The following is a 111,332-nucleotide window of genomic DNA, read 5'->3' on the forward strand; positions in this document are numbered from 1 at the left end:
ACGGCGCCGCGGCCGTGCGTGCCGCGGAGTCCGTCCTGGTGTTCTCCGGTCTCTGGGGCGTCGTCGCGCCGGGCGACCGCATCCCCGCCTACCGCCTGTCGATGGGCGTCGACCTGCCGGGCGTCGGCAGGCTCGGCACCGCCTGGCGCGACGACCTCGCCGCCGCCCTCGACGCGCGGGCCGCGGGCGACGTCGTCGTGGACTGCCGCTCGGCCGCCTACGTCGCCGCGTGGAAGCCCCGCACCACGGGCGCGGACGCGACCGACTGGGTCGCCGTGCGCGTCGTGCGCGAGCACGACGGGCAGCGCACCGTGGTGTCCCACAACGCGAAGCACACCCGCGGCGTCCTGGCCGGCCACCTGCTGCGCCGCGCGGCCGAGCCGCCCACGTCGGCGGACACCCTGCTCGCCGCCGCACGCGAGCTCGACGGTCAGGTCATCGGCACCGAGGTCGGCACCGGCCTGAGCTACCGCATGGTGGAGGCGACCCTCCACGACGCCACCACCCGCACCGGCCCCCGCACGCTGGAGATCGTCATCGCCTGAGGCGGGCCCCGCCCGCGCCGACGACCTCCGCCCGGCGCACACTGGCCCCATGGCCTTCGACGAGGAGCTCGCCGCCCGCGTCCGGGACGCCGTCGGCGAGCACGCCGCGTACGACGAGAAGCGCATGTTCGGCGGCGTCGCGTTCCTGGTGAACACCCACATGGCCGTCGGGATCACCCGCGACGTCCTCATGGTGCGCGTCGGGGTGGACGGCCACGACGCGGCCCTCGCCGACGGCGCGCACGAGATCACCATGGGCGAGCGGACGATGCACGGCACGGTCGGGGTGGACGCCGCCACCACGGCCGACGACGACGCCCTGCACGCCTGGGTCGCTCGCGGCGTGGAGCGGGCCCTGGCCCTCGACCCGAAGCGCTGACCCGGCCCGAGGCCGCGGCGGTCAGGCGTCGGTCGGGAACCCGACGACGGAGACCTCGCGCTCGCCGTCGGGCCACAGCCGCACGATCGACAGGGAGCACGGCGGGATGCGGAGGCGTCCCCACGCCGTGGGCGGGGCCTGGAGGGTGAGACCGACGAGGGCGCGGATGACCGCCGCGTGCGCCACGACGACGCTCGTGCCGGTCGCGTGGGCGGCGGCGACGTCGTCGAGGGCGGGCAGGACACGCTCGCCGAGAGCGGCGTAGGACTCGCCGCCCGGCGGCGCGAACGTGCCCTCGCGCACCCAGCGGGACAGGTCGCCGGGCCAGCGCTCGTCGACCTCGACGGGCGTGAGGCCCTCCCAGTCGCCGAACCGCACCTCCGTGAACCGGTCGTCGGTGCGCACGTGCGCGCCGAGGCGCCGCCCGATCGCGGCGGCGGTCTCCTGGGCGCGGGTCATCGGCGAGGCGACGACGACCTCGGGGCGCGGCAGGTCCGTCCAGCGGTCCTTGCCGACGCGGAACACGGCGTCGGCGGCCTGCGCGGCTTGGCGTCGCCCGAGCGTGGTCAGGGACGGTCCGACGACGTCACCGCCGGACAGCGCCCCCGCCTCCGTCAGCGGGGTGACGCCGTGCCGGACGAGGACGACGGTGGCAGGGACGGCGCCGTCGTAGCGGGCGAGCGCCCCCGACGCGGGGGCCGCCATCAGGCGTCGTCGGCGCCGCGGACGAGGATGCGCCCGCACTCCTCGCAGCGCACGACCTGGTCGGGGGCGGCGTTCCGTGCGGCGGCCAGGTCGCCCGGGTTGAGCTCGAGGCGGCAGCCGTCGCACCGGTTGCCGCGCAGCGCGGCGGCACCGAGGCCGCCGAGCTGGTTGCGCAGCTTGTCGTACAGCGTCACCAGGGCGGCGTCGAGACCGGCGACGGCCTCGGCGCGCTCGGCCTGCACCTGACGGCCGGCGGCGTTGACCTCGGCGAACGCGGCGTCCCGCTCGGCGGTCGCGGCGTCCTTCGCCGCGACGAGCTCGGCGTGCGCGGACTCGACCTCCGCGAGGGACTTCTGGTGCGCCTCCAGGCGCTCCATGACCTCGATCTCGGCGTCCTCCAGGACGGACTGCCGCCGCGCCAGGGACTCCAGCTCGGAGACCACGGCCTGCGCGTCCTTCGCGGACAGCGAGCCGCCGTCGAGACGCTGCTGGTCGCGGGTCGCGCGGGCACGCACCTGCTCGACGTCGGCCTCCGCCTTGGTGACCTCGCGCTCCAGGTCCGCGACGGCGGTGCGGGAGTCCACGAGGGAGCCGTGCAGGTCGGCCAGGCGCGACTCGAGCTCGGTGATGGTGGCGAGCGTCGGGTGGGTGCGCTTCTGGTGCGCGAGCTGCTGCAGGCGCGTGTCGAGCGCCTGCACGTCGAGGAGTCGGCGCTGGTCCTCAGCGGGGGCGGTGGCCATGGTGGGTCCTCTCGACGTGCGGGTGGGTGGGCTCAGCGGTCACCGGCACCGATCCGGGTCGTCCACGGGTCGGTCACCAGGGTGCTCACCCTGGTGGTCACCGTACCGCCTGGCAGCCGTGCGGAGAGATCCGCGGCGGCGTACGCGAGCCACGGCCACTCGGAGGCGAAGTGGGCGACGTCGACGAGGAACGGCGTGCCCGCCGCAGCCCGGTCCGGGTCGACGGCCTCGAAGCGTGCCCGCTCGCGCAGCTCGGAGGCCGGGTGGTGGCGCAGGTCGGCGGTGACGTACGCGTCGACGCCCGCGCCGCGCACGGCGTCGAACAGGGAGTCCCCGGACCCGCCCACGACGGCCGCCGTCGCGACCGGCGCGTCGAGGTCGCCCGCCACCCGCACCCCCTGCGCCGTGGCGGGGAGCACACCGGCGACGTGCCGCGCGAACTCCCCCAGCGTCGTCGGCGTCTCCAGGCGGCCCACACGCCCGATGCCGCGCTCGGCGTCGTCGGTCCGCGCCACCAGCGGCGTGCGGTCCACCAGGCCCACGAGGTCGGCGAGCGCGTCCGCGACGCCCCGCGGCGCGGAGTCCGCGTTGGTGTGCGCCACGTACAGCCCGCACCCGGCGGTCAGCAGCCGGTGCACCACCGAGCCCTTGAACGTGGTGGCGGCCACCGAGTGCACGCCCTGGAGGAACAGCGGGTGGTGCGTCACCACGAGGTCGGCCCCCCACGCCAGGGCCTCGTCCACGACGGCCTCGACCGGGTCGACGGCGAGCAGCACCCTGCGTACCTCGCGGCGCGGGTCGCCCGCGACCAGCCCGACGGCGTCCCACCCCTCCGCGGTCGACGGCGGGTACAGGTCCTCCAGGACGGCGACGACGTCGGCCAGGGTGGGGGTGCTCATGGCGCTGACACTACCGACCGGCCGACGCCGTCACTTGGCGTCCGCGTAGGAGTCGACGGTGGCGACCGTCAGCGGGAACTCGACGGGGAAGTCGCCGAACAGCAGCCGGCCTGCCTCCGCGGCGGCCTCCCGCACGACCCGGGCGACGTCGTCCGCCATCGCGGCGGGCGCGTGCACCACGACCTCGTCGTGGAGGAAGAACGCGAGGTGCGGCCGGTCGGCGAACGGCGCCGGACCGAGACCCGGCGACGACGACGTGCCGAGCTCCCACAGCCCGCGCCGGATCGACGCGAGCCAGCACAGCGCCCACTCCGCGGCCGTGCCCTGCACGACGAAGTTGCGCGTGAACCGGCCCCAGGACCGGGCCGACGACCGCGCCGTCGAGGCCGCGTCCGCCGCCGCGCCGTCGTCCAGCGCACCGGCCTGCACGGCCTCCCACGCCTGGCCGGGCGGCGGCGAGCTGCGGCCGAGCCACGTCGTCACCACCCCGCCGCGCTCACCGGTCCGCGCGGCGTCCTCCACGAGACCCATCGCGCGCGGGAAGGCACGCGTCAGGCGGGGCAGCACGATGCCGCTCACCCCGGTGGTGCCGCCGTACATCGCGCCCAGCATCCCCACCTTGGCGTGCTCGCGGGACTCCACGGCGCCGCTGGCGACGATGCCCGCGTACAGGTCGCCGTGCTGGCCCGCGGCGGCCATCGCCTCGTCCCGGGACATCGCGGTCAGGACACGGGGCTCGAGCTGGGCGGCGTCCGCCACGACGAGCACCCACCCGGGGTCCGCCTGCGCGGCCCGACGCACCGCCTTGGGCAGCTGGAGCGCTCCCCCGCCGGTGGACGACCACCGCCCGGTGACGACGCCGCCCACCACGTAGTCGGTGCGGAACCGCCCGTCGGTGACCCACTGGTCCAGCCAGTGCCAGCCGTTGGCCGTCCACAGCCGGTACAGGTTCTTGTACTCCAGCAGCGGTGCGACCACGGGGTGGTCGAGCCGTTCGAGCTCCCACTTGCGCAGGCTGCGCGCCCCGACGCCCGCGTACTCCATGGCGCGCAGCAGGTCGGGGTGGGAGTCGGGGTTGAGGGTCGGCGGGGCATCGAGCGCCGCCCGGATCTCCCCGACGAGCGACTCCAGGCGGGCCGGGCGGGCACCCTCGGGCGGGCGCGGGCCGAGGGTGTCGGTGAGGATCTGGTCGTGCACGTCGGCCCGCCACGGGAACCCGGCGTGCCGCATCTCGGCGGCCACGAGGGCGCCGGCGGACTCCGCCGCCACGAGGAGCCGGAGCCGCCCCGGTGCTGCGGCGCCCTCGACGGCGTCCTGCTGGGCGGCCAGCTCGGCGACCGGGTCCGGCCGGGAGGCGGGCTCCGCCTCGTGCCGGGTGCGCGGCCGCTCCGGACCGAGGTCGAACAGCGACTCCGACTGCGGCCGGCGCACCGTCCCCACGGGGACCTCGGGGTCGACGGCCGCGGGCGGCGCATCCCACGGCCCCGGCGGTGCGGCCGCGAGCGCCGACCCCGCCGCCAGGGCGGAGGAGCGCAGGATGCGGTGGGCGAGACGCAGGTCGTGGGCGCGGTCCACGCGCACCCCCGCCGCCAGCAGGCCCGGGTACCAGGCGGTGGTGTCGTCCCACGTCCACCGGGGCTGCTCGGCCACGTCGAGAGCGGCGACGGTGGCGGGGAGGTCGGCCACGGCGGTGGGCGACGACGCCTCGGGGCCGGGGGTGGCGGTCCGGGTCAGGACGGGGACGCCGTCGGGGCCGCGGGACAGGACGGCATGCACGTGCCCATCATCGCCGTCGGCTCCGACACGACGGGTGCGGACCGGGCCGTCGAGCGGTAGGTGGTTGTCACACCCGGGCACTATCCCTTTCTCATGGTTCTCGACCCCAACGTCCCGCATGTCGCCTACTTCGTCGGGCTGGCGCAGACCGACGGCCATCACAGCGGCGACCTCAGGGGGAAGGGCCGGCTCGAGATCGAGCTCTCGGCTCGGGACGCGGCGGTGCTGGAACGGCTCGCGGCTCTGCTCCCGTGCTACGCATCCGTGGGTCGCCGGACGCGCACCACGAACTTCAGCCGCAGCCGAGTCCATGAGACGGCGATCCTACGGATCTACGACCGGACGGTCCGCCGGGAGCTGGCGGCGCTCGGCGTCGTGGTCGGGCCCAAGTCCGACAAGGTCGCGCCACCGCCGGTCCCGTGCTCGCGCACCGACTACTGGCGAGGTGTCGTCGACGGGGACGGCTCGTTGGGCTTCACTGCTGCCGGGAGGCCGTTCGTGTCGTTGGTGAGCGCGAGCCCCGCTCTTACGCAGGGGTTCGCGGACCTCCTCCACGACGTCACGGGCGCCGTGCGGACGCCTCGTCCGAACACACGGGACGGCGTCGTCAACCTCATGGTCCAGAGCAACGAGGCCGCCGCCCTGGCGCGGTGGCTCTACCCTGACGGCTGCGAACTGGCACTCACGCGCAAGCGCGACCAGGCCGCGCGCGTCCGGGCGTGGCGGCCCCCGGCGGGCAGCGAGCACCGTTACGGCGTTCGGCAGAGGGCCTGGACGCCGCAGGACGACTCGGTCGTCCTGGATCCCGGCCTGACCCAGGCGGAGGCCGCGCGCCGGCTCGATCGGACCATGTCCTCGGTCAGCATGAGGCGTTGGCGCCTGCGACAGATCGAGCAGGGCTGAGCCTCAGCACCCGAGGGGGTCGTCTGGCTCCGGCACGACGAGGGCGGCGGACCCGGACGACACGGGCGACACGACGCCGTCAGGCCCGCACTTTTGCGGGCGAGGCCCTATGGTCGTCGCCAAGGCCGTCGACGTCCGGTCCTCGACCGGCGCCACGGCGCCGGCACGGCACCGCACGGACGGAGGCCAGGGTGCAGGACGAGGTCACGACGCAGGACGCGGGTCCGTCGGACGGACCGGGCATGGACGCGGCCGGGCGCGCCACGCCGGATCGGGCGGCCGAGGACGTGCCGGGCACGCCGGACCGGCACGACGACGTCCCCGAGCTCCCGGCCCGCGAGCCGGGGCTGCGCCGGGTGGTGCTGCTCGTCAACGACGTCCCGCCGGGTGTCGTGCGCGGTCTGCTGGAGCCGTACCGCGGCGCGGAGATCTTCGTCGTCGCACCCCGGTCCTACGACGAGTGGCGCCTGGACGGGCTGCACGAGCGGTTCCTGCGGTCGGAGAAGCCGTCGAACGCCTCGTGGTACCTCAAGCTGTGGGGGCCGGTGGACGTCCTGGTGAACGCACGTGCCGCGCTCCCGCGGCAGCACGCGGAGATGATGGCGGAACTGCTGTTCCACCTGGCCCCGGGCGGGATGTACGTCCTGCCGCGCACGGCGCTGACGGCGTACCGGCCGGGGAACCCGTTGGAGAAGCTCCTGCACCGGCTGGACGGGGCGCTGGTGCGCGGGTTCCCCGACGACGCGCCGGTCCGGGACCGGGAGCTGGCCGAGGCGGTCACCGGGGTCGACGTGTCCCGCGACGAGATCCGGCTGGTCAAGCGCGGCCGACATCACCTCAAGCTGTCCGACCGGTGGGCGAACCGCATGCTCGGCACGCGCAACCCCGACCTGCGGCTGCACGAGCTGCGGACGCTGCCGGCGCAGACCTTCGTCTCGGGCACCGAGATCGTCTCCCACGGGGCGTCCCGGGAGATGCGGGGCCTGGACACGACCGTCGAGGTGCCGCCCCTGCACCTGCGCCACTACGAGGGTCGGGTGGGGCTGGTGAGCAACGCGCTGGCCTTCACGCGCAACGAGATCCTGCCCGACTCGTTCCGGCACCACCTGCAGGAGAACCTCACCAACCCGCGCGTGATCGACGTCGACCGGAGCTTCGCGCGGATCCCGCGGCACGTCATGCCCACCGAGGAGGTGGCGGGCTCCTACTACCTGCTGGACGCGGAGAACTCCGGGCACTTCGGCCACCTCATGACGGAGGTCGTGTCCCGGCTGTGGGGCTGGGACGCCGCCAAGGCGGACGACCCGGACCTGCGCGCGGTGTTCCGCATCCGGCACCCGAACGAGCGCGACCCGCGGCTGGAGAAGCTGTTGCTCACGGCGTTCGGCATCGCCGAGGAGGACATCGTCTGGATCGACCACGCCGTCTACGTCGAGTCGCTCTACGCGGCCACGCCGATGTTCCACAACGCGCGACCGCACTACGTGCACCCGCAGATCCGCGAGACCTGGCAGCGGATCCGCGCTGGCCTGCCCGCCGACCCCGGCCCCACGTGGGACAAGGTGTTCGTGTCCCGGCCCGACGCGTTCGGCAACCGCCGCTGCCTCAACCGGCCCGAGGTGGAGCGCCGGTTCGCGGACGCGGGCTTCCACGTGGTCTACCCGGAGCAGCACTCCCTGGGCCGGCAGGCCGAGATCTTCGCCCGGGCCCGCGTCGTGGCCGGGTTCGCCGGGTCGGCGCTGTTCAACACCCTGTTCGCCGACCGCCTCGAACGGCTCGTCGTGATCGGGCAGGAGGCGTACACGGCGCGCAACGAGATCCTCATCGCGCTGCCTCTGGACGTGCGGGTCGACTACTTCTGGAACCGTCCGGAGGTCGAGCACCCCGAGGGGCGCTGGTCGCGGGCGGCGTACAAGTCGGACTGGACCTTCGACCTGCACCGCCACCGGCACGACCTCGACCGGGTGCTGCACGAGGTGCGTTGACCGGGGCCTGAGGGGTCCCCGCCGGGAGCGACCTGCGCCGTCGTCGGGGGCGGCGCGACCGCGGGGGTGACTCGTGCGACCTCGCGGGTGCGGGTGAAATCTCCCGTTGTGTCACGTTCCGGTCACGGCCGTAGATCCGCAGGATCACGCGGATCCCGGACGATTCTGTCCGGTCTTGCCGGCCCTGACCGTCCGCAGGCTCGCCAGGAGGCTTTTCCGAGCCTTGAAGGTGCCGTGACCGCGCGGCTAGCGTGCGTCGCGCCGCCGGTACCGCGGCACGAGGTCGGTCCCCGGCCTCGGTCCGGCGTCCCCGTCGCGGGGACGCGCCAGCACTCGTCATGGAGACCGCTCCGCATGACTCCCCCGTCTGTCCGTCGCCCGCTCGCCGCTCTGCTCTCCACCGCCCTCGTGGCGCTCGGCACGGCCGTCGCCGTGCCCGCCGTCGCCGACGCCGGTGACACCGCCGGCCCGACCGTCACCGTGAAGCCTGGCGCCCAGGGCGCCGACGGCCGCTACCGCTCCCTCAGCGTCAAGCTGCAGGACCCCTCGAAGGTCGACAAGGTCGAGATCAACGGCACCGTCAAGGACCTCACCGACGCCGTCTACTCGGACGTCAACGGCATCAAGCCGGGCACGTTCGGCGCCGTCGAGGGCAAGAACGTCCTCGTGGCCCACGACGTCCTCGGCAACACCTCCACGCTGGAGTTCGTCCTCGACACCACCGGCCCCGAGGTCACCGTCAAGCCCGGCTCGCAGGGTGCCGACGGTCGCTACCGCTCGGTGAGCCTCAAGCTGCACGACGGGTCCAAGGTCGACAAGGTCGAGATCAACGGCACCGTCAAGGACCTCACCGACAACGTCTGGTCGGACGTCAACGGCATCAAGCCGGGCACGTTCGGCGCCGTCGAGGGCAAGAACGTCCTCGTGGCCCACGACGTCCTCGGCAACACCTCCACGCTGGAGTTCGTCCTCGACACCACCGGCCCCGAGGTCACCGTCAAGCCCGGCTCGCAGGGTGCCGACGGTCGCTACCGCTCGGTGAGCTTGAAGCTCCACGACCCGTCCAAGGTCGACGGCCTCACCCTCAACGGCGTCGACAAGGACCTCACCGACAACGTCTGGTCGGACCTGAACGGCGTCAAGCCCGGCGCGTTCGGAGCGGTCGAGGGCGCGAACACCCTCGTCGTGCGCGACACGCTCGGCAACACCACCACGCTCGAGCTCGTCCTCGACACCAGCGGCCCGCAGATCACGGTCAAGCCGGAGTCGCAGGGTGCCGACGGACGCTACCGCTCGCTGAGCGTCAAGCTGCACGACCCGTCCAAGGTCGACAAGGTCGAGATCAACGGCACCGTCAAGGACCTCACCGACAACGCCTGGTCGGACGTCAACGGCATCGTGCCCGGAACGTTCGGCGCCGTCGAGGGCGCCAACACGCTCGTCGCGTTCGACGTCCTCGGCAACACCACCGGCCTGGAGTTCGTCCTCGACACCACGGGCCCGCAGGTCTCCACCAAGGACGACACCGTCGGCGGCGACGGGCACTACCGCTCCGTGAGCTTCAAGCTGCACGACCCGTCCAAGGTCGACGGCCTCACCCTCAACGGCGTCGACAAGGACCTCACCGACAACGTCTGGTCCGACCTGAACGGCGTCAAGCCCGGCGCGTTCGGTGCCGTCGAGGGCACCAACACCCTCGTCGTGCGCGACGTCCTCGGCAACACCACGACGGTCGAGTTCGTGCTGGACACCGTCCGCCCCGTCGTGACCATCGAGTCGCCGGCGGCCGGCGCGACGACCCCGGCCGCCGAGGTCGGCGACGTCGTCGTGACCGTCACCGACGACACCCTGCTGCGCCGCGTCGGCGCCAACCTGTACCGGGACGGCGCGTTCTACGGTCCGATCGGCTCGACGCCCGCCGCCACCGCGCTCGGCGGGTCCACCTGGACCGGCACCTGGTCGCTGCCCGCGGACCTGCCGGCCGGCACCTGGACCGTGCGGGTCGGCGCGTTCGACCTCGCCGGCAACTGGGGCGGCGCGAACGTCGACGTCGTCGTCGCCGAGCCCGCGGTGACCGAGCCCACCGTCGAGCCCAGCGAGCCCGCCGGCGGGAACGAGGACGTCGAGCCCTCCCTCGACGGCTCGACCGTGGGCGCGACCAGCGTCGACGGCGTCCCGTGGATCACCTACGACGTGCGACTCACCGACCCGGCGGGCAAGGCCACGGGCCACACCGCGCGCCTCGTCCTGACCGACGGCACGCACACCACCACCCTGGAGCTCGGCGACCTCGTCGACGGCCGCCTCGAGGGCGCCGTCCTGTGGCCGGGCGCCCAGGTCGCCGCGGACGGCACCCCGACCGCGTTCCCCGGCTGGGCGTTCGCCGACGGCACCTGGACCCGCGCCGAGGGCGAGTACTCCTGGACCCTCGGGGACGTCACCGCGACCCTCGTCGTCAACCCGGAGCTCGTCGTCGAACTCGCCTACCCCGAGGGTGCGGGCCCGCAGGTCACCGACGGCGTCGAGACGCTGGAGCCCGTGGAGACGGACCGGACCGACACCCAGGCCGTCGCGGTCCCCGCCGCGCCGACCTCCGCCACCCCGGCCGCGACCACGGACGCGGTCGCGGCGTCCACGACGGCCGAGCTCGCCCTGACCGGCGCGTCGACGCTGTGGCTCGCCCTCGGCGCCGCGCTGCTCGTCGCCGCCGGTGCGAGCGTCCTGGTGCTGCGCCGCCGCCGCGCCTGACCCCCGTCCGGCCGGGCCCCGACCCGACCGGCGCCGTCGCCCCGGTCCCGCCCGCGCGGGGCCGGGGCGACGTGTCTCACAGGGCACCTGGTGCCGTGCGGCGGCGGCTGCCACCGCCTATCCTGTGAGACGCTCATGACTGAAATGACCGAGTTCCCCCCGCCGACAGCGCGGCCGTGCGCGGCCGCTCCCTCCGACGTCCGGGCCTCGGTCCGATGAGCGCGGCGACGCCGCCCGACCAGCCCGAGCAGCTGGCCGCGGGCCACGTGGTGATCGGCGGCCGCTACGTCCTCGGCGACATCCTCGGTACCGGCGGCACGTACACCGTCTACGAGGCGTCCCGGCTCGCGCCGGATGCCGACGCGCCGGACGTCGACGCGGCGGACCCGGACGCAGCGGCGGGCGACGAGCCCACCCCCGCGGACGGCGGCGCGGCCGACGAGGCGCCGCTGCTGGTCAAGGTCCTGCACCCGCACCTGGTGGACGACTCCATGGCCCGCGCGGCCCTGGCCCGCGAGATCGCGGCGTCGGAGCAGGTGGACCACCCGGGCGTGGTGAAGGTCCTCGACTCCGGCGAGGACGAGGTCGCGGGCGCGACCGTCCCCTGGATCCTCACGCGGCGCCTGCCCGGCCCCCTCCTGTCCGACCTCGCGGCCGGCACCGGCCTGGCGTGGCCGACGGCCCTCGCGGTGGTCGCGGGCCTGCTCGACGCGCTGGCCGCCGTCCACACCGCGGGCCTGGTGCACCGTGACGTGGGGCCGCGCAACGTCGTCGTGGACCAGCACGACGACGGCACGATGACGGTCGGGCTGCTCGACCTCGGCCTGACCGCGCCGGGCGGTGGCGACGGCGACGGCGAGCTCGTCACGGGCTCGGCGGCGTACATGTCGCCCGAGCAGGCGCAGGGCAGACCGCTGGACGCCCGCAGCGACCTGTACTCCGCGGGCGCCCTGGCGTACTTCGCCCTCACCGGGCACGCGCCGTACGAGCGCGCGACGCCGTCGGACGTCCTGCGGGCGCACGTCGAGGCGCCCGTGCCGGCGCCGTCGGCCCGCCGCGCCGCCGTCCCCACCTCCGTGGACCGGTTCGTTGCCCGCGCGATGGCGAAGAACCCCGCCCGGCGGTTCGCGACCGCCGGCGCGATGCTGTCGAGCCTCACGCCCCTGCTCGGCGTCGGCGCCGCGTCCGCGACCACGCTCACGCCGGACGTGCCCGAGCCGACCCTGCCGGGCGAGCCGACCCAGACGCTCGACCAGATCGCGGAGAACGACCCGCACCGCACCGCCGCCCTCGGCATGGCCGCCGCGGCGGCGGCCGCCGGGGCCGTCGCCGCGGCCGCGGCGACGGGCGACCAGGCGGAGCTCCAGCGCACCCGCCAGCTCGGTGCGGTGCCCGCCGAGGGCGCCGCCGCCGCGACCGCACCCCTGGACAGCCCCGTCAGCGACGAGGCGGCCGCCACCGCCGTCGGAGCCACCGCCGTCGGAGCCACCGTCGCGGGGGCCGCCGCCGGGGCCACGCTCCCCGACGGTGCGGACGGCGCGGACGGCACCCCCGGGCGGGGTCGCCTGTCGCGTCGGAGCCGGATCCTGCTCGTCGTGCTCGCGGTGCTCGTGGCGGCCGCGGCCACGGCCGCCGTGTTCTGGCCCCGCCAGGACGTCGACGACACCCCGCCGGTCCCGCCGGCCACGCACAGTCCCTCCCCGACGCCGTCCCGCTCGACCTCCCCGACGCCGACCGTCGCACCGGTGGAGCCCACCACGCCGACGACGCGACCCACGGAGACGGCCACGCCGTCCCCGTCGCCGACGCCGTCCGAGACGCCGAGCCCGACGGCGTCGCCGACGCCGAGCCCGACCCCGACGGAGACGTCGGAGCCGACCTCGACGCCCACCCCCACCCGGACCGCCGAGCCGGAACCCACCCCCACCGACACCGAGACCGCCGAGCCGGAGCCGACGCCCACCGACACCGAGACCACCGAGCCGCAGCCGTCCCCGTCGTCCGGCGACGCCTCCGGCGAGGACCCGGGCACCACGCCCTGAGCAGGCGCGGCGGCCGTACGCCACGCGGAGGATCACATGTTCTCGTCGCCCCTGAGCGCCGACGCCACCCTCGCCCCGCTGGAGGTCTGGCACGCGGAGGAGCTCGCCCGGCACATGGACCGGGCGCGCGAGCACATCCGGCCGTGGGTCGGGCCGTCGTTCGTCACCGACGACGTCGACGGCGCTCACGCGACCCTCGCCCGGTACGCCGGACGTCAGGCGCTCGACGGCGCGCGGCTGTTCGGCATCCGGCGCGACGGGCTGCTGGTGGGTGGGGCGATGTTCGTCTCGTTCGACGCCGCCGCCGGGACCTGCGAGGTGGGCTGCTGGCTGGAGCCCGCCGCGGAGGGCCACGGCCTGGTCACGCGGGCCTGCACCACGCTGCTGGACTGGGCGTTCACCACCCGGGGCCTGCACCGCGCCGAGTGGCAGTGCCGCGCCGACAACGTGCGCAGCGCCGCCGTCGCCGCGCGGCTCGGCATGACGCTCGAGGGGGTGCGCCGCGAGGCCTGGCCCTACCGGGGTCGGCGGTACGACCAGCAGGTGTGGGCCGTCCTCGCGCGGGAGTGGCGGGCCACGGGCCGCTGACCGCGACGGGCCGCCCGGCACGCTCGCCCGGTCCGGCCCGGGGGGCCGTCTCACCAGGTCGAGTCGCCCCGCAGCACCACGTCCGAGCCCCCGTCGACGAACACCACCTGCCCGCACAGGTGCGAGTTCTCCACGCCGACGAGCCAGGCGAGCAGCCGCGCCGGGGTCTCGGGCGTCATGAACCCGTGGAGCGGCATCGGCACCATCGCCGCGAGCGCCTGCCGCTTCTGCGGGGTGTCGATCATCGGGGCGACCATCGGCGTCTCCACCACCCCGGGGGCGATGGCGTTCAGGGGGATGCCCGCGCCCGCCCACCGGGGGCCGGCCGCGGCGCGGCGCACCCACCGGCACAGGGCGACCTTGCTGCTCGGGTAGAGCAGACCGCCCTGGCCGGCGTCGACGAGCCGCGTCGCCCGGACGACGGCGGCGGGCTCGTCCCCGGCCAGGCAGAGGTCGACGAGCTCGGCGTCCGACGGCAGGAGGCTCGCCATGGAGGCCGTGACGACGGCGCGGGGCGTCGCCGACCGTTCCAGGAGCGGCCGGAGCCGTTCGAGGGTGGCGACCGCACCGAAGAAGTTCACGGTGACGACGTCGGGGGTCTCGCCCGCGACGCCCGCGTTCGCGACGACGCCGTCGATCTGGCCGTTGGTCCGTGCCGTCACGGCGTCGGCGAGCTCGCCGCGTCCCGCCAGGGTGGACAGGTCGGCCCGGAGGTCGGCGTCGTGGCGGTCGACGCCGATCACCCGGTTGCCGTGGTCGTGGAGGATCTGCTGCGTGGCTCGGCCGATGCCGGAGGCGGAGCCGGTGACGACGATGGTGCGCATGGTGGGTCCTTCGTCCGGACGACGGGTGTCCGGCGGAGCGCCGGACGTCTCCACGCTAGGCACGCCGGTGCGCCGCCGTCCGCGGACCTTGGTCGGTCCCCGGACGGGACGAAGGTCCCTGCCGCCGGTCGCCTGCCGCGACGCATGCTGGGAGCAGCGAAGAGGCTTGCGGTCGAAGGAGGTTTGTCATGCGACACGACGGTCCCGTGGTCATCGCGCTGGACGGTTCGCCCCACAGCGAGCAGACGCTGGAGTGGGGGCTCGCCGAGGCGGAGCACCGGGCGGCGGAGGCGGTGCTTGCCCGCGCGTTCCAGGTGCCTCGTGACCCCTCCGCGTGGAACTGGTACCTGGTGGTGCCGGAGCCCGCGCTGCTGGCGGAGGTCAAGGAGTACCTGGTGGAGAGGCTGGAGCACGCGACCGTGCGGAGCCCGGGCATCGTCATCTCGACGCGGGCGCTGGACGGGCCGGAGGTGCCGGCGCTGCAGGCGCTGACCACGGACGCCCAGCTGCTCGTCGTCGGCGCGCAGGGCCAGGTCGGACGCACGCGCGTCGGCCGGGTCGGCGCCCACCTGGCGGCGCACAGCCGCTGCCCGGTGGCGGTGGTCCGTGGCGCGTCGCAGGGCGGGTCGGTCGTGGTCGGGGTGGACGGTTCGCCGACGTCCCTCGCGGCGGCCGCCGCGGCCGCCCGCGAGGCGGTCTGGCGGGGCGTGCCGCTCGTCGTGCTGCACGCCCGGCCGCCGCTGCTGGACCCGCACGTCACGGTCCGCGAGGTCCCGCCGCTGGCCACGTCGGACGCGGACGACCCCACGCACCAGGCGGCGGAGCGGACCGCCGCGACGCTGCGCGAGGAGAACCCCGGGCTGGAGGTGCGGCTCGAGCTGCTCGACGACGAGCCGGTGCACGCGCTGCTCGCCCGGTCGGGACCGGACGACCTCGTCGTCGTCGGGTCGCGCGGCATGGGCGCCTTCCGCGGCATGCTGCTCGGCTCGGTGAGCAACGAGGTGGTGCGGCACGCGTCGGGCACCGTCCTGGTGGTCCACGACGACGAGGACCGCTGACGGTCCGACGTCGGCGGCACGGAGAGGAGAGCACGGTGGACGAGCACGAGATCACCCTCATCGACCATCCCGAGCAGGCGGCCGTCGGCGTCCGGCGGATCGCCCGCACGGACGAGCTCGCGGACGTGTTCGCGACGCTCGTCCCCCGTGTCGCCGGGCTGCTGGAGCAGCTCGGCCTCCGGCCGGCGGGACCCCCCTTCGCGCGCTACCACGACCGCACGGGCGACGACCTCGACGTCGAGGTCGGGTTCCCCGTCGACGACGCCGTCGACCTGCCTGCGCTCCCGGCCACGGTCGGGAACGAGCCGGGCGGCGGTGTCGTCGTCGCCGAACCGCTGCCGGCCGTGCGCGTCGTCGAGACGATCCACGCGGGCCCGTACGACGGCCTCCGGGCGACCCGTGGCCGGATGGAGGCCTGGGTCGCCGCGCACGACCTCCGCCTCCTCGGCGTGTCCTGGGAGTCCTACGAGGCCGGGCCGGAGTCCGACCCCGACCCCGCGACGTGGCGCACCCGGGTCGTGCTCGCCGTCAGCGGCCCCGCCGTGGAGCCGTCCCACCCGCGGTCCCCCGCGCAGCAGCCCCGTGACCCGGAAGGATCGTGATCCCCATGTCCGCCCTCGTCGTGTACGAGACCAGCTTCGGCAACACCGAGTCCGTCGCCCGGGCGATCGCCGACGGCATCGCGCAGCACATGCCCGTCCGCGTCGTCTCCGTCGCGGACCCCGAGGCCGCGGAACCGGTCGACGAGTCCCTGGTGGTCGTCGGCGGTCCCACCCACGCGTTCGGCATGAGCCGCGCCAGCACGCGGCGCGACGCGCAGGGCCGCCTCGACGTCATGCCCCACGACGTGCCCGGCATCCGCGACTGGATCGCCGGTCTGCCGCCCGACCCGACCGACCGGCTCTACGCCACGTTCGACACCCGTGCGAAGACCGTGCAGCACCTGCCCGGGTCCGCCGCACGCGCCGCGGCACGAGCCCTGCACCGCAGCGGCCACCACGCCCTCGGCCACCCCGAGTCGTTCTACGTCACGGACGTCGAGGGCCCGCTCGTCCCCGACGAGCTCGACCGGGCCCGGGACTGGGGCGCGGCGATCGCGCAGGCCGCCGACGAGGCCGGGGCCCGGACGTAGCACCCCGACCACCCGAGGAGCGGAGCACACCATGGGCACCACCGCGGATCGTCCGATCGTCGTCGGGATCGACGGGTCGCCGGAGGCGTCCGGCGCGCTCGCGTACGCCGTCCGCGAGGCGGAGCGCGAGGGCTGCTCGCTGTGGCTGGTCAACGCGGTCCACGAGATCGTCCCGGTCGGCCCGATGCTCCCCCTGATCAGCGGGGAGCCGCTCGTCGAGGTCGGGCGCCAGCTGCTCGCCGACGCGCAGGCCGTGGTGGACGACCTCTCCGACGGCCGGGTCGCCGTCCGGCGCCAGGAGACGCTCGGCCCCGCGACCGAGGTCCTCGCCGCCGCCGGCGAGCAGGCCCGCCTCGTCGTGCTCGGGCACCGCGCGGCCTCCCTCGTCGAGCGGATGTTCACCGGCAGCACCACGTTCGGCGTCGTCGCGCGCGCCGCCTGCCCCGTGGTGAGCGTGCCCCGCGGCTGGTCACCCGAGGCCGACGCCCGCCGCGTCGTCGTCGCCGTCGACGGCTCGCCCGGCTCGCCCGAGGTCCTTGCCGCCGGGTTCGCCGCCGCCGCCCGCCGCTCCGCCCGGCTCGAGGTCCTGCACTGCTGGCGCCTCGACCCGTTCTACAGCTACCTGGTCGACGAGTGGTCCGTGCAGGAGCAGTGGGGCGCCCAGGCGCACGGCATCATCGACGGACTCGTGGCGGCGGCCGCGCAGGAGCAGCCCGGCGTGCCGTACGAGAGCCACGTGGAGTACGCGAACGTCGCCGACACCCTCGTCCGGCGCTCCTCCGGCGCCGACCTGCTGGTCATGGGCCGCCACGGGCACGGCGCCGTGCGACCCCGGATGGTCGCGGCCGTCCTCGGCAGCGTCACCCGCACCGTGCTGCAGCACGCGCACTGCCCGGTCGAGGTCGTCCCCGCGCCCTCGCCCGTCCCACCCGACGCCGCCGAACCCGTCGGCGGCCCGACCGCAGGAGGCACGTCATCATGAGCACCTACCAGAGCCACCACGAGACCCCGGCCGTACCGGGCACCGCGTCGGGCGACACCGACGTCGGGACCTCCCCCGGTGCGCGGCAGGCGCTGCGCTACGTCGGGGCCGTCATCAGGATCTGCCTCGGCTGGGTGTTCCTGTGGGCCTTCCTCGACAAGGCCTTCGGGCTAGGCCACGAGACCCCCGCCGAGGGCGCCTGGATCGACGGCGGTCAACCCACCGCCGGGTTCCTCGGCCACGCCACCGCCGGCCCGTTCGCCGACTTCTACCAGGGGCTCGCAGGCCAGGCCTGGGCCGACTGGGTCTTCATGATCGGCCTCCTCGGGATCGGGGTGGCCCTGCTGCTCGGCATCGGCATGCGGATCGCGGCCACGGCCGGGGCGCTGATGCTCGTCCTCATGTGGACGGCGGTGCTGCCCCCGGCGAACAACCCGTTCATGGACGACCACCTGATCTACGCGCTGGTGCTGGTCGCCCTCGCCCTGGGCGACGCCGGACGCACGCTCGGGCTCGGCGGATGGTGGCAGCAGACGCCGTGGGTGCGACGCTGGCCCGTCCTGGTGTGACAGGGACCGCCCGGAGCCGTCGCCCCGCCGCGGCGCGGGCCCCGACGCCGGGCGACCCCGACGCCCGCGGACGTGCCGGGCGGACTCCCCCGGCATACGCTCCCCGGATGGAGAGGACCTCGGCCGAGGTGCAGGACGCCATCCTGCACGCGGTCAACGGCCTGTCGTCCGACTTCGACCTGCGCGACCTGCTCGTCGGTGTCGTGCGGGCCGCGTGCGACCTGTCCGGGGCCCGCTACGGGGCCCTCGGCGTCATCGGCAGCTCCCGCCGGCACCTCGTCGAGTTCGTCGCCGAGGGCGTCGACGACGCGGACCGCACGCGGATCGGGCACCCGCCGGCCGGACGCGGCCTCCTCGGCCACCTGATCGTCCACCAGGAGTCCCTGCGCCTCGAGGACCTCACGAAGCACCCGTCGGCCGTCGGCTTCCCGCCCGGGCACCCACCGATGACGACCTTCCTCGGGGTCCCGGTCCGGGTGCGCGGGCGCGTGTTCGGCAACCTCTACCTCACCGACAAGACGACCGGCCCGACGTTCACCGCCGAGGACGAGAGCTCCGTGACGGCGCTCGCCGACCTCGCGGGCCTGGCCATCGACCACGCCCGGCTCCTCATGACCGCGGAGCTGCGGACGCGGTGGCTCGAGGCCGCGGCCACCATCCCCCCGGGGATCCTGCGCGCGTCGGGCACGGACGAGGCCGTCGACGTCGTCCTGCGCGAGTGCCTGCGAGCGTCGGGCGGGCTCACCGCGATGGCGATCGCGCCGGAGCCGGGCACGCCCGGGTCCTTCACGGTCCGCGCCGCGGTCGGCGACCTCACGCGCCCGCCCGGACGCACCCTGGCCGACCTGCGGCCCGCCCTGCTGCTCGCCATGGCCAGCAGCGCCACCCGGTGGGCCGACCTCCCCGACGGCGGCGGCGCCGTCATGACCCGCCTGTCGATCGACACGCTCACCCGGGGTGCGCTCGTCATCGTGCTCCCGCGGCGCGGCGAGGCGGCGAACCTCGCCGAGGACTCCGACTTCGTCGCCGACTTCGCGAGCCAGGCGTCGCTCCTGCTCGAACGGCGCCACTCCCGGGCCATGCAGCAGGAGATCGCCGTGCTCGCGGAACGCAACCGCATCGCCCGCGAGCTGCACGACGGCGTCACCCAGCGGCTGTTCGCCCTCGGCCTGCAGCTCGGCGCGGTCGAGCGGCAGGCACCCCCCGACGTGCAGGAGCTCCTGCGGACCGTGGCCCAGGACCTCGAGGCCACGATCCGCGAGGTGCGCCGGTCGGTCGTCCACCTGCGACCGCCCGACCGGCAGCGACACTCCCTGCGCGCCAAGGTCCAGGCGCTCGTCGCGGAGTACGCCCACGTGCTGGACCCCGCCCCGGAGCTGCGGATCGACGGACCCGTCGACATCCTCGTGGACCCCGCGCTGCACCACCACGTGGTCGCCGTGCTGCGCGAGGGGCTGTCGAACGCGGCCCGGCACGCCGCCGCGACCAGCGTCCGGGTGGACGTCGTCGCCACCGTCGACGAGCTGACCTGCACGGTCGGCGACGACGGGATCGGGTTCGACCCGGCGGCGGCCCGCAGCGGGCTCGTCAACCTCGCCGAGCGCGCGGCCGAGCTTGGCGGCACCCTCACGATCGCTGCGCGGGAGCCGCACGGCAGCGAGGTGACCTGGCGTGTGCCGGTCGACGGCGGCGGGGCCGGTCGCCGGGAGGCCTAACGTCCGTCGTGCCAGGAGCCGGTCGCGTCGTCGTCCGTCACGCCGAGCAGCCGCGCCGCCATCACCGCCGCCTGCGTCCTCGACTCCAGGTCCAGCTTCGTCAGGATGTTCGAGACGTAGTTCTTCACCGTCTTCTCCGACAGGGACATCTGCGAGCCGATCTGCCGGTTCGTCAGCCCGTGCGTGATGAGCACCAGGACCCGGTGCTCCTGCTCGCTCAGCGCCGCGAGCGCCGGATCGTGCGCGGGACCCGCACGCAGGCGCTCCAGCACGCGCGACGTCAGCGCGGGGTCGATCAACGACTGGCCCGCCGCGACGCGACGGATCGCGGCGACCACCTCCGGCCCCGTGATCAGCTTCAGCAGGTACCCCGACGCCCCCGCCATGATCGCCGAGAACAGCGCCTCGTCGTCGTCGTAGGACGTGAGCATCAGCGCCCGCAGCCCCGGCATCGACGAGTGCAGGGCCCGGAACACCTCGATGCCCGACCCGTCCTGCAGCCGCACGTCGAGCAGCGCCACGTCGGGGCGCGTGCGGCCGATGTCGCGCACCGCCTGGGCCGCCGAGCCCGACTCCCCCACCACCTCGAGATCGTCCTCGGCGTCGAGGAGTCCGCGCAGCCCACGGCGCACCAGCTCGTGGTCGTCGAGGAGGTACACCCGCACCCGCTCCATGCCCCCGTTCTATCCCCGCCCCGCACCGGCCACCACCGGGACGGCGCCCCGGGGCGGGAACCCGGCGGGCGCGTCAGTCCACGAGGACGCGCTCGCCCGGTCGGGGAGCGACGGCGACGCACCCGATCTCGGCCCGGATCCGGTCGGCCAGCGCGACGGAGGCGTGCGCCTCCCCGTGCACGACGTACACCGCCTCGGGCGGCTCGGGCATCTGCCCCAACCACCCGACGAGCTCGCTCGCGTCCGCGTGGACCGAGAACTCCTCGTCGTCGACGACCTCCGCCGCGACCGGCACGTACCGGCCCATCATCTTCAGCTCGCGCGCGCCGTCCTGCAGCATCCGCCCGCGCGTGCCGATCGCCTGGTAGCCGGTCAGCACGACACAGTTGCGCCGGTCCGGGAGCAGGTGGCGCAGGTGGTGGACCACCCGGCCTCCCGACGCCATGCCCGACGCGGAGACGATGACGCACGGCCGCGCCGGGCTGTTGAGGGCCATCGACTCTTCAGGCGTGCGCGCCGCGTGCAGGGACGGCAGGTCGACCAGCGTCGTCAGGTCGGGCCGCAGCTCCCCGGCGGTCCCCGCGCGGCCGTACACGTCCAGGGCCGCGAGCGCCATGGGGCTGTCGACGAACACCGGGACGGCGGGGATCCGCCCCTCGCGGAGCATCGTGGACAGGGCGTGCAGGACGAGCTCGGTGCGGTCGACCGCGAAGGCCGGCACCAGGACCGTCCCGCCCCGCCGGATCGTGCGCCGCACGGCGTCGGCGAACGGCTCGTGGGACAGCTCCGGCTCGACGTGCTCCCGGTCGCCGTACGTGGACTCGATGACCACGGTGCGGGCGGACGGCGGGGCGGCGCGCGGACGCAGCACCGGGTGCTCGGTGCGGCCGAGGTCCCCGGAGAACAGGACGCGGGCCGGTCCGGCGTCGACGAGGACGCTGGCCGAGCCGAGCACGTGGCCGGCGCGGACCAGCCGGACGCCGAGCTCCTCGCCGAGGTCGACGCGGACGTCGAACGGCACCGTCTCGAACCGGCGGATCGCGCGCTCGGCGTCCGCGACCGTGTACAGCGGCAGGGGCGGGTCGTGCCGGGACCAGCCCGCCGACCGTGCCAGATCGGCGTCCCGCTCGTTGAGGTGCCCGCTGTCCCGCAGGACGATCGCGGTGAGCCCGGCCGTCCCCTCCGTCATCCACACCGGCCCGTCGTACCCGTCCCGCACCAGCACGGGCAGGAAGCCGCTGTGGTCCAGGTGGCAGTGCGTGAGGACGACGTCGTCGATCGTGTCCGCCGGGACGGGGAACGGCTCCCAGTTCTTGCGCCGCCACGCCCGCTCCCCCTGGTAGAGGCCGCAGTCCACGAGGAGGCGACGCCCGGCGCGCTCCAGCAGGAACCGGCTGCCCGTCACGGTGCCCGTGGCACCCATGAACGTCAGGGCGACGGACGGGTCCCCGCTCATGCGACCTCCTCGGGCAGCGCCGGTCACACCATCGTCCGTCGCGGCGACCGCGCCCGGTAGGGCCGAAGGGCCCTGGCCCCCGGCGCCGATCAGCGCATCCTCACCCGTGCGCGCCGACGAGGCGGACCCGTTCGCCGAGGCGGCGCACGACGTCCGACTCCGGGTCCGCGTCGGTGACGACCCCGGCGACGGCGTCGAACCCGAGCACGTCGTAGGCCGACGCCGCTCCGACCTTCTCCGACGATCCGAGCACGTAGGTCTCGGCGGCACGGGAGGCCAGGACGCGCTTCATCGCGGCCTCGTCGGCGTCGCCCGTGGTGAGGCCCGTGTCCGGGTGGATGCCGGTGACGCCGAGGAGGAACAGGTCCGCGGAGACCCGTTGCGCGGCCTCGACGGCGGCCGCGCCGCTCGCCACGGCGGAGTGCTTGAAGAGCCGGCCGCCGAGGATGAACACCTCGACGGTCGGGTGCTCGACCAGGGCGGCCGCGACGGTCGGGCTGTGCGTGATCACCGTGCACCGCAGGTCGGCCGGCAGGGCTGCGGCGACGGCCAGGGCGGTGGTGCCGCCGTCGAGGATGACGGTGCTGCCCGGGTCGACGAGCCGCACGGCCGCGGCGGCGACCCGCTCCTTGCCGGCGACCTCGACCCGGCGGCGGCCGTCGTAGTCGGCGACCGCCGGGGACACGGGCAGCGCTCCCCCGTAGACGCGCTGGCACAGCCCCTCGGCGGCCATCTCCCGCAGGTCCCGGCGGATGCTGTCCTCGGAGAGCCCGAGCTCGGCCGCGGCCGTCTTCGCCACGATCTTGCCGTCGCGGTGCAGGGTGTGCAGGAGGAGGTCGCGTCTCTCGGCAGCCAGCATGGTCGGCCCTCGTTTCTTCGTAGTAGTGCACGTTTATGCTTAGTATACGGACCATGACGAGACCGCTGCTCATCCTCATCGCCGGCCCCTACCGGTCCGGCACCGACGGCGACCCGGCCGCGATGGAGGCCAACCTGCGACGTCTGGAGGAGGCCGCCTGGCCGGTCTTCGAGGCCGGGCACGTCCCGATGATCGGCGAGTGGGTCGCGCTGCCCGTCCTGCGGTCCGCCGGCGCGAGTATCGACGACGCCCTCGCCGACGACGTGCTCTACCCGACGGCGCAGCGGCTCCTGGAGCACTGCGACGCCGTGCTCCGGCTGCCCGGCGAGTCGACGGGGGCCGACCAGGACGTCGCGATCGCCACCAGCCGCGGCCTGCCCGTCTACCACGACGTGACCGAGGTGCCGCGCCGCCCGGTGACGTTCCCGTGAGCGGGCGGCCCGGCGTCGACGTCCCCGACCACCGCGGCCGCACGGGCCTCGACCGGGCAGGTCGGGACCTCGACCGGAACCCGGACGTGGTCGTCCGCGACGTCGAGCTCACGTCCCAGGGGTGGCACGTGCTGCGCCGCACGACCTTCGACCACCGGCGTCGTGACGGGACCTGGCACACGCTCCAGCGCGAGACCTACGACCGCGGCGACGGCGCGACCATCCTCCTGCACGATGCTGCACGTTCCACCGTGCTGCTGACCCGGCAGTTCCGGTTCCCCGCGTACGTCAACGACCACCCCGACGGCATGCTCCTCGAGACGGCCGCCGGCCTGCTGGACGACGACGACCCCGAGACGGCCGTGCGGCGCGAGGTCGCCGAGGAGCTGGGCGTCACCGTCGGGCCGGTGGAGCACGTGTTCACGGCGTACATGAGCCCGGGCTCCGTCACCGAACGGGTGCACTTCTACGCCGCGCCGTACACCGCGCGCGACCGCACCGGGACGGGCGGCGGCGTCGCCGCCGAGGGCGAGGACATCGAGGTCGTCGAGCTGCCCCTCGACGACGCCCTCGCGATGATCCGCGACGGCCGCATCGTCGACGGCAAGACCATCATGCTGCTGCAGTGGTGGGCGCTCGGGCGGTGACGCCACGGCGCCGAGCGCCCCGCCGTCACCGACGACGGACCTACGATCCGGACATGCCGTCCTTCACGCTCGTCACCGAGATCCCCGCGCCGCCGGAGAGGTGCTTCGCTGCGAGCCTGTCGGTGGACGCCCACACCGCCTCGATGGGAGCCTCCGGTGAACGCGCGGTCGCGGGCGTCACCTCCGGCGTGCTGCGGCCGGGCGACACCGTCACCTGGCAGGCGCGGCACTTCGGGCTGCCGTTCCGGATGACGGCACGCGTCACCGCGCACGACGCCCCGCACCGGTTCGTCGACGAACAGGTCTCCGGGCCGTTCCGGCGCTGGTGGCACGAGCACCGGTTCGATGATCGCCGCTCTGGTCGATGACGCTCAGGCGTCCGGGCTGGGCATCAACGGGGAGAACGGGCTGCTGGCTCAGCTGACGAAGCTGGTGCTGGAGTCCGCGCTCGAGGGTGAGATCACCGCGTACCTGGGCTACGACAAGCACGAGAAGGGCGCCTCGAGGGACGGCAATGCCCGTAACGGCACCCGGGCCAAGACGGTGCTGACCAAGGGCGGCCCGGTGCAGATCGAGGTGCCTCGGGATCGTGCGGGGACGTTCGAGCCTGCGGTGGCATCGAGGACATCGTGCTGTCGCTGTCGGCGCGCGGGATGACCCACGGTGACATCTCGGCGCACCTGGCAGACGTGTACGGGTCCGAGGTGTCCAAGACGACGATCTCCACGATCACGGACAAGGTCCTGGACGGCATGGCCGAATGGCAGTCCCGTCCGTTGGACCCGGTCTACCCGGTGGTGTTCATCGACTGCATCCACGTCAAGGTTCGCGACGGGCAGGTCGCCAACCGGCCCATCTACGTCGCACTCGCGGTGACCGTCGACGGGAACCGCGACATCCTCGGATTGTGGGCCGGCGACGGTGGCGAGGGCGCGAAGTACTGGCTCCAGGTCTGGACCGAGATCAAGAACCGCGGGGTCGAGGACATCTTGACGGTGGTGTGCGACGGCCTCAAGGGGCTGCCCGACTCGGTGAACACCGTCTGGACCGACACGATCGTGCAGACCTGCATCGTGCACCTGACGCGCACCAGCTTCCGGTACGCCTCCCGGGCGCACTGGGACGCGATCTCCCGCGCCCTGAAGCCCGTGTCCAGGGCCAGGTGGACCCCATGCGGTGGAAGCAGGCCCTGAACGCGTTCGACATCACCTTCGACGGGCGCCTCAGCGCGCACCGCCGCTGACCCTTTCAAGACACCCGGTTTCACCGAAAACCGGACAGCCCCTCAGGTTGCGGAGCCGACCAGGTCAGCGATCAGGGATGCGACGTCGTCGGGCCGTTCGAGCATGGGCCAGTGGCCGCTCTCGAGGACACGGACGTGCCAGGTCTCTGCATGCAGGGCTGCGAGCGCACCGGGCACATTGCCGGGTGAGGAGGCGATGTAGGTTCCGCGCTGGGTTTCGACCGGCTGCTGCATGGTGGCGGGATCCAGCACCGTGTGACCGGGGTGCGGCGTGAGTCTCTCGGCCAGGTATCGACGATTCTCCGGGCTCAGTCCGGGCTCGACGCTCAGTGCGGCGGCGGGCGGAGGGGCCCACTGGTAGTGGGCGTCGAGGATGTCGGTCCTCTCCTGGGCACGGGCCGTGTCATCAGGTCCCCATCCGTCGATGAGGCTTCGGCCGTTCACGGGCAGGAAGCTGTCGAAGTGGATGGAGGTGACGGTTCGCTCGCCCCTGCGGTCGGCGACCTGGGCCGCCACCATGCCGGAGTAGGAGTGTCCGACCAGGACGGCCGGACGGTCCACCCTGCGGAGGAGGCGATCGGTCACTTGCTCGACATGGTCGGCCAGGCGGATCTCCGCGATGCGGCTGGCAGAGGCACCAGACTCCAATCCGGCCAGGGTGAGAGAGTCGGCGTCGATACCACGGCTGCGGAGCCGGTCCACGGTCGGATCCCAGATCCAGGCGCCCATCCAGGCTCCAGGGATGAACAGGACGTAGGGCGTGTCGAGATTCGTTCTCATGGTTAGTCCTTCTGCTGTGAGTGGGAGGCGTGAGGCATGGGGCGAGAGATTCCGGCCATCTGCCCGTCTGTGGGTGCTGTGCTCAGCGGGCGTAAGGCGTGGATGGTCACCAGGGCCAGCACGGCAAGGAGGCCGGCTGCGATGGCGGCGACCCACCCGAAGGCGCTGGCGTATGCGGACTCCGCGGCCCACGCCAGTCCGGGCACTACTGTCTCAGTGGCGATGACGCCGTCAAGGGCGCTTTCCAAGGCCGGGGTGCCGGCTTCGTGAGGAAGGGTCGCGTTCAGGTTCTGCCGATAGAGCACCGCGCCGAGGCTGCCCAGGATGGCGACGCCGAGCGCAGAGCCCAGTTCCGTCCCGGTTTCCGAAAGTGCCGAGGCGGATCCGACCTCCTCTGCCCGTGCCGAGCCCACGACAAGATCGGTGCCCAGCGCTGCTCCAGGCCCGAAGCCGAGGAAGGCCAGCGAGAAGCCGAGCACGGCCAGAAGCAGATCATCGCCGCTGCGCACGACTGCGGCAGTTCCCAGACCGATCGCGGCCACGACGAGTCCGCCGGCCAGGACGTAGTGCATCGGCACCCTGGCTGTCAGCAGCGGTCCGAGGACAGCGCCCGCGGCGAAGGCAACGGCAGGGGCGACGAGCACGACGCCGGCATGCAGAGCCGAGAGATTCGCGACGAGCTGCAGGTACTGGGTGAAGAAGAAGTACGATCCGCCGATGGCCACCGCGCTGACCATCATGACGCACAGCGCGGCCGTGAAGCGACGATTGGCGAACAGCGCGATGGGCACCAGCGGTTCCGGATGCCTGCACAGTCGGGCGATGAAGGCACCTGCACAGGCGAGCCCCGCCACCATGATCGCGACCGCCATGACCGGAGGGATGTCACCCGCCGTCACGGACTTGATGCCGAAGACGAGCGCCAAGACTGCCAGCGCCGACAGTGCTGCCCCGCCGAGATCGGTCCGAGTTGTGCTCCGCGCGTTCCCCCTGGGAAGAAGCGAGGGTCCCAGCAGGATGAGCGCGAGCATCACCGGGATCCCCAGCAGGAAGACCGAACCCCACCAGAACCACCTCAGCAGGAGTCCACCGACGATCGGGCCGGCGGCCATGCCCACCATGAAGCATGTCATCCAGAGACCGACCGCCTTGGCCCGTTCGCCGGCATCCGAGAACAGTGCGGTGATCAGCGCCAGCGCAGACGGCGCGAGCATCGCACCGGCCACCCCCAGTAGGGCCCGTGCCGCGATGAGCAGCTCGCTGGTCGGTGCGAAGGCTGCGAGCACGGAGCATCCCGCAAACGCCGCCGCGCCAAGGAGCAGCACTCGTCGGTGTCCCCACCGGTCCGACACCGCCCCGAGGGGGATCAGGAACATGGCGACCATCAGGCCGTAGACGTCCGTCATCCACAGTTGCTCGACCAGGGTCGGAGTCAGCTCCCGCGAAAGCTCCGGCAGCGCCAGGTAGAGAACGTTCTGGTCCATCGAGACGATCAGGGCCGGCAGAGCCAGCACGAGCAGCCCCCACCACCGTCGCTTCGGGCTCAGCGGAACATTGCCCGTGGGATGTGTATCCATGAGTCACCTCGTTCTCGTGATGACGGCTCGCCAACCGTGTGCGCAGCAGCTGGCTCTCACCCATGACAAACCGATTGCAGGTTGCAACCAGTTGGACGGTAGCGTAAACTGCCTGCATGACGCAACCGGAAGTCGTAGAGGATCTGCCGGTGCCGGCAGGACGGTCGGGATGTCCGATCAACCTGGCCACCGAGCTGCTGGGCGATCGCTGGAGCTTCGTGATCCTGCGGGACCTGATGTTCGGCGGTCCGCGGCATTACCGTGATCTCCTTGCCGGGTCCAGGGAAGGCATCGCCTCCAACATCCTCACCAGCCGACTGGAGAAGCTCACCGCAGTCGGGCTGCTGACGCGGCACACCGACCCGGGCCACCGTCAGAAGGTGCGGTATCGGCTCGCCGAACCGGCCATCGAGCTGTTGCCGGTACTCGTTGCCCTCGGCGTCTGGGGCAACCGCTGGCTGCCCGCGGACCCCGAGATCGGCTCCACCGCTGCGGCTCTCCACGAGGGGGGAGAACGCCTGCAGCAGTGCTTCATGGAGGAGCTGCGTGCCGAGCACCTCGAAGGCCGCGAGCCCGACCCCGCCGGTCTGCGCGCCGGATTCGCCACACCCGCGCACGCGTCGCGGAGTTCTGATCGCCGGTAGCGCTGTGCAGGGCGGGGATCATGACCATGATGAAGAACTGCCCTCGCGACCAGGCGTGGGCCCGGGGCGCGAGCACACTCGACTCCGAACTCGGGTGGCACGGAGCTCAGATCAACTCCAGCCCCGGTCCTTCGTGCACGGCTCGGTAGATGGTGTTGCGGATCGTGTTGGCCACGTCCGAGGTAAGTGTGCGGTCCAGGGGACGAATGATGGTGTGGCAGCGCAGCATCACGGTCGGGCTGATGTCGCGGGTCTAGCGACGCGCGCGGGTGACGTCGCCCGGGTCGCAGCCGAGGCGGTCGTAGTTCTCGCACACCGGCACGATCGGCGAGTGGCGCACGTACCGGACCGTGCTGCCTGTCCACTGGGGTTGCAGCGCGGTCACCACGGCGTCGAGCAGGGCTTGAACAGCATGTGCGCCTTGGGTGGGGTCGGTGTGGTCGCGCATGGTGAGCGCGCGAGTCAGCCGGTCGGCACTCAGGTAGTCGGTGTGTGCCATGAGGGGGCCTCCGAAGGTTGCGAACTGGCGAGGAGTGAGAACTTCCCCCCGGCCGCGCCTGCGGATCCTGGTGCGCTAGCTGTGCACGTCGAAGGCCGCGCGGCCATGTCCCGGCCGGGGGTGACGACATGGCTGCTGCCCCTGCATGGCATCAGAATCCCGGTTGTCGCAGTTGCCGGCAGGCGACGTCAGTCCGGCGGGAGCAGGTCTCATCAGCGAGGAGAGCAATGGGCCATCATCAGCGCAGCTGCCTCAGGAGGTGATACCTGAGCATCTCGTCCTTCGCTTCTCGATACTCCGGGATCTGCTGGCTGCGCTCCGTGACGTCGTCGCGAGGGGCGGCGTCGATGCAGGCGTGCAGGAAGCGGGCGACTGCCCGAGCCGTTGTTCGTCGGCGCTGAGTGGCGGTGGGTCGCGCTGCAGCCTGCGGGCAGAGCTCTGCCACCAGACTCCTGCCCGAAGTGCTGTAGACCGTTGTCTGAGCGTGTCGTTGCGCGCCGACCAGGTCGTCATCACGGGCGGTCTCCGTCGTGCTCATGCCTCTTCCTTCTCGGCCGTCGTGGACCGACCGGTGGTGTTCGGCTATCTGGATAGATCCCGGTGGGGAGTGGGTGGTGGCACCCGCTGGAGTCCAGACAACGCGGGGAGCAAGTCAAGCACTAATGTACGAGTAGTTCGCTATACTAGCTCGTACCTGAACGTTTGACATAGGGGGTCGACCAGATTGAGCGATACCGACCGATCAGATCCGCGACGACCGCAGGTGGACGCCTGGTGACCCAGCGTGCCGATGCCCCGCCAATCGGATCGCCGCCACAGCCGGCGTCGGGTGGATGACCCTCTGTGGGCACTTCAGCACCTGTGCTGAGCTGATCGAGACGGTCGCGGTCGAGAGCCTGGACCGTGGCGACGTCTTGGACTCGGAGGTGCGACTCGACGGCGAGCCCGGTCATGCGCTTGGCGAACCTCGTCGAGTCGAGTCGAGTCGGGATCTCGTCGATCAGGCGCGTGGACTGCTCGCAGCAGTCCGAACTCGCGAGATGGCACGGGCCGATGCTCCGCTGTTCGGCCGGGTGACCTACCAGCGCCGATCCCGGCTACATCACGCCAACACCTTGGAGGCTCCCATGAGCGACATGCACGAGGCAGTGGCCCTGCCCGATCCGGCTGTGAAACGGCTCCTACATCCCACCGACCTGCCCGAGGCACGATCGCTGTACCTGCGCGGGTGGTGGTTCGGACGGCTGTGTTCCCTTCCGGTCGTCGCCGCCATCGCAGCGGTCGCCTGGATGCTCAGCGGCAACCTCCTCGCTACGGTGGCGGCAACGTCGAGCACTTTCGTGATCGCGCTCATCGCGAGCCGCTGGCACCATGCACGGGCGTGGGATTTCATCCCACGCAAGCGACAAGACACGGAGGGCGCGGCCTCCTGGAGGCTCCTGGCCTCGGTGATCGACGCCATGGCCCTGGTGGTGACCGCCCTCGCCGTCCTCGTTGCCACGGGTTCCCGGCCGCTCCCCGAGGGCGTCATCGCGTTCGCCGTCGGCGCGGGTGCCGGTGTGGCGCTCGTGCAGATCATCGAGCTGATGGTGGCGATCGCCGGCAGGAGGCACCCGGTTGCCCTGGCCCAACGCCTCGTCATGCTCGCGGCCGTCGCAGTATCGGCAGTGGTCGTCGCCACGGTGGGCCTGGGCGGTCAGTGGGCCTCGGAGCACTCGACGAGCGCGACCATGGGCGCGGCCACGATCCTCATAGCACAGTCACTGTGGTGGATCTACGACGTTGTCCGGAACCGCCGTGAGCGGTCGAGATAGCGCCAGGTCGACGGAGGGGGTGACCATGAGCGATCGTGGACCTGCGCCTCGTCGAGCCGGTCCTCGGCTTGTGGTGCTGGGCGTTCTGATGGCCTGCTTCGCCTGGGCTGTGATCGTGCCGATATCGCTGACGGCACCGCCGAGCGCAGTCCTCGGTGCGGTCTTCCTGATCGAGATGGCGGGGTTCGGTGCCGCTCTCGTGCTGGTCCTCTGGACGGCGGTGAATCCGCGGCCGTCCCCCGCCACCACATGGGGCACAACAGCATTGCTTCTGGCCGTCTCGTTGGTGCTGTGGGCACCGGCTCATCTGTGGGCCGAGCGCGGTGAGCAGCCGTGGGCATGGTTGGCCGGCTTCGCGATCGCCGCGTGTGCACTGGTGAGTTGGCAGTCGGGGGTCGTCATGGCCCTCGTCCTGGCGGCGGCCGCCTGGATCGGCGGCATCGTGTTCGACGGTGAGATCGTCGCCGGCGTCCTGACACTGCTCGGTTGCGGGGTCGTGGTGTGGGCGATGTGCCAGGCCCTCGTGTGGCTGCTGCGGCTGCTCTGGACGGCACAGGACGTGAGGGAAGCCCAGACCGCACTGGCGATCGCCGAAGAGCGCCTCCGGGCCGGGCGCGAGCTCCATGATGTGCTCGGGCACCGCCTCGGCATCATCGCACTGAAGGCGGAACTCGCCGCGGGCCTCACTGCCCGCGACCCCGGCCGCGCGACCACCGAATGCGAGGCCATCTGCGGGCTCGCCTCCGAGACGCTCATCGATGTCCGGCGGGCCGTGCACGGCCAGACGGTCGCCGACCTCGGAGCCCAGCTCCAGGCCGCAGACCTGGTGCTCCGCTCGGCCGGCATCGAGGCGAGCGTCGAGGCCGACCCGGACCTGCTTCCACGCTTGTCCCGGGAACTGTCACACCTGCTGGCCACCGTCATCCGGGAGGCCGTGACGAACCTCCTGCGGCACAGTCGGGCACGGCAGGTGTCGATCACGGTCGCGGCCACCGGACGAGCTCCCACGTTGGTCATCGTCAACGACGGGGTCCGCGAGCCAGAGCGCAACGAGATCTTCGGGGGGACCGGTCTGGCTGCGCTCTCGGATCGTTGCGCAGCGGTCGGTGCGTACCTGAGCGTGGACCGGAGCACCGAGGACCGTTTCGAGCTGCGCGTGGAATGCCCGCATGATGCGGGCCGGTCATGAGGGGCGCGCCCATCCGGGTCTTGTTGGCCGAGGACGACGAGCTGATCCGAGAGGCACTGGTGGGGCTCCTGGAGCGCGAGTCGGACATCGAGGTCGTGAGCGCAGTCCGTGACGGCAGGCAGGCAACGGAACAGGCCTTGCTGTGCCGCCCTGACGTCGCCGTCATCGACCTGCAGATGCCCAAACTCGACGGCCTGGGCGTCATCGAAGAACTCGGCCGGGCACTGCCCGACTGCGCCGGGGTGATCCTCACGGCCCACGGCCGCCCCTACGTACTCCGCCAGGCGCTGACGTCCGGGGCGAGGGGTTTCCTCGCCAAGGGAGCTCCGGGCACGGCGCTGGCCGACGTCGTGCGGCGCGTGCACGAAGGACAGCGCTACGTCGACCCCGTGCTCGCCGCCGATGCGCTCACCACGCCGCCCTCACCACTGACGCACCGGGAGACCGAGGTGCTCCTGGCCGCCCGGGCAGACCGGCCGGTCCGGGAGGTCGCCCGGGAACTCTTCCTCTCACCCGGGACGGTCCGCAACTACCTGGCTGCTATCACGCACAAGCTCGGAGCCGAGACCCGCTCGGAGGCGTACCGGATCGCGCGCGAGAACGGCTGGGTCTGAGACAACCCGTCGGGTCGGGGTGCATGGAGTTTCCGTGCCGGATGCACGGGTCGACCACGCGGGAGCTCAGCAGAAACTGTCGAGCGTGAACAACAACACGACGAACCTCGATACCCACGTACACACTCATCCCTCCGGCCGCGCTGCGGCCTTCGGACACCACCTCCTGGCACGCTGGCCCTCGGTCCTCGGCGTGCTCGCGCTACTCCTCAACAACGCCGACGGTCCCGACCCGCATGTCACCGGGATGATCATCATCATCGCCTCGACGTGCTACCTCGCCGCCGCTGCCATCGGCTCCCGGCGAAGCGTCTGGGTCATGGTCGTCGTCGCAAGCGTCGCCGTCGTCCTCGCCGGCCTCACCGGGCTCGATCCGACCGTCACCATGCTCGTCATGGGAACAGGATTCGCGATCTTCGGGTTCCTGCGCGGCACCGACCGCCGAGAGGTCGGCCTGCAAGCTCTGGCGTTCGTCGGCTTCAGCGCCATCGCACTGACCGCCATGATGTCCAGCCCCACGGTGGCCCTCTACCTGGCCGCAGCGGCTGCGCTCGGCCACACCGTATGGGACGTGGTCCACTTCATCCGCGACAAGGTAGTCAGCCGCTCGCTCACCGAAGCCTGCTTCGTCCTCGACCTCGGTCTGGGGGCTGTGCTGCTGCTCGCGGCCTGGACCATGCCCCCGCTGTGAACACCACTCACCCCACGGCTCCGGCAACCATCGCAGGCATTCGCTCCCCCGGTCGCGGTCAATGGTCGATCAAGCCGAGAGGCCGGGTCCGGGGAGCACATCGATTTCGCGCGCGTGCATCGCCCGCCGCAGTGCGCGCAGCGGGGGCACGACGTGGCTGACCTCGCCGCAGGTGCGGTGCCGGTAGAGCACGGGCGGTCCGGCCTCTCCGGCGAGCCCGGCATCGCCGAACGTCACCATGACCATCAACAAGTCGACCACGGCCTGTTCCGGTTCGAGCAGGCCGATGACCACCTCTCTACTGACCAGTGCCCGGTTGTAGGTCGACTCGCTCGTGCGGTCAGGAGGTCGATCGCGACGTCAACACCTCAGTGACGCAGGGTCGTGGCGGCCGAGGTTCCTGCCACACATGCGCCGATGCTACCCACCAGTGGCGAGTTCATCGCGACCCTCTTTGGGCGGCGCGGTGCTCGCGAAGGCCGGCAGCAGGATCGCGTCGATGAACCAGGAGGCATCCTCGGCGTCGAGCCGCCCGGCTCGGACTTCCTCGGCTGCCCCGTTCATCACCACATGGGTGGTGGCCAACAGCCAGCTGACCGGAAGGTCGGCGCGAAAAGCACCTTCGCGCTGGCCACGCTCCAGCAAGGCTCGCATACGGGCTTCAGCCTTCTCGTGCAACTCCCGGATGCGCGCTGCAGAAAGTTCCTTCTGCGCCGCGGCCAGAACGGCCCGCGCCTGGTCCACGAGCACCCAACTGGATGCAACAAGCCGCCGGAATGCCTCACGGGCATCACCGTCCAGTGGCACCTCGCGCAGAGCCTCCTCGCCACGGTCGAGACTCTCGACAAGGGCAGCCTCAATAAGTTCGGGACGCGTCTTGAAGTGCCCGTAGAGGGTCATCCGGCCCACCCCGGCCTCGGCAGCGATGTCGGCCACCGAGGCGTCGGGGTCGTTGCGGATCGCGGTGACGACCGCCGCCAGGATCTTCGCTCGATTGCGCTGCGCGTCGGCCCGCTGGTTGACCGCGCGACGATCACCTGCTGCGGAGACCTGCTGGAGACCACCGTTCGCCATGGCCTTCTTGGTCGCCATGCTCCACCTCATTAGTCGTACGGAAATGCATGAGATATTCTATGCGTTACAACTCACACATCAGCGATTGAGTTCATCCTGGCGGTGAAGCGCAGAGCCCGTAGGCACGGCGAGCAAGACGAGATCGACCATGACTGCGACACAACGCGAGCAAGTAGACGCGGGAGCGCACCCCAAGCGCTGGCTGGCGCTGGGCCTGTTGGGCACGGCGCAGTTCATGCCGATCCTCGACATCACGGTCGTGGCGATCGCGCTGCCGCAGATGGGACCGGACCTGTACCTGTCGCGCGACTCGTCGTCACCGGCGACGACACCATCCACGGCGAGCCCGACGTCCCGTTCAAAGTGTTCCTCGACGGCGACGCCCAGACCCTCGCCATCCGCCAACAAGGACGGACGGCGGAACTCAAACCGGCGATGTCGTTGGTTTGAACAACGACCTTCTTGTGGGCCCGGAGGGATTCGAACCCCCGACATCCACGGTGTAAGCGTGGCGCTCTAACCAGCTGAGCTACAGGCCCCGGCAGCGCACGCAAGGATACCTGCAGCGGCGGTGGTGCTCGCCCGCGGGCCCACCGGCCGGACGGTGCGCGGCGCGATCAGATCTCGGCGAGCGCCTGGAGGTAGCCGTCCAGGTCACGGCGCTGACCGCGCGGGTGGACGACGGACCAGCGGACGATGCCGTCGGCGTCGACGAGGAACGAGCCGCGCAGCGCGTGCCCGGAGCGCTCGTCGAACACGCCGAACGCGCGGGCGGCGGCGCCGTGGGGCCAGAAGTCGCTGAGGAGGTCGAACCCGAACCCCTCGATCTCCTGCCACGCCTTGAGGGTGAAGACGGGGTCGGTGGACACGGCGAGGAGCCGCACCCCGGCGGACTCGAAGTCCTCGATGTTGTCCCGCAGCTCGCACAGCTCCCCGGTGCAGATCCCGGAGAACGCGAACGGGTAGAACACGACGAGCACGGGCTCGCCACGCAGGTCGGCGAGCTGCGTGGGAGTCCCGTGCGTGTCGGGGAGGGTGAAGTCGGGCGCCGGGTCCCCGGCGACCGGCGGTGTCACCGCGTCGATGGCCGGATCAGCGGCCACGGTTCGCGAGCCGCGTCGCGGACCAGTCGTCGCCGGCGGCGAACGTGCTGGTGGCGTGCAGTCCGGCCGTGGTCGCGGCCTCCTGGATCTCGTCGTGGCCGACGTGGCCGTCTCGTCCCGGCTTGCGGGTGAGGAGCCAGACCTTCCCGCCGTCCTCGAGCGCCGTCTGCGCGTCCACGAGCATGTCGGTGAGGTCACCGTCCTCGTCGCGCCACCACACCAGGACGGCGTCCGTGACGTCGTCGTAGTCCTCGTCGACGAGCTCACCGCCGAGCGCGGCCTCCAGCGCAGCGCGCAGGGGCTCGTCGACGTCGTCGTCCCACCCGAACTCCTGCACGACCTGACCGGTGGTGAACCCGAAGCGTGCCGCCTGGGTGTCCGCCTGCTGTCCCACGGGTGTGCTCTTTCCTTCCGTCGTCGGTGGGCACGACGTCGCGCGCGCCTCGAGCGCCAAGGTAGTGCACTCGAGGCCCCGACGCCCGCCCAGTCCGGTGGCGACGGCCTGCGAGGACGCCTCCTGAGGTGCAGGCATGACGTAGATCACGGATTCTTGACTCCCTGCTGGTGTTCCACGGGGCAAAGTCGAGACACAATGACTGATGACCACCCGTGGGTGGACCGCGCCGTCGCGACCCCGACGACACGGGTCCGCAGACGGGAACCCTTGCACGAGCGGCCGCCACCCTTGGCGGCAGCCCGCAGAAGAGAGAGGTTGCTGGTGGCTTCCAACGAGACCGGACCGCTGATCGACGGTCTGCTCAGCGCTGTGCCGGACATCGACCCTTCCGAGACCTCGGAGTGGGTGGAGTCCTTCGACGGGCTCATCGACGACAAGGGCGGACCCCGTGCCCGGTACGTCATGCTCAACCTGATGCGCCGCGCCCGTGAGCGCAACGTCCAGATCCCGACGTCGGTCGCGACGCCGTACGTGAACACCATCGGTGTCCACGAGGAGCCGTACTTCCCTGGCGACGAGGCCGTGGAGCGGCGCTACCGCTCGTGGATCCGCTGGAACGCCGCCGTCATGGTGACGCGCGCCCAGCGCCCCGAGGTGTCGGTCGGCGGGCACATCTCGTCCTACGCGTCCGTCGCGACCCTCACCGAGGTGGGTCTCAACCACTTCTTCCGCGGCAAGGACCACCCGGGCGGCGGCGACCAGGTCTACTTCCAGGGCCACTCCTCCCCCGGCCAGTACGCGCGCGCCTTCCTCGAGGGCCGCCTCTCCAGCGACCGTCTCGACGGGTTCCGCCAGGAGAAGTCGCACGCCGGCGGCGGCCTGCCGTCCTACCCGCACCCGCGCCTCCTGCAGGACTTCTGGGAGTTCCCGACCGTCTCGATGGGCCTCGGCCCGGCGTCGGCCATCTACCAGGCCTGGACCAACAAGTACCTGCACAACCGCGGCATCAAGGACACCAGCCAGCAGGACGTCTGGGCGTTCCTCGGCGACGGCGAGATGGACGAGCCCGAGTCGCGCGGCATGCTGCAGCTCGCCGCCCACCAGGGCCTCGACAACCTGACGTTCGTCGTGAACTGCAACCTGCAGCGCCTCGACGGCCCCGTGCGCGGCAACGGCAAGATCATCCAGGAGCTGGAGTCGCAGTTCCGCGGCGCCGGCTGGAACGTCATCAAGGTCGTCTGGGGCCGCGAGTGGGACGCCCTGCTCAACGCGGACAAGGACCGCGCCCTGGTCAACCTGATGAACATCACGCCCGACGGCGACTACCAGACGTACCGTGCGGAGTCCGGCGCGTTCATCCGCGAGCACTTCTTCGGCCGGGACCCCCGGACCAAGGCGCTCGTGCAGAACATGACCGACGAGGACATCTGGAACATGAAGCGCGGTGGCCACGACTACCGCAAGATCTACGCCGCGTACGCCGCCGCCCGCGCCCACACGGGCCAGCCGACGGTCATCCTGGCGCAGACGGTCAAGGGCTACGCCCTCGGCTCCAGCTTCGCGGGCCGCAACGCCACGCACCAGATGAAGAAGGTCAAGAACGAGGACCTCAAGGCGCTGCGCGACAACCTGCGGATCCCGCTGACGGACGAGCAGATCGACGCCGACCCGTACCTGCCCCCGTACTTCCACCCGGGCATGGAGGACGAGACCATCCAGTACATGCTGGACCGTCGTCGTCACCTCGGCGGGTTCGTGCCGGAGCGTCGCTCGACGCCGAAGCCGCTCACGCTGCCCCCGGCGAAGACCTACGAGCTCCTCAAGAAGGGGTCGGGCACCCAACAGGTCGCCACCACCATGGCGTTCGTGCGTCTGCTCAAGGACCTCATCAAGGACAAGGAGTTCGGCAAGCGCATCGTGCCGATCATCCCCGACGAGGCCCGCACGTTCGGTCTGGACTCGATCTTCCCCAGCGCGAAGATCTTCAACACGAACGGCCAGAACTACCTCGCCGTGGACCGCGAGCTCATGCTGAGCTACAAGGAGTCCGAGGCCGGGCAGATCATGCACACCGGCATCAACGAGGCCGGTTCCGCGGCCGCGTTCCAGTCGGTCGGCACGTCGTACGCCACGCACGGCGAGCACATGGTGCCCGTCTACATCTTCTACTCGATGTTCGGGTTCCAGCGCACCGGCGACCAGTTCTGGGCCGCCGGCGACCAGATGACGCGCGGCTTCATCATCGGCGCCACCGCCGGTCGCACCACCCTGACCGGTGAGGGCCTGCAGCACGCCGACGGCCACTCGCCGCTCATCGCGGGCACCAACAGCGCCATCGTCCAGTACGACCCGGCGTACGGCTACGAGATCCGCCACATCGTGCGCGACGGCATCGAGCGCATGTACGGCGAGGGCTCCGACGGCCACGACGCCCAGGGCCGCCCCCAGGACGTCATGTACTACCTCACGGTGTACAACGAGCCGATGGTCCAGCCGGCCGAGCCGGAGGACGTCGACGTCGAGGGCATCCTGCGCGGCATCCACCGCGTCGCGACCGACGAGGGTGAGGGTCCCAAGGCCCAGCTCCTCGCGTCCGGCGTCGGCCTGCCGTGGGCGCTCGAGGCGCAGCAGCTGCTGCGCGACGACTGGGGCGTGTCCGCCGACGTCTGGTCGGTGACCTCCTGGAACGAGCTGCGTCGTGACGCGCTCGCCGCGGAGAAGGACGCCCTGGTGGACCCGTCCGCCGAGCCGCGCGTGCCCTACGTGACGCAGAAGCTGTCGGGGGCGCAGGGTCCGTTCGTCGCCACCAGCGACTACGACCACCTCGTGCCGGACCAGATCCGCGCCTGGGTGCCCGGCGACTACGCGGTGCTCGGCGCCGACGGCTTCGGGTTCTCCGACACCCGCGCCGCCGCCCGCCGGTTCTTCCTCATCGACGGCCCGTCGCTCGTCGTCAAGACCCTGCAGCAGCTCGCCCGCCGCGGCGAGGTGTCCCGCGAGGTCGTGGCGCAGGCCGTGGAGAAGTACCGCCTGACCGACGTCAACGCCGGCACCTCCGGCGTCGCCGGCGGCGACAGCTGACGCCACCCGGCTGAGGCAAGGGCCCGGTCACCCCGCGGGGTGACCGGGCCCTTCGTCGTCCGCGCCGGCTCGCGGGATCCCGCGCCGACTCGCGCCGTCCTGCGCTGCGTCGCGAAGGACGGCCGCGTCAGGCGGTCGTGCCCGCGACCTCCGCGGCCTCGATGGCGGCGACCAGCTCCGGGCGCATCGCCGCGACCGCGCGGGTGTCCTCGTGGGCGTCCAGCGCCTCCAGGTGGCGGCGGGCCTCGTCGATCCGGTCCGCCTCCAACGCCGCCAGCACGAGCTGGCGTCCCACCTCCGCGACGTGCTCGCGCACCCGCCAGTGCCCGATACCGAGGCCGAGCGCCTCGACTGGCATCCCCGCGTCGCGCAGCACCTCCAGCCCCTCGGCGAGGGCGTTCCCGTCGGCGTCCCGCTCCGCGGCGGTCGTGAAGCGGCGCATCGCGCCCTCCGGGTCGTCCGCCACCGAGAGGCGGCCCAGCTCCAGCAGCGGCCGCCACGCGCGCGGGTGCCCGGCCAGCTCCTCGGCCAGGGACCACACCGCCAGGTCGGCGGCCTCCACCCGCTCCTCCTCCGGAAGCGCGGCGAGCGGGTCGTCGGGGCTGGTCGGCTCGGCGGCGTGCCGGCGCACCAGCTCGGCGAGCGCCGCGAAGGCGCGGCGGTCGTTCGGGTCGTCGTGGAGCATCGCGCGCAGCGCGTCCTCGTGCACAGCATCTCCTCGGCGTCGGTCTCCCGTCGGGCGCCGCGCGCCGACCCTCGACGAGGTGCGCGGGCGTCGCAGAAGCTGACGCAGACGGGGCATCAGGGCCATGCACCTGACCCTAACCCCTGGGGGTCGCGCCGGGCCGGGCGAACTGCCGCCCGCGCCCCACCGGCCGGGTCTTTGTGCGTTCCCCACAAGGCAGGCCCTATCCTCGGACCATGTCCACCTCGACCGTCGCGCGCGACGAGAACGTCCGCCGGGTCCGTGACGGGCTGGGCCTGCTCACCGCGGCGGCGATGCGCCGCCTCGACGAGGAGGTCCACTGGTACCGCCAGCTCCCCGCCGAGGACCGCTCGTACGTCGCGCTGGTCGCCCAGTCCGGCATCAACGCGTTCGCCACCTGGTTCGCGGACCCCAGCCAGACCCCGCACGGCGTCGGCGAGATGTTCGCCGCCGCGCCGCCGGAGCTCACCCGGTCCATCTCGCTGCAGCACACGCTGCAGCTCGTGCGCCTCATGGTCGACGTCGTCGAGTCCTACTCCGACCAGATCGCCGTGCCCGGCTTCGAGCGGGAGCTGCGCGAGGCCGTGCTGCGCTACTCGCGCGAGGTCGCGTTCTCCGCCGCGGAGGTCTACGCCCGGGCCGCCGAGGTCCGGGGGGCCTGGGACGCCCGCCTGGAGGCCCTCGTCGTCGACGCAATCGTGCGCGGCGACACCGACGACGCGCTGCGCTCGCGCATCTCCGCGCTCGGCTGGAGCGGGCGGGGCCAGGTCCTGGTCGTGGTGGGCGGGACGACGGACAGCCTCGACGACGTCGCCACGGCCGAGCTGCGTCGGGCGGCCCGGCGCGCCGCCGGGGACACCCTGGTCGGCATCCACGGCGACCGGCTCGTGCTCGTGCTCGGCGGGGAGGGCGACCTCGTGGCCGCCGCGACCGGGCTGGTGGGGCGGTTCGGCCCGGGCCCGGTGGTGTTCGGCGGGGTCGTGCCGTCGATGGGCGAGGCGACGGCGTCGGCCCGGTCGGCGCTGGCGGGGCTGGCGGCGGCTCCCGCCTGGCCGCAGGCGCCCCGGCCCGTGCTCGCCGACGACCTCCTGCCCGAGCGGGTGCTCACCGGCGACGTCACCGCGCGCCGCACGCTGGTCGCGCAGGCCTACCGGCCGTTGCAGGAGGCCACGGGGTCGGTGCTGGAGACCTTGTCCGCCTACCTCGGCACGGGCCGTTCCCTGGAGGCCGCGGCCCGGCGCCTGTACGTGCACCCCAACACGGTCCGGTACCGGCTGCGCAAGGTCTCGGAGATCACCGGCTGGGACCCGCTGGACGCCCGCGAGTCGTTCGTGCTGCAGGTCGCGCTCGCGCTCGGCCAGCTCGGCACCGACGGCTGACCCAGCCCTTCCCCACCCGGGGCGATTGAGGATTCCCACAACCGCCTTGGGTGAGGTTGGTGCGCGTCGCGACGCTCCGGTGTCCCCGCCAGGTGGCACCGTGGACCCGTGCTCGCCGTCGTCTGCCCTGGACAGGGCTCTCAGACCCCCGGGATGCTCGCGCCTTGGCTCGAGCTGCCCGGCACCTCCGACCTGCTCGACTCCTTCTCGGCCGCCGCCGGGACGGACCTCGTCCAGCACGGGACCACGTCCGACGCCGAGACGATCCGGGACACCGCGGTGGCCCAGCCGCTCATCGTCTCCGCGTCGCTGCTCGCGCTGCGGGCGATCCTCGACGGACGCCCCACCACGGACGTCGTCGACGTCACCGCGGGCCACTCCGTCGGCGAGCTGGCCGCCGCCGCGGTCGCGGGCGCCCTCGACGACGCCGGGGCCGTCGGCCTCGTGTCCCACCGGGCGCGCGCCATGGCGGAGGCCGCCGCGGCCACCCCGTCCGGCATGAGCGCCGTCGTCGGCGGCGACCCGGACGACGTGCTCGCCGCCATCGAGGCCGCCGGGCTGTTCCCCGCCAACGTCAACGGGGGCGGGCAGGTCGTCGCCGCCGGCTCGCCGGAGGCGCTCGCCGCCCTGGCCGAGCAGCCGCCGACGCGTGCCCGCGTCATCCCGCTGCAGGTCGCCGGCGCGTTCCACACGCCCTACATGGAGTCCGCGCGGGCCGCGTTCGAGAACGTCGCCACGACGTGGCTCGCCACCGACCCGCGCCTGCCGCTGCTGAGCAACGCGGACGGCGCCGCCTACTCCACCCTCGGCGAGGGCGCGCACGGTCACGGCCGCTCCACGGACGTCCTCGCGCGCCTCTCCGCGCAGGTCACCGCCCCGGTCCGCTGGGACCTGTGCCAGGCCACGCTCGCCGAGCTCGGCGTCACCGCGATCCTCGAGCTCGCCCCCGGCGGCGTCCTCGCCGGGCTCGCCAAGCGCTCCCTCAAGGGCGTCGAGCTCGTCGCCGTGAAGTCCCCGGACGACGTCTCGGCCGCGCGCGACCTCGTCGCCCGCCACTCCGTGGCCGCCGGCGCGGGGGCCACGGGCGGGGACGTCGCCCAGGACGAGCAGTGACCGTTCGCAAGGCGCTGCGCCAGGCCGAGCCCGTCCGGTACTCCCGGATCCTCGCGCTCGGTGCGGAGCGCGGCACGGCCACGGTGACGAACGACGACGTCGCCGGACCGATCGACTCCTCCGACGAGTGGATCCGCCAGCGCACGGGCATCGTCACCCGCCGCCGCGCCACGGCCGACGTCGACGTCATCGACCTCGCCGAGGCCGCCGCCCGCCGGGCGCTCGACGCGGCCGGGCTCACCGGCGCCGACGTCGACGTCGTCATCCTGTCGACCATCACCTGGTTCCACCAGACGCCGGCCGGCGCGGCCGTGCTCGCCGACCGGCTCGGGGCCACCCCGGCCGCCGCCTACGACGTCTCCGCCGCCTGCGCGGGCTACTCGTACGGCATCGCCCAGGCCGACGCCCTCGTGCGCTCGGGCGCCGCACGCCACGTGCTCGTCGTCGGCGCGGAGAAGCTCAGCGACTTCGTCGACCCGACCGACCGCACCATCTCGTTCCTCCTCGGGGACGGGGCCGGCGCGGCCGTCGTCGGCCCGTCGGACACCCCCGGCATCGGCCCGACCGTGTGGGGCTCCGACGGCTCCCGCGCCCAGGCGATCCGGCAGACCCACCCCTGGTCCGACCTGCGCGGCGACCCGGACGCAGGGTTCGCCACCATGCGCCAGGACGGCCAGACCGTCTTCAAGTGGGCCAGCTTCCAGATGGCACCCATCGCCGCGAAGGCGATGGCGGACGCCGGGGTGGAGCCCGAGGACATCCAGGCGTTCGTCCCGCACCAGGCGAACATGCGCATCATCGACCAGATGATCAAGCAGCTCCGGCTGCCCGAGTCGGTGGTCGTGGCCCGCGACATCGCGGACACCGGCAACACGTCGGCCGCGTCCATCCCGCTGGCCGCGCACCGCCTCCTCGCCGAGGGACAGGTGTCCTCCGGCGACCTCGCGCTGCAGATCGGCTTCGGTGCCGGTCTGGTCTACGCGGCCCAGGTGGTCGTCCTGCCGTGACGAAGGCCCCGTAGAGTCCGAACCCGGTGGTGCGCGAGAATCGCACTGCCAGCCCGACCCGGTGCCGGACGCCCGGCACCCAGTTCAAGGAGAGAGCAACCCCATGGCTTACACCGCAACCGAGATCCTCGAGGGCCTCGCCGAGATCGTCGCCGAGGAGACCGGCCTGCCCACCGACGCCGTCGCGTCGGAGAAGTCGTTCACGGACGACCTCGACATCGACTCGCTGTCGATGATGACGATCGTCACCCACGCCGAGGACAAGTTCGGCGTCCGCATCCCGGACGACGAGGTCAAGAACCTCACCACCGTCGGCGACGCCGTCTCCTTCATCGAGGGCGCCCAGGCCTGACCCGGCCTGCCCGGTGCGGGGGCGAACCGGGCCGTCCGGCCCCGCCCCCGCACCGCCGGGTCCGTCCCGGTCGTCCGCCGTCCTTCCGCACCCCCCAGGAGCACCACCATGACTGCCTCGCGCGACGTCGTCGTCACCGGCCTCGGAGCCACCACCCCGCTCGCCGGGGACGCCCCCTCGACGTGGGCGGCCGCGCTCGCCGGTGAGTCCGGCGCGCGCACGATGGACAACGACTGGTCGGAGAAGTACGGCATCCCCGTCACCTTCGCGGCGACGATCAAGGTCGACCCGTCCGAGGTGCTGGCGCGCCCCGAGATCAAGCGGATGGACCCCTCCGCCCAGTACGCGATGATCGCCGCCCGGGAGGCCTGGCAGGACGCCGGCGCCCCCGAGGTCGACGGCGAGCGGCTCGGCGCCGTCGTGTCGTCCGGCATCGGCGGCATCTGGACCACCCTGGACGGCTGGGACGTGCTGCGCGAGCGGGGCGCCCGCCGCGTGCTGCCCATGACCGTCCCCATGCTGATGCCGAACTCCCCCGTCGCGTACGTCTCCCTGGAGTTCGGTGCGCAGGCCGGCGCCCACTCCCTGGTCAGCGCCTGCGCGTCGGGCGCCGAGGCCATCGGCTACGGCATCGACATGATCCGCAACGGCCGCGCCGACGTCGTCGTGTGCGGCGGCACCGAGGCGACCATCCACCCGATGCCGATCGCCGCGTTCTGCGCGTCGCGCACCCTGTCGCTGCGCAACGACGACCCGGCGGGCGCGTCGCGCCCCTACGACGTCGACCGTGACGGGTTCGTCATCGGCGAGGGCGCCGCCGTGCTCGTCCTGGAGTCCGCCGAGCACGCCGCCGCCCGCGGCGCCCGCGTGTACGCCAAGCTCTCCGGCCTCGGACTGTCGTCCGACGCCTACCACATCACGTCCCCCGACCCGGACGGCAAGGGGCAGGTCGCCGCGATGCGCCGCGCGCTCGCCGACGCCGGGGTGGAGGGCCGCGACGTCGTGCACGTCAACGCCCACGCCACGTCCACGAAGGTCGGCGACCTCACCGAGACGCGCTCCATCCGCACCGTCCTCGGCTCGGAGACCGACCACGTCCGGCTCTCCGCCACGAAGTCGATGACCGGCCACCTCCTCGGCGGGGCGGGTGCCCTGGAGACGCTGTTCGCGGTCAAGGCCGTGCACGAGCGCCTCGCGCCCCCGACGATCAACGTCGCCAACCCCGACCCGGAGCTGCAGGTGCCGCTCGTGCGCGACACCCCCGAGAAGCTGCCCGACGGCGACATCGCCGCGATCAACAACTCGTTCGGGTTCGGCGGGCACAACGTGGCCCTGGTCGTCACCAACGCCTGACGCCCCCCGCACGACGGCGCCCCACCGGCCGCGAGAGATCGCGGCCGGTGGGGCGCCGTCGTCGTACCCCAGGAAGGACGGGGACCGGGCTACCCGACCCGGTGGAGCCAGCGCACGGGGGCGCCCGCCCCCGCGTACCGGAAGGGCTCGAGCTCGTCGTCCCACGCCGTGCCGAGCGCCAGGTCCATGGCGTCCCGCAGGGCGCGCGGGTCGTGCGTCTGCTCCATGGCCGCGCGCACGCGGTCCTCGGGCACGACGACGTTCCCGTGCACGTCCGTCATGGCGTGGAAGATGCCGAGGTCGGGGGTGTGGGACCAGCGGGCGCCGTCGGCTCCGTGGCTGGCCTCCTCGGTGACCTCGTAGCGCAGGTGGTCCCACCCGCGCAGGGCCGAGGCGAGCCGCGCGCCCGTGCCCTGAGCGCCCTGCCACGAGTGCTCGGCACGGTACAGGCCCCGTGCCGCGGGCTGGGGCGTCCAGTCCAGCGCGACGTCTCCGCCCAGCACTCCTGCGGCCGCCCACTCGAGGTGGGGGCACAGCGCGCGCGGGGCGGAGTGCACGAAGAGCACACCGCGTGTGATGGCACCGGCCATGTTGTCCTCCCTGGGTGTCGAGGTCCGTCTTCCCCTACGTCCTCGAGCTCCACGAAGTTCCAGGTCAGCGCGTCGCAGCGGCGTGTCGTCTTGCGTCCTGGGTCACATACTCCACGAAGACACCGACACGCGCGACAGCGATTCGGACATTTGAGCCTCCTCAGAGGCGCTCGCGCAGCTCCCGCATCGCCTTCTTGCGCACCGAGCGCTCCAGCCGGTCCAGGTACAGCCTGCCGTCCAGGTGGTCGCACTCGTGCTGCAGGCAGCGCGCCATGAGGTCCGTACCCTCCACCACCACGGGCTTGCCGTCGAGGTCGATCCCCTCCACGCGGGCGTACCAGGACCGCACCGTCGGGTAGAACAGGCCCGGCACCGACAGGCAGCCCTCGTCGCCGTCCTGCGTCTCCTCGGACAGGTCCACGATCCGCGGGTTCAGCACGTACCCGATCTCGTCGTCCACGTTCCAGGAGAACGCCCGCAGGTTCACGCCGATCTGGTTGGCGGCGAGCCCGGCCCGACCGTCCGCGTCGACGGTCTCCAGCAGGTCCTCGACCAGACCCTTGACCTTGTCGTCGATTCGGACGATCTCGTCGCAGGCCGTCCGCAGGACGGGATCGGGCACCACTCGGATCTCTCGCATCGCCATGCCCGGCATTCTTCCACGCCGCGACCCTGACCTGCGGACCGGCAGGTCACTCCGGGCGTGACGCTGCGCACGACACCCGTTCCGGTAGGCTCGCGCCGCGCCCCGTTAGCTCAGCTGGTCAGAGCAGTCGACTCATAATCGATCGGTCGCGGGTTCAAGTCCTGCACGGGGCACCACCGCGCGCCACCACGCGGACGAGCGCGTCAGCGCTCCCCCACGGGGCCGGCGTCCGGGACCGCGCGCTCCCGGCCGATCCGCCCCAGGTGTGTGTGGGTGAAGTCCTCCATCTTGAGCCCGTAGCCCAGCGCCCGGTCGACGGCGACGTGGAACGCCCAGCACGCCGCGAGGAGCGCGACCCAGCCGACGTCGTGGCCTGCGAGCAGCAGGGCGAGGTAGACCGTCACCACCACGGCCGGGCCCGTGTAGCTGTGCACGGCGTTGTAGCCGATCGCCCCGGCGCGCGGCCCGCGCAGGTAGCCGAGCGCGGAGAGGTCGAACAGCAGGAACGCCGCCAGCAGCGCCCACCAGGGCTGGTCGGCGGCGACCGTGGCGACGACGACCGCCACGGCGACCGCCCCGTTCTCGACACGCTGGATCGTGGTGACCGTCATGGCTCCCATGCTGCCCGCCGCGCGGTCCCGGCGGAACCCCGGGTCGGCGGCCCTCCTGCGGCACGGCACCCCCGCCGAGGTGCGGTCCGGGCCGCGGCACGGCCGGACCCGACCTGACACGCGTCGGACTCGACCACGACGGCCGCGTGCGTAGCCTGAGGGCATGGCGCCGCCCGTCGACCCGCACGACACCGGTGACGCGCGCCCGCCCACCGCCGACGTCGTGCACACGTGGCGGCCCGACCACCCGACCGACGTGGTCACGACGCTCGCGCCCCTGCGGCGGGGCCGCCGCGACCCGACGCACCAGGTGGCGGGCCGCGCGGTGTGGCGGACCACCCTCACCGACGCCGGGCCCGCGACGACGCTCCTGACGCCGGGCGACGACGGCACGATCACGTGCCGCGCCTGGGGCGAGGGTGCGCGCGCCGCCGTCGGGCTCGCGCCGGACCTGTGCGGCGCGAGCGACGACCCGACGGGGTTCGCCCCGGACCTGCCGCTGCTCGCCGACCTGCACCGTCGGTACCCCGCCGTCCGGGTGCCGCGCAGCGGGCGGGTGCTGGAGGCGCTGGTGCCCGCGATCATCGAGCAGCGCGTCATCGGCGTCCAGGCGCAGGCCGGGTGGCGGCAGCTGGTGGCACGGTTCGGCACCCCGGCCCCGGGCCCGACGCCCGTCCCGATGCGGGTGGTGCCGTCGGCGCGCCAGTGGGCCCGGCTGCCGGTGTGGGAGTGGCACCGGGCCGGGATCGACCCGGGCCGGGCCCGCACGGTGACGCGGTGCGCCGAGGTCGCGCCGAGCCTCGAGCGGCTGGCCGCGCTGGCGCCACCGGAGGCCGCCGTGCGGATGATGTCGCTGCCCGGCGTGGGCGTCTGGACGGCGGCCGAGGTCGGTCAGCGGGCCCTGGGCGACGCCGACGCCCTGTCCGTCGGGGACTTCCACCTGGCACGCGTGGTCGGGCAGGTGCTCGCGGGTCGTCCGTTCGACGACGCGGAGATGGTCGCGACGCTGGAACCGTACCGCCCGCACCGCGGCCGGGTCGTGCGGCTGCTGGAGGTGGGCGGCCTGTGGGACGCCGTGCCGCGCCGGTCGCCGCGGCCCACGTTCGTCGACCACCGGCGCCACTGAGCCGAACTCGGCGACGCTGCCCGGGCGCACGACGGGGCGGCACCGTCGCGCGGTGCCGCCCCGTGATCGTGGCTGCTACTTCTTGAAGGCGTCCCGGACGTCGTCGCCGGCCTGCTTGATGTTGGCGGCCGACTGGTCGGCCTGACCTTCGGCCTCGAGCCGCTCGTTGTCGGTCGCCTTGCCGGTGGTCTCCTTGACCTTGCCGACGGCCTCCTCGGCCTTGTGCTTGGCCTTGTCACCGATGCTCATGGGCAACCTCCTCGTTCTCGGGTACCTGTCGACGCTATCCCCGGGCAACCCTGCACGCATCTGCAAGGGGGTCCCGCCGGTACGGTGGGCTGCATGCCCGCCCGTCGTACCCCCCGCGTCGTCCGCAGCGCCGTGCCGGTCACCGGCCCGGAGAAGATCCTCGCGGGCGCCGAGCTCGCCGACGGCCGCTGGGCCGTCGCCACCACCGCTGACCTCGCGGTCGTCCTCGCACCGCCCGGCAACGGCCTCACGCTGCGCCGCCCGTGGTGCGACGTCGACCGGGCGGCGTTCGACCCGCACCGGTCGGTGGTCGTCGTCGAGTGGGTGGACGCGACGCCCGCCCTGACGCTCCCGCTGGCCGACGCGACCGCGACGAACCTGCCCGCCGTCGTGCACGAGCGGGTCCTGCGCTCCGTCGTCCTGGCCGAGACCGTGACGGTCCCCACGGGCACCGTGAAGGTCGCCGTGCGGCGTGACCGTGACGGCTCGCTGTTCTCGCAGGCGGTCGCCGGGCAGGGCGTGGACCTGGCAGATCACGCCGTCGCGGACGTGGTGGACGCCACGGAGTCGAGGCTCCGGGAGGCGTGCGGACTACCCCTGTAGACCTGGTACTGTTATCTCCGGTTCGAGGCGCGCAGAGCGCAGCGAAACGATCCCGCGTAGCTCAGCTGGCAGAGCATCCGACTGTTAATCGGACGGTCGTTGGTTCAAGTCCAACCGCGGGAGCTCTACCCGGAGGCCCGGTGACTCGCTCGAGTCACCGGGCCTTCGTCGTGCGGTGGAGGGACGTCCCGGGCGAGGCCGGTCCTGCGCCAGAATCCTCCCGTGACGCACGTGACCCCGAGCACCGTCGCGCGGCTGGAGGGCAGCCCGACGAACGCGGCACTGCTCGCGGGCGCCGCCGTCGACGGCTCGCTGTGGGAGCCGCCGGCCGACCCCGCGCTCCACCCGTCGAGCAACCGCTGGGCCGAGGCCGTCGCCCGGCGGGCGGTGCGCCAGGAGCCCCTCGGCACGCGGTGGGGTCGTCAGCCCGGCGTGCTCATCCGGCCTCGCGCGCCGCGCGGGCGGCGTCGACCTCGGTCGTGGCGCCCGACGTCGACAGCTCGCCGGCCGACGACTCCAGGTGGGCGCGCACGAACCAGTGGAACTGCTCCAGCTCGCGCAGGTTGCCGATGAGCAGGTCGTTGGTGACGTCGTCGAGCTCCGCCGTGGCGTCGGCGGCGGCGCGGTGCGCCGTGATGACGCCCTGGTAGACCTCGTCGAGCGCGCCCAGGTGCTCGATGGTGGTGGCGCGTCCCAGGCTGTAGTCCTCCCAGGTGCGGGCCGCGACCAGCGCTCCGGGGGTGCCGACCGGCTCGCCGCCGAGCGTCGCGATGCGCTCGGCGACGTCGTCGGCCATGAGGCGCACGGCGTCGACCTGCGGGTCGAGCATCTCGTGGACGGCGATGAAGTGCGGTCCGACGACGTTCCAGTGCACGTGCTTGAGGGTGAGGTGCAGGTCCGTCAGCGAGTTGAGCCGGTCCTGGAGGATGGCGGCGACCTTCGCGCCGTCCTCGGGGGTGAGGGACGGGACGGTGTAGGTGGGCAGGTTCTTGCCGGTGGGCATCACGAACTCCTTCGACGGGACGTCTCCCCATCGTGTCCGTGCGCGGCGCGCACCGCGACCGGAGCGCCGCGCGGGCGACGCGGTCAGACGCTCTCGCGGAGCCGACGCCGCTCGGCCTCGATGGTGAGGAGCTCGGAGAACGCCTCCTGGTAGCCGCCCGGGTCGGCGGCAGGGTCGAGGCGCTGCACGCGGCTCTTGGCGTCGGCGATGCGACGCGTGAGGCCGAGGTCGGCGACCTTGCGCACGACGTCGGCGACGTACGCGGCGATCGCGGACTCGCGGTCCTCCGGCACGGGTGCGACCGACAGCTCGGTGACCAGCGGCGCGACGGCGTCCCCGGCCTCGGTGACGACGGCCTCCACCCAGCGCCCGCCACCGAGCCCGGCACCGGTGGTCACTCCCCCGGCGGCGCGGACGGCGGCGTGCACGGCCCGCCAGGCGGGGGTGGCGAACGCGTCGGCGCCGAGGTCGTCGAACGTGACCGGTACGTGCTGCGGGTACTGCAGGACGACGACGAGCGCGAGCCGCTCGATGCGGGCGACCGGGGCGGACGGGTCGGGCGCGGCGAGCACCGGACCGCTCGTCGCGGCCTGGTCGGACGGCGCGGGACGCTCGTCGACGCGCCGCGCCGGGGTGCCGCGCGTCGACGAGCGTCCGACCTCCCGGCGCACCTCCTCCGGGTCGAGGCCGATCCAGCGGGCGAGGTTGCGCGTGTACCCGAGCTGCATCGACCGGTCGCGGATGCCCGCCACCAGCGGCGCGGCCGAGCGCAGCGCGCCGACGCGTCCCTCGACGGTGTCGAGGTCGAACTCGCGCAGGGTGGTGCGGATGACGAACTCGAACAGCGGCACGCGGCCGTCGACCAGCGCGCGCACCGCCTCGGGTCCGCGGGCCATGCGCAGGTCGCACGGGTCCATGCCGCTCGGCTCCACCGCGACGAACGTCTGCGCGTGGAACCGCTGGTCCTCGCCGAAGGCGCGGATCGCGGCCTTCTGCCCGGCGGCGTCGCCGTCGAACGTGAAGATGACCTCGCCGCCGAGCGACGCCCCGGACGCGAGCTGGAGCCCGCCCCCGGCGGTGGTGTCACCGAGGAGCCGGCGCACCACCTTCGCGTGGTCACCGCCGAACGCGGTACCGCACGTCGCCACGGCGACGTCCACGCCCGACAGGTGCGCGGCCATCACGTCGGTGTACCCCTCGACGATGACGACCCGCTTCGACTGCGCGATCGCACGCTTGGCGAGGTCGATGCCGTAGAGCACCTGCGCCTTCTTGTAGAGCGTGGTCTCGGGGGTGTTGAGGTACTTGGGGCCCTGGTCGGACTCGAACAGGCGACGCGCGCCGAACCCGATGACGGCACCCGTCACGTCGCGGATCGGCCACACGAGACGCCCGCGGAACCGGTCGTAGACGCCGCGCTGCCCCTGGCTGACCAGCCCGGACGCGATGAGCTCCGGCTGCGTGAAGCCCCGGCCCTGGAGGTGCCGCATGAGCGAATCCCACCCGGTGGGCGCGAACCCGACGCCGAACGTCTCCGCGTCGGCGCGCTCGAAGCTGCGCTCCGCGAGGAACGCCCGCGCGGCCGGGGCGTCCGGCCCGAACAGCTGCTCGGCGTAGAACTCCGCGGCGACCCGGTGCGCCTCCAGCAGCCGCTGGCGGCGGCCCGGCTCCTCGCGCGGACCACGCTGCGCCGCCGCGCCCGTGCGGGAGTCCTCGTAGCGGAGCTGGATGCCGACCTGCGCCGCCAGGTGCTCCACGGCGTCCGTGAAGCCCATGCCGTCGATCTTCTGCACGAACGAGATGACGTCGCCGCCCTCGCCGCAGCCGAAGCAGTGCCAGCGCCCCACACCGGGACGGACGTGGAACGACGGGGACCGCTCGTCGTGGAACGGGCACAGACCCTTGAGCGAACCCACCCCGGCGGGCTTCAGCGTGACGTGCGCCCCGACGACCTCGTCGATCCGCGCGCGCTCACGGACCGCCTCCACGTCCTCCCGCTTGATGAGCCCAGCCACGTGCGCAGTCTAGATCCCGACGGGCCCCTCCGGACGCGCCCCGGAAGGGCGCGAGGAGTCAGTCGCGGCCGAGCAGGCGGGCGTGCAGCTGGGTGGCCGACACGTCCGTGAGGGACGCCACCTGGTCCACCACGACACGCAGCCGCGCCGCGTCGTCGGCGGCCTCGCGCCAGTCCGCCGCGAACTGCGGCTCCAGCGCCACCGGCGCCCGGTCGCTCAGCACGTCGACGAGGTCCGCGACGATCTCCCGCTGCGCCGTGTACAGCGGCTCCGCCTCGCGCGGCGCCATGACGTACGCCACCGCGACGCCCTTGAGGGCCAGGATCTCCTCGGCCGTCTCGTCCGGCACCACGAGCCGCGCCGAGTACCGGGTGAGCGGCCCGTCGCCGTACCGCTCCCGCGTCGCGCGCTGGGCGGCGCCGCTGAACCGGCCGATGAGCTGGCTGGTGGCGTCCTTGAGGGCCGCGAGCGCCCGGCGCGACCCGTCGTACTCGGTGACGAGGTAGCCGGTGTCCCGCAGCCGGCACAGGGCGGCGTCGAGGGCGTCGGGGTCGTGCCAGTCGCCGTACCAGGCGCGCACATGCTCGACGACGCGGGACCGCTCCTCGGCGTCGTCGAGGACCCGCAGGTCGAGGCGGCTGCCCACGACGGCGTCCTCCACGTCGTGCACGGAGTAGCTGATGTCGTCGGCGAGGTCCATGACCTGCGCCTCCATGCACCGCACTCCCCCGGCGGGCGCGCCCTCGCGCAGCCAGGTGTACACCTCGGTGTCGTCCGGGTAGACGCCGAACTTGTGGGTGGGGCGGCCGTCGGGGCGGGCGGGGCCGTCGCCGAGCCGCCACGGGTACTTCACGCTGGCGTCGAGGGAGGCGCGGGTGAGGTTGAGGCCGCGGGGTGCGCCGTCGTCGGCGACGATCTTGGGTTCGAGGCGGGTGAGCAGGCGCAGGGTCTGCGCGTTGCCCTCGAAGCCGCCGATGTCGCCCGCGAGCTCGGCGAGCGCCCGTTCGCCGTTGTGGCCGAACGGCGGGTGGCCGATGTCGTGGGTGAGGCAGGCGGTGTCGACGAGGTCGGGGTCGCAGCCGAGCGCGCGGCCCATCTCGCGGCCGACCTGCGCGACCTCGAGGGAGTGCGTGAGGCGGGTGCGGACGAAGTCGTCGCTGCCCGGGGTGAGGACCTGCGTCTTCGCGCCGAGGCGGCGCAGCCCGGACGAGTGGACCACGCGGGCCCGGTCCCGCTCGAACGGGGTGCGGTCCTTCGACTTCGGGGGCTCGAAGTGCCAACGTTCGACGTCGTGGTCGCCGTAGGACGGGGTGCCCCGCTCGCCGGGGGCGGGGCGCGGACCGGTGCCGACCACGGTGGGGTCGAACGCGTCCTGCGAGAACGTCTGCACGGGCGAAGCCTAGCGGCGCGGTCCGACGCCGCGGTGCGCGGGCCCACGGTCGTCGGCGGCTCGGCCCACGCGGTCCCGCCGGCTCAGCCTGCGGGGTCGGACGCCTGCTGCAGCCCGCGGTACACGGCGGTGCGCAGCTCCCCCTCCCACGGGGCGTACTGCGGCATCCCGACGGCGCGGGCGGCGGCGAGCTCCGCCTCGACGTCGTAGGGGACGCGCACGTGCGTGATGCCGAACGGTGCCGGGTCCGCGGAGCCCGGCACGCCCTCGAGGACCGCGTACGACGGCGTCGGCTCGTCGAGCGGGTTGCCGACGCTGCCCGTGTTGAACAGGGTGCGGCCGCGGAACGTCTCCAGGTAGGCGTCGTGCACGTCGCCGTACCCGACGACGTCCGGGGCCGGGCCGGGACCGGTCAGCTCCGTGGTGGCGAACATCCCCGCGAACTCCTCCGGGGTGTGGTGGAAGAACACCCGGGTGTGCACGCTCGCCGCCGAGGCGTGGAACAGCCGCACCCGTCGTCCGGAGAGCAGCAGGTCGTGGCACAGCGGCTTGCCGGCCAGCCAGTCCCGCTGGTCGGGGCGGAGCTCGTCGCGCCACCACACCATCTCGGCGGGGCCGTCGTCGCGGATCTGCGGCAGGAAGTCGTCCCAGTTGCCACGCACGTCGACCTCGCACACCTCGCGCAGCCGGTCGACCACGGCGCTGCCGCGCGGCCCCTTGCCCGCGTCGTCGCCGAGGTTGAGCACGCGGGAGATGCCGCGCTCACGGATGTCCGCCAGGACGGCCTCCAGCGCGGTGAGGTTGCCGTGGACGTCGGAGATGACGGCGATCCGTTCGGTGGCCACGGGCCGATGCTCCCACAGCGGCGCCCGGTCCGGCCGCACCGCCGTCAGCGGCGATCGACCAGGCCGCGCAGGTAGGCGGCCTGCGCCGCGTGCTCCAGCGCGTCCACCGCGGCACTGACGAGCCGCACCCCGAGCGTGACCGGCGGGTCCCAGCGGCGGTCCACCACGACGTCGAGGTCGGCATCGTCCAGGCCGTCCAGCGCCCCGGTCACGGCGTCCCCGACGGCATCGACGTAGCCCAGCAGCAGCTCGCCGGGCACCCGGACCCGGGCCACGTCCTCGGGCGCGTGCCCGTAGCCGGAGTCGTCGGGGCCGAACGGCAGCCCGAACCGGTCGGCCCACCCGTCGGTCCACACCTGGTCGCGGCCGACGGCGGCCGCCACCTGGAGGTCGGTCCCCCGGGCCAGGTGCCAGACGAGCCACGCGACGGAGTTCGCGCCGGGGTCGGGCCGCCACGCGAGCGCGTCGTCGTCCAGGCCGCGCACGGCCCGGTGCACCGTGGGCCCGATGCGGGAGTACAGGTCCTGCAGCACCGCGACGCCGTCCATCGTCACCTCCGTCCGCGGTCGGCCGGGCGCCGCCGCCGTCCCACCATCGCCCGCGCCCCGAGCGACCGCGACCCGACGCCGGCGGCTCCGCCCCAGCGTGGCCAAGCCCTCGGGGCCGTCGCAGCGGGTCAGGCGAGCCGGACCACCGCGACGCCCGGGCCGTCCCCGGCGACCCGCAGGCCGTCGGCACCGGCGGTGACGGGGAGGTCCCCGTACAGCGTCTCGGGCTGGGCGCCGGGCGCGAGGAGCCGCCCGGGCAGGGTGATCCCCGCCCACGGGGCGCGGGCCACCACGACGAGCACCCGCTCGCCCGGCGACTCGCGCAGGAACACCACGGCGTCGTCGTCGACCACGGCCCAGCGCATCCCGCCGTCGCGCAGCGCCGAGGACCCGCGGCGCACGGCCGCGAGCCGCCGGTACACGTCCAGGGTGGCGGCGTCCCAGCGCGGCCCGCCGCCGGCGGCCTGGTCCCAGGCCATCGTGGTGCGGGCGTGCTCGCCGTTGTCCCCGGTGGCGCCGACCTCGTCGCCCGCGAACACGACGGGCGTGCCCGGGTAGGTGAGCAGCAGCGTCACGGCGGCCTCGACGGCGTCGGGCCCGACGACGGTGCGCAGCCGCGGCGTGTCGTGGGAGCCGAGCATGTTCCACTGCCGGGCCGTGACCGACCACGGCACGGCGGCGTCGAAGTCCCGCATGGCGGCGACCATCGCGGACCCGGGGCGGCGCACGCCGGTGACGGGCAGGCCGTGCGCCGCGACCGGGGAGCCGTCGACGGCGAGCCACGACCACACGGGTCGCGTGAACCCCGTGTAGTTCATGTTGGCGTGCCAGCCGCCCGCCAGGAGGTCGGTGGTGGCGTCGTGGAAGTGCTCGGCGATCAGCGCGGCGTCGGGGTTCTCGGCCGCGACGGCGGCGCGCAGGGTGCGGGCGACGGCGTGGGTGCGGTCCTCGCTCCCCCACCGGCCCGTCATGTTGGCGACGTCCACCCGCCACCCGTCGAGCCGGAACGGGGGCCGCAGGTACCGGCCGATCGGGGCGTCGGGACCGCTGACCATGCGGTGCCACGTCTCGTCCGCGGACCAGTCCAGCTTGGGCAGCGACCCGTACCCCAGCCAGGACGCGTACCCCTGGCCGTCGGGCGAGGTCGACACGTCCGCGCGGCCGGGCTCGGCCCACACGTACAGGTCGCGCTCCGGGGCGGCCCGGTCCGCGAGCGCCCGCGTGAACCACTCGTGGCCGGCGCCGGTGTGGTTGGTGGTGATGTCGCCCATGAGCCGCATCCCGCGGGCGTGGACGGCCGCGGCGAGGCGCGCGTAGGCGTCGTCGCCGCCGAGCAGGGGGTCGACGGCGGCGAACGTGGAGGCGTCGTAGCGGTGGTTGGAGCGGCCCGGGAACACGGGCGTGAGGTACAGGGTGCCGACGCCGAGGTCGGCGAGGTGGTCGAGGTGCTCGACGATGCCGTCGAGGTCACCGCCGTAGTACTGGGTGCCGGCCAGGGGTCCGTCGCCGGCGGGCTCGTCGTCCCACGCGGCGGGCACCGCCCAGTCGGGCACGGGCCGGGCGTCCGCGGCGGCGGACCGGGCGAAGCGGTCGGGGAACACCTGGTAGACGAGGCCGTCGCCGAGCCAGGCGGGTGCCGGGTCGTGGGTGGTGAGCCGGAAGCTGGCGGCGTCCGGCACCTCGCGGGCGTGCACGCCGCGCCCGTCGAGCCAGCGGTAGCCGCCGGGACCGTCCAGGAGGAACCGGTAGGGCGTGACGGGGTTGTGGACCTCGACCTCGGCGACGTAGGTGTCCTCGCCGTCCGGGCCGACGCCGTCGGGCACGGCCTGCGCGAGGCGGGGCTCGCCGTCGCGCACCGTGCGCAGCCAGACACCGGCGACGCCCGCCGCCCGGGGCACGCGCACCCTCACGGGCACGCGGTCCCCGGGCGCGGGCGTCCCGGCCGGGACGTGGAGCGCGGAGCCGTCGTGGTGCGGCTGGTCGAGCAGGTGGGAGGTCATGCTGTCCTTCCGGTCGGCGGGCGGGCCGCCGCCAGGAGGTCAGCGACGGCGGCGCCCGAGCGCCCACCCGAGGGAGAGCGCGAACGCGACCCCGACGATCTGGACGCCGAGGATGGCCTTGTTGAGGTCGAGCACGGGCTGCCAGCTCGTGCCCTCGGCGGAGACCACGTACACGCCGAGCGGCTTGACCCGCAGACCGTAGCCGCCGCCCCCGCCGTTGCCCTCGCCCGAGGCGTCGCCGTGGGTCTCGCCGCGGATCTCGCCCTGGGCGTCGCCCGAGGCGTCACCGTGGTCGTCGGGGCCGCCCTCGCCGCCCTCGGCCGCCGAGCCGACGCGGAACGAGCGGGACCAGCCGCCGATCTGGCCGGTGCCCTTGCCGGCACCGGTGCCCTGGCCGGAGCCCGCGCCGGACCCGGTCCCGGCGCCGCCGCCCGAGCCCGTCCCGAGGCCTCCCCACACCTTCGCGACGGGGATGACGAGCTGGCCTTGGTGCTCGTACGGTTCGCCGTACGCGCGGCGCACGGAGAACGAGTCGTCGGCGGCGTCGGTGAGCCGCCCCAGGTCCGGGGTGTAGCTGCGCGTCTCGGTCATGCGCCCAGGCTAGGGCCAGGGTGTGAGGCCCGCCACAGGCGGGACCACCTGTTCCTCAGCCCTTCACCGAACCGGCGGTGAGGCCGCCCACGATGTACTTCTGCAGGAACAGGAACAGGGCCAGGACGGGCAGCGTCGAGATGACGGCACCCGCCGCGAACAGCCCCCAGTTGGCCTCCAGCAGGCTGGACACCCACGAGTACAGGCCGACGGCGAGCGTCCAGTTCGCCTCGGACTGCAGCAGCACGCGAGCGATGACGAATTCGCCGAACGTCGAGATGATCGACAGCAGCGCGACGACCGCCAGGATGGGGGTCACCAGGCGCAGGATGATCGTCCAGTACGTCTGGGCGTGCGTGGCGCCGTCGATCTTCGCGGCCTCGTCCAGCTCGCGCGGGATCGTGTTGAAGAACCCGTACATGAGGAACGTGTTCACGCCGAGCGCGCCGCCCAGGTAGACGCACACGAGCGCCACGTGGGAGTTCAGGCCGAGCGCGGGCACGACCTCGCCGAGGCTGATGAGCAGCAGGAAGATCGCGACGAACGCGAGCATCTGCGGGAACATCTGCAGCACGAGCAGGGTGGTCAGGCCGGCGCGGCGGCCCGCGAACCGGAACCGGCTGAACGCGTAGGCCGCGGCGGCGCCCATGAGGACCGTGCCGATCGCGGTGGCGACGGCCACCTTGACGGAGTTCGCGGTCCACTCCCAGAACCGGGTGTCGGCCAGCGCCGCGTAGTTCGCGGTGCTCACCGAGTCGAAGAGCTGGTTGGACCCCGTCAGGGTGCCGTTCTCGCTGAGGGACGCGGACAGCACGTAGACGATCGGGAAGACGGCGTACACGACGAACACGACGCCGACGACGTGCCGCCAGCCGACCTCGGCGAACCAGCGGCCGGCGGAGCGGCGGCGGCGCGGGGAGACCGGCCGCGCGGTGGTGGGGAGCGTGGTGGCGGTCATGTCAGTTGATCTCCTCGAGCGCGCGGGTCCGCCTGAAGGCGACGGCGCTGATCGTCGCGATGATCACGAAGATGACGATGGACAGCGCGCTGGCCAGGCCGAAGTTCTTCGGGGCGTTCCCGTCGAGGCCGGCCACCGAGTACACCATCGTGATGAGGATGTCGGTGTGCCCCAGCGGCACGGAGGCGTCCTCGAAGCGGGGTCCGCCGCCGGTGAGCATGTACACCAGCGCGAAGTTGTTGAAGTTGAACGCGAAGCTGGAGATGAGCAGCGGCGCGGTGGAGACCAGCAGCAGGGGCATCGTCACCGAGCGCCACGTGCGCCAGCGGCTGGCGCCGTCGATCTTCGCGGCCTCCATGACGTCGCCGGGCAGGGACTGCAGGGCACCGGTGCAGATGAGGAACATGTAGGGGAACCCGAGCCACAGGTTGACCCCGATGAGGGACAGCTTGGCGAGCCACGGGTCGGTGAGCCACGGGATCGCGGCGCCGCCGAGCAGCACCTGGTTGACGAAGCCGAAGCTGCGGTTGAGCAGGCCGGACCACAGCAGCGGCGCGACGAACCCGGGGATCGCGTACGGCAGGATCAGCAGCGTCCGGTAGACCTTGCGGCCCCGGATCGGCGTGTTGAACACCGTGGCGAGGAACATGCCGAGCAGGAACGTCGTGCCGACCGACGCGATCGCGAACACGAACGTCCAGATCACGACCTGGAGGAACGGTCCGGCGTAGCGCGAGTCGGAGAACGCCTGCGTGAAGTTGTCGAACCCGACGAACACGCGCCAGCCCACCGCGAGGGTCGAGCCGTCGGCGGCCTCGAACTGGCCGGAGTCGTTGGGGGTGTAGACGGTGCCGGTCGTCGTGTCCGTCATGGTGTCCGCGGCCTCGTCGTAGACGAGCGCCGAGGTGTACACGTACCCGGTGCGGGCGTCGGTGGTGCGCACCGAGCCGTCGGCCGCGTCGTCCGAGACGGGCACCCGCAGGTTCGTCACCTCGTCCTGACGCTCCAGCACCTGCTGGCGGTCCAGGACCTCCCAGCCGTCGACGGCGGCGACGCGCCCGTCGGTCACGGTGGCGTCCACGGTCGTCAGCGGGTCGTCGGCGTCGCCGACCGCCGTCGTACCGTCGGGCTGCACGACGGCGAACCCGAGCTGGTCACCGTCCGCGACGACGGTGAGCGGCATGGACGGCGAGCCCTCGACGCGCCGCTCGTTCTGCACGAGCAGCGCGGCGACGGCGTCCTCCTTGGTGGAGTTGTGGCCGTCGCCGTAGTTGGTGAACGCCACCCAGCCGGTGTAGGCGATGGTGAACACCTGGAACGTGAACAGGAACACCAGGCCCGGCAGCACGTACTTCAGCGGCACGGTGCGCCGCGAGAAGTACACCCAGTTGGCCACCAGGAGCATGGCGACCATCGCCCCGAGGATCACCCAGGAGCCGGCCACCCACGCGGACCACACGACGTAGACGCCGAACGCGTCCACCACGGCCATGAGGGCGAGCTTGGCGAGGAAGCCCGCGCCGTAGCGCCGGGCGGGGGACTCGTCGGGGCGGGACCGGCGCGGTCGCCGGTGGCCCTCGTCGCCGGGCGGCTCGGCGGTGACGACGGAGCCGGGTCGTGCGTCGGTGGCGGGTGCGCCGGGGCGGGGGTCGGTGCTCATCGCGGGGCCTTCCGGGGTCGCGCGACGGGCCGTGGCGGTGCCACGGCCCGTCGCGAGAGGTCAGGACGTCAGGAGCCGAGGGCGCCGTCGATGTCGGAGATCATCTTCTGCCAGGCCTTGGCCGGGTCCGCGGCGGAGCCGGACAGGATGTTCGCCTCGGTCACGCCCCAGAAGGCCCACACGGAACCCATCTCGGGGATGGACGGCATCGGCACGGCGTCGGCGCCGACCTCGCGGAAGCCCGCGACGATCGGGTCGGACGACGCGGCGTCCGCGGCGGCGGTCAGCGCCGGCGGGCGACCGCCGGCCTCGAACAGCGCGGTCTGGGCCTCCTGCGTCGACAGGAAGTTGACGAGGAAGTCGTTGGCGACGAGCGCGTTCTCGCTCTGCGCGCTGACGTAGAAGCCCTGCACGCCGACGAACGGCTGCGCGGCCTGGTCGCCGGCGGCCGGCACCGGGTCGATCGCCAGGTCGAGGTCGGCGAACTGCTCCAGCATCCAGGGGCCGCCCACGATGAACGGCGACTGGCCCTTGGCGAACGCCTCGACGGCGATGTCGTAGGTGATGTCGGTGGTCAGCGTGCCGGCCTCCCCCTGGTCGGCGAGCCACTGGGCGTAGGCCTCGCCGGCCTCGCCGCCCATGGCGAGCTCCGGGGAGTACGAGCCGTCCGCGTTCTGCTCGAACACCGGGGCGCCGAACGACGTCTGGAACGGGTAGTACGTGTAGGGGTCACCCTCGGTGCCGGTCTGGATGAGGAACGGGTACTTGGTCCCGGCGTCCTTGCCCATCGACACGGCCTCGTCCCAGGTGGCGGGCGCGGAGTCGGCGAGCTCGGTGTTGCGGATGAGCGCGATGTTCTCGATCGCGTAGGGCAGGCCGTAGACCTGGCCGTCGGCGGTGAACGCCTGGACGGCGACGCCCTCGAACTCGGCGGCCTTGTCGCCGAGCTCGACGGGGGCCACGACGCCGTTGGTGATGAGCTCGCCGAGCCAGTCGTGCGCGCCGACGGTGACGTCCGGGCCCTCGCCCGTGGGGACCTGGGCGATGAAGTCGGTGCGGATGTCCTCGAAGTTCTTCAGGACGAGCTCGACCTCGGTGCCGGTCTCGGCGGTGAAGTCCTCGGCGGCGGCCTCGACGGCGGCCTGGCGGGTCTCGTCCACCCAGACGGTGAGGGAGCCGCCGGCCCCCTCGGCCTCGGTGGTGGCGGCGTCGGTGGACTCCTCGGCCGGCGTCGCGGGCTCCTCGGACGTCCCGCAGGCGCTCAGCGCGAGGGTCGTGACGAGGGCGGAGGCGAGCAGGATGCTCCGTCGCATCGGGGTTCTCCCAGCGTTCGATGGTGGCCCGGTGGCGTGAGGACGCCTGGGCCCGGCTGAGCGTGAATCTAGATCCGTTCCGTCATTTCTTGCAACATCTTGCAATAACGTTTCGGCAACGAACTGCCGAAACGCGTCTCGACTGGGAACAGTCACAGGCCGGTGACCTGGTTGTCCCCTACGATCGACCGCGTGCGTACCCGACTGAGCGACCTGGCCGAGCAGGCCGGCGTCTCCACGGCCACGGTCTCGCGCGTGCTCAACGGCAAGCCCGGCGTGGCGAGCTCCACGCGCCAGGCCGTCCTGGCCGCCCTCGACGTGCTCGGCTACGAGCGGCCCTCCACGCTGCGCGGCCGGTCCGCGGGGCTCGTCGGGCTCGTCGTGCCCGAGCTCACCAACCCCGTCTTCCCGGCCTTCGCCCAGGCGGTCGAGTCCGTCCTGGCCCAGCGCGGGTACACGCCGCTGCTGTGCACCCAGGCCCCGGGCGGCACCACGGAGGACGAGTACGTCTCCACACTGGTCGACCACTCGGTCGCCGGGATCATCTTCATCTCCGGGCTGCACGCCGACACCCGCGCCAAGCACGGGCGCTACGAGCTACTGCGCAGCCAGGGCGTGCCCATCGTGCTCGTCAACGGCCACGCCCCGGGGATCGACGCCCCGTTCGTGTCGCCGGACGACGCCGAGGCCGTCGACGTCTCCGTCCAGCACCTGGTCACGCTGGGCCACACCCGGATCGGACTCGCGGTCGGACCGGAGCGCTACGTGCCCGCCCGGCGCAAGGTCGAGGCGTTCACCGCGGCGCTGGTGCGCCACGGCGTCGCCCCCGACCTCGCCGCCGCGCAGCGGCACGTGATCAGCACGCTGTACACGCTGGAGGGCGGCCAGGTGGCCGCCGGCGAGCTGTTCGACTCCGGGCACACCGCGGTGGTGTGCGGGTCGGACATCATGGCGCTCGGCGCGGTCCGCGCGGCTCGCGCCCGCGGCCTGTCGGTTCCGGGCGACGTCTCCGTCGTCGGCTACGACGACGCCCCGCTCATCGCGTTCACCGAGCCGCCGCTGACCACGGTGCGCCAGCCCGTCGAGGCGATGGCGCACGCCGCGGTGAGCGCCCTGCTCACGGAGATCTCGGGCGACCGGGCACCGCGCACGGAGCTGCTCTTCTCCCCCGAGCTCGTGGTGCGCGGCTCGACGGGCCCCGTCCGCCGCTGACCCCTTGCGCAGCCCGCCCGGGACGCGCAGCCTGGGACGACCGGACCGGACCTCGTCCGGCGTTGCAAGATTTTTCAGTACGCTTGCACACGACCCCGCACCCGTCCCGATCGTGAGGACCCCCATGGCCACCACCGAGCCGACCACCCCGACGACCGCGCTGCCGCTCGGCGCGACCGTGCACGTCGGGTCCGACGCCGCCCGCGAGTGGTGGCGCGACGCCGTCATCTACCAGGTCTACCCCCGCTCCTTCGCGGACGGCGACGGCGACGGCATCGGTGACATCCCCGGCATCACCTCGAAGCTCGACCACCTCAAGACCCTCGGCGTCGACGCCGTCTGGCTCTCGCCCTTCTACCGGTCCCCCCAGAAGGACGCCGGCTACGACGTCGCCGACTACCGCGACGTCGACCCCCTGTTCGGCACCCTCGACGACTTCGACGCCATGCTCGCCGGCGCCCACGACCGCGGCATGCGCGTCATCGTCGACCTCGTGCCCAACCACACCTCCGACCAGCACGCCTGGTTCCAGGAGGCGCTCGCCGCCGCCCCCGGATCGCCCGAGCGCGCGCGCTACGTCTTCCGCGACGGCCGCGGCCCGGCCGGGGACGAGCCGCCGAACAACTGGCAGTCGATCTTCGGCGGCCCCGCGTGGACGCGCCTCGCCCCCTCGAGCACGGCCGACGGCGCCTCTTTCGACGAGCCCAGCCCGCAGTGGTACCTGCACCTGTTCGACTCCTCCCAGCCCGACCTCGACTGGACGCAGCCCGAGGTGCGCTCCGAGTTCGAGGACGTCCTGCGGTTCTGGCTCGACCGGGGCGTCGACGGGTTCCGCGTCGACGTCGCCCACGGCATGATCAAGGCCGACGGCCTGCCCGACTGGCACGGGCACGTCGCCATGGTGGACGGCTCCACGGACGACGACGCGCAGGCCACCGACCCGGGCGCCCCCGAGGACGGCTCCACCGGCGCCGGCAACCAGGGCCCCATGTTCGACCAGGACGGCGTCCACGAGATCTACCGCGACTGGCACCGCGTGCTCGCCGCCTACGACGGCGACCGCTGCCTCGTGGCCGAGGCCTGGGTCGAGCCGCTGTCCCGCCTCGCCCGCTACGTCCGCCCGGACGAGATGCACCAGGCGTTCAACTTCTCGTTCCTCACCACCGGCTGGGACGCCGCCGCGCTGCGACGGGTCGTCGCGGCGTCGTACCGCGCGAACGACGAGGTCGGGGCGCCCACCACCTGGGTGCTGTCCAACCACGACGTCGTGCGCCACGCCACGCGCCTCGGCCTGCCCGACCCGGGCGTGCGCCCGAACGGCGTGTTCGCCACCGACCCGCAGCCCGACGAGGAGCTCGGCCTGCGCCGCGCCCGCGCCGCGTCGCTGCTCATGCTCGGTCTGCCCGGCTCCGCGTACCTCTACCAGGGCGAGGAGCTCGGCCTGCCCGAGCACACCACGCTGCCGAACGACGTCCGCCAGGACCCGGGCCACTTCCGCACCGACGGCGCCGAGGCCGGCCGCGACGGCTGCCGCGTCCCGCTGCCCTGGCAGGCCGACGCCCCCGGTCTCGGGTTCGGCCCCACCGGTGCCACCTGGCTCCCGCAGCCGGAGTCGTACGGCCGCTACGCCGCCGACGTCCAGTACGGCGACCCGACCTCCACGTTCGAGCTGTACCGGGCGGCGCTGGACACCCGTCGCGCCGAGGGCCTCGGCCACGGCGGCCTGACCTGGCTCGAGGGCTGGGCGGACTCCGCCGACGTCGTCGCGCTGCGCAACCGCGACGTCGTCGTCCTGGCGAACCTCGGCAGCACCCCCGTCGAGCTCCCCGCCGGCCACGAGGTCCTGCTGTCGTCCGGCCCCGTGGACGGCACGCTGCCCGCCGACACCACCGTCTGGCTGCGCGCCTGACGCTCCTCCGTCCGCCCCGCCCCCTCGCTGCGGGGAGGCGGGGCGGCGACGGCCGGTCCGGACCGTTCGTCTCGCACGCGGTCGTCGCCGGCGCGGACGGACCGACGACACGACTGCCCTAGGATCGTCCCGATGAGGTCCCCCGACGGTCGCACCCGCTCCGCCCGCGCGCTGCGCGGCGGCGTCGCGGCGACCGTCGCGACGGGCGTCGCCCTCGCCTCCCACGTGGCCGCCGGCGGGGCCGTCCCCGGACTGCTGGGCGTCCTCGCCCCCTGGGTCGTGTCGCTGTGGGTGTCCACCCTCGTCGGCGCGCGGCCCGCCCGCTGGCGCACGATCGTGTCGGTGGGCGCCGGCCAGGCCGCGTTCCACACCCTGTTCGTGCTCGGCACCCCGACCGGCGCCACCGCGCCGACCGGCGGGCACGCCCACCACGCCGCGGCGCCGATGCTGCCCGCCGGCGGCACGGACCTCCCCGCCCTCGCGCCCGCCGACCTGACGATGGGGGTCTGGCACGCCGCCGCGGCCGCCGCCACCGCCGCGCTGCTGTTCCACGGCGAGGCCCTGATCGGCCACCTGCGGCGCCTCGCCGGGACCGTCGCGGACCGCCTGCTCCCTCGCGCCGTGCTGGTGCCCGCCGTCGTGCCCCGCACGCCGCGCCCCGCACCCGTGGCCGCCGCCGTCCCCCGCGCCCGCTACGGGCCCGAGCTCTCCCCGCTGCGGCGACGCGGCCCCCCTGCCTCCACGGTCTGAGCCCTCACGGGTCGGCGTCGCCGACCCGTGCGCCGCCGCGCGTCCCCGACGTCGCGGCGTGCGTCCGCCCACCGTGCTGACGCCCCCGGGGCGTCGGAGAGGTACCCCCATCCCATGCATCGCACCCGCGCTCTCGCGGGCGTCGTCGCCGGGGTCGTCGCGCTGCTCGCGACGGCCGCCCCCGCGTCCGCCCACGACGAGCTGATCTCCAGCGACCCGTCCGCCGACACCGTCCTCGACGCCGCCCCGGACGAGGTCTCCCTCACGTTCTCCGACGAGCTGCTCGACCTCGGCGCCGTGGTCGTCGTCGCCGACGCCGCCGGCGACGACTGGGCCGCCGGCCCGCCCGTCCTCGACGGCGACCAGGTGACCGTCCCGGTCACCGACGGCATGCCCGACGCAGGCTACGAGGTCCGGTGGCGCATCGTCTCCGCCGACGGGCACCCGATCTCCGGCGTGGTCCCGTTCGTCGTCGGTGACAGCACCCCACTCGACCGAGCCGGTGCGCCACCCGCCGGCGACGACGCGTCGCCCTCGTCCGGCACGGCGGCACCGTCCGACAGCGAGGACGACACCATCGCCGACGCCGTGCCGGCCGACGACGCTGCGGCCACGACCACCCAGGACGACGGGCCCGGTCGGGTCCTGCTCGTCGGGGCCGGCGGCGCGCTGCTCGCGCTCGCCGTGCTGCTCCTCGTCTCCCGTTCCCGCCGCCGCGACGCCGCGGCCGGCCCCGACGCCACGCCCGCGGACGCCTCGTCCGCCGCGCCGTCGGACTCCCCTGAAAGGCACTGACATGACGTCGCACCTGCACCGCACCGCCCCGGCCGTCACCCTGCTCACGCTCGGCGCGCTCGCCCTCGCCGCCTGCGCGCCCGCCGACGACCCCGCGGCCGTCCCCGCGGCCGCCGCGGCCGCCGCGTCGTCCGTCACGATGGCCGACCCGTGGGTCAAGGCCGCCGACGAGGGGATGTCCGCGGCGTTCGGCCGGATCACGAACGACGGGACCACCGACGTCACCGTCGTCGGCGCCGCGTCGCCCGCCGCCACGGCGATCGAGCTGCACGAGACCGTCGACGACGGCTCGGGCGCGATGACGATGCGGGAGGTCGACGGCGGGTTCGTCGTGCCCGCCGGTGAGAGCGTCGCGCTGGAGCCGGGCGGCGACCACCTCATGCTCATGGGGCTGACCGGCCCGCTGGAGACCGGCGCGGAGGTCACGATCACGCTGACCTTCTCCGACGACTCCACGACCGAGATCAGCGCCCCGGTCAAGGACTACTCGGGCGCCAACGAGAGCTACTATGGCGACGACACCGACACCGACACCGACATGGACATGGACATGGACGGCGGCGACCACGGCGACCTGGAGTCCGACCACGAGCACACGGTGGACGAGGACTCCTGATGGCCGCCCCGGACCGGAGCCCTCGCACCGGCCGGGCGGGCTCGACCCGTCGGCAGTTCCTCCTGTCAGGGGCTGTCGCCGGTGTCGGCGCCGCCGCGGCGATCGGTGCCGACCAGCTCCTGCGCCCACCCGCCACGGCCGACCCGCCGCCCGCCGCCCCGCACGGGCAGGAGTCGGTCCCGTTCCACGGCGAGCACCAGGCGGGGATCGCGACGCCCGCCCAGGCGCACGCCACGTTCCTCGGCCTGGACCTGCGCGACGACGTCGACCGGGAAGCCCTCGCCCGGCTGATGCGCATCGTGTCCGACGACGCGGCCCGGCTCACCCGGGGCGAGCCGGCGCTCGCCGACTCCGAGCCCGAGCTGGCCCTCTCCCCCGCCCGGCTGACCGTGACGTTCGCGTTCGGACCTCGCCTGGTGGCCCGGGCGAGCGGTGTGGCGCCTGCGTGGCTGCGCCCGCTGCCGGAGTTCACCGTCGACCGGCTCCTGCCGGAGCTGAGCGACGGCGACCTGCTGGTGCAGGTGGCCGCCGACGACCCGCTGACGGTGGCGCACGCCGTCCGCATGATCCTCAAGGACACGCGCAGCTTCACCACCGTCCGGTGGGTGCAGCACGGGTTCCGCCGCGCGTACGGCACGGAACGGCCGGGGACGACGATGCGGAACCTGTTCGGCCAGGTCGACGGCACGGTCAACCCCGAGCCCGGCACCACCGACTTCGACGAGGTCGTGTGGTGCACCGACGGGTGGCTCGCGGGCGGCACGAGCATGGTGCTGCGCCGCATCGCCATGCACCTGGACACGTGGGACGAGCTCGACCGGTCGGGGCGCGAGCAGTCCGTGGGCCGCTACCTGGGCAACGGCGCGCCGCTGACCGGGACCCGGGAGCGCGACGAGCCCGACTTCACCGCGACGACGCCGCTCGGGTTCCCCGTCATCGGCGAGTTCTCGCACGTCCGCCGCGCCCGCGGCGACGACCCGACCCAGCGGATCTTCCGCCGCGGGTACAGCTTCGACGGCGTCCCCGCGGGCGGCGAGGTGTCGGACTCGGGGCTGATCTTCGTCTCGTTCCAGGCGGACGTCGACCGCCAGTTCACGCCGATGCAGCAGCGCCTGGCGGACCTCGACCTGCTCAACGAGTGGACGACGCCGGTCGGGTCGGCCGTCTTCGCCGTCCCGCCGGGCTGCGCGGAGGGCGGGTTCGTCGGGGAGACCCTGCTGACCTGAGCCGGGTCAGCCGCCGGAGACGGACAGCTCGGCCTCGCGCAGCTTGGCCTCGAACTCGGCGTCGAGGTCGCGGGAGTCGAGCCATCCGTACGGCAGGTGCGGGGTCTTGGCGGACCCGGCCCGGCCGCGCGGGCCCTCGGCGTCGTCGCCCGGGTAACCGAGCGTGAGGTCGAGGGCGTCGAGGTGCTCGCGCAGCTCGGCGAGGGAGGACACCATGGCCAGCGCACGGCGGGCGTCGCCGCCGACGGCGTACCCCTTGAGGTACCAGGCCATGTGCTTGCGCAGGTCGCGCACGCCCTTGAACTCGTCGCCGTCGTAGTACTCGATCATGAGCTCGCCGTGGCGGTAGATCGCGTCGGCGACCTCGCGCAGGCCGGGACGCACGCGGGCGTCGGAGCCGTTGAACGCGGCGGCGAGGTCGGCGAACAGCCAGGGACGCCCCTGGCAGCCGCGGCCGACGACGACGCCGTCGGCGCCGGTCTCGCGGACCATGCGCACCGCGTCCTCGGCGGCCCAGACGTCGCCGTTGCCGAGCACGGGCACAGTGCGCACTTCCTCCTTGAGCCGCGCGATGGCGGTCCAGTCGGCGGTGCCGGAGTAGTGCTGCGCGGCGGTGCGGGCGTGCAGCGCCACGGCGGCGGCGCCGAGCGACTCCGCGGTGCGCCCCGCCTCCAGGTAGGTGAGGTGGTCGTCGTCGATGCCCTTGCGCATCTTGACGGTCACCGGCACCCCGTAGGGCTCGGCGGCGGTGACGGCCGCACACACGATGTCGGTGAAGAGCTGCTTCTTCCAGGGCAGGGCCGCGCCGCCGCCCTTGCGGGTCACCTTCGGCACGGGGCAGCCGAAGTTGAGGTCGACGTGGTCGGCCCGGTCCTCGCTCGCGATGATCCGCACCGCGGCGCCGACGGTCGCGGGGTCCACCCCGTACACCTGGGCCGAGCGGGGCGTCTCGTCGGCGCCGAACGTGACGATGCGCAGCGCCTCGGGGTTGCGCTCCACGAGCGCGCGGGAGGTCACCATCTCGGCCACGTACAGCCCCGGGTCGAACCCGGTCGACCGGCCGGCCTCGCGGCACAGGGTGCGGAACGCGCGGTTGGTCACGCCGGCCATCGGCGCGAGCACGACGGGCGTGGCCACCGTCAGGGGACCGATCTGCAGCGGGGGGAGGACAGCACTCACCGGCCCATTCTCCCATCCGGGCCACGGGCGACCGCAGTGGCGCCGCTCACGAAAACGTTCCCCGAGATGCCGAGGAGGACAGCCGGTGGCAATCTGTCGCAATCTCGACGAAAGGAAAGAACATGGCTCTCTGGCTCGTCCTCATCATCGCCGGCCTCGTCTCGCTGGTGCTCGGCCTCATCGCCCTGGGGAACTTCTTCGTGTGGGCCGGTGTGATCGCGATGGTCGTCGGAGTCGTGCTGGTGCTGGTCAACCGCGGGAACCGCAAGGTCGGCTGATCCACAGAGGGAGAGCGCTCCCCCTTCCGGATGCGCAATGCATCGCATCGTGTAATTCTCAGACATGTCGGGCAAGACCTGTCGCGACGAACGAAGGAGATCCCATGCCTCTGTGGCTCATTCTCATCATCATCGGTGTCGTCCTCCTGGTCCTCGGCCTCGCCGGCGTCGCCAAGATCCTGCTCTGGATCGGAGTCGCCATCCTGGTCGTCAGCCTCGTGCTGGCCCTGCTGAACCGAGCCAAGAAGTAGCACTCCTCCCGCCCCGCACCGAGGGGCAGCAGACGCGAACGGGGGCCGCCCATCTCGGGCGGCCCCCGTTCGCGTGCGCGGGAGAGGTGGCGGTCAGGCGCCGAGCAGACGCTGGCCCAGGTAGCCGGCGACCTGGTCGAGCGCGACGCGCTCCTGCGACATCGTGTCGCGGTCACGGATGGTGACGGCCTGGTCCTCGAGCGTGTCGAAGTCGACCGTCACGCAGTAGGGCGTACCGATCTCGTCCTGACGGCGGTACCGCTTGCCGATGGCCTGGGTGACGTCGTAGTCGACGTTCCAGTGCTCGCGCAGCTCGGTGGCGAGCTTCTCGGCGGTCGGCAGGAGCTCGGCGCTCTTGGACAGCGGCAGCACCGCGGCCTTGACGGGCGCGAGGCGCTTGTCGAGACGCAGCACGGTGCGCTTGTCGACGCCGCCCTTGGTGTTGGGCGCCTCGTCCTCGGCGTACGCCTCGACGAGGAACGCCATGAGCGAGCGGGTCAGGCCGGCGGCCGGCTCGATGACGTACGGGAAGTACTTCTCGTTCGTCACCGGGTCGCGGTACATGAGGTCCTTGCCGGAGTGCTCCGCGTGCGTCGACAGGTCGAAGTCGGTGCGGTTCGCGATGCCCTCCAGCTCGCCCCAGTCGGACCCGGTGAAGCCGAAGCGGTACTCGATGTCCACGGTGCGGGTCGAGTAGTGCGACAGCTTCTCGGCCGGGTGCTCGTAGAGGCGCAGGTTCTCGGGGTCGATGCCGAGGCCCGTGTACCAGGCCATGCGGGTGTCGATCCAGTACTGGTGCCACTCCGCGTCCGTGCCGGGCTCGACGAAGAACTCCATCTCCATCTGCTCGAACTCGCGCGTGCGGAAGATGAAGTTGCCGGGCGTGATCTCGTTGCGGAACGACTTGCCGATCTGGGCGATGCCGAACGGCGGCTTCTGCCGCGACACCGACGCGACGTTGGCGAAGTTCACGAAGATGCCCTGCGCCGTCTCGGGGCGCAGGTAGTGGCGGCCCGACTCGTCCTCGACGGGGCCGAGGTAGGTCGAGAGCATCATGTTGAAGTCGCGCGGCTCCGTCCACTGGCCGCGGGTGCCGCAGTTCGGGCACGCGATCTCGGCGAGGCCGCCCTCGGGCGCACGGCCCTTGCGCTCGGTGAACTCCTCGATCATCTGGTCCTCGCGGAACCGCTTGTGGCAGCTCAGGCACTCCGTCAGCGGGTCGGTGAACGCGCCGAGGTGGCCCGACGCCTTCCACACCGGCGTCGGCAGGATGACGGACGAGTCGAGGCCGACGACGTCAGGGCGACGCGTCATGGCCTTCCACCACTGCTTCTTGATGTTCTCCTTGAGCTCGACGCCCAGGGGGCCGTAGTCCCACGCGGAGCGCGTTCCGCCGTAGATCTCGCCGGACTGGAAGACGAATCCCCGGCGCTTGGCGAGGGAGACGACGGCGTCGAGCTTGGCGGAGGGGGACGGTGCAGCCACGGATCACTCCTGGGTGTCGGCCCCAGCCGGTGGCTCCGGCGGGGCTGGTTCGCGATGGGCCGGTGCCCTGCGGGCACCGTCTGCCAGCCTACCGGGCCGGTGCGGCGGGACCGCGCGGGCAGGCGTAGCGTGACGATCGTCGCCCCGAACAGTTTTGACATTCATTCTCGCCTAGCCTGAGAATGGTTCTCATGCCTACCCTTCGTCGCGCCCTCGCCGCCACCGCCGCGCTCGCCCTGCCGGCGGTCGCGCTCACCGCCTGCTCCTCGGACGGCGGGTCCGGCACCGACGACGGCACCCTCCAGGTCCTCGCCTCCTTCTACCCCCTGCAGTACGTGGCCGAGCAGGTCGGCGGCGACCTCGTCAGCGTCGACAACCTCACCCCGCCGTCCGCGGAGCCCCACGACCTGGAGCTCGCCCCCGCGCAGGTGCGCGCCGTCGGCGACGCCGACCTGGTCGTCTACCAGTCCGGCTTCCAGGCCGCCGTCGACGAGGCCGTCGACGCGCGCGCGCCGGAGCACCTGGTCGACGCCGCCGAGGTCGCGGACCTCGAGGAGAGCCCCGGGACGGTCGACCACCTGGACGAGCACGCGGGCGAGACGGAGGCCGAGCACGCCGAGCACGCCGACGAGGAGTCCGCCGACGACGGCCACGACCACGGGTCGCTCGACCCGCACTTCTGGCTCGACCCGACCCGGCTGGAGCCCGTCGCCGACGCCGTGGCCGCCGAGCTCTCCGCGGTCGACCCGGACAACGCCGCCACCTACGCGGCCAACGCCGAGGCCCTCACCGCGACGCTCGACGACCTCGACGCCCGGTACGCGACCGCGCTGGAGCCCTGCGCGGGCCGGACGCTCGTGACGAGCCACACCGCGTTCGGCTACCTCGCCGAGCGGTACGACCTGGTCCAGATCGGCATCGCGTCCATCGACCCGGAGGCCGAGCCGTCCCCGGCCCGCCTGCGCGAGATCGGCGACGTCGTCACCGCGAACGACGTCTCGACGATCTTCACCGAGACCCTCACCAGCCCGAAGGTCGCCGAGACCCTCGCGTCCGACCTCGGCGTGGCCACCGCCGTCCTCGACCCGCTCGAGGGCCTGTCCACCGAGGCCGCCGACGCCGGATCGGACTACGTTGCCGTCATGGACGACAACCTCGACGCCCTCGTCACCGGTCTGGGCTGCGACGCATGACCCTCCCGGACGGCTCCACGGGCGGCTCCCCCGCCGTCGACGTCCGGGGCGTGCACGTGCACCTCGGCGCCAGCCACGTGCTGCGCGGCGTCGACCTCACCGTGGCGCCCGGCGAGGTGGTCGCGCTGCTCGGCGCCAACGGCTCCGGCAAGTCGACGCTCGTGCGGACCGTCGTCGGGGTGCTGCCCCCGAGCCGGGGCACCGTCGACCTGCTCGGGCACCGGGTGGGCGACCACGTGCCCTGGGGCCGGGTCGGCTACGTGCCGCAGCGCGTGAGCGCCGCCGCGGGTGTCCCGTCGACGGCCCGCGAGGTCGTCGCGTCGGGCCTGCTGCACGGCCGTCGGTTGCGGCTGCCGCGCGGCTGGCGGGGGCGGGCCGCCGACGCGCTCGACCAGGTGGGCCTCGCCGACCGGGCCGACGAGCCGACGAACCGCCTGTCGGGCGGGCAGCAGCAGCGGGTCCTCATCGCCCGCGCGCTGGTCCGCTCCCCCGAGCTGCTCGTCCTGGACGAGCCCGTCGCGGGCGTCGACCGCCCCAGCCAGGAGGCGTTCGCCGCGACCATGACGCGCCTCGTGGGCGACGGCCTCACCGTGCTCGTCGTGCTGCACGAGCTCGGCGAGCTCGCCGACCTCATCACCCGCGCCGTCGTGCTGCGGCACGGCCGCGTGGTGCACGACGGCGCCCCGCCGCGCCCGCACGCCGCGCACGACGCCGCCGCGCACGACCACGTCCACCCCCACACCTCGGAGCTGCCGCTGCGCTCCGACACGCGCGTCGGCCTCGGCGGCCCGCTCGACACCGACGAGGAGGCCCGGCCGTGAGCGAGATCGGCTACATGCTCACCGACCCGCTGATGCAGCGCGCCCTGCTGGCGGCCCTGCTCGTGGGCGCGTCGGCGCCCGTCGTGGGCACCTACCTCGTCCAGCGGCGCCTCGCGCTGCTCGGCGACGGCATCGGGCACGTCGCCCTGACGGGCGTGGCGCTCGGCTGGCTCGTCGGGTCCACGATGGGCCTCGTGCCCGTCGACGCCCTCGCGATCCCGGGCGCGATCGTCGCGTCCGTCGTCGGGTCGGTGCTCATCGAGGTGGTCCGCCGCCGGGGCCGCACGTCCGGCGACCTGGCGCTGGCCATCATGTTCTACGGCGGCATCGCCGGCGGCGTCCTCATCATCGGCATCGCGGGCGGGTCGTCGGGCAGCCTCATGGCGTACCTGTTCGGGTCGATCTCGACGGTCACCACCACCGACCTCGTGCTGACGGTCGTGCTGTCCGTTCTCATCCTCGCCGTCGGCGTCGGGCTGCGCGCCGCGCTGTTCTCCGTGAGCCACGACGAGGAGTTCGCCGTGTCGTCCGGCCTGCCGGTGTGGGCGCTCAACATGGCGGTGGCCGTGCTCGCGGCGCTCACCGTGACCGTCGCGATGCGCGTGGTCGGGCTCCTGCTCGTCTCCGCGCTCATGATCGTGCCGGTCGCGATCGGCCAGCTGGTCACGCACTCGTTCCGCCGCACGATGACGGTCGCCTCGGTCGTGGGCGTCACGGTGTGCGTCACCGGGCTGAGCATCACCTACTGGTACCCGGTGTCGCCGGGCGCCCTCATCGTGGTCCTCGCCATCGCCGTGTACGCGGTCGTGGCAGGCTTGCACCCGCTCCTCGACCGGCGCCGGCCCACCGGCGACCCGCACCCGGACATCCCGAACGACGTCGAGGTCGGGGCGACCACCGCGGAAGGAGACTGCGTGCGATGACCCAGCTACGCATGACGAAGCAGCGCGCCGCCGTCGCCGAGGTCCTGGAGTCGTCCGACGAGTTCCGCAGCGCGCAGCAGCTGCACGAGGCGCTGCGCGGCCGGGGGGACGCCGTCGGTCTCGCGACCGTCTACCGCACGCTCCAGGCGCTGGCCGACGGCGGTGACGTGGACGTGCTGCGGGCCGACGACGGCGAGGCCCTGTACCGGCGCTGCGCCCGCACCGAGCACCACCACCACCTGGTGTGCCGGGCGTGCGGGCGTGCGGTCGAGATCGACGGCCCGACGGTCGAGGCGTGGGCGGCCAGCGTGGGCGCGGCCCACGGGTTCGCCGACATCGAGCACACCGTCGAGCTGTGGGGCACGTGCGCGGACTGCCGGGCTGCTGACAGGACGTCATGAACTGGTGAGGGCAGCCTTGCCTTAGTGGCATGATGGGGGCGTGACGAACGCCCTCACCCTGGCCGCCGCGACGGACGACGCCGCCCGGCACGGGGTGTTCACCCTCAACGGCTTCCCCTTCTGGGCGGTCTACGCCGCCGCGTTCTGCCTCGTCATGGCCCGCGCCCAGGCCACGTACTGGCTGGGCCGCGGCGTCGCCCGCGGCCTCGGCGGGTCCCGCGTGGCCTCCGTGCTCGAAGGACCCCGCGCGGTCGTCGTCGTCGGCCGCATCCACCGGTGGGGCCCGCCCGCCGTGACGCTGTCGTTCCTCACCGTGGGCGTGCAGACCGTGGTCAACCTGTGCGCCGGCTACCTGCGCATGCCTTTCGGCCGGTACCTGGTGGCCCTGTTCTTCGGCTGCCTCATCTGGGCGGCCGTGTGGACCACGGTCGGCACCGCGGCGGTCTACGCCGCGATCTGGCTGTTCCTGCTGCACCCGGCAGCGCTCGCCGCGGCCCTGGTCCTGGTCGCGGGCGGCGCCTGGTGGTGGCTGCGCCGACGCCGCGACCGGCTCGCCACCACCACCGTCGAGCCCCTGTGACCTCGCCCACGGGAGCGCCCAGGGGCCTCGGGGCGTGTGCCAGACTTAGGCAATGCTCGCCTCACCTCACGCAACGCCGTCCCCGGCTCGCGTGACGACCGACGCGCGCAGCCAGGTGGCCCGCAGGACCCGCCGCCGGCTGCTCACCCTCACCCTGACGCTCCTCGGGCTCGGCCTCGTGGTGGTCGCCAGCCTCGCCCTCGGCGTCCGGGACATCTCCCCCGCCGTCGTCTGGGACGCCCTGACCGCACCCGTCGCCGGGAACGTCGACCACGACGTCGTCCTCGACCAGCGCGTCCCCCGCGCCCTCGTCGGGCTCGTCGCCGGGCTCGCCCTGGGCGTCTGCGGCGCCGTCATCCAGGGTGTCACCCGCAACCCCATCGCCGACCCCGGCCTCCTCGGGCTCAACTCCGGCGCCTCGTTCGCCGTCGTGTGCGCCGTATGGCTCCTCGGGCTCAGCCAGCCGTCGCAGTTCGTGTGGTTCGCGTTCCTCGGGGCCGCCGCCACCGCCACGGTGGTGTTCGCCGTCGGCGCCGGGCAGCCCGTGAAGCTCGCGCTCGTCGGCGCCACCGTCACGGCCCTCATCACCCCGCTCATCACCCTGGTGCTGCTGCGCGACCCCGCCGCGTTCAACCTCTACCGGTTCTGGGCCGTCGGGTCCCTCACCGGCCGCGGGCTCGACACGCTCGTCGCCGTCCTGCCGTTCGTCGCCGTCGGGGTCGCCGTCGCCGCCGCGCTCGCGCACCGCCTCAACATGCTCGCGCTCGGCGACGACGTCGCCCGCGGCCTCGGGCAGAACGTCGGCCTCACACGCGCCGCCGCCGGCCTCACCGTCGTGCTGCTGGCCGGCGCCGCCACGTCGCTCGCCGGACCCATCGCGCTCGTCGGGCTCGCCGTCCCCCACGCCGCCCGCCGCCTCGTGGGCACCGACTACCGGTGGGTCCTCGCCCTGAGCGCCGTCCTCGGTCCCGTCATGCTGCTCGGCGCCGACGTCATCGGCCGCCTCGTGCTCCCCCACGCCGAGCTCGAGGCGGGCGTCGTCGCCGCCGCCCTCGGCGCGCCCGTCCTCGTCGCCGTCGCCCGCGGCCGGAAGGTGGCCGGCCTGTGACCGCCCCGACCTCGTCCCCGCGACCCGCGACCGTCGACGTGGCGGACGTCCGCGCCCTGCGGGCCCGGCGCCACCGCCGGCTCGCGCTCGTCCTCGGCGTCCTCGCGGCGGCGATCCTCGCGCTCGCCACCCTGGCGCTCGTGATCGGCCCGGCCTCGCTGCCGCCGGGCAAGGCGGTGGCCGCGCTGTTCGGCGTCGGCGACGCCGGCGACCTGTTCATCGTCCAGCGGCTGCGGCTGCCCCGGATCCTCGCCGCCCTGCTCGCCGGCGCGGCGTTCGCGCTCGCCGGGGCGCTCTTCCAGTCCACGCTGCGCAACCCGCTGGCCAGCCCCGACATCCTCGGCATCTCCGGCGGCGCCTCCCTCGGCGCCGTCACCTGCCTGCTCGGCTTCGGCCTCTCGGGGCTCGGTGTGGCCGCCGGGGCGTTCGTCGGCGCGGCCACGGTCGCCCTGCTCATCTGGTTCTTCGCGTGGCGCTCCGGGCTGCACGCCATCCGGTTCGTGCTCGTCGGTGTCGGGTTCTCCTACCTCGCGTCGTCCCTGCTCGCGTTCGAGCTGGCGTCCGTCGACCAGCGGGACGCCGCCTCGGCCCTCGTGTGGACGGTGGGCAGCGTCGCCGACGTCCGCGGCGCCGAGCTGTGGGTCCTCGGCGGCGGGCTCACCGTCCTCGCGCTCGCCGTCGCGGCGACCGCCCGCTGGCAGTCCGCGCTCGCCCTCGGCGACGACCACGCCTCCGGGCTCGGCGTCCGCGCCGACCGGGCCCGCGTCGTCACCCTGGCCCTGGCGGTCGCGATCGTCGCGGTCGCGACGTCCGTCGTCGGCCCCCTCGCGTTCGTCGCCCTCGTCGCCCCCGCCATCGCCCGTCGGCTGCTCGACGACGGCGGCCCCGCGCTCGGGGTCGCCGTCGGCACGGGCGCCGCGCTCGTGCTGGCGTCCGACCTCGTCGCGCAGCACGGCCTGTTCGGCGTGAGCGCCCCCACCGGCATCGTCACCGGCCTCGTCGGCGCCCCGTATCTGCTGTGGCTGCTGGCCACCCACGACAGGAGGACCCGCTCATGATCGACACCGTGCACCGCGCGCCGCGGCTCCGCGAGCCCGGCACCGGCCCGCTGGCCGCGCACGGCGTCTCGATCGGCTACGACGGGCGCCGCGTCATCGAGGACCTCGACCTCGAGCTGCCCGCCGGCCGCGTCACCGCGATCGTCGGGCCCAACGCGTGCGGCAAGTCCACCCTGCTGCGGGGCCTCGCCCGCCTGCACCCCCTGGAGGCCGGGCGCGTCACCCTCGGGGACCAGGACGTCACACGGATGCCCCGCCGGGAGCTCGCCCGGCTCGTGGGGGTCCTGCCGCAGTCGTCCGTGGCGCCCGACGGCGTCCGGGTCGCCGAGCTGGTCGGCCGCGGCCGGTACCCGCACCAGGGCTGGTTCGGCCGGCACAGCAGCGACGACGACGCCGTGGTCATGCGCTCCCTGGAGGCGACGGGCGTCGCGGACCTCGCCGACCGTCCCGTCGACGAGCTGTCCGGCGGGCAGCGGCAGCGGGTCTGGATCGCGATGGTGCTCGCCCAGGAGACCGACGTCGTGCTGCTCGACGAGCCCACGACCTACCTGGACGTCACGCACCAGGTGGAGCTGCTGGACCTGCTGCACGACCTCAACCGGGAGCGCGGCACGACGGTCGTCATGGTGCTGCACGAGCTGAACCTCGCGGCGCGGTACGCGGACCACCTGGTCGTGATGAGCGCCGGGCGGGTCGTGGCGCAGGGCGCCCCCGGGGACGTGCTGGACGAGGCGACGGTGCTGGCCGCGTTCGGCCTGGACGCCCGGGTGGTCCCGGACCCGGTCGCGGGGACCCCGATGATCGTGCCGGTGGGCCGCCACCACCGCCCCGACGGCTCGCTCGCGCCGACCGGCTCCACCGAGCCTTCGGGTGACTGAGATCACATCACGATCCGGGCACGGGCGTGAGACGCCCGTTCCCGGCACGAATCACTGAGGTTAGGCTTTCCTCATCACGAGTCATCCCGCGTCCGCGCGGGCACACCGAGGAGTCACCTTGCGCATCCGCCGCACCCTTGCCGCCGCCGTCGGGCTCGCCGCCGCCGGCACGCTGACCCTGACCGCCTGCGCGTCCGACAGCGAGCCCGAGACCGCGGACACCGCCACCTCCGAGGCCCCCGCCGCCGAGGGCGCGACCGACGAGTTCCCCGTGACCATCACGCACGCGTTCGGCGAGACCGTCGTCGAGTCCGCGCCGGAGCGCGTCGCCACCTGGGGCTGGGGCTCCACCGAGGCCGCCCTCGCCGTCGGCGTCGCGCCCGTCGGCGTGGCCGAGCAGGTCTGGACCGTCGGCCCGCAGACCCTCCTGCCCTGGGTCGAGGAGGGCTACGCCGAGCTCGGCGCCGAGGAGCCCGTGATCTTCACCGACGCCGAGTCCGGCGCCTCCATCCCCTACGAGGAGTTCGTCGAGGCCGACCCCGACCTCATCCTCGCGCCCTACTCCGGCATCACGCAGGAGCAGTACGACGTCCTGTCCGACATCGCGCCGGTCGTCGCCTACCCCGAGGGCTCCCCCTGGACCACGCCGTGGGACGAGACCATCCGCCTGTCCGCGCAGGCGCTCGGCCGCTCCGCCGCGGGCGAGCAGGTCCTCGCCGACGTCGACACCTACTTCGCGGACCTCGCCGCCGAGCACCCCGAGCTCGAGGGCAAGACCTACGCCACGATCGTCGACTCCCCCACCGAGGGCCTCGTCTACGTCTACACCCCGGCCGACCCCCGCGTCTCCATCCTCGAGGGCCTCGGCGTCGTGTCCGCCCCGTCCGTGGACGAGCTCGACACCTCCGACGGCGGCTTCTACTACACCCTCTCCTACGAGGAGCTCGACAAGCTCGAGGCCGACTTCGTCGTCGCGTACGTCTACACCCAGGAGGAGGCCGAGACCCTCGCCGACAAGGCCGAGCTCCAGGCCATCCCCGCCGTCGCCGCCGGCAACGTCGTCCAGGTCGTCGAGCCCGTCGCCGTCTCGTCCGTGTCGCCGCCCACCGCGCTGTCCTACGACTGGAAGGACGGCGTCCCCGCGATCGTCGACCAGCTCGCCGCGCTCTACGGCGAGAGCTGACCAGCAGCAGACCGGACACCGGAGGGGCAGGGCCCCGCGCACGATCGTCTCTTCCCGAAGTGGAGCGCCCCCTGGGGCGCGTGAACGCGATCGTGCGCGGGGCCCTGCCCCTCCGGCGTCTCCTCGATCAGGCCGTCGGCACGTCCACCGCGCCGCCGTAGCGCCGGTCGCGGCGCGCGAACTCCTCGACCGCGCGCCACAGGTGCCGCCGGTCGACGTCGGGCCACGGCTCGGGCAGGAACACCATCTCCGCGTAGGCGGCCTGCCAGATCATGAAGTTGCTGGTGCGCTGCTCGCCCGAGGACCGCAGGAACAGGTCGACGTCCGGCAGGTCGGGCTCGTCGAGGTACTTCTGGATCGTCTTCTCGCCGACGCGCGCGGGGTTGATCTTCCCGGCGACCGCGTCCCGCGCGATGGCGGCGGCCGCGTCGGCGATCTCCGCCCGGCCGCCGTAGTTCACGCACATCGTGAGCGTGCAGCGGTCGTTCTCCTTGGTCATCTCCTCGGCGACCTGGAGCTCGTTGATGACCGAGCCCCACAGCTTGGGGCGGCGTCCCGCCCAGCGGATCCGCACGCCCCAGGAGGACATCTCGTCGCGGCGGCGCCGGATGACGTCGCGGTTGAAGTTCATGAGGAAGCGCACCTCCTCGGGCGACCGCTTCCAGTTCTCGGTGCTGAACGCGTACGCGGAGACGTGCTTGACGCCGATCTGCACGGCGCCCGCGACGACGTCGAGCAGCGACTTCTCGCCCTGCTTGTGGCCCTCGATGCGGGACAGGCCGCGGGCGTTGGCCCACCGGCCGTTGCCGTCCATGACGACCGCGACGTGGTTCGGCACGAACTGGGCCGGGATCGGCGGCGGGGTCGCGCCGGAGGGGTGCGGGTACGGCTCGGCGTACTGCCGGGTCTCGCGGGGCATCAGGCCTCTCTCTCGATCATGCGCAGGGAGCGCAGCGTGCGCTCCAGGTAGAACTGGGTGTAGGCGGCCACGAGGCCCGACGCCTCGGAGCGGTGCCGCGGCTCGGCGACGTCGGCGACGTCCCAGTCGCCGGCGAGCAGGGCGGCCAGCAGGGCGAACGTCTCGGGGGCGGGTGCCGCGGATCCCGGAGGTCGGCAGCGCGAGCAGACGGCGCCGCCCTGCGCGACGGCGAAGGCGCGGTGCGGTCCGGGTTCGCCGCAGCGCGCGCAGTCCGTGAACGACGCCGCCCAGCCGGCGACGGCCAGCGCGCGCAGCAGGTAGGAGTCCAGCACGAGGCCGGGGGCGTGCGTGCGCTCGGACAGGGCGCGCAGCGCTCCGACCAGCAGCCAGTACTGCTGCACGGCCGGCTCGCGTTCCTGTGCCACGAGGCGGTCGGCGGCCTCCAGCATCGCGGCGCCCGCCGTGTAGAGGGCGTAGTCCTCGCTGAGGGGGCGCGCGAACGCGCCGACGGTCTCGACCTGCGTGACGGAGTCGAGGTTGCGGCCCGCGTGGAGCTGGACGTCGACCATCATGAACGGCTCCAGGCGGGCGCCGAACCGCGACGACGTGCGCCGCACGCCGCGTCCGACGGCCCGCACCTTGCCGTGCTCCCGGGTGAGGAACGTGATGATGCGGTCCGCCTCGCCCAGCTTGTGGGTGCGCAGCACGATCGCGTCGTCTCGGTACAGGGGCACCCGGTCATTCTCTCAGCCCGGACCGACACCTCGGGCGCGTCCTCCCCCCGTGCCGACCATGCCGCCGGGCCCGTCGACCATGCGATGAGGGCCCGTCCGGTCTCCCGGACGGGCCCTCATCGCATGGTCGAGCGGAAGAGGCGGAGGATCAGCCGCGCTCGGCGCGGTTCACCGCGGACACGATCGCCTTGAGCGACGCCGTGGTGATCGACGGGTCGACGCCGACGCCCCACAGGACGTCGTCGCCCACCGCGCACTCCACGTACGCGGCGGCGGTCGCGTCGCCGCCCGCGCTCATCGCGTGCTCCGTGTAGTCCAGCACCTTGACGTCGACGTCGACGCACGCGATCGCCGCGACGAACGCGTCGAGCGGACCGTTCCCGGTCCCCGTCAGGGTCTGCTCGACGCCCTGGTCGACGACGTCCACCTCGAGGGTCGTGGCACCCTGCTCGACCGCGCGGGTGCGGATCTCGCGCAGCTTGAGCCGGCCCCACGCCTCCAGGCCGTCCGCGCCGCCGTCCTCGACGGGCAGGTACTCGTCGGTGAACATCCGCCAGATGTCCGCGCCCGTGACCTCGCTGCCCTCGGCGTCGGTGACCTTCTGCACGACGCCCGAGAACTCGATCTGCAGGCGGCGCGGCAGGTCCAGGCTGTGCTCCGTCTTGAGGAGGTAGGCGACGCCGCCCTTGCCCGACTGGCTGTTGACGCGGATCACGGCCTCGTAGGAGCGACCCAGGTCCTTGGGGTCGATCGGCAGGTAGGGCACGCCCCAGGTGAGGTCGTCGACCGTCGTGCCGTCGGACTGGGCCCGGGCGGCCATGTGCTCGAAGCCCTTCTTGATGGCGTCCTGGTGGGAGCCCGAGAAGGCCGTGAACACGAGGTCGCCCGCGTAGGGGTGCCGCTCGTGGACGGGGATCTGGTTGCAGTACTCGACCGTGCGACGGATCGCGTCGATCCCGCCGCCGACCGTGAAGTCGATCTGCGGGTCGATGCCCTGGCCGAACAGGTTCATGCCGAGCGTCACCAGGTCGACGTTGCCCGTGCGCTCGCCGTTGCCGAACAGGCAGCCCTCGATGCGGTCCGCGCCGGCCTGGTAGCCCAGCTCGGCCGCGGCCACGGCGGTGCCGCGGTCGTTGTGGGGGTGCAGGGACAGCACGACGTGCTCGCGGTACTTGAGGTTCCGGCTCATCCACTCGATCGAGTCGGCGTACACGTTGGGCGTCGCCATCTCCACCGTGGCGGGCAGGTTGACGATGACGGGCCGCTCCGCCGTCGGCTCCAGGACGTCGAGCACCTCGTTGCAGATGCGGGCGGCGAACTCCAGCTCGGTGCCCGTGTACGACTCCGGCGAGTACTCGTAGTAGACCGTCGTCTCCGGGACCGTCTCCTCGAGCTTGCGGCACAGCCGCGCGCCCTGCAGGGCGATGTCGACGATGCCGTCCATGTCGGAGCGGAACACGACCTCGCGCTGGAGGATCGACGTCGAGTTGTAGAGGTGCACGATCGCCTGCTTGGCACCGCGGATCGCGTCGTAGGTCCGCTCGATGAGGTGGTCGCGGCACTGCGTGAGGACCTGGATGACGACGTCGTCCGGGATGCGGCCCGACTCGATGAGCAGGCGCACGAAGTCGAAGTCGGTCTGGGAGGCCGACGGGAACCCGACCTCGATCTCCTTGTAGCCCATCTGCACCAGGAGCTCGAACATCCGCAGCTTGCGCTCGGCGTCCATCGGCTCGATGAGGGCCTGGTTGCCGTCACGCAGGTCGACCGCGCACCAGCGCGGGGCCTTCTCGATCCGGCGGTCCGGCCACGTGCGGTCCGGCAGGTCCACGCGGATCTGCTCGTGGAACGGCACGTAGCGGTGGTACGGCATCCCGGACGGGCGCTGGGGGTTGTGCGCGGCGATCCCGGTGGCGGGGTGGGCGGAGTTCTGCATCAGAGTTCCTTCGTGGGGAGGTCGGCGACGGCCGGCGCACCACGTTCCTCCGCGGCGAGGGAACCGGCCTCGACTAGGCCTCGCCGCGGCACGGAAGGAGGAGGCTCACCACGCGCTGCACCCTCACACCGTACACCGTCCGTGGCCCAGGTCACGGCGGCCGTCCGCCGCACCCGGGTCAGCGCCGGGAGCGCAGTGCCGCGTCGACGGCCGGGTCGCCCAGCGCGCCGAGCCAGTCGAGCAGCGCCGGGTACGTCGACGGGTTCGCGGCGACGTGCGGGCGCAGGTGCGGCGCCTCCTGGACGATCGCGGCGAGGTCCGCGAGCGGCGTCGCCGGGTCGAGCGCGACGGCGGCGGTCCAGCGGGCACCGGGCTCGTCGACGACGGGAGGCAGCACCTGGGTCGCGTCGGGTCGCGCCGCGGGCGCGGCGGCGCGCACGGGGGCGATGCCGTGGACCTGCGTGGCCGCGGGGTCGTCGGTGACGGGCGAGAGCTGCTGGGTGGCGTCGGTGCCGGCGGCCCACGTGCCGCGCCAGCGGGACGACGACGTCGCCGCGTCCTGCGCGGGCTCGGGTCGATCGACGGCGGGCTGCCGGGCCGCGGGCTGCTGCGCGACCGGCTGCTCGGCCGACGGCTGCTCGGCGACCGGCCGCTGCGGCGCGGTCCGCTCCGCCGCCGGGGCACCCTGGCCGACCGGGTGCGGGGCGGGCTGCGGTGCGGCGACCTGCTGCACCGGCACGGACGACGCGACGCCGGGCGTGACGACGGCGGTGGCAGCCGTCGCGGTGGACGACCACTCCTCCGGCCGGGGCTCGGGCTCCCCGGCCACCGCCGGGTAGCCCTGCGGGGCGGAGGCGGCCGAGGACGCGGACCCGGCGGCGACGAGCTCGCGCACGGCTCGCGGGGCGAGCAGCGCGGCGAGCACCATGCCCGGCAGGGCGAGGGCGAGGAGGAGCTCCTCGACGCGGGACGCGGTCCCGTACCCGGCGCCGGCGACCCGGGCGACGAGGATGACCAGGCCCAGCACGACGACGACGCACGCGGCACCGACGGCGGTCGCGTGCCCGGTGGCGGCGTCCCGCTGGAGCGCGCGGCGGCCGAGCAGGGAGACCAGGACGACCAGGACCCCGACGACGAGCCGCAGGACGAGCTGGACGACGCTGCTCACGCCGGCGCCGCCGACGAGCTGCACGAGCGCCGTGAGACCCACGTAGGCGGCGGTGACGGTCATGAGCTCGAACCCCTGCACGGCCACGCGCACCCACCGCTGCGCGACGAGCTCGTCGGCGTCGTCGGCGTGCCGACGGACGCGGGCGAGCACCTCGGGGACGCCGGCGGCGGCCACGACGGGCAGCAGGAGGAGGCCGTAGCGGCCGCCGTGGACCGACTCGAGCCACTGGCCCTGCTCGGCACCGCCGAACATGGCGAGCTCGAGGGCCACGGCGACACCGACGGCCACGAGGACGAGGCCCGCGGCGTCGTCACCGTCGACGAAGCGTCGGGCGGTGAGGGCCAGGACGGCCACGACGAACGCGGCGGCGACGACGGAGACGACCACGGCCGACCAGGTGGACCCGTCGACGATCCCGACGACCGGCGTCAGGACGGCTCCCGCCGCGACCACGGCGGCCGCGACGACCAGCGGCCGGGTCCCGGCGAAGGCGGCGGCGAGGGTGACGCCCGCGAGGCCGAGGGCGAGGCCGGCACCCACGGCTCCGGCACCGGCCTCGTCGCGCACGACGTCGAACACGAGGTAGAGCGCGACGACGACCGCGTAGGGGGCGAGCCCCCAGCGGCGCGCGGAGGGTTCGGCGAGCCGCACCCAGCCACCGGTCAGGACGCCGGCGCGGTGCGCGTAGGGCGCGGCGAGGACCCCGAGGGCGAGCACGGTGGCCAGGACGACCCACAGCAGGTCGCTCCCGCGGCGCAGCACGTCCCACGGCAGCGGGAGCGCCAGGAGCAGCGCGACCGCGGCGACGACGTCGCGCACGACCTCGCTCGCGGGCACCCCGTGGACGGGTGAGCGACGCTCGGCGGCTGCACCATCGGACATGTGGGGTGACTCCTCCAGTCGACGACCGTGGCCGGGTCCGGCCGGGAACGTTTCTACCCGATGTCGGGCGCCGCGTCAGGTCACCGCTCCGGGCAGGGGTCAGATGCCGAGCTGGAACACGCCCCAGTAGGCGAGGGTGACCAGCAGGGACACCGATCCGAGGCCCACGGCCCACAAGGCGGCGTGAGCGACGCCACCGCGGGCGACGGCGGCGTCGCGCCCCGCGCGCCGGTCGGCGCGCACCCGGGCGGCGCGACCCAGGAGCACGGCGCCCGCGACGGCGGCGACGAGACCGAGCACGCGGACGGTCACCCAGCCGCCCTGGACGACCAGGGCGTCCCGCTCGTAGTCCAGCGCGAGCCGGGCGACGGCCATGAGGTAGACGGCGAGGACGACGGTGGTGGCGACGGCGGCGAGGGCCAGAACGGTCAGCGGGGCGGCGATCCCGGGCGCCGTGGGGGCGGGCGCCTGCGCTCCCCGGCGCCGGGACCCGGCGCGCCACGCGGTGGTGGCGGCGAGCCCGACGAGCCCGACCAGGACGAGGACCACCCCGCCCAGGACGGCGGCGACGACGACGTCCCCGTTCGCCCACCAGCCGGGCCGGGGCACGGGGGCGGCGAGATACGGCTGGTCGGGGGTGGCGCCCGCGACGGTGGGCTCCGCCCCGGCGGTGCCGGGGAGCCCCTGGACCCAGGCGGCGAGGTCGCGGACGAAGTCGGGGTGCAGGCCCGGCAGGTGCGCGGGGTCGTTGCCCGGGTCGTCGGAGGGCGCGACGCGGATCCCGTGGTTCGCGCCGCCGTAGTAGCGGACGGTGACGGGAGCGGGATCCGGGCTGACGGCGGTGTCGGCGAGGATGATCCGGGCGCCCTGCTCGACGGGCATCGACGGGTCGGCGGTGCCGTACACCACGAGCACGGGCGCGCTCTGCCGCTCGAGCCAGGGCCGCACGTCGAAGTCCGCGTAGTCGAACCCGCCGCCGGGGAACTGCATGCCGACCGCGCGCGGGATGGCGCGGAACACCTGGTCGGGGACCTGGGTGTTGCGCAGGTAGTTGTCGACGGCGAACGCGGCCTGCTCGCGGGGCGGCACGACGGGCGCCGAGACGAGGACGGTGAACGCGATCGTGGGGTCGTCGACCTGCATCACGGGCGCGATCCACGTGCCCTCGGACTCGGCGTAGACGCCGACCCTGGCGGGGTCGACGCCGTCGACGGTGCGCAGGAGGTCCACGGACCGCTCGTAGTCGAGCGCCATGTGCTCGTAGTCGCGGTCCCGCGTCGAGTAGGTGTCGAGACGCTTGTCGGGGACGAGGGTGGCGACGCCGGCGCTGGCCAGGAGGTCGGCGAGGTCGCGGAACGCCTGCGCGGAGCTGCCGGTGCCGGCGCCGTGCACGAACACCACGCCGGGCCGGTCGGTCAGGAGCTCGCCCCGGTCGTCCAGCGGGCGGCGCAGCACGCCGTCGACGGTCGTGCCGTCGAGCGCGATCGTCACGGGGGTGGTGCGCACCGGGTGGTCGCCGACCTGCCCGATGTCGGCGACGCCGTCCTCGACGACCCCGTGCACGGTGGTGTCCGCCGTCGCGGGCACGAGGTGGTCGCTCACGGGCCGGGGCTCCCACTGGGGGCCGGCCACGGAGCCCACGACGGCGAGTCCGACCAGCAGGGCGACGCTGGTGGCGAGGGTCCGGAGCACCACCCGTCGGATGCTACTCCGCAGGTCCCGGTCGTGCCGGGGCGTCGGGACGCGGCGGCCGTGTCCCGGCCCCGGTCAGAAGCCCAGGCGCTGGAGCTGCTTGGGGTCGCGCTGCCAGTCCTTCGCGACCTTGACGTGCAGGTCGAGGTAGATGCGGGTGCCGAGCAGCTTCTCGATGCCCTCGCGGGCGGCGGAGCCGACCTCGCGCAGGCGGGCGCCGCCCTTGCCGATGATGATGCCCTTCTGGCTCTCGCGCTCCACGAACAGGTGGACGCGGACGTCGAGCAGCGGCGGGCGGCCCTTGTCGGGGTCGCCGGTGCCCTCGCGCTCGACGATCTCGTCGACGACGACGGCCAGGGAGTGCGGCAGCTCGTCGCGGACGCCCTCGAGGGCGGCCTCGCGCACGAGCTCGGCGATCATCGTCTCCTCGGGCTCGTCGGTGAGCTCGCCACCGGGGTACATGTCGGGGCCCTCGGGCAGGTGCGCCACCAGCACGTCGGTAAGCTCGTCGACCTGGAACCCGCCCTTGGCGGACACCGGGACGATGGCGGACCAGTCCCGGTCGATCGAGCGGGCGAGCTGGTCGACGGCGATGAGGTGCTCGGCGAGCGTGCCGCGGTCCACGAGGTCGGACTTCGTGACGACGGCGACGACGGGCACGGCGCGACGCCCCTCCATGAGGGGCGCGAGCTGACTGGCGATGTACTTGTCGCCGGGGCCGATCTTCTGGTCGGCCGGCAGGCAGAACGCCACGACGTCGACCTCGCTCAGGGTGTCCGCGACCAGCGCGTTGAGCCGCTCCCCCAGCAGGGTGCGGGGGCGGTGCAGGCCGGGGGTGTCGACCAGCACGAGCTGGGCGTCCTCGCGGTGCACGATGCCGCGGATCGTGTGGCGCGTCGTCTGGGGGCGGGCGGACATGATCGCCACCTTGTCCCCGACCAGCGCGTTGGTCAGGGTGGACTTGCCGACGTTGGGGCGGCCCACCAGGCAGGCGAACCCGGACCGGTGCGGGGTGTCGTCGTGGGTCATGCGTCGTCCTTCTGGTCGTGCGGAACGAGGTCGTCGTCCGCTGCTGAGCGTACGGTGCGGTGGACGAGCAGGCTCGCGAGCTGCTTGCGGCGGCCCTCGACGCGCTCCGCCTCCAGCCGCAGGGGCCCGACGTCCGCCGTCGACCCGGCGAGCGGCACCTTGCCGAGCGCCTTGGCGAGCAGGCCGCCGGCGGTGTCCACGTCGTCGTCGTCGAGGCGGAGGTCGAACAGCTCGCCGAGCTCGTCGACGGGGAGCCGGGCGGGCACCCGCCAGACGCCGTCGCCGAGCTCCTCGGGCTCCGGCTCCGGGGCGACGTCGTGCTCGTCGGTGAGCTCGCCCACGAGCTCCTCGATGATGTCCTCGACCGTCACCAGCCCCGCGACGCCGCCGTACTCGTCGACGACGACGGCGATGTGGGAGCGGCGAGTCTGCATCTCGCGGAGCAGGTCGTCGGCGGGCTTCGACTCGGGGACGAACATCGCCTCGCGCGCGATCTCCGCCACGGGCAGGTCGGCGGCCGACGGGTCGTGGTCGACGCGCCGGGCGACGTCCTTGAGGTACGCGATCCCGACGAGGTCGTCCACGGTGCGGCCCACGACCGGCACCCGGGAGAACCCGGAGCGCAGGAACAGCCGCATCGCCTTGTGCAGGGGGGTGGTCGCGGCGATGCTCACCATGTCGGTGCGGGGCACCATCACCTCGCGGGCGAGGGTGCCGCCGAGCTCGAGGGCGGAGCGGAGCAGCTCGCGCTCGGTGGCCTCGATCGCCTCGTTCTCCCGCACCCGGTCGGCCATGTCCCGCAGCTCGTCGCCCTCGGGCGCGCCGGCGTCGGCGAGGGTGCGGCGCGGCACCCAAGCGACCGCGCGGTGCACGACGGTCAGGGGGCCGGCGAGCGCGACGAGCGCCTGGGTGGGCCGGTGGTACGCCCACGTGCGGGGGCTGAGGCGGACCAGCAGCACCCCGGCGACGAGGCCGACGACGGCGGCGCCGAGCAGGGCCTCCCACCAGCCGCCGAACCAGTGCGCGAGCAGCAGCGCGACGGCCGCGACGGCGAGGGTCTCGGCGAGCACGCGCACGAGGGCGAACGACCCGGCGGACCGCGGGTCCGCCGCCAGGGCCTGCGCCTGGCGGATCCGGCGCCGACGCGCCTCGGGCACGGCGGCGCCGTCGGGGCCGTCCTCCAGGGCGAGGGCGAGCGACACGCGCGTGACGCGGGTCACGGCGGCCTCGCCGGCGCTGAGCAGCGCGGAGACGGCGAGGGCGATCACGAGCAGCGCCCAGAGCGCCGCGTCAGGAGCCTGCACGGGTCACCGCCCGGCCAGGAAGGTGAGCAGCAGCCGCCGCTGGAGCGCGAACATCTCGCGCTCCTCCTCGGAGTCGGCGTGGTCGTAGCCGAGCAGGTGCAGGATGCCGTGCGTCGTCAGGAGCAGCAGCTCCTCGACCGTGGAGTGCCCGGCGGCCTGCGCCTGGGTGACCGCGACCTCGGGGCACAGCACGATGTCGCCGAGCGTGCCGGGCGGCGTCTGCTCGCCCTCGCGGCCGGGCCGCAGCTCGTCCATGGGGAACGACATGACGTCGGTGGGGCCCGGCTCGTCCATCCAGCGCACGTGCAGGTCCGTCATCGTGGCGGTGTCGACGAACACGATCGACAGCTCGCTGGCCGGGTGGACGTGCAGGGCGTCGAGCGCGTAGCGGGCGAGGGCGGAGAACTCGGCCTCGTCGACCTCGAACCCGGACTCGTTGTTGACCTCGACGCTCACCGGTGTCCTCCACGGTCGTGCCGGGGCGCCCGGCGTCGGTCGTCGGCCGGCTGGGCGGAGTCCCAGCGGGCGTACGCGTCCACGATGTCGCTCACCAGCCGGTGGCGCACCACGTCCGAACTGTTCAGGCGGCAGAACTCGACGTCGTCGACGCCCGTGAGGATGTCCTCCACGACCTGCAGGCCGGACGCGGTGCCGCCGGGCAGGTCGACCTGCGTGGCGTCGCCCGTGATGACCATGGTGGAGCCGAACCCGAGCCGGGTGAGGAACATCTTCATCTGCTCGGCGGAGGTGTTCTGCGCCTCGTCGAGGATGACGAACGAGTCGTTGAGCGTCCGCCCGCGCATGTACGCCAGCGGCGCCACCTCGATCGTGCCGGACTCGACCAGCCGCGGGATGGCGTCCGGGTCGAGCATGTCGTGCAGCGCGTCGTACAGCGGGCGCAGGTAGGGGTCGATCTTGTCCGACAGCGAGCCGGGCAGGAACCCGAGCTTCTCCCCCGCCTCGACGGCCGGGCGGGTCAGCACGATGCGGTTGACCCGCTTGGCCTGGAGCGCCTGGACGGCCTTCGCCATCGCCAGGTACGTCTTGCCGGTACCGGCGGGACCGATCCCGAACGTGATGGTGTTGGCGTCGATGGCCTCGACGTAGTGCTTCTGCCCGACCGTCTTGGGCCGGATGGTGCGGCCGCGACTGGACAGGATGTGGTGGGTCAGCACCTCGGCGGGACGCTGCGCGGTCGCGGCGGTGAGCATCGCGACGGACCGGGACACGACCTCGGGGGTCAGGGCGGTGCCGGACTCGACGACCTGCACCAGCTCGTCGAGGAGCTGCGAGACGACGGCGACGTCGCCGGCGGGACCGCGGACGGCGATCTCGTTGCCGCGCGAGTGCACGTCGACGCCGGGGAACCCCTCCTCGACGGCGCGCAGCACGGCGTCACGGCTGCCCAGGAGCTCCACCATGGGGACGTGGGCCGGGACGACGACACGGTGCTCGGCGCGGTGCTCGGTGGGCCGCAGGCCCAGCGGGCGGTCGGAGGCGGCGGGGATCGACGGCATGCTCAGGCAGGACTCCATCCGAGCTGGGTGCCGGCCAGGACGTGGCCGTGCACGTGGAAGACGCTCTGGCCCGCGCGCGGGCCGGAGTTGAAGATGAAGCGGTACTGGCCGTCGGCCAGGTCGTGCGCGACGGTGTCGGCGACCTCGACGACCTCCGCCAGCAGGGTGGGGTCGGCGGCCGCGAGCACGGACACGTCGCCGTGGTGCTCGCGGGGCACGACCAGGACGTGCACGGGCGCCTTCGGGTCGATGTCGCGGAACGCGACGACGCGGTCGGTGGTGGCCACGACGTCGGCGGGCAGGTCCCCCGCGACGATCTGGCAGAACAGGCAGTCGGTGCCGTTGTCGCTCATGCGCTCCACGCTACCGCCACCGGCCCAGCCGGTCGCACAGGATTGCCGCGGCGACGGGACCGGCGCTGGAGGTCCGCAGCACGTGCGGGCCGAGACGGGCGGCCACGGCGCCGGCGGCGACCAGCGCGTCGAGCTCGGCGGCGGAGATGCCGCCCTCGGGCCCGACGACGACGAGCAGCTCGGGCGCCGCGGACCCGGCCGGCGCGGGGGCGGGCAGGACGACCTCCGCCAGCGGCGTCGTGGCCTCCTCGTGCAGGACGACGACGGCGCCCCCGGCGGCGACGACGTCGGCCGTGCGGGCGGCGAGGCGCGGGGTGGTCAGGTGCTCGGCGACGGGCGGCAGCCAGGCGCGCCGGGACTGCTTGACGGCGGCCCGCACCAGGGCGTCCCAGCGCGCGCGGGACTTCTCGGCGCGCGGGCCGCGCCACACGACGACCGAGCGGTCGGCCTGCCACGGCACGACGGCGTCGACGCCGACCTCGACGGCGGCCTCGACCGCCTGGTGGTCCCGGTCGCCCTTGGCGAGCGCCTGGACGAGCGTGAGGACGACCTCGGGGGCGGGCTCGACGACCACGTCGGCGACCCGCAGCCGCACCTCGCCCGGCTCGACGGCCGCGACGACGCCGCGCAGACGCGTGCCCGCGCCGTCGACGACGTCGACGCGCTCACCCACGTCGCGGCGCTGCACGACGCTCGCGTGGCGTCCCTCGGCACCGCCGAGGGCGTACAGGTCGCCGACGACGACACCCGCGAGGGTGCCGTCGTCGGCGAGGAACACCGGCGCGCTCACGTCAGCGACCGCTGAACTTGTCCCGCAGGCGGGAGAACACGCCCGGGTGGGCGGCGGCGAGCCGCGGCTCCGGCCGCTCCTCGCCGCGCAGGCGGGCGAGCGTGCGCAGCGCCTCGGCCTGCTCGTCGTCGAGGCTGGTCGGGACCTGCACCTCGACGTACACGTTGAGGTCGCCGCGGCCGTTGCCGTGCAGGTGGCCCACGCCGAGCCCCTTGAGGGTGACGACCTGGCCGGGCTGCGTGCCGGGGCGCAGGTCGATCTCCTGGGCGCCGTCGAGCGTGTCGAGCTCGAGCACGGTGCCGAGCGCGGCCGCCGTCATCGGGACCGGCAGGGTGCAGTGCAGGTCGTCGCCGCGGCGGACGAACACCTCGTGCGGCTTCTCGCGGATCTCGACGTACAGGTCGCCCGCGGGGCCGCCGCCGGGGCCGACCTCGCCCTGCGAGGTCAGCTTGATCCGGGTGCCGGTGTCGACGCCCGCCGGGACGTTGACGGTGAGGGTGCGGCGCGAGCGCACGCGGCCCTCGCCGGAGCACTCGGCGCACGGCTCGGGGATGATCGTGCCGAAGCCCTTGCAGACGTCGCAGGGCGCCGTCGTCATGACCTGGCCGAGGAACGACCGGGCGACGCGCTGCACGTTGCCGCGGCCGTGGCAGGCCACGCAGGTGCGCAGGTCGGTGCCGGGCCGGCAGCCCTTGCCGCTGCACGTGCCGCACACGACGGCCGTGTCGACCTGGAGCTCGCGCTTGGCCCCGAACGTCGCCTCGGTGAGGTCGATGTCCATGCGCACCAGGGCGTCCTGGCCGCGGCGCGCGCGCGGCACGGGGCCGGACGGCTGGCCGCCGCCGCCGAAGAACGTCTCGAAGATGTCCTGGAAGCCGAAGCCCTGGCCGAAGCCGCCGCCCGCCCCGCCGCCGGGGGCGGTGGGGTCGACGCCCATGTCGTACTGCTCGCGCTTCTCGCGGTTGGACAGCACCTCGTAGGCGCGCGCGACGTCCTTGAAGCGTTCCTCGCCCTCGGCACCCGCGACGTCCGGGTGGAGCTCGCGGGCGAGCCTGCGGTAGGCCTTCTTGATCTGTTCGGGCGTGGCGTCGCGCTCGACGCCGAGGATCTCGTAGTAGTCGGTCACAGGTCTCTCTTCGGTGACGTGCGAGGTGTGGTCAGGGACGTGCCGGGTCAGCCCGGCAGGACGCGGGAGAGGTAGCGGGCCACGGCACGCACCGACGCCATGGTGGCGGGGTAGTCCATGCGGGTCGGGCCGATGGAGCCGAGCGTGGCGACGGTGTCGCCCTCGCTGCCGTACCCGGCCGCGACGACGCTGGCCTCCGCCAGCCCGTCGAGCCGGTTCTCGTGGCCGATGCGGACCTCGACGCCGTCGCCGGACATCTCGGTGAGCAGGCCCAGCAGCACGACCTGCTCCTCGAGCGCCTCCAGCACGGGCCGCAGCCCGAGCTCGAAGGTCGTGCCGGAGCGGGCCAGGTTCGCGGTGCCCGCGAGCACGACCCGTTCCTCGGTCTCGGTCTCGAGCGTGTCGACGACGAGGTCCGCGACGGCCCGCGCGACGCCGCCCAGCTCGGGCCCGGTGGCCCGCACGAGCGCGTCGAACGCCGCCGGCAGGTCCGCGAGGCGCTTGCCCGCGGCCGCGGCGTTGAACCGGGCGCGCAGCTCGCCGAGCCCGGCCTCGTCGAGACCGGGTCCGACGCCCGCGCCGTCGGGGCCGACGGGGAGCTCGCAGAAGCGCTGCTCCACGCGACCCGTGTCCGTGATGACGACGACGAGGATGCGGCCGGCCGCGACGGGGACCAGCTCGAGGTGACGCAGGCCCGACCGCCGCAGCGACGGGTACTGCACGACGGCGACCTGGCCGGTGAGCTGGGCGATGAGCCGCCCGGCGCGGGACAGGACGTCGTCGAGGTCCACTGCCTCGGACAGGAACGTCTCGATGGCGCGCTTCTGCGGCACGTTGAGGGGCCGCACCTCGGCCAGCCGGTCGACGAACAGGCGGTACCCGGCGTCCGTGGGCACGCGCCCGGCGGACGTGTGGGGCTGGGCGATGTAGCCCGCCTCCTCCAGCGCCGCCATGTCGTTGCGGATCGTGGCGGGCGAGACGCCGAGCCGGTGCCGCTCGGTGAGCATGCGCGAACCCACGGGTTCCCGCGTCGTGACGTAGTCCTCGACGATGGCGCGCAGCACCTCGAGCCTGCGTTCCTCGCTCACCGGACGGCCTCCCCTCGTCGTTCGCCTGTCGAGCGCACCGGACTTAGCACTCTCCATCGCTGAGTGCCATCCTACGCGTCCCTCGCGTCCTCCCGGTGGAGGTCGTCGTCACCTGAGGTACCTCAGGCGCCGGTCCGGCGCGGCACGGCGCCCGAGAACCGGTGACCTGCCCGATCCCCCGCGCTACCTCACCGCACGAGGCTGGGGTCCGGCGGGCCGACCGGTCCGCCACCGCCCGGGCCGAGGAGACCTGACATGGACCGCTGGGAGCACCTGACCGACCACCGCCTGCGCGAGGCCGAGCTCGTGCGCCGCGCCGAGCAGGTGCGGCTGGCCCGCGAGCGCCTCGCCGCCGCGCCGAGCGGCCCGGTCCGCGCCGCCGTCGCCGGACCCCGCCTGACGCGGCTGCTCGCCGCGCTGCGGCCCGCCGCCCGCCGCACGGCGTGACGGTCGTCGGGGCGTCCGCGACCACGGCGCGGGCGTCGTGGTCGGCACCGGCGGGCGGTCCCGCCTGGCACGATGGCGGTATGGCACCGGACCCCGCACCGCTGGTCGGCCGCGACGACGAGCTGGCGGCGCTGCGCCGCACCGTGGACGACGCGCGGCGGGGGGACGGCGGGACGGTCGTCGTGTCCGGCGAGGCCGGGATCGGCAAGACACGGCTCGTCGCGGAGGTGCTGGGCGGCCTCGGCCCGGACGTGCTGGTCGCGCGCGGGCAGTGCGCGGACTCCGGCTCGGGCCCTGTCCCGTACGCCGGACTGTCCGGGGTGGTGCGCGACCTCGTCGACGCCCTGGGCGCGGCCGACGTGCTCGCGGCCGCGGGCCCCGCCGCGGACGCGCTCGGCGCCGTCCTGCCGGGCCTGGTCGCGCAGCGCCCGGGCGTGGCGAGCGGCCGCGGCCCCGAGGTGCTGGCCGACCTCCTGGCGACCCTCGCGGCCGAGCGGCCCGTCGTCGTCGTGCTGGAGGACCTCCACTGGTCCGACGACGCGGCCCGCAGCGTCCTGGACCGGCTCGCCCGGGCGGCGCACGGCACCTCGCTGGCCGTCCTGGCGACGTACCGCAGCGACGACGTGGGACGGCGCCACCCGCTGCGCACCACGCTCGCGGAGCTCGACCGGGCCCGGCTGGCGGCGCGGCTCGAGGTCGGTCCGCTCGACGCGGACGGCGTCGCGGCCCTCGCGCGGGCCGTCGACCCGCAGGCGGGTGCCGACGGCGTGGCGCTGGCGGAGCTGGTGGAGCGGTCGGGCGGGGTCCCGTTCTACGTCGAGGAGCTGGCCTGCTGCCTCGGCGCGGACCTGCCGCTGTCGTTGCGCGACGTGCTGCTGGTCCGCTACTCCCAGCTGTCCGCGGGCGCGCAGGAGCTGTGCCGCGCGGTGGCCGCGGCCGGGCAGCGCGCGCCCCTCGACCTGCTCGCCACGGTCCTCGGCGAGGACACGCTGGCCGCGGCGGAGCCCGCCGTGCGCGAGGCCGTGGACGCCGTGGTGCTGGTCGTCGAGGCGGACGGCTACCGGTTCCGGCACGCCCTCCTGCAGGAGGCGGTCGCCGACGAGCTGCTGCCCTCCGAGCGGCGGCGCCTGCACACCGCGTACGCGCAGGCGCTGGCGGCGCTGCCCGCGACGGTGCCGCGCCTCGCGGAGATCGCGGACCACTGGTGGCACGCGCACCTGCCCGACCGGGCGCTCGCCGCGGCGGTCGCGGGCCAGGCCGCCGCCGGGCACGACGCCGCGTCGTCGACGGCGGTGGCGCTCGGCGAGCGGGCGCTGGAGCTGTGGGACCTCGTGCCGGGCGCCGAGCAGGTCACCGGCACCACGCACCACGAGCTCCTGCTCGCCGTCGCGGAGGCCCAGCACTCCGCGAGCCGGCTCGACCGGGCGCTGGCGCTGACCCGGCAGGCGCTCGCCGAGTGGCCGGCCGACGACGCGGCCGGGCGGGCCAGCACGCTCGGCCAGGTCGCGGTCCACATGCTGCGCACCGGTGACGAGTCCGGGCGGGCGCTGCTGGACGAGGCTCTCGCGACGGCCCCGCCGGACGCCCTGGGCACCGTCGGCCCCCTGCTGCGGCTCAAGGCGCGCACGGCCATGCTCGACGGGGACCACGTGACCGCGGTCGACGCCTCCGACCGCGGGCTCGTCGCGGCCCGGGCCGCGGGCGACCGCGCCCTGGAGGCGGTGCTGTTCAACACGCGCGGCGTCGCCCGCGTGGACGGCGGCGACCTCGACGGCGTGGCCGACCTGGAGGAGTCGCGGCGCCTCGCGGGCGACGACTGGGACGCGATGAGCCGGTTCCACACCAACATGTCGGACCAGCACCTCAAGCTCGGCGAGTTCGAGCAGGCGCGGGCCCTGGCGGCGGACGGCGCGGACGGCGCCCGCGAGCGCGGCGCCGGATGGGGCATCCGCGCGATGCTCGAGGGGAACGTCGCCGAGGCCCTCATCGGGCTCGGCCGCTGGGACGAGGCCGCCGCCTGGTACGAGCGGTCGGTGCCGCTCGTGGCGCCCAGCCAGTTCGCCGTCTACCTCACCGAGCGCTGGACGTGGCTCACGCTGTGGCGCGGTGACGTCGAGGCCGCGCAGGCGATGGGCCGGCGGTACCGCACGCCGTGGATGCGCCACGACCGCATCGAGATGCAGGTCCGGTCCCGGGTGCGGACCACCCTCGCCGAGCTCGCCCTGGAGCGCGGCGACGTCGACGAGGCGCTGGACCTGGTCAGGCCGGTGCTGGAGCCCGGCCGCCTCACCGGTGCGTACGCCCTCGCCCTGCTGGTGGTCGCCGCCCGCGCGCTCGCGCAGGCCCGCGCGCAGGGCCGCACCGTCGACGACGCCCCCTTCCGGGAGACGCTCGCCGCCACGGCGTGGCCCACCCACGAGCTCTGGGCGACGCTGTTCGCCGCCGAGCTGGGCGAGGCCCCGTGGTCGGCCGTCGCGGCGTCGGGGCCCGACGACGGCGCCCCGGCGCACTGGCGCCCGTACGCGCTGCTGCGCGACGGTCAGGCGCACCTCGACGCCGAGGACCGGCCGGGCGCGCGCGGCCTGCTCACGGCCGCCGTGGAGGCCGCGGACGTGATCGGCGCCGGGCTGGTCTCCGCGCGGGCCGCGGCGCTGCTGGACGACGCCGGGCTCGCCGCCCGCCGCCCGCGCGGCGCGTCCCCCGCCGCGGCCGACGGCCTCGCGGGGCTCACCGAGCGGGAGCGGCAGGTGCTCGACCTGGTGGCGCAGGGGCTGACGAACGGCCAGGTGGCCGAGCGCCTCTTCATCTCGCGCAAGACGGCCTCCGTCCACGTCTCGGCGATCCTGCGCAAGCTCGGCGTGGCGAGCCGGACCGAGGCGGCGGTCCGGGCCCGCACCGCGTCGTCGTCCTAGGACGTCCGCCGGGCGGGCGGTCGTCTGAGGTACCTGGGCCGCGGGCGCCGGGCCCGCCGGGCACGCAGGACCGGTCGACCGGCCGATCCGCCCGGGTACCTCAGAGGACGAACCTGGTGGTGTCACGGGCCGCGACGGCCCACCGGACCAGGAGGCCACGATGCACCCCGACCTGTACGACGTCCTCTACCGTCAGCAGCTCGCCGAGGTCGAGCAGCGGGCCGAGCACCGCCGGGTCGCCCGCGAGCGCGCGGAGGAGCAGGCGGTCGGCGCCGGGCGGCACGGGCGTCCCACCCGGCCCGCGCGCCACCCCGCCCTGCGGTCCCTCACCGCTCTGCTGCACCGGCCGGCCCACCGCGCCGGCCCCCGCCCGGCCTGACGGTCCGGACCGCGCGGTCGGCGGGGTCGGACCCACGGTCGTGAGCGGCACCCCCGGGTGCCCGCCCACCGTCCCGGGAACGACCTCGCCGGCGGACAGCGTGTCGGCCCCGCGGCGTGGGCACGGCTCCGTAGGCTCGCGGCCGTGCACGACCGCTACGGCTCCGACGTCCTGTCCCCCGCGTCCGGCTCCGGCCCCTCCGGGTCGGCGCACCACCGTCGCCGCCCGACCTCGCAGCCACGCGCCGCGGAGGCAGGTCTCGTCGTGGAGGAGGTCCAGACCGGCTGGGTGGGTGCCGTCGTCCGGGTCGAGAAGTCCGGGGGCGTGCACCTCGTCGTGCTGGAGGACCGCCGCGGACGCACCCGCTCCTTCCCCCTCGGCCCGGGGTTCTGGGTCGACGGGCAGCCGGTCGAGCTCACCGCCCCCGTCACCTCCCGGGCCCCCGCCCCGCCGGCCCGCACCGCGTCCGGGTCCGTGGCCGTGCACGGTGCGCGCGCCCGCGTCGCCCGCGGCTCGCGCATCTGGGTGGAGGGCAAGCACGACGCCGAGCTCGTGGAGAAGGTGTGGGGCGACGACCTGCGGGTCGAGGGCGTCGTCGTGGAGATGCTCGACGGCGTCGACCACCTCGCCGAGGCGCTCGCCGAGTTCGCGCCGACGCCGGACCGCCGCGTCGGGGTGCTGGTGGACCACCTCGTGCGGGGCTCCAAGGAGCAGCGCATCACCGACGACGCCCTGCGCACCGTCGACGCCGGCACGGTGCTGGTGCTGGGTCACCCGTACGTCGACGTGTGGCAGGCCGTGAAGCCCGCACGGGTGGGCCTGACGTCGTGGCCCACCATCGAGCGCGGCACGGAGTGGAAGCGGGGGATCCTGCGCGAGCTGGGCTGGCCCGCGACGACGCCGCAGGACGTGGGTCGGGCGTGGACGCGGATCCTGGGGACCGTGCGGGACTACCGCGACCTCGACCCGGCCCTGCTGGGCCGGGTCGAGGAGCTCATCGACTTCGTGACCGCCTGACGGCGGCCGGGTCGGCGCAGGTCAGGCGAGACCGTCGCGGTGCGCGTACCGGTTGACCTTCTCGGAGATGTTCACCACGGCCTGGAACACCTCGAGACCGATGCGCCAGATGGCGAGGTACACCAGGGCGATGATCCAGCCGAACAGGATGATCCCCAGGCCGACGTACCACTGGTCCGAGAAGAGGGTGACGACGCCGTAGATGAACCAGAACAGCCAAGAGATGGCGATGAGCACCGTCACGACGACGTAGACGATCTTGACGATCTTCGGCGTCACGTAGTTCATGAAGGAGAAGTCGAACAGCGACCCGAGCAGGCCCTTGGTGTCGTCACGGGCCACGCCCGCGGCCGACGACGCCGCGGCCGCGTAGAACGGCTGCTCCCCGACGGGGCGCTCCCCCACCGGCTGCTGGTACTGCGGGAACCCCTGCTGCTGGTGGGGCTCGCCGGGCTGCTGGTAGGTGCCGCTCGGCTCCTGGTAGGGCTGGGCCGGCGGCTCGTACGGCCCCGGCTGCTCCCCACCGGCGGGCCGGCCGTACGGATCCGTGGGCTCCCCGGGCGGGTTCGGCGTGTTCTGGCTCATCGTTCCTCCTGGTCGTGGGCCTGGCGTCACCACTCTCGGACGCCCCGGCGGTGCCCGCCACCCGAGACGGTCGCGTCCCGACATTCCGGGCAGATGCCCGCTCTGCCAAGATGAGGGCATGACGCAGAACACGCCGGTCCCGGCTCCCGCGCCGCGGCCGCTCTCCCGCTCCGACGAGCGTCTGTGGGCGATCTTCGCCCATGTCGGCCCCCTCGTCCTGGCGGCGCTCAGCGTCGGCCTGCTGGGTGTGCTGGCGCCGCTGGTGATCTGGCTCGTGCTGCGCGACCGCAGCGCCTACGTCGCCGAGCAGGCGAAGGAGGCGCTGAACTTCCAGATCGGCGTGCTGCTGGCCACCGTCGTCGGGCTGTTCCTGCGCAACGTCCTCGGGCACGTGCCGCTGATCGGCTGGCTCTTCGGCGCCACCGGCTGGGTGCTGCTCACCGTGGTGTGGCTGGGCGCGCTCGTCCTGGCGATCCTCGCGGCCGTCGCCGTCAACCGGTTCGAGCACTACCGCTACCCCCTGTCCCTGCGGCTGGTCCGCTAGGCGTCACCACCTTTCGACGGACCCGCGGCCCGACCCGCTCGCCAGGACCCTCCTGGACAAGTCGAGCGAGGCCGGGCACGCCATGATGGGAGCATGAGCGACATGTCCAACCCGGTGCCCGGCCCTGACGGCGCCCCGCCGCCGCAGGACGCGACCGACCGCAGCATCGACCACCGTCCGCCGGTGCCCCCGCGCGCGCTGCCCCCGGCAGCCGCCGGCGGCCACGGCGTGCCGCACCCTCCCCCCGCGGTGCCGGGACCTCCCGGCGGCTACGGCCCGCCGCCGCCCTACGGGGCTCCACCGCCGTACGGGCCGCCAGCGCCCTACGGGTACGGCGCGCCGGGGCAGTACCTACCGCCGGGATACGGCGCACCGGCCGGCTGGTCGCACCGGACGAAGGTCGCCGCCGGGCTCCTCCAGCTCCTGCCCGGGATCTTCCTCGGCCTCGGAGGGATCGGCCGCTGCTACACGGGCCACATCGGCCTCGGGGTGACCCACATCGTCCTCAGCGTCCTGGGGTGGATCACGATCTGGGCCTTCATCGGGTTTCCCCTCGTCATCGCCTGCTGGATCTGGGCAGTCGTCGACGGGATCGTCCTGCTGTCCGGACAGCCGCGCGACGCCGACGGCCTGCTGCTGCGCTGACCGGGGAAGCCCCCGACACGTCCCGTCTACCCGTTCGATGCGGCTGGTCGGTGGACCGCCGTCCCTCACGAAGGAGCAGTCATGTCCCAGACCCCCGGGTCCCCGGTGCCCGACGAGCCGGAGCCTGCCGACGAGCAGCCGGCCGCACCCCGACCTGACGCAGGACAGCAGCCGTACGGACAGCCCGCTGCCGGAGGCTCGCCGTACACAGGCCCCGGGTACCAGCAGCCTTACGGCTACGGTCCGGTGCCGGTGTCGCCGTCGGACGAGCGCACCTGGGCGATCTTCGCGCACCTCGGCGGGGTGTTCCTCAGCTTCCTGGTGCCGCTGATCATCTGGCTGGTCTACCGCGAGCGCAGCCGGTACCTGGACGACCAGGGCAAGGAGGCGCTGAACTTCCAGATCACCCTGGCGATCGCCTACGTCGTCGGCATCGTCACCTCGGTCATCGGCATCGGGGTGCTCATCCTCATCGCCGCGTGGGTGTGCTCGATCGTGTTCGCCATCCTGGCGGCCGTCGCGTGCTCGCGCCAGGAGTGGTACCGCTACCCGTTGACCTTCCGGTTCATCCGCTGACGGCACGCCACCCCGGTCGCCCGTACCGAGGCCGACGCCCCCGCACGGGCGTCGGCCTCGTGCCGTCGGGAGGCGGTCAGGCCGTCAGGTCCCGCACGACGGCGTCGGCGAGGAGCCGACCGCGGCGCGTGAGGACGGCCCGGCCGTGCACGGCGGCGGTCCCGTCGAGCAGGCCGCGGGCCACCTGCCCGGCCACGGCCCGGCGACCGGCGGCGTCGAGCACGTCCAGGTCGAGGCCCTCGGCGAGCCGCACCCCGAGCATGACGCGCTCCAGGTGCGCCTCCGACGTCGTCAGCAGCTCGCGGCCCGCCCCCGGGGAGCGGTCGTCCTCCAGCAGCGCCGCGTAGCGCCGCGGGTGCTTGACGTTCCACCAGCGCACCCCGGCCACGGCGTCGGCCGGGTCGTCGGCGGCGCCCGCACCGGTCGGCCGTGCGCCGACGTAGGAGTGGGCGCCCGGCCCGATCCCCCACCAGTCGTCACCGCGCCAGTAGGCGAGGTTGTGGCGGCAGGCGTGCTCGGTCCCGCGCGCCCAGTTCGACACCTCGTACCAGCCGAGCCCGGCGGCGGTGAGCAGGTCGTCGGCGAGCTCGTACTTCGCGGCCTGGTCGTCCTCGTCCGGCAGCGCGACCTGCCCGCGGCGCACCTGCGCGAACATCTTCGTGCCCGGCTCCACCACCAGCGCGTACGCGGACACGTGGTCGACGCCCGTGGCGAGCGCCGTCTCCACCGAGGCGCGCCAGTCGTCCAGCGACTCCCCCGGGGTGCCGTAGATGAGGTCGAGCGAGACGTCGAGCCCGGCCTCGCGCGCCCACCGCACCACGTCGGGGATGCGCGCGGGATCGTGGGTGCGCTCCAGAGTGGCGAGCACGTGCGGCACCGCCGACTGCATGCCGAACGACACCCGCGTGAAGCCCGCCTCGGCCAGCACGGCCAGGGACGCCGGGGTCACCGAGTCCGGGTTGGCCTCCGTCGTCACCTCCGCGCCCGGGGCGAGGCCCCACGCCTCGCGGACGCCGCCCAGGATCCGGGCGAGGTCCTCGGCGGGCAGCATCGTCGGGGTGCCGCCGCCGAAGAACACCGTCGACACGGGACGGTCGCCCAGCCCGGCGTCGGCCAGGACGCGCCGGGCGAGGTCGACCTCCCGCAGCGCCGTCGACGCGTACGCGACCTGCGACGCCCCGCCCCCCAGCTCGGAGGCGGTGTACGTGTTGAAGTCGCAGTAGCCGCAGCGCACCGAGCAGAACGGGACGTGCACGTACACGCCGAACGCACCGCGGTCGGCGGCGTCGGCCGGACCGCCGACGACGGACGGGGGCAGCGCGCCGTCGGCGGGGACGGCCTCGCCCTCGGGCAGGGCCGGCACGCTACTTCTTCTTGTCCTTGTCCTTGGCGGCACCGCCCGCGTCGGAGGACAGCGCGCTGATGAACGCCTCCTTCGGCACCTCGACCGACCCGATGTTCTTCATGCGCTTCTTGCCCTCCTTCTGCTTCTCGAGCAGCTTGCGCTTGCGGGAGATGTCACCGCCGTAGCACTTCGCCAGGACGTCCTTGCGCATCGCGCGCACCGTCTCGCGGGCGATCACCCGGGCGCCGACGGCGGCCTGGATCGGCACCTCGAACTGCTGGCGCGGGATGAGCTCCTTGAGCTTCGCCGTCATGCGCACGCCGTAGTCGTACGCGGCGTCCTTGTGCACGATCGCGCTGAACGCGTCCACCTGCTCGCCCTGGAGGAGGATGTCGACCTTGACCAGCGCGGCCGACTGGTCGCCCTCGGGCTCGTAGTCCAGCGACGCGTACCCGCGCGTGCGGGACTTGAGCTGGTCGAAGAAGTCGAACACGATCTCCGCGAGCGGCAGCGTGTAGCGCAGCTCGACCCGGTCCTCGGACAGGTAGTCCATGCCGTGCATCGTGCCGCGGCGGTCCGTGCACAGGCCCATGACGGTGCCCACGAACTCGGACGGCGTGAGGATCGTCGCCTTGACGACGGGCTCACGGACCTCCTTGATCTTCCCGCCGGGGAACTCGGACGGGTTCGTCACGCGGACGTCCGTGCCGTCCTCCATCGTCACGTCGTAGATGACGTTCGGGGCGGTCGAGATGAGGTCGAGGTCGAACTCGCGCTCCAAACGCTCGCGGACGATCTCCAGGTGCAGCAGTCCGAGGAACCCGACGCGGAACCCGAAGCCGAGCGCCACCGACGTCTCCGGCTCGTAGTTGAGCGCCGCGTCGTTGAGCTTGAGCTTGTCCAGCGCCTCGCGCAGCGCCGGGTAGTCCGAGCCGTCGATCGGGTACAGGCCCGAGAACACCATGGGGCGGGGGTCGTCGTAGCCGCCGAGCGCCTCGGTCGCCGGCTTCGCCGCCGACGTGACGGTGTCGCCGACCTTCGACTGACGCACGTCCTTCACGCCCGTGATGAGGTAGCCCACCTCGCCGACGCCCAGACCGTTGGTCTTGATCGGCTCCGGGGAGATGACGCCGATCTCCAGGAGCTCGTGCGTCGCCCTCGTCGACATCATCTGGATGCGCTCGCGCGGGTTGAGGTTGCCGTCGACGGCGCGCACGTAGGTGACGACGCCGCGGTAGGTGTCGTAGACGGAGTCGAAGATCATCGCGCGGGCCGGGGCCGACGGGTCGCCGACCGGCGCGGGGACCCGGTTGACGATGCGGTCCAGCAGCACCTCGACGCCCTCGCCGGTCTTGCCGGAGACGCGCAGCACGTCGGCCGGGTCACCGCCCACGAGGTTCGCCAGCTCCTCCGCGTACTTCTCGGGCTGGGCCGCGGGCAGGTCGATCTTGTTGAGGACCGGGATGATCTCCAGGTCGCCCTCCATCGCCAGGTACAGGTTGGCGAGGGTCTGCGCCTCGATGCCCTGCGCCGCGTCGACCAGCAGCACGGCGCCCTCGCACGCGGCGAGCGAGCGGGACACCTCGTACGTGAAGTCGACGTGGCCGGGGGTGTCGATCATGTTGAGCGCGAACGGCGTCAGGGTCCCGTCCTCGCCCTCGAGCGCCCACGGCATGCGCACGGCCTGCGACTTGATGGTGATGCCGCGCTCGCGCTCGATGTCCATCCGGTCGAGGTACTGCGCGCGAGCGTCCCGGGCCTGCACCACACCGGTGAGCTGCAGCATCCGGTCGGCCAGCGTGGACTTGCCGTGGTCGATGTGCGCGATGATGCAGAAGTTGCGGATCAGCTCGGGTGCCGTGGCGTTCGGCTGGATGCGCGCGCTGAGCGCGGGTCCGGGGATGGGCAACGCGTCTCGCTCCGTCGTGGTGGGGCTGGGCGGGTGGGCCCGGCCATTCTCCCACGCCGTCGAGGTCGTCCCACCACCCGGCCCGGGTGGGCGACGGGCCCCGCCGAGTCCCCGGCCGCGCGCGTGGCAGGACGTCGACGCTCCGTGGCCGGGCACGCCCTGCCGCGACCGGGCAGGGCGTGGCTAGGTTGAGGGCCATGACGACCCGACCCGCCGTCGACCCGGCGACCGGCCTGCGCACCGACGGCGGCCCCGACCTCGACCACCTCGCCCTGCTGACCGCCCTGCAGGCCGCGTTCGCCGCGGGGACGGCCGGCGCCGACCCGGCGGGCCGGGTCCCGGCGTGCGGCCGCTGGAAGGTCCGCCACCTCGTGGAGCACCTGGGGCGCATCCACCACTGGGCGGCCGGGCAGGCGCGCCGCGCGCAGGAGACGCCGCTGGGTCGCGGCCCCTTCGACCTCGTGCCGTTCTACGCAGCGCAGGCCGCCGAGCTGCGCACCACCCTGACGGACCTGGGGCCGACGGCCGACTCGTGGACGCTGCTGGGGCGCGGGCCCGCGACGTTCTGGCGCCGTCGCCAGACCCACGAGACGCTCGTGCACCTGCACGACCTGCGGGCCGCCGCCCTCGGCTCGGGCACCGCCGTCGCGGCCGAGGACCCGATCGACGTCGACGCGGACGTGTGGGCGGACGGCGTCGACGAGATCGTGACGATGTTCCAGCCGCGCCAGGTACGGCTGGAGCGCATGGCACCGCTCGAGCGCACCGTCGCGCTGCACGCGACCGACCTGGGGCGGACCTGGGTGCTCGGCGCACCCGCCGACGCCGCGGGCGACGCGGCGGCCGCCACCGTGCACGCGCCCGCCCGCGAGCTCGACCTGCTGCTGTGGCGGCGGCTCACCCCGGCCGAGGCCGGCGCCGAGGTGACGGGCGACCCGCTCGCGCTGGAGGCGGCGCTCGGTGCGGCGATCGTCCCCTGACCGGTCACGGACGTCCCCGGGGCGTCCCGGCGGCCGCCGCCCCTCAGGCGAGGCGCGTCATCTCGACCGTGACCTCCAGGTCGCTCGCCCCCGGCCCCGCGTACACGCCCTTGAGCGGCGGCACGTCCCCGTACTGGCGGCCCCGGCCGACCACGACGTGGTCGTCCCCGGCGAACCGGCGGTTCGTCGGGTCGTACGCGACCCAGCGCCCGACCCACCACTCCAGCCACGCGTGGGACTCCCCCACCACCGTCACGCCCACCTCGGCGTCGGCCTGCGGGTGCAGGTACCCGGACACGTAGCGCGCCGGGATCCCGACCGACCGCAGCGCCCCGATCCCGAGGTGCGCCATGTCCTGGCACACCCCCTGGCCCGAGCGCCACGCGTCCGACGCCGGGCTGTGCACCGTCGTCACCCCCGGGACGTAGTCCAGCCGGTCCCGCACCGCCCGGCAGATCGCCTCGGCGGCCTCGCCCGGGGCCAGCCCGCTCGCCACGTCCAGCGCGAGCGCCGCCACGTCGTCGGGCACCGCCGTCGTCGACGTCGGCGCGAGGAACGCCGGGTAGGCGTCGAGCACCGGGGCGCTGCCCAGCTCCTCCCAGCCGGGCGCGTCCGCGCCGTCCGGCGCCGCCGCCGACACCTCCACCGTGGAGTCCGCCACGATCTCCAGGTGCTCGTGCGGCTTCAGCACCTCGAAGATCGTCACCGCCGTGCCCCAGTAGTCGCGGTAGGAGTCCGTCCACGTGTGCGGCGACACCGTCACGCGCGCCGAGCGCACCGTCTGGCGGCCGTCGTCCACGGGCCGCATCCGCGCCTCGTTGTACGACGCCGTCACCGGCGAGCCGTACGTGAACGCCGTCGTGTGCACCACCCTGACCAGGCTCACAGCGCCTCCCCCACCCAGGCCGTCGACACCGTCGACGGGAAGTACCGGTCCCGCACCGCCTCGCTCGCACGGGCGCACGCCTCCTGCACCTGCCCCATCACGGCGGGGAGGTCGTCGATCGTGTCCGACCGCCGCGCGAACTCCAGGCGCGACCGCACCACGCCGAGCTCGCGCACCGCCTCGTCGCTCACCTCGCGCCGCGACTCCACGGGCTCCAGGGCGCGCAGCGCACGGTCCGCCGACCCCAGCGCGTACACGATCGAGCGGGGGAACAGCCGGTCCAGCACGAGGAAGCCCGCCGCGTCGTCGTCCGACGTGCGGCCGCGGTGCGCCCGCAGGTACGCCTCGTGGGCCCCGCAGGAGCGCAGCACGCTCGTCCAGCCCGGGCCGGCCGCGCCCAGGCGCGCCTGCGTCGTCAGCAGGCGTGCGGTCATGTCCGCCCGCTCGATGGACTGGCCCAGCACCATGAAGTGCCAGGTCGCGTCGTGCGGCGTCGCGGACTCCATGAGGCCCGCCACCACGGCCGCACGCTCGCGCACCCAGGCGAAGAACTCGTGCGGGCGACGCGTCCGGCCCACCGTCACGACGTCGTTGCGGGTCGTGTTCAGCGTCTCCCACAGCTCGGTCGACACGATCTCGCGCGCCCGGCGGGCGTTCTCCCGGGCGGCGACCAGCGCGCCCGCGATCGCCGACGGGTTGGACCGGTCGTGCGCCAGGAGCCGCAGCAGCGTCTCCCGGCCCACCGGACCGTCCTCCGGCGTGGCCGGGTGGTCCATGATCGCCATGAGGGTGCGGCACGCCGCGGACTCCTCCGCCCACGGCTCCTCGGACAGCATCTGGACGTGGACGTCGAGGATGCGGGCGGTGTCGTCCGCGCGCTCGACGTACCGCCCGATCCAGAACAGGGACTCGGCGATGCGGCTCAGCACGACGCCACCTCCTGCTCGGTCTGCTGCTGTTGCTGCTGCTGTTGCTGCTCGAGGCCCGCCCGGTCGGCCGGGTTCGCGGCGATCGGGACACCCGCGACGTCCGTCCCCGGCTGCTCCGGCGTCGCGTCGCCGGGGCCGTGCGCCGGGTGCGCCGCCGACGGCGCCCGCCGGTCCGTGAGGACCCACGTGTCCTTCGACCCGCCGCCCTGGGAGCTGTTCACCACGAGCTGCCCCTCCCCGAGCGCCACCCGGGTCAGGCCGCCCGGCAGCACCCACACGTCGTGCCCGTCGTTGACCGCGAACGGCCGCAGGTCGACGTGCCGCGGCCGGAACGCGCCGTCCGTGTACGTCGGCACGGTCGAGAGCTGCACGACGGGCTGCGCGATCCAGCCGCGCGGGTCCGCCACCAGCCGCGACCGCAACCGGTCCAGCTCGGCCGCAGACGCCTCCGGCCCGACCACGATGCCCTTGCCGCCCGAGCCGTCGACCGGCTTCACCACGAGCTCGGCCAGCCGGTCCATCACCTCCGCGAGCGCCCCCGGCTCCTCCAGCCGCCACGTGTCCACGTTCTTCAGCACCGGCTCCTCGCCCAGGTAGTAGCGGACGAGGTCCGGCACGTACGTGTACACGAGCTTGTCGTCCGCGACGCCGTTGCCGATGGCGTTCGCGAGGGTCACCGTGCCGCGGCGCGCGCAGTCCACCAGGCCCGGCACGCCCAGCACCGAGTCGGGGCGGAACCGCACCGGGTCGAGGAACACGTCGTCGACGCGCCGGTAGATGACGTCCACGCGGCGCGGGCCGCTCGTCGTGCGCATGTACACGCGGCCCGCCTGGCAGTGCAGGTCGCGGCCCTCCACCAGCTCCACGCCCATGAGGCGCGCCAGGAGCGCGTGCTCGTAGTACGCGGAGTTGAACACGCCCGGCGTGAGGACGACGACGGTCGGGTCCGGCACGCCGTCGGGGGCGGCCGCCGCGAGCGCCGCCAGCAGCCGGCGCGGGTAGTCGATGACGCTGCGCACCCGCAGCCGTGAGAACAGCTCCGGGAACGTGCGGACCATCGACTGCCGGTTCGCCAGCACGTAGCTGACCCCCGACGGCACCCGCACGTTGTCCTCCAGGACGCGGAACTCGCCGGCCTCGTCCCGCACCAGGTCGATGCCCGCCACGTGGCATCGCACCCCGTTCGGCGGGACGATGCCGTGCGCCTCGCGCTGGAACTCCTTGCTCGACAGCACCAGCCGGCGCGGCACCACGCCGTCGCGCACCGCCTCCTGCGGCCCGTACACGTCCGCGAGGAACGCCTCCAGGGCGCGGACACGCTGCGCGACGCCCCGGCCGATGTCGTCCCACTCGTGGGGGGACACCACCCGCGGCACCACGTCCAGGGGGAACGGGCGCTCCTCCCCCGCGACGTCGAACGTGATGCCCTGCGCCACGTACGCCCGCGCGAGGGCGTCGGCGCGGGCCGTGACCTCCTGCGCCGTCAGCGACGTCAGGGTGTCGTGGACGCCGCGATAGCGCGGCCGCACCGCCCGGTCGTCGTCCAGCAGCTCGTCGAACGCCGCACCGAGGGGGTAGTCGTCGAACAGGTCCGCCATGTCCGCACGGTATGCGGCCCGGGACCCCGGCGCGTTCCGGCCGTGTTTCGTCCCGGTGACACCTCGACGTGCCAGGCTGTGCCCGTGGCCACCTCATCCTGGACCGACCTGCTCCGACGCGTCGTCAGGGCCCTCCGGCCCGGCCGGGCCCCTGCCCGGCAGCCCGGACGACCCTCCGCCCCGCCGCGCCCGGGTGCCCCCGTCGGGTCGTACCCCGGCGACCACCGGGGTCCCGTGACGGCCGAGTACTCCCCCGCGCTGGACGGCGACCCCGATCCCGGCGAGGTCGTGTGGACGTGGGTGCCGTTCGAGGAGGACTTCAGCCGCGGCAAGGACCGGCCCGTGCTGCTCGTGGGCCGCGACGGCCGGTGGCTGCTCGCACTGCAGCTCACCAGCAAGGACCACGACCTCGACGCCGCCCAGGAGGCCCGGTGGGGCCGCCACTGGATGGACATCGGCTCCGGCCCGTGGGACGCGCAGGGTCGACCGAGCGAGGTCCGGCTCGACCGCGTCGTCCGCGTCGACGCCGCCCGGATGCGTCGGGAGGGCGCGATCATGCCGCGCGCGACGTTCGACGCCGTCGTGCGGGGCATGCGCCAGCACGGGCACTGACGTCCCTGCGGGGTGCTGCCCGCCGCCCGCGGGCTCAGCGCGCGGCGCGGCCCGTCGCCGGACGGCGCGCGACCAGCACGTCCCGGTCGATCGACTGGTCGACGCGGTGCCGCAGCCGCAGGTAGGGCTCCGCGTCGACGACCTCCAGGCCGTGCCCGGCCAGGACGGCGGCCGCCTCCGCGCGCGGCGCGACGTGCGTGTTCCACGCCAGGCCCATCGCCCCGCCCGGGCGGAGCATCGCCGTCCAGGCCGGCACCGCGGAGGTGAGCAGGTCCAGCGGACCGCGCTGCAGGTCGCCCTTCGCGCCGCGGCTGCCGTGCTGCACCCCGTAGGGCAGGTCCCCGACGACGACGTCGAACGACCCCTGACGGAAGAACTCCCCGACGCGGCGCGTGTCGGCCACGACCACGTCGAGAACGCGCACGTCGCCCGCCTTGAACGCCTCCTTCGTCAGCCCGATCGTGGCCTCCAGGCGCTTGCCCAACACCTTGCGGTCGCGGCGCAGCGGCCCGAACGACACCGTGTGCTTGAGCCGCTTGCGCTGCAGGTAGGTCCGCACGAACGTCGCGTACGCCTCCACGTCGGCGGCGTCGACGTCGATCCCGGACGCGTGGTACCCGTACAGCAGCGCCTGGTTGAGGGTCGACCCGCGCCCGCACACCGGGTCCAGGACCCGCAGCGGCCGGTCCAGCATCTGGTCCGCCGACGCCGACGCCGCCACCGTCACGTTGAGCAGCAGGCGCGTGAACTGCTCGTTCGTCTTGCCCGCGTACTTCGGGATGGTCACCAGGTCGTCGTCGAGACGGTCCAGGCGCGGGGCAGCCACCGGGTGCAGGGCGTCGCCCTCGACGCGGAACAGCGCGTAGAGCGTGGACGCGTTCGCGAGCAGACGCACCTCGCGCTCGCCCAGGTCGTCCGCGACGAACGTCACGTACGGCACCCCGCCGAGGTGGTCCGTGGCGACGTCGCGCACCCGGTCGGGCCCCGCGATCCCGGCGAGGATCTCCAGCTCGGCGGCGAGCAGCCCGAGGGACGCCTCGGCGTAGACGCGGTTGGCCGACGGCAGGAGCAGGGCGGCGTATCGTGCGGTGGTCACCGCTCGATGTTACGGCCGCGCCACCTGCCCGCCGCCGACGGTGCCGCGGGCCGCCGTCGACGGCCGCCGGTGCGACGCGTGCCACACCTCGCGCGGGTTTCCCCGAGGCGCAGGCGGCTGGTAATCTGGTTGATCGCGTGTCCGCCCAGGTCGGCGGGCACAGCCATGGTTCCTCTCCACGGGTTCCCCACCCCAGTCCCGGAGCTGTGGCCGCCCTCTACGACCTATCCGCTCGCCGGCAGGCGAACACATCAAGGAAGTTGACCAGTGGCCAACATCAAGTCCCAGATCAAGCGCATCAAGACGAACGAGAAGGCGCGCCTGCGCAACAAGTCCGTCAAGTCCGAGCTGAAGACGCACGTCCGCAAGGTCCGCGAGGCCGTCGCCGCCGGCGACAAGGAGGCCGCCCAGGCCGCCCTCCAGACCGCGACGCGCAAGCTCGACAAGGCTGTCTCGAAGGGCGTCATCCACGCCAACCAGGCCGCGAACCGCAAGTCGGCCATCGCCAAGGCTGTCGAGGCTCTCTGAGTCGTCCCGGTCGGCCCTCGGGCCCGACCGCACCCGAAGGCCCCCGCACTCTCCACGGTGCGGGGGCCTTCGTGCGTCCCGGGCCGGCGGACGGCCGTCGCGTGCGCTGACTCGGCGGGCACTGCGCTGACTCGGGAAGACCCGTGCTGAGTGGCCGGGAAGTGCGCTGAGTCGCGGGAACCTGCGCTGAGTCGCGACGACCCGCGCTGACTCGCGGGAACCTGCGCTGACTCGCGGGAACCTGCGCTGGCTCGGCGGGACGTGCGCTGAGTGGGGCGGGAAGGCGGTCAGCCGCGGCGGGAGCGGGCGATGGTGAGGACGGCGCGCTCGACGGCGAACACGGGGTCGCGGCCGCCGCCCTTGACCTCGGCGTCGGCGCGGGCCACCGCGGTGATCGCCGCGGCGAGGCCCTCCGGCGTCCAGCGGGCGAGGTCCTTGTTGGCGTTGCGGACCTGCCAGTCCTGCAGGCCGAGCTCACGGGCCGTCGTCGACCCGCCGCGGATCGCCGCCACCCGCGCCAGCGTGCGCAGGCGCAGGGCGAGGGCCGCGACGACGGGAACGGGGTCGGCGCCGGTCGCCAGCGCGTGGCGCAGCAGCGCGACCGCGGCGCCCGCGTCCCCCGCGACGGCGGCGTCGGCGACCTTGAACCCCGTCGCCTCGACCCGGCCGCCGTAGTAGCGGTCCACCGTGGCCTCGCCGATCGTGCCGGTCGTGTCCGCGACGAGCTGCGCGCACGCCGAGGCGAGCTCGCGCAGGTCGTTGCCCAGCGCGTCCACCAGCGCACGCACGGCCGCGGCGTCGGCGCGGCGGCGGGCCTGCTTGAACTCGCCCGTGACGAACGCGACCTTGTCGGCGTCCTTCGTGATCGCCTCGCAGCGCAGCTCGGGCGCACCCGACGCCGTGATGGCGTCCAGCATCCGCTTGCCGCGGGTGCCGCCGCCGTGCACGACCACGACCGTGGAGTCCGGGTCGGGCGCGGCGACGTACGCCACGACGTCCGCGACGAGGTCGTCCGTGCAGGCCTCGGCCCCGCGGACGACGACCATCTTGGCCTCGCCGAACAGGGACGGGCTGGCGGCGACGGTGAGCTGGCCGACCGCGTACGTGGCGCCCTCGAGCTCGACCTTCTCGACCTCGGGCTGCGCGGCGCGCGCGAGGTCGAGCACGCCGTCGACGGCACGCTCGGTGAGGAGCTGTTCCGGGCCGCGCACCAGGACGACGGGCGCGAGCTGCGGGTCGTCCCACGAGCGGGCGTTCGACGCGGCAGCCGCGCGGCGGCGGGAGGTGGGAGGCACGGGCCTAGCCTGCCAGAGGCGACCGACACCCGCCGACGCTCGACGGGACCGCGACGGCGTCCCCGGGCCGGACCGGCGGGTAGCCTGGCGCGGTGCCCCGGACCCTCGTCGTCACCAACGACTTCCCGCCGCGCCAGGGAGGGATCGAGACGTTCGTCCACGCGATGACGTCCCGGTTCGACCCGGACGACGTGGTCGTCTACACGTCCTCGACCCCCGGCCAGGAGGAGTACGACCGCGG

Annotated in this window: 111 protein-coding genes, 3 tRNA genes and 1 pseudogene (2 of these 115 only partly in view); 60 read left to right on the plus strand and 55 right to left on the minus strand. The window is 73.8% G+C overall.

Annotation, left to right across the window (positions count from 1 at the left end; genetic code table 11):
* Together ATJ88_RS11170 and ATJ88_RS11175 are read left to right on the plus strand one after the other, a co-directional pair.
* A protein-coding gene (locus tag ATJ88_RS11170; protein ID WP_098463890.1) for a YaaA family protein crosses the window boundary here: on the plus strand, positions 1-545 show its 3' portion. The gene continues 289 nt to the left of window position 1, outside the view; 545 of the gene's 834 nt are visible here — the last part of the coding sequence; the start codon falls outside the window, past its left edge; its stop codon occupies positions 543-545.
* Between the two features lie 49 nt (positions 546-594).
* Positions 595-924 (plus strand): TfoX/Sxy family protein, encoded by a 330-nt coding sequence (locus ATJ88_RS11175; protein ID WP_098463891.1) that lies wholly within the window; start codon positions 595-597, stop codon positions 922-924.
* Between the two features lie 21 nt (positions 925-945).
* Here ATJ88_RS11175 and ATJ88_RS11180 read toward each other — a convergent pair whose 3' ends face one another.
* The 4 genes from ATJ88_RS11180 to ATJ88_RS11195 are packed head-to-tail and all read right to left on the minus strand — an operon-like array spanning position 946 to position 5,044.
* The gene (locus ATJ88_RS11180; protein ID WP_098463892.1) at positions 946-1,629 is read right to left on the minus strand and encodes a histidine phosphatase family protein; all 684 of its coding nucleotides are present in this window, start codon (positions 1,627-1,629) and stop codon (positions 946-948) included.
* A complete protein-coding gene (locus tag ATJ88_RS11185; protein WP_098463893.1) occupies positions 1,629-2,369 on the minus strand; it encodes a zinc ribbon domain-containing protein in 741 nt (246 codons plus the stop codon). The genes ATJ88_RS11180 and ATJ88_RS11185 overlap by 1 nt, the downstream gene beginning before the upstream one ends.
* 32 nt (positions 2,370-2,401) lie before the next feature.
* Complete coding sequence (locus tag ATJ88_RS11190; protein WP_098463894.1) at positions 2,402-3,268, minus strand: Nif3-like dinuclear metal center hexameric protein; 867 nt, start codon at positions 3,266-3,268, stop codon at positions 2,402-2,404.
* A gap of 30 nt (positions 3,269-3,298) precedes the next feature.
* Positions 3,299-5,044, minus strand: coding sequence for a bifunctional 3'-5' exonuclease/DNA polymerase (locus tag ATJ88_RS11195; RefSeq protein WP_245852360.1), 1,746 nt, complete (start codon positions 5,042-5,044; stop codon positions 3,299-3,301).
* Between the two features lie 93 nt (positions 5,045-5,137).
* On the opposite strand from ATJ88_RS11195, the gene ATJ88_RS11200 reads away from it, so the two are divergent.
* The 5 genes from ATJ88_RS11200 to ATJ88_RS11220 all read left to right on the plus strand — a co-directional run bounded on the left by ATJ88_RS11200 (position 5,138) and on the right by ATJ88_RS11220 (position 13,310).
* On the plus strand, positions 5,138-5,947 hold the full coding sequence (locus tag ATJ88_RS11200; protein WP_141538658.1) for a hypothetical protein: 810 nt from the start codon (positions 5,138-5,140) through the stop codon (positions 5,945-5,947).
* 191 nt (positions 5,948-6,138) lie between these two features.
* Positions 6,139-7,932 carry a glycosyltransferase family 61 protein gene (locus ATJ88_RS11205; RefSeq protein WP_098463896.1) on the plus strand — a complete coding sequence of 598 codons (1,794 nt, stop codon included), beginning with the start codon at positions 6,139-6,141 and terminating at the stop codon, positions 7,930-7,932.
* A gap of 354 nt (positions 7,933-8,286) precedes the next feature.
* Positions 8,287-10,680, plus strand: a complete 2,394-nt coding sequence (locus ATJ88_RS11210; protein WP_098463897.1) for an Ig-like domain-containing protein — start codon at positions 8,287-8,289, stop codon at positions 10,678-10,680.
* A 215-nt stretch (positions 10,681-10,895) separates the two neighbouring features.
* Positions 10,896-12,722: a serine/threonine-protein kinase gene (locus ATJ88_RS11215; RefSeq protein ID WP_098463898.1), complete on the plus strand. Its 1,827-nt coding sequence runs from the start codon at positions 10,896-10,898 to the stop codon at positions 12,720-12,722.
* Between the two features lie 36 nt (positions 12,723-12,758).
* Positions 12,759-13,310, plus strand: coding sequence for a GNAT family N-acetyltransferase (locus ATJ88_RS11220; RefSeq protein ID WP_098463899.1), 552 nt, complete (start codon positions 12,759-12,761; stop codon positions 13,308-13,310).
* 50 nt (positions 13,311-13,360) lie between these two features.
* Here the strand turns inward: ATJ88_RS11220 and ATJ88_RS11225 are convergent, their stop codons facing one another.
* Positions 13,361-14,134, minus strand: coding sequence for an SDR family oxidoreductase (locus tag ATJ88_RS11225; protein WP_098463900.1), 774 nt, complete (start codon positions 14,132-14,134; stop codon positions 13,361-13,363).
* Positions 14,135-14,322: 188 nt separating this feature from the next.
* Here ATJ88_RS11225 and ATJ88_RS11230 point away from each other — a divergent pair, with 188 nt between their 5' ends.
* The 6 genes from ATJ88_RS11230 (at position 14,323) to ATJ88_RS11255 (ending at position 19,590) form a co-directional block, all read left to right on the plus strand.
* Positions 14,323-15,192 carry a universal stress protein gene (locus ATJ88_RS11230; RefSeq protein WP_098463901.1) on the plus strand — a complete coding sequence of 290 codons (870 nt, stop codon included), beginning with the start codon at positions 14,323-14,325 and terminating at the stop codon, positions 15,190-15,192.
* A gap of 35 nt (positions 15,193-15,227) precedes the next feature.
* A complete protein-coding gene (locus tag ATJ88_RS11235) occupies positions 15,228-15,794 on the plus strand; it encodes a GyrI-like domain-containing protein (protein WP_098463902.1) in 567 nt (188 codons plus the stop codon).
* A gap of 5 nt (positions 15,795-15,799) precedes the next feature.
* Complete coding sequence (locus ATJ88_RS11240) at positions 15,800-16,324, plus strand: flavodoxin family protein (RefSeq protein WP_098463903.1); 525 nt, start codon at positions 15,800-15,802, stop codon at positions 16,322-16,324.
* A gap of 31 nt (positions 16,325-16,355) precedes the next feature.
* Entirely contained in the window at positions 16,356-17,306 is a 951-nt protein-coding gene (locus tag ATJ88_RS11245) for a universal stress protein (protein ID WP_098463904.1), read from the plus strand.
* Positions 17,303-17,875: a DoxX family protein gene (locus ATJ88_RS11250; protein WP_098463905.1), complete on the plus strand. Its 573-nt coding sequence runs from the start codon at positions 17,303-17,305 to the stop codon at positions 17,873-17,875. Before ATJ88_RS11245 ends, ATJ88_RS11250 begins: the two co-directional genes overlap by 4 nt.
* Positions 17,876-17,982: 107 nt before the next feature.
* A complete protein-coding gene (locus ATJ88_RS11255) occupies positions 17,983-19,590 on the plus strand; it encodes a GAF domain-containing sensor histidine kinase (RefSeq protein ID WP_170023604.1) in 1,608 nt (535 codons plus the stop codon).
* Here ATJ88_RS11255 and ATJ88_RS11260 read toward each other — a convergent pair.
* From ATJ88_RS11260 to ATJ88_RS11270, 3 genes are all read right to left on the minus strand, one after another.
* The gene (locus ATJ88_RS11260; protein WP_098463907.1) at positions 19,587-20,264 is read right to left on the minus strand and encodes a response regulator; all 678 of its coding nucleotides are present in this window, start codon (positions 20,262-20,264) and stop codon (positions 19,587-19,589) included. The genes ATJ88_RS11255 and ATJ88_RS11260 overlap by 4 nt on opposite strands.
* 73 nt (positions 20,265-20,337) lie before the next feature.
* Complete coding sequence (locus ATJ88_RS11265; protein ID WP_098463908.1) at positions 20,338-21,720, minus strand: MBL fold metallo-hydrolase RNA specificity domain-containing protein; 1,383 nt, start codon at positions 21,718-21,720, stop codon at positions 20,338-20,340.
* 100 nt (positions 21,721-21,820) lie between these two features.
* Positions 21,821-22,579, minus strand: coding sequence for a DeoR/GlpR family DNA-binding transcription regulator (locus tag ATJ88_RS11270; RefSeq protein ID WP_098463909.1), 759 nt, complete (start codon positions 22,577-22,579; stop codon positions 21,821-21,823).
* A 53-nt stretch (positions 22,580-22,632) separates the two neighbouring features.
* Between ATJ88_RS11270 and ATJ88_RS11275 the strand changes: the two genes are divergently transcribed.
* The 4 genes and pseudogenes from ATJ88_RS11275 to ATJ88_RS18800 form a co-directional block, all read left to right on the plus strand.
* Positions 22,633-23,010: a DUF4406 domain-containing protein gene (locus ATJ88_RS11275; protein ID WP_098463910.1), complete on the plus strand. Its 378-nt coding sequence runs from the start codon at positions 22,633-22,635 to the stop codon at positions 23,008-23,010.
* The gene (locus ATJ88_RS11280) at positions 23,007-23,657 is read left to right on the plus strand and encodes an NUDIX domain-containing protein (RefSeq protein ID WP_098463911.1); all 651 of its coding nucleotides are present in this window, start codon (positions 23,007-23,009) and stop codon (positions 23,655-23,657) included. The genes ATJ88_RS11275 and ATJ88_RS11280 overlap by 4 nt, the downstream gene beginning before the upstream one ends.
* A 53-nt stretch (positions 23,658-23,710) precedes the next feature.
* Positions 23,711-24,025: an SRPBCC family protein gene (locus ATJ88_RS11285; RefSeq protein ID WP_211287502.1), complete on the plus strand. Its 315-nt coding sequence runs from the start codon at positions 23,711-23,713 to the stop codon at positions 24,023-24,025.
* A pseudogene (locus tag ATJ88_RS18800) lies at positions 24,003-24,817 on the plus strand (IS256 family transposase); the annotation flags it as partial. The gene ATJ88_RS11285 and the pseudogene ATJ88_RS18800, both read left to right, overlap by 23 nt.
* A gap of 125 nt (positions 24,818-24,942) precedes the next feature.
* Here ATJ88_RS18800 and ATJ88_RS11295 read toward each other — a convergent pair.
* Positions 24,943-25,680 carry an alpha/beta fold hydrolase gene (locus ATJ88_RS11295; protein ID WP_098463912.1) on the minus strand — a complete coding sequence of 246 codons (738 nt, stop codon included), beginning with the start codon at positions 25,678-25,680 and terminating at the stop codon, positions 24,943-24,945.
* A gap of 2 nt (positions 25,681-25,682) precedes the next feature.
* Positions 25,683-27,257, minus strand: a complete 1,575-nt coding sequence (locus ATJ88_RS11300; protein WP_098463913.1) for an MFS transporter — start codon at positions 27,255-27,257, stop codon at positions 25,683-25,685.
* Between the two features lie 116 nt (positions 27,258-27,373).
* On the opposite strand from ATJ88_RS11300, the gene ATJ88_RS11305 reads away from it, so the two are divergent.
* Complete coding sequence (locus ATJ88_RS11305; RefSeq protein ID WP_098463914.1) at positions 27,374-27,901, plus strand: winged helix-turn-helix transcriptional regulator; 528 nt, start codon at positions 27,374-27,376, stop codon at positions 27,899-27,901.
* Positions 27,902-28,154: 253 nt separating this feature from the next.
* Here ATJ88_RS11305 and ATJ88_RS18090 read toward each other — a convergent pair whose 3' ends face one another.
* Positions 28,155-28,400, minus strand: coding sequence for a hypothetical protein (locus tag ATJ88_RS18090; protein ID WP_141538659.1), 246 nt, complete (start codon positions 28,398-28,400; stop codon positions 28,155-28,157).
* Positions 28,401-28,638: 238 nt separating this feature from the next.
* Positions 28,639-28,938, minus strand: coding sequence for a hypothetical protein (locus tag ATJ88_RS11310; protein ID WP_098463915.1), 300 nt, complete (start codon positions 28,936-28,938; stop codon positions 28,639-28,641).
* Between the two features lie 589 nt (positions 28,939-29,527).
* Between ATJ88_RS11310 and ATJ88_RS11315 the strand changes: the two genes are divergently transcribed.
* From ATJ88_RS11315 to ATJ88_RS11330, 4 genes are all read left to right on the plus strand, one after another.
* Entirely contained in the window at positions 29,528-30,214 is a 687-nt protein-coding gene (locus ATJ88_RS11315) for a hypothetical protein (RefSeq protein WP_141538660.1), read from the plus strand.
* Between the two features lie 73 nt (positions 30,215-30,287).
* Positions 30,288-31,403: a sensor histidine kinase gene (locus tag ATJ88_RS11320; protein WP_170023606.1), complete on the plus strand. Its 1,116-nt coding sequence runs from the start codon at positions 30,288-30,290 to the stop codon at positions 31,401-31,403.
* Positions 31,400-32,017, plus strand: coding sequence for a response regulator transcription factor (locus ATJ88_RS11325; protein ID WP_098463918.1), 618 nt, complete (start codon positions 31,400-31,402; stop codon positions 32,015-32,017). The genes ATJ88_RS11320 and ATJ88_RS11325 overlap by 4 nt, the downstream gene beginning before the upstream one ends.
* Before the next feature lie 85 nt (positions 32,018-32,102).
* The gene (locus ATJ88_RS11330) at positions 32,103-32,708 is read left to right on the plus strand and encodes a hypothetical protein (RefSeq protein WP_211287505.1); all 606 of its coding nucleotides are present in this window, start codon (positions 32,103-32,105) and stop codon (positions 32,706-32,708) included.
* Positions 32,709-32,777: 69 nt separating this feature from the next.
* Here the strand turns inward: ATJ88_RS11330 and ATJ88_RS11335 are convergent, their stop codons facing one another.
* The 5 genes from ATJ88_RS11335 to ATJ88_RS11360 all read right to left on the minus strand — a co-directional run bounded on the left by ATJ88_RS11335 (position 32,778) and on the right by ATJ88_RS11360 (position 35,279).
* Positions 32,778-33,002 carry a hypothetical protein gene (locus ATJ88_RS11335; protein ID WP_098463919.1) on the minus strand — a complete coding sequence of 75 codons (225 nt, stop codon included), beginning with the start codon at positions 33,000-33,002 and terminating at the stop codon, positions 32,778-32,780.
* Between the two features lie 126 nt (positions 33,003-33,128).
* On the minus strand, positions 33,129-33,800 hold the full coding sequence (locus tag ATJ88_RS11340) for a TetR/AcrR family transcriptional regulator (RefSeq protein ID WP_098463920.1): 672 nt from the start codon (positions 33,798-33,800) through the stop codon (positions 33,129-33,131).
* A gap of 447 nt (positions 33,801-34,247) precedes the next feature.
* A tRNA-Val gene (locus tag ATJ88_RS11350) sits at positions 34,248-34,321 on the minus strand.
* A gap of 78 nt (positions 34,322-34,399) precedes the next feature.
* A complete protein-coding gene (locus ATJ88_RS11355; RefSeq protein ID WP_245852362.1) occupies positions 34,400-34,885 on the minus strand; it encodes a peroxiredoxin in 486 nt (161 codons plus the stop codon).
* Positions 34,875-35,279 carry a DUF3052 domain-containing protein gene (locus tag ATJ88_RS11360; RefSeq protein WP_245852364.1) on the minus strand — a complete coding sequence of 135 codons (405 nt, stop codon included), beginning with the start codon at positions 35,277-35,279 and terminating at the stop codon, positions 34,875-34,877. The genes ATJ88_RS11355 and ATJ88_RS11360 overlap by 11 nt, the downstream gene beginning before the upstream one ends.
* Before the next feature lie 324 nt (positions 35,280-35,603).
* On the opposite strand from ATJ88_RS11360, the gene aceE reads away from it, so the two are divergent.
* Positions 35,604-38,363 (plus strand): pyruvate dehydrogenase (acetyl-transferring), homodimeric type, encoded by a 2,760-nt coding sequence (gene aceE, locus ATJ88_RS11365; protein ID WP_425432673.1) that lies wholly within the window; start codon positions 35,604-35,606, stop codon positions 38,361-38,363.
* A gap of 127 nt (positions 38,364-38,490) precedes the next feature.
* Here aceE and ATJ88_RS11370 read toward each other — a convergent pair whose 3' ends face one another.
* Positions 38,491-39,072: a hypothetical protein gene (locus ATJ88_RS11370; protein WP_342744847.1), complete on the minus strand. Its 582-nt coding sequence runs from the start codon at positions 39,070-39,072 to the stop codon at positions 38,491-38,493.
* A gap of 212 nt (positions 39,073-39,284) precedes the next feature.
* On the opposite strand from ATJ88_RS11370, the gene ATJ88_RS11375 reads away from it, so the two are divergent.
* The 5 genes from ATJ88_RS11375 to ATJ88_RS11395 all read left to right on the plus strand — a co-directional run bounded on the left by ATJ88_RS11375 (position 39,285) and on the right by ATJ88_RS11395 (position 44,273).
* A complete protein-coding gene (locus ATJ88_RS11375; RefSeq protein ID WP_098463922.1) occupies positions 39,285-40,448 on the plus strand; it encodes a PucR family transcriptional regulator in 1,164 nt (387 codons plus the stop codon).
* A gap of 108 nt (positions 40,449-40,556) precedes the next feature.
* Complete coding sequence (locus tag ATJ88_RS11380) at positions 40,557-41,561, plus strand: ACP S-malonyltransferase (protein ID WP_098463923.1); 1,005 nt, start codon at positions 40,557-40,559, stop codon at positions 41,559-41,561.
* Positions 41,558-42,568 (plus strand): beta-ketoacyl-ACP synthase III, encoded by a 1,011-nt coding sequence (locus tag ATJ88_RS11385; protein ID WP_211287506.1) that lies wholly within the window; start codon positions 41,558-41,560, stop codon positions 42,566-42,568. The genes ATJ88_RS11380 and ATJ88_RS11385 overlap by 4 nt, the downstream gene beginning before the upstream one ends.
* 103 nt (positions 42,569-42,671) lie before the next feature.
* Positions 42,672-42,920 (plus strand): acyl carrier protein, encoded by a 249-nt coding sequence (locus ATJ88_RS11390; protein WP_098463924.1) that lies wholly within the window; start codon positions 42,672-42,674, stop codon positions 42,918-42,920.
* 108 nt (positions 42,921-43,028) lie between these two features.
* Entirely contained in the window at positions 43,029-44,273 is a 1,245-nt protein-coding gene (locus ATJ88_RS11395; protein WP_098463925.1) for a beta-ketoacyl-[acyl-carrier-protein] synthase family protein, read from the plus strand.
* An 89-nt stretch (positions 44,274-44,362) separates the two neighbouring features.
* Here the strand turns inward: ATJ88_RS11395 and ATJ88_RS11400 are convergent, their stop codons facing one another.
* Together ATJ88_RS11400 and def are read right to left on the minus strand one after the other, a co-directional pair.
* Positions 44,363-44,863, minus strand: a complete 501-nt coding sequence (locus ATJ88_RS11400) for a DUF3145 domain-containing protein (RefSeq protein WP_098463926.1) — start codon at positions 44,861-44,863, stop codon at positions 44,363-44,365.
* 160 nt (positions 44,864-45,023) lie between these two features.
* Complete coding sequence (gene def / locus ATJ88_RS11405) at positions 45,024-45,509, minus strand: peptide deformylase (protein ID WP_098465296.1); 486 nt, start codon at positions 45,507-45,509, stop codon at positions 45,024-45,026.
* A gap of 99 nt (positions 45,510-45,608) precedes the next feature.
* Here def and ATJ88_RS11410 point away from each other — a divergent pair.
* Positions 45,609-45,685, plus strand: a tRNA-Ile gene (locus ATJ88_RS11410).
* A 27-nt stretch (positions 45,686-45,712) separates the two neighbouring features.
* Here ATJ88_RS11410 and ATJ88_RS11415 read toward each other — a convergent pair.
* Positions 45,713-46,120, minus strand: coding sequence for a DUF4260 family protein (locus ATJ88_RS11415; protein ID WP_098465297.1), 408 nt, complete (start codon positions 46,118-46,120; stop codon positions 45,713-45,715).
* A gap of 163 nt (positions 46,121-46,283) precedes the next feature.
* On the opposite strand from ATJ88_RS11415, the gene ATJ88_RS11420 reads away from it, so the two are divergent.
* The gene (locus tag ATJ88_RS11420; RefSeq protein WP_245852367.1) at positions 46,284-47,246 is read left to right on the plus strand and encodes a DNA-3-methyladenine glycosylase family protein; all 963 of its coding nucleotides are present in this window, start codon (positions 46,284-46,286) and stop codon (positions 47,244-47,246) included.
* Between the two features lie 75 nt (positions 47,247-47,321).
* Here ATJ88_RS11420 and ATJ88_RS11425 read toward each other — a convergent pair whose 3' ends face one another.
* Positions 47,322-47,495 carry a CsbD family protein gene (locus tag ATJ88_RS11425; RefSeq protein WP_098463927.1) on the minus strand — a complete coding sequence of 58 codons (174 nt, stop codon included), beginning with the start codon at positions 47,493-47,495 and terminating at the stop codon, positions 47,322-47,324.
* Between the two features lie 93 nt (positions 47,496-47,588).
* On the opposite strand from ATJ88_RS11425, the gene ATJ88_RS11430 reads away from it, so the two are divergent.
* Both ATJ88_RS11430 and ATJ88_RS11435 read left to right on the plus strand, forming a co-directional pair.
* A complete protein-coding gene (locus ATJ88_RS11430) occupies positions 47,589-48,098 on the plus strand; it encodes a hypothetical protein (RefSeq protein ID WP_098463928.1) in 510 nt (169 codons plus the stop codon).
* A gap of 50 nt (positions 48,099-48,148) precedes the next feature.
* Positions 48,149-48,221, plus strand: a tRNA-Asn gene (locus ATJ88_RS11435).
* 313 nt (positions 48,222-48,534) lie between these two features.
* Here ATJ88_RS11435 and ATJ88_RS11445 read toward each other — a convergent pair.
* The 10 genes from ATJ88_RS11445 to ATJ88_RS11490 form a co-directional block, all read right to left on the minus strand.
* On the minus strand, positions 48,535-49,101 hold the full coding sequence (locus ATJ88_RS11445) for a Dps family protein (protein WP_098463930.1): 567 nt from the start codon (positions 49,099-49,101) through the stop codon (positions 48,535-48,537).
* An 83-nt stretch (positions 49,102-49,184) separates the two neighbouring features.
* Entirely contained in the window at positions 49,185-51,116 is a 1,932-nt protein-coding gene (gene dnaG, locus ATJ88_RS11450) for a DNA primase (protein ID WP_098463931.1), read from the minus strand.
* A 58-nt stretch (positions 51,117-51,174) separates the two neighbouring features.
* Entirely contained in the window at positions 51,175-52,470 is a 1,296-nt protein-coding gene (locus tag ATJ88_RS11455) for a deoxyguanosinetriphosphate triphosphohydrolase (RefSeq protein WP_425432700.1), read from the minus strand.
* Positions 52,471-52,589: 119 nt separating this feature from the next.
* Positions 52,590-53,351: a metallophosphoesterase family protein gene (locus ATJ88_RS11460; RefSeq protein WP_098465299.1), complete on the minus strand. Its 762-nt coding sequence runs from the start codon at positions 53,349-53,351 to the stop codon at positions 52,590-52,592.
* A gap of 44 nt (positions 53,352-53,395) precedes the next feature.
* Positions 53,396-53,899, minus strand: coding sequence for a mycothiol transferase (locus ATJ88_RS11465; RefSeq protein WP_098463933.1), 504 nt, complete (start codon positions 53,897-53,899; stop codon positions 53,396-53,398).
* Positions 53,900-54,027: 128 nt separating this feature from the next.
* A complete protein-coding gene (locus tag ATJ88_RS11470) occupies positions 54,028-55,899 on the minus strand; it encodes a glycoside hydrolase family 13 protein (protein ID WP_211287507.1) in 1,872 nt (623 codons plus the stop codon).
* A 39-nt stretch (positions 55,900-55,938) separates the two neighbouring features.
* A complete protein-coding gene (locus ATJ88_RS11475; protein ID WP_098463934.1) occupies positions 55,939-56,490 on the minus strand; it encodes a hypothetical protein in 552 nt (183 codons plus the stop codon).
* A gap of 55 nt (positions 56,491-56,545) precedes the next feature.
* Positions 56,546-57,448 carry a sugar ABC transporter permease gene (locus tag ATJ88_RS11480; RefSeq protein WP_098463935.1) on the minus strand — a complete coding sequence of 301 codons (903 nt, stop codon included), beginning with the start codon at positions 57,446-57,448 and terminating at the stop codon, positions 56,546-56,548.
* 1 nt (position 57,449) lies between these two features.
* On the minus strand, positions 57,450-59,108 hold the full coding sequence (locus ATJ88_RS11485) for an ABC transporter permease subunit (RefSeq protein ID WP_098463936.1): 1,659 nt from the start codon (positions 59,106-59,108) through the stop codon (positions 57,450-57,452).
* 68 nt (positions 59,109-59,176) lie between these two features.
* Positions 59,177-60,421: a sugar ABC transporter substrate-binding protein gene (locus ATJ88_RS11490; protein ID WP_098463937.1), complete on the minus strand. Its 1,245-nt coding sequence runs from the start codon at positions 60,419-60,421 to the stop codon at positions 59,177-59,179.
* A 192-nt stretch (positions 60,422-60,613) separates the two neighbouring features.
* Here ATJ88_RS11490 and ATJ88_RS11495 point away from each other — a divergent pair, with 192 nt between their 5' ends.
* From ATJ88_RS11495 to ATJ88_RS11520, 6 genes are all read left to right on the plus strand, one after another.
* Positions 60,614-61,633, plus strand: coding sequence for a LacI family DNA-binding transcriptional regulator (locus ATJ88_RS11495; protein ID WP_245852369.1), 1,020 nt, complete (start codon positions 60,614-60,616; stop codon positions 61,631-61,633).
* 124 nt (positions 61,634-61,757) lie between these two features.
* Complete coding sequence (locus ATJ88_RS11500) at positions 61,758-63,542, plus strand: glycoside hydrolase family 13 protein (protein ID WP_098463938.1); 1,785 nt, start codon at positions 61,758-61,760, stop codon at positions 63,540-63,542.
* 132 nt (positions 63,543-63,674) lie between these two features.
* A complete protein-coding gene (locus ATJ88_RS11505; protein ID WP_098463939.1) occupies positions 63,675-64,292 on the plus strand; it encodes a hypothetical protein in 618 nt (205 codons plus the stop codon).
* A 114-nt stretch (positions 64,293-64,406) separates the two neighbouring features.
* Positions 64,407-65,087 (plus strand): copper resistance CopC family protein, encoded by a 681-nt coding sequence (locus tag ATJ88_RS11510; RefSeq protein WP_098463940.1) that lies wholly within the window; start codon positions 64,407-64,409, stop codon positions 65,085-65,087.
* 1 nt (position 65,088) lies between these two features.
* Positions 65,089-65,703, plus strand: a complete 615-nt coding sequence (locus tag ATJ88_RS11515; RefSeq protein ID WP_098463941.1) for a copper chaperone PCu(A)C — start codon at positions 65,089-65,091, stop codon at positions 65,701-65,703.
* Positions 65,703-66,929, plus strand: a complete 1,227-nt coding sequence (locus ATJ88_RS11520) for a Dyp-type peroxidase (RefSeq protein WP_098463942.1) — start codon at positions 65,703-65,705, stop codon at positions 66,927-66,929. Before ATJ88_RS11515 ends, ATJ88_RS11520 begins: the two co-directional genes overlap by 1 nt.
* 6 nt (positions 66,930-66,935) lie before the next feature.
* Here ATJ88_RS11520 and dusB read toward each other — a convergent pair whose 3' ends face one another.
* Positions 66,936-68,108, minus strand: a complete 1,173-nt coding sequence (gene dusB, locus ATJ88_RS11525) for a tRNA dihydrouridine synthase DusB (RefSeq protein ID WP_098463943.1) — start codon at positions 68,106-68,108, stop codon at positions 66,936-66,938.
* 122 nt (positions 68,109-68,230) lie between these two features.
* Here dusB and ATJ88_RS18350 point away from each other — a divergent pair, with 122 nt between their 5' ends.
* Both ATJ88_RS18350 and ATJ88_RS18355 read left to right on the plus strand, forming a co-directional pair.
* Positions 68,231-68,386, plus strand: coding sequence for a hypothetical protein (locus ATJ88_RS18350; protein WP_170023608.1), 156 nt, complete (start codon positions 68,231-68,233; stop codon positions 68,384-68,386).
* 104 nt (positions 68,387-68,490) lie between these two features.
* Positions 68,491-68,637 carry a hypothetical protein gene (locus ATJ88_RS18355; protein WP_170023610.1) on the plus strand — a complete coding sequence of 49 codons (147 nt, stop codon included), beginning with the start codon at positions 68,491-68,493 and terminating at the stop codon, positions 68,635-68,637.
* A 93-nt stretch (positions 68,638-68,730) separates the two neighbouring features.
* Here the strand turns inward: ATJ88_RS18355 and ATJ88_RS11530 are convergent, their stop codons facing one another.
* On the minus strand, positions 68,731-70,122 hold the full coding sequence (locus ATJ88_RS11530) for a glycine--tRNA ligase (protein WP_098463944.1): 1,392 nt from the start codon (positions 70,120-70,122) through the stop codon (positions 68,731-68,733).
* Between the two features lie 191 nt (positions 70,123-70,313).
* Between ATJ88_RS11530 and ATJ88_RS11535 the strand changes: the two genes are divergently transcribed.
* From ATJ88_RS11535 to ATJ88_RS11575, 9 genes are all read left to right on the plus strand, one after another.
* Entirely contained in the window at positions 70,314-71,315 is a 1,002-nt protein-coding gene (locus tag ATJ88_RS11535) for a metal ABC transporter solute-binding protein, Zn/Mn family (protein ID WP_098463945.1), read from the plus strand.
* A complete protein-coding gene (locus tag ATJ88_RS11540) occupies positions 71,312-72,136 on the plus strand; it encodes a metal ABC transporter ATP-binding protein (protein ID WP_098463946.1) in 825 nt (274 codons plus the stop codon). The genes ATJ88_RS11535 and ATJ88_RS11540 overlap by 4 nt, the downstream gene beginning before the upstream one ends.
* A 14-nt stretch (positions 72,137-72,150) precedes the next feature.
* Positions 72,151-73,059 carry a metal ABC transporter permease gene (locus ATJ88_RS11545; RefSeq protein WP_098465302.1) on the plus strand — a complete coding sequence of 303 codons (909 nt, stop codon included), beginning with the start codon at positions 72,151-72,153 and terminating at the stop codon, positions 73,057-73,059.
* The gene (locus ATJ88_RS11550) at positions 73,056-73,460 is read left to right on the plus strand and encodes a Fur family transcriptional regulator (RefSeq protein ID WP_098463947.1); all 405 of its coding nucleotides are present in this window, start codon (positions 73,056-73,058) and stop codon (positions 73,458-73,460) included. Before ATJ88_RS11545 ends, ATJ88_RS11550 begins: the two co-directional genes overlap by 4 nt.
* 40 nt (positions 73,461-73,500) lie before the next feature.
* Entirely contained in the window at positions 73,501-74,040 is a 540-nt protein-coding gene (locus tag ATJ88_RS11555) for a DedA family protein (protein WP_245852371.1), read from the plus strand.
* A 52-nt stretch (positions 74,041-74,092) separates the two neighbouring features.
* Complete coding sequence (locus ATJ88_RS11560; protein WP_098463948.1) at positions 74,093-75,148, plus strand: FecCD family ABC transporter permease; 1,056 nt, start codon at positions 74,093-74,095, stop codon at positions 75,146-75,148.
* On the plus strand, positions 75,145-76,206 hold the full coding sequence (locus tag ATJ88_RS11565) for a FecCD family ABC transporter permease (RefSeq protein ID WP_098463949.1): 1,062 nt from the start codon (positions 75,145-75,147) through the stop codon (positions 76,204-76,206). Before ATJ88_RS11560 ends, ATJ88_RS11565 begins: the two co-directional genes overlap by 4 nt.
* The gene (locus tag ATJ88_RS11570) at positions 76,203-77,084 is read left to right on the plus strand and encodes an ABC transporter ATP-binding protein (RefSeq protein ID WP_098463950.1); all 882 of its coding nucleotides are present in this window, start codon (positions 76,203-76,205) and stop codon (positions 77,082-77,084) included. Before ATJ88_RS11565 ends, ATJ88_RS11570 begins: the two co-directional genes overlap by 4 nt.
* Before the next feature lie 118 nt (positions 77,085-77,202).
* The gene (locus ATJ88_RS11575; RefSeq protein ID WP_098463951.1) at positions 77,203-78,267 is read left to right on the plus strand and encodes an iron-siderophore ABC transporter substrate-binding protein; all 1,065 of its coding nucleotides are present in this window, start codon (positions 77,203-77,205) and stop codon (positions 78,265-78,267) included.
* Positions 78,268-78,394: 127 nt separating this feature from the next.
* Here the strand turns inward: ATJ88_RS11575 and ATJ88_RS11580 are convergent, their stop codons facing one another.
* The 13 genes from ATJ88_RS11580 to hrcA form a co-directional block, all read right to left on the minus strand.
* The gene (locus ATJ88_RS11580; RefSeq protein WP_098463952.1) at positions 78,395-79,186 is read right to left on the minus strand and encodes an isoprenyl transferase; all 792 of its coding nucleotides are present in this window, start codon (positions 79,184-79,186) and stop codon (positions 78,395-78,397) included.
* A complete protein-coding gene (recO, locus tag ATJ88_RS11585; RefSeq protein ID WP_098463953.1) occupies positions 79,186-79,920 on the minus strand; it encodes a DNA repair protein RecO in 735 nt (244 codons plus the stop codon). Before recO ends, ATJ88_RS11580 begins: the two co-directional genes overlap by 1 nt.
* Positions 79,921-80,068: 148 nt before the next feature.
* Positions 80,069-81,856 carry a 2-isopropylmalate synthase gene (gene leuA, locus ATJ88_RS11590; RefSeq protein WP_098463954.1) on the minus strand — a complete coding sequence of 596 codons (1,788 nt, stop codon included), beginning with the start codon at positions 81,854-81,856 and terminating at the stop codon, positions 80,069-80,071.
* Positions 81,857-82,034: 178 nt separating this feature from the next.
* Entirely contained in the window at positions 82,035-83,909 is a 1,875-nt protein-coding gene (locus ATJ88_RS18095; protein WP_141538662.1) for a DUF7937 domain-containing protein, read from the minus strand.
* 99 nt (positions 83,910-84,008) lie between these two features.
* Positions 84,009-85,604 carry an alpha/beta hydrolase family protein gene (locus ATJ88_RS11600; protein ID WP_098463955.1) on the minus strand — a complete coding sequence of 532 codons (1,596 nt, stop codon included), beginning with the start codon at positions 85,602-85,604 and terminating at the stop codon, positions 84,009-84,011.
* A gap of 72 nt (positions 85,605-85,676) precedes the next feature.
* Positions 85,677-86,630 carry a GTPase Era gene (gene era, locus ATJ88_RS11605; protein ID WP_098463956.1) on the minus strand — a complete coding sequence of 318 codons (954 nt, stop codon included), beginning with the start codon at positions 86,628-86,630 and terminating at the stop codon, positions 85,677-85,679.
* The gene (locus ATJ88_RS11610; RefSeq protein WP_098463957.1) at positions 86,627-87,934 is read right to left on the minus strand and encodes a hemolysin family protein; all 1,308 of its coding nucleotides are present in this window, start codon (positions 87,932-87,934) and stop codon (positions 86,627-86,629) included. The genes era and ATJ88_RS11610 overlap by 4 nt, the downstream gene beginning before the upstream one ends.
* 3 nt (positions 87,935-87,937) lie before the next feature.
* Positions 87,938-88,390 (minus strand): rRNA maturation RNase YbeY, encoded by a 453-nt coding sequence (gene ybeY, locus ATJ88_RS11615; protein ID WP_098463958.1) that lies wholly within the window; start codon positions 88,388-88,390, stop codon positions 87,938-87,940.
* Positions 88,387-89,451: a PhoH family protein gene (locus ATJ88_RS11620; RefSeq protein ID WP_211287508.1), complete on the minus strand. Its 1,065-nt coding sequence runs from the start codon at positions 89,449-89,451 to the stop codon at positions 88,387-88,389. The genes ybeY and ATJ88_RS11620 overlap by 4 nt, the downstream gene beginning before the upstream one ends.
* 2 nt (positions 89,452-89,453) lie before the next feature.
* Entirely contained in the window at positions 89,454-89,804 is a 351-nt protein-coding gene (locus ATJ88_RS11625) for an HIT domain-containing protein (protein ID WP_098463960.1), read from the minus strand.
* Between the two features lie 10 nt (positions 89,805-89,814).
* Positions 89,815-90,594: a 16S rRNA (uracil(1498)-N(3))-methyltransferase gene (locus ATJ88_RS11630; protein ID WP_098463961.1), complete on the minus strand. Its 780-nt coding sequence runs from the start codon at positions 90,592-90,594 to the stop codon at positions 89,815-89,817.
* A 1-nt stretch (position 90,595) separates the two neighbouring features.
* Positions 90,596-91,720 carry a molecular chaperone DnaJ gene (gene dnaJ, locus ATJ88_RS11635; RefSeq protein ID WP_098463962.1) on the minus strand — a complete coding sequence of 375 codons (1,125 nt, stop codon included), beginning with the start codon at positions 91,718-91,720 and terminating at the stop codon, positions 90,596-90,598.
* Between the two features lie 47 nt (positions 91,721-91,767).
* Entirely contained in the window at positions 91,768-92,808 is a 1,041-nt protein-coding gene (gene hrcA, locus ATJ88_RS11640; protein WP_098463963.1) for a heat-inducible transcriptional repressor HrcA, read from the minus strand.
* A gap of 255 nt (positions 92,809-93,063) precedes the next feature.
* Here hrcA and ATJ88_RS11645 point away from each other — a divergent pair, with 255 nt between their 5' ends.
* From ATJ88_RS11645 to ATJ88_RS11660, 4 genes are all read left to right on the plus strand, one after another.
* A complete protein-coding gene (locus ATJ88_RS11645) occupies positions 93,064-93,255 on the plus strand; it encodes a hypothetical protein (protein ID WP_098463964.1) in 192 nt (63 codons plus the stop codon).
* Positions 93,256-93,335: 80 nt separating this feature from the next.
* Positions 93,336-96,167, plus strand: coding sequence for an ATP-binding protein (locus tag ATJ88_RS11650; protein WP_098463965.1), 2,832 nt, complete (start codon positions 93,336-93,338; stop codon positions 96,165-96,167).
* A gap of 160 nt (positions 96,168-96,327) precedes the next feature.
* Positions 96,328-96,546: a hypothetical protein gene (locus tag ATJ88_RS11655; RefSeq protein ID WP_098463966.1), complete on the plus strand. Its 219-nt coding sequence runs from the start codon at positions 96,328-96,330 to the stop codon at positions 96,544-96,546.
* Positions 96,547-96,690: 144 nt separating this feature from the next.
* Positions 96,691-97,563, plus strand: a complete 873-nt coding sequence (locus ATJ88_RS11660; protein ID WP_098465304.1) for a DUF3097 domain-containing protein — start codon at positions 96,691-96,693, stop codon at positions 97,561-97,563.
* A 21-nt stretch (positions 97,564-97,584) separates the two neighbouring features.
* Here ATJ88_RS11660 and ATJ88_RS11665 read toward each other — a convergent pair whose 3' ends face one another.
* Positions 97,585-98,148 (minus strand): DUF4282 domain-containing protein, encoded by a 564-nt coding sequence (locus ATJ88_RS11665; RefSeq protein WP_141538663.1) that lies wholly within the window; start codon positions 98,146-98,148, stop codon positions 97,585-97,587.
* A 118-nt stretch (positions 98,149-98,266) separates the two neighbouring features.
* Between ATJ88_RS11665 and ATJ88_RS11670 the strand changes: the two genes are divergently transcribed.
* From ATJ88_RS11670 to ATJ88_RS11680, 3 genes are all read left to right on the plus strand, one after another.
* Positions 98,267-98,692 carry a DUF4870 domain-containing protein gene (locus tag ATJ88_RS11670; RefSeq protein ID WP_098463968.1) on the plus strand — a complete coding sequence of 142 codons (426 nt, stop codon included), beginning with the start codon at positions 98,267-98,269 and terminating at the stop codon, positions 98,690-98,692.
* Between the two features lie 93 nt (positions 98,693-98,785).
* The gene (locus ATJ88_RS11675; protein ID WP_098463969.1) at positions 98,786-99,337 is read left to right on the plus strand and encodes a hypothetical protein; all 552 of its coding nucleotides are present in this window, start codon (positions 98,786-98,788) and stop codon (positions 99,335-99,337) included.
* A gap of 81 nt (positions 99,338-99,418) precedes the next feature.
* Positions 99,419-99,913 carry a DUF4870 domain-containing protein gene (locus ATJ88_RS11680; RefSeq protein ID WP_098463970.1) on the plus strand — a complete coding sequence of 165 codons (495 nt, stop codon included), beginning with the start codon at positions 99,419-99,421 and terminating at the stop codon, positions 99,911-99,913.
* 76 nt (positions 99,914-99,989) lie between these two features.
* Here the strand turns inward: ATJ88_RS11680 and hemW are convergent, their stop codons facing one another.
* Together hemW and lepA are read right to left on the minus strand one after the other, a co-directional pair.
* On the minus strand, positions 99,990-101,276 hold the full coding sequence (hemW, locus tag ATJ88_RS11685) for a radical SAM family heme chaperone HemW (protein ID WP_098463971.1): 1,287 nt from the start codon (positions 101,274-101,276) through the stop codon (positions 99,990-99,992).
* 1 nt (position 101,277) lies between these two features.
* Positions 101,278-103,167, minus strand: coding sequence for a translation elongation factor 4 (lepA, locus tag ATJ88_RS11690; RefSeq protein WP_098463972.1), 1,890 nt, complete (start codon positions 103,165-103,167; stop codon positions 101,278-101,280).
* Between the two features lie 197 nt (positions 103,168-103,364).
* On the opposite strand from lepA, the gene ATJ88_RS11695 reads away from it, so the two are divergent.
* Positions 103,365-104,147: a maleylpyruvate isomerase N-terminal domain-containing protein gene (locus ATJ88_RS11695; RefSeq protein ID WP_098463973.1), complete on the plus strand. Its 783-nt coding sequence runs from the start codon at positions 103,365-103,367 to the stop codon at positions 104,145-104,147.
* Between the two features lie 43 nt (positions 104,148-104,190).
* Here ATJ88_RS11695 and ATJ88_RS11700 read toward each other — a convergent pair whose 3' ends face one another.
* The 3 genes from ATJ88_RS11700 to ATJ88_RS11710 are packed head-to-tail and all read right to left on the minus strand — an operon-like array spanning position 104,191 to position 107,560.
* The gene (locus ATJ88_RS11700; protein ID WP_098463974.1) at positions 104,191-105,033 is read right to left on the minus strand and encodes a transglutaminase family protein; all 843 of its coding nucleotides are present in this window, start codon (positions 105,031-105,033) and stop codon (positions 104,191-104,193) included.
* On the minus strand, positions 105,030-105,962 hold the full coding sequence (locus ATJ88_RS11705) for an alpha-E domain-containing protein (protein WP_098463975.1): 933 nt from the start codon (positions 105,960-105,962) through the stop codon (positions 105,030-105,032). Before ATJ88_RS11705 ends, ATJ88_RS11700 begins: the two co-directional genes overlap by 4 nt.
* Entirely contained in the window at positions 105,956-107,560 is a 1,605-nt protein-coding gene (locus ATJ88_RS11710) for a circularly permuted type 2 ATP-grasp protein (protein ID WP_098463976.1), read from the minus strand. The genes ATJ88_RS11705 and ATJ88_RS11710 overlap by 7 nt, the downstream gene beginning before the upstream one ends.
* Before the next feature lie 84 nt (positions 107,561-107,644).
* On the opposite strand from ATJ88_RS11710, the gene ATJ88_RS11715 reads away from it, so the two are divergent.
* Positions 107,645-108,172 (plus strand): type II toxin-antitoxin system PemK/MazF family toxin, encoded by a 528-nt coding sequence (locus ATJ88_RS11715; protein WP_098465305.1) that lies wholly within the window; start codon positions 107,645-107,647, stop codon positions 108,170-108,172.
* 34 nt (positions 108,173-108,206) lie between these two features.
* Here ATJ88_RS11715 and ATJ88_RS11720 read toward each other — a convergent pair whose 3' ends face one another.
* On the minus strand, positions 108,207-109,268 hold the full coding sequence (locus ATJ88_RS11720; protein ID WP_098463977.1) for a TRM11 family SAM-dependent methyltransferase: 1,062 nt from the start codon (positions 109,266-109,268) through the stop codon (positions 108,207-108,209).
* 267 nt (positions 109,269-109,535) lie between these two features.
* Here ATJ88_RS11720 and rpsT point away from each other — a divergent pair, with 267 nt between their 5' ends.
* Positions 109,536-109,796 (plus strand): 30S ribosomal protein S20, encoded by a 261-nt coding sequence (gene rpsT / locus ATJ88_RS11725; protein ID WP_098463978.1) that lies wholly within the window; start codon positions 109,536-109,538, stop codon positions 109,794-109,796.
* Positions 109,797-110,083: 287 nt separating this feature from the next.
* On the opposite strand, the gene holA is transcribed toward rpsT, so the two are convergent.
* Positions 110,084-111,091 carry a DNA polymerase III subunit delta gene (gene holA, locus ATJ88_RS11730; protein ID WP_098463979.1) on the minus strand — a complete coding sequence of 336 codons (1,008 nt, stop codon included), beginning with the start codon at positions 111,089-111,091 and terminating at the stop codon, positions 110,084-110,086.
* Between the two features lie 92 nt (positions 111,092-111,183).
* On the opposite strand from holA, the gene ATJ88_RS11735 reads away from it, so the two are divergent.
* On the plus strand, positions 111,184-111,332 hold the start of the coding sequence (locus tag ATJ88_RS11735) for a glycosyltransferase family 4 protein (RefSeq protein WP_170023612.1). The gene runs 991 nt beyond the window's last position; only the first 149 of its 1,140 coding nucleotides appear in the window; it begins with the start codon at positions 111,184-111,186; its stop codon lies beyond the right edge, outside the window.

The organism is Isoptericola jiangsuensis (assembly GCF_002563715.1).
Taxonomy (GTDB): Bacteria; Actinomycetota; Actinomycetes; order Actinomycetales; family Cellulomonadaceae; genus Isoptericola; species Isoptericola jiangsuensis.

Excerpts from the sequence above, each read along its gene's own strand:
- ATJ88_RS11220 (WP_098463899.1), top strand. The coding sequence starts at position 12,759 with ATGTTCTCGTCGCCCCTGAGCGCCGACGCCACCCTCGCCCCGCTGGAG.
- ATJ88_RS11315 (WP_141538660.1), top strand. The coding sequence starts at position 29,528 with ATGAGCGACATGCACGAGGCAGTGGCCCTGCCCGATCCGGCTGTGAAA.
- ATJ88_RS11255 (WP_170023604.1), top strand. The coding sequence starts at position 17,983 with ATGGAGAGGACCTCGGCCGAGGTGCAGGACGCCATCCTGCACGCGGTC.
- ATJ88_RS11415 (WP_098465297.1), bottom strand. The coding sequence starts at position 46,120 with ATGACGGTCACCACGATCCAGCGTGTCGAGAACGGGGCGGTCGCCGTG.
- ATJ88_RS11680 (WP_098463970.1), top strand. The coding sequence starts at position 99,419 with ATGTCCCAGACCCCCGGGTCCCCGGTGCCCGACGAGCCGGAGCCTGCC.
- ATJ88_RS18350 (WP_170023608.1), top strand. The coding sequence starts at position 68,231 with ATGGCTCTCTGGCTCGTCCTCATCATCGCCGGCCTCGTCTCGCTGGTG.
- ATJ88_RS11670 (WP_098463968.1), top strand. The coding sequence starts at position 98,267 with ATGACGCAGAACACGCCGGTCCCGGCTCCCGCGCCGCGGCCGCTCTCC.
- ATJ88_RS11340 (WP_098463920.1), bottom strand. The coding sequence starts at position 33,800 with ATGGCGACCAAGAAGGCCATGGCGAACGGTGGTCTCCAGCAGGTCTCC.
- ATJ88_RS11625 (WP_098463960.1), bottom strand. The coding sequence starts at position 89,804 with ATGAGCGACAACGGCACCGACTGCCTGTTCTGCCAGATCGTCGCGGGG.
- ATJ88_RS11425 (WP_098463927.1), bottom strand. The coding sequence starts at position 47,495 with ATGAGCATCGGTGACAAGGCCAAGCACAAGGCCGAGGAGGCCGTCGGC.
- ATJ88_RS11500 (WP_098463938.1), top strand. The coding sequence starts at position 61,758 with ATGGCCACCACCGAGCCGACCACCCCGACGACCGCGCTGCCGCTCGGC.
- ATJ88_RS11275 (WP_098463910.1), top strand. The coding sequence starts at position 22,633 with ATGACGAGACCGCTGCTCATCCTCATCGCCGGCCCCTACCGGTCCGGC.
- ATJ88_RS11490 (WP_098463937.1), bottom strand. The coding sequence starts at position 60,421 with ATGCGACGGAGCATCCTGCTCGCCTCCGCCCTCGTCACGACCCTCGCG.
- ATJ88_RS11675 (WP_098463969.1), top strand. The coding sequence starts at position 98,786 with ATGAGCGACATGTCCAACCCGGTGCCCGGCCCTGACGGCGCCCCGCCG.
- ATJ88_RS11300 (WP_098463913.1), bottom strand. The coding sequence starts at position 27,257 with ATGGATACACATCCCACGGGCAATGTTCCGCTGAGCCCGAAGCGACGG.
- ATJ88_RS11265 (WP_098463908.1), bottom strand. The coding sequence starts at position 21,720 with ATGAGCGGGGACCCGTCCGTCGCCCTGACGTTCATGGGTGCCACGGGC.
- ATJ88_RS11215 (WP_098463898.1), top strand. The coding sequence starts at position 10,896 with ATGAGCGCGGCGACGCCGCCCGACCAGCCCGAGCAGCTGGCCGCGGGC.
- ATJ88_RS18355 (WP_170023610.1), top strand. The coding sequence starts at position 68,491 with ATGCCTCTGTGGCTCATTCTCATCATCATCGGTGTCGTCCTCCTGGTC.
- ATJ88_RS11560 (WP_098463948.1), top strand. The coding sequence starts at position 74,093 with ATGCTCGCCTCACCTCACGCAACGCCGTCCCCGGCTCGCGTGACGACC.
- ATJ88_RS11515 (WP_098463941.1), top strand. The coding sequence starts at position 65,089 with ATGACGTCGCACCTGCACCGCACCGCCCCGGCCGTCACCCTGCTCACG.
- ATJ88_RS11580 (WP_098463952.1), bottom strand. The coding sequence starts at position 79,186 with ATGCCCCGCGAGACCCGGCAGTACGCCGAGCCGTACCCGCACCCCTCC.
- ATJ88_RS11250 (WP_098463905.1), top strand. The coding sequence starts at position 17,303 with ATGAGCACCTACCAGAGCCACCACGAGACCCCGGCCGTACCGGGCACC.
- ATJ88_RS11620 (WP_211287508.1), bottom strand. The coding sequence starts at position 89,451 with ATGCCGTCGATCCCCGCCGCCTCCGACCGCCCGCTGGGCCTGCGGCCC.
- ATJ88_RS11395 (WP_098463925.1), top strand. The coding sequence starts at position 43,029 with ATGACTGCCTCGCGCGACGTCGTCGTCACCGGCCTCGGAGCCACCACC.
- ATJ88_RS11200 (WP_141538658.1), top strand. The coding sequence starts at position 5,138 with ATGGTTCTCGACCCCAACGTCCCGCATGTCGCCTACTTCGTCGGGCTG.
- ATJ88_RS11650 (WP_098463965.1), top strand. The coding sequence starts at position 93,336 with ATGGCACCGGACCCCGCACCGCTGGTCGGCCGCGACGACGAGCTGGCG.
- ATJ88_RS11540 (WP_098463946.1), top strand. The coding sequence starts at position 71,312 with ATGACCCTCCCGGACGGCTCCACGGGCGGCTCCCCCGCCGTCGACGTC.
- def (WP_098465296.1), bottom strand. The coding sequence starts at position 45,509 with ATGGCGATGCGAGAGATCCGAGTGGTGCCCGATCCCGTCCTGCGGACG.
- era (WP_098463956.1), bottom strand. The coding sequence starts at position 86,630 with ATGACCCACGACGACACCCCGCACCGGTCCGGGTTCGCCTGCCTGGTG.
- ATJ88_RS11210 (WP_098463897.1), top strand. The coding sequence starts at position 8,287 with ATGACTCCCCCGTCTGTCCGTCGCCCGCTCGCCGCTCTGCTCTCCACC.
- ATJ88_RS11325 (WP_098463918.1), top strand. The coding sequence starts at position 31,400 with ATGAGGGGCGCGCCCATCCGGGTCTTGTTGGCCGAGGACGACGAGCTG.
- ATJ88_RS18090 (WP_141538659.1), bottom strand. The coding sequence starts at position 28,400 with ATGGCACACACCGACTACCTGAGTGCCGACCGGCTGACTCGCGCGCTC.
- ATJ88_RS11375 (WP_098463922.1), top strand. The coding sequence starts at position 39,285 with ATGTCCACCTCGACCGTCGCGCGCGACGAGAACGTCCGCCGGGTCCGT.
- ATJ88_RS11470 (WP_211287507.1), bottom strand. The coding sequence starts at position 55,899 with ATGACCTCCCACCTGCTCGACCAGCCGCACCACGACGGCTCCGCGCTC.
- ATJ88_RS11420 (WP_245852367.1), top strand. The coding sequence starts at position 46,284 with ATGGCGCCGCCCGTCGACCCGCACGACACCGGTGACGCGCGCCCGCCC.
- ATJ88_RS11545 (WP_098465302.1), top strand. The coding sequence starts at position 72,151 with ATGCTCACCGACCCGCTGATGCAGCGCGCCCTGCTGGCGGCCCTGCTC.
- ATJ88_RS11510 (WP_098463940.1), top strand. The coding sequence starts at position 64,407 with ATGCATCGCACCCGCGCTCTCGCGGGCGTCGTCGCCGGGGTCGTCGCG.
- ATJ88_RS11400 (WP_098463926.1), bottom strand. The coding sequence starts at position 44,863 with ATGGCCGGTGCCATCACACGCGGTGTGCTCTTCGTGCACTCCGCCCCG.
- ATJ88_RS11270 (WP_098463909.1), bottom strand. The coding sequence starts at position 22,579 with ATGCTGGCTGCCGAGAGACGCGACCTCCTCCTGCACACCCTGCACCGC.
- ATJ88_RS11390 (WP_098463924.1), top strand. The coding sequence starts at position 42,672 with ATGGCTTACACCGCAACCGAGATCCTCGAGGGCCTCGCCGAGATCGTC.
- ATJ88_RS18095 (WP_141538662.1), bottom strand. The coding sequence starts at position 83,909 with ATGTCCGATGGTGCAGCCGCCGAGCGTCGCTCACCCGTCCACGGGGTG.
- ATJ88_RS11245 (WP_098463904.1), top strand. The coding sequence starts at position 16,356 with ATGGGCACCACCGCGGATCGTCCGATCGTCGTCGGGATCGACGGGTCG.
- ATJ88_RS11645 (WP_098463964.1), top strand. The coding sequence starts at position 93,064 with ATGGACCGCTGGGAGCACCTGACCGACCACCGCCTGCGCGAGGCCGAG.
- ATJ88_RS11480 (WP_098463935.1), bottom strand. The coding sequence starts at position 57,448 with ATGACCGCCACCACGCTCCCCACCACCGCGCGGCCGGTCTCCCCGCGC.
- ATJ88_RS11550 (WP_098463947.1), top strand. The coding sequence starts at position 73,056 with ATGACCCAGCTACGCATGACGAAGCAGCGCGCCGCCGTCGCCGAGGTC.
- ATJ88_RS11180 (WP_098463892.1), bottom strand. The coding sequence starts at position 1,629 with ATGGCGGCCCCCGCGTCGGGGGCGCTCGCCCGCTACGACGGCGCCGTC.
- ATJ88_RS11285 (WP_211287502.1), top strand. The coding sequence starts at position 23,711 with ATGCCGTCCTTCACGCTCGTCACCGAGATCCCCGCGCCGCCGGAGAGG.
- leuA (WP_098463954.1), bottom strand. The coding sequence starts at position 81,856 with ATGCAGAACTCCGCCCACCCCGCCACCGGGATCGCCGCGCACAACCCC.
- ATJ88_RS11185 (WP_098463893.1), bottom strand. The coding sequence starts at position 2,369 with ATGGCCACCGCCCCCGCTGAGGACCAGCGCCGACTCCTCGACGTGCAG.
- ATJ88_RS11175 (WP_098463891.1), top strand. The coding sequence starts at position 595 with ATGGCCTTCGACGAGGAGCTCGCCGCCCGCGTCCGGGACGCCGTCGGC.
- ATJ88_RS11225 (WP_098463900.1), bottom strand. The coding sequence starts at position 14,134 with ATGCGCACCATCGTCGTCACCGGCTCCGCCTCCGGCATCGGCCGAGCC.
- ATJ88_RS11445 (WP_098463930.1), bottom strand. The coding sequence starts at position 49,101 with ATGCCCACCGGCAAGAACCTGCCCACCTACACCGTCCCGTCCCTCACC.
- ATJ88_RS11305 (WP_098463914.1), top strand. The coding sequence starts at position 27,374 with ATGACGCAACCGGAAGTCGTAGAGGATCTGCCGGTGCCGGCAGGACGG.
- ATJ88_RS11710 (WP_098463976.1), bottom strand. The coding sequence starts at position 107,560 with ATGGCGGACCTGTTCGACGACTACCCCCTCGGTGCGGCGTTCGACGAG.
- ATJ88_RS11240 (WP_098463903.1), top strand. The coding sequence starts at position 15,800 with ATGTCCGCCCTCGTCGTGTACGAGACCAGCTTCGGCAACACCGAGTCC.
- ATJ88_RS11190 (WP_098463894.1), bottom strand. The coding sequence starts at position 3,268 with ATGAGCACCCCCACCCTGGCCGACGTCGTCGCCGTCCTGGAGGACCTG.
- ATJ88_RS11655 (WP_098463966.1), top strand. The coding sequence starts at position 96,328 with ATGCACCCCGACCTGTACGACGTCCTCTACCGTCAGCAGCTCGCCGAG.
- ATJ88_RS11430 (WP_098463928.1), top strand. The coding sequence starts at position 47,589 with ATGCCCGCCCGTCGTACCCCCCGCGTCGTCCGCAGCGCCGTGCCGGTC.
- ATJ88_RS11465 (WP_098463933.1), bottom strand. The coding sequence starts at position 53,899 with ATGGACGGCGTCGCGGTGCTGCAGGACCTGTACTCCCGCATCGGGCCC.
- ATJ88_RS11475 (WP_098463934.1), bottom strand. The coding sequence starts at position 56,490 with ATGACCGAGACGCGCAGCTACACCCCGGACCTGGGGCGGCTCACCGAC.
- ATJ88_RS11260 (WP_098463907.1), bottom strand. The coding sequence starts at position 20,264 with ATGGAGCGGGTGCGGGTGTACCTCCTCGACGACCACGAGCTGGTGCGC.
- ATJ88_RS11570 (WP_098463950.1), top strand. The coding sequence starts at position 76,203 with ATGATCGACACCGTGCACCGCGCGCCGCGGCTCCGCGAGCCCGGCACC.
- ATJ88_RS11665 (WP_141538663.1), bottom strand. The coding sequence starts at position 98,148 with ATGAGCCAGAACACGCCGAACCCGCCCGGGGAGCCCACGGATCCGTAC.
- ATJ88_RS11295 (WP_098463912.1), bottom strand. The coding sequence starts at position 25,680 with ATGAGAACGAATCTCGACACGCCCTACGTCCTGTTCATCCCTGGAGCC.
- ATJ88_RS11230 (WP_098463901.1), top strand. The coding sequence starts at position 14,323 with ATGCGACACGACGGTCCCGTGGTCATCGCGCTGGACGGTTCGCCCCAC.
- ATJ88_RS11695 (WP_098463973.1), top strand. The coding sequence starts at position 103,365 with ATGACGACCCGACCCGCCGTCGACCCGGCGACCGGCCTGCGCACCGAC.
- ATJ88_RS11505 (WP_098463939.1), top strand. The coding sequence starts at position 63,675 with ATGAGGTCCCCCGACGGTCGCACCCGCTCCGCCCGCGCGCTGCGCGGC.
- ATJ88_RS11310 (WP_098463915.1), bottom strand. The coding sequence starts at position 28,938 with ATGAGCACGACGGAGACCGCCCGTGATGACGACCTGGTCGGCGCGCAA.
- ATJ88_RS11485 (WP_098463936.1), bottom strand. The coding sequence starts at position 59,108 with ATGAGCACCGACCCCCGCCCCGGCGCACCCGCCACCGACGCACGACCC.
- ATJ88_RS11535 (WP_098463945.1), top strand. The coding sequence starts at position 70,314 with ATGCCTACCCTTCGTCGCGCCCTCGCCGCCACCGCCGCGCTCGCCCTG.
- ATJ88_RS11520 (WP_098463942.1), top strand. The coding sequence starts at position 65,703 with ATGGCCGCCCCGGACCGGAGCCCTCGCACCGGCCGGGCGGGCTCGACC.